The sequence below is a fragment of the Desulfovibrio desulfuricans genome, from assembly GCF_024460775.1.
GTDB classification, from domain to species: Bacteria; Desulfobacterota; Desulfovibrionia; order Desulfovibrionales; family Desulfovibrionaceae; genus Desulfovibrio; species Desulfovibrio desulfuricans_E.
This window is the reverse complement of sequence record NZ_JANFYZ010000003.1, coordinates 57,537-172,879: the sequence shown is the minus strand read 5'-3', so window position 1 is coordinate 172,879 and position 115,343 is coordinate 57,537. Positions and strand designations below refer to the sequence as shown.

The following is a 115,343-nucleotide window of genomic DNA, read 5'->3' as shown; positions in this document are numbered from 1 at the left end:
TGGAAAGCCCCAGACCTGTGCCGCCGAACCTCCGTGTTGTGGACATATCGGCCTGCGAGAATGCGTGGAACAGCTTTTGTTTCTGCTCTTCCGACATGCCGACGCCAGTGTCGCGGATGCTGAAAAGCAGGGTTATTTTGTTGCCCACGGCACCACACCGCTGCACCCGCACGCAAACCTCGCCCTGATCAGTAAACTTGATGGCGTTGCCCACAAGGTTGATAAGCACCTGCCCCAGCCGCAGAGGATCGCCCATGAGGGTGAAGGGAACGTCCGGCTCCACGTCAATCAGCAGTTCGACCTTGCTTTCAGCCAGTTTGACAATATCGAGGCTTGCCAGCCCTTGCAGCACTTCGTCCAGCTCAAAGTCCACATTCTCAATATCCATGCGGCCCGCTTCAATCTTTGAAAAATCCAGAATATCATTGATGATGCGCAGCAGTGATTTGGCGGAATCCTTGATGCTGGAGAGGTAGCTGTGCTGCTTGCCCGTGAGCTTGGTTTGCAGGGCGAGATAGGCCATGCCGATAACGGCGTTCATGGGGGTGCGGATTTCGTGGCTCATGTTCGCCAGAAATTCGCTCTTGGCGCGGTTGGCTTCTTCCGCAGCCAGGGCAGCCTGTTGCATGGCTCGCTGGCTTTTTACAAGCTCTGTAACGTCGCGGCAGTCTTCAATGGCCCCCAGCAGTTCTCCTTCGGGCGAAAGAAAGGGCGTAGCCACAACATCGCAGTAAATCTCATCGCCGTTCTTGCGGCGGCGCATAGTGGTTTCCGCAGCTTTGGGAGCGCCGTTCAGCACTCGTGTAACCGCGCAGGTGGCGCATTTTTCGGAATTTTGCGTGTAGTCGGAACAGCGGACGCCGATCACTTCCTCACGGCAGAATCCGTGCAGCTTCAGAAAAGCGTCATTGGCCTGCAAGACAATGTGATTGGTGTCCAGCACGCGCATGGCGCTGCCCGCAGCGTTGAATATCTGGGCCATCTCTGTCTGCGTGCGCAGGGCCTGCCGCTCGGCCTTGCGTCGCTCAGTAATGTCTGTGGCTGTAATGACAATGCCAAAGATGTTGCCGTTGTCGTCCTTGAGCGGAACTTTGCAGGTGTCAAGATCCCGCAGGTCGCCGCTGGCATTGCGGTAGGATTCTTCACTGGTAAGCGGCTCCCCGGTTTTCAGAACTTCTGCATCAGCAAGTGTTGCGGTAGCGGCAATTTCCGGGGGCAGGTTGTCTTCGTTCTGTTTGCCGATCATGTCCTCTGCCGGGCGGCCTATAAAGCGCTCAAACTGGCGGTTGACCAGTATATATCTGCCAGCCGTGTCAATCAGCATGACCATGCTTGGCTGGTTGTCCATAACCGTTTTAAGCTGCCTCTCCCGTTGGCGCAGAGTGCTTAAGGCAATCTGGGTGGCCTGGCTTTCGCGCGCAAGTCTGTGGTTGGCAATCAGTATTACGCACAAAAAACTGCCAACAAGCAGGGCAACCACGCCGCCCACCTGTTTGATGCGTTCCCAGTCTATGTCCTTTTCAAGCCGCAGGCTGCCCCAGCGTTGGGCCATTTCCAGCAGGTTGGTGTAGGGGATGCTCTCGTAGGCTTTTTCAAAAATTCTGGGGAGTTCTGGCCAGTCAGAGCGAAAGGCAATTTGCGCAGCATAGCGCAGATCGGGCAGCCGGGTATGCCTGAGATCGTTACGCTCGCCATTGGTCAGAAAAAAACTGACGGATACAGAAAGGCCCACCACAGCATCGTAGCGCCCTGATCGCAGCCCATTAAGGGCGTCGTCCATGACCTGCAAGGGAACCACAATGGCGTTGGGCACGAGTTTTTCCAACTGGATTGCAACGCCGGGGTATGCCAGCACGGCTACGGTCTTTTTTGCCAGGTCACGGGGGCTGGTAACGGAAAAACCCGCATTGGCCCTGGTAACCACATCCAGCGGCAGATAGAACAACAGGCTGTGCTGGTGCGTATTTTCGTGCACTGGCGGGAGTTTTTCGCTGAAAGGCACCACGTCTATCTGCTGGGTTGCCAGATCTGTGCTCAGGTTTCGGGTAGAAGCTTCGGGATGGGGGACAATTTCCACGCCCAGAATCCCTGCGACAGCCCGCAAAATATCAGCGCTGATGCCGTCAAACTGCCCCTGTTTATTGGTAAAGGCGAGGGGTGCCCCGTCTTTAAGAAAACCAACGCGCCAGCGGGAGTGCGTTTCAAGCCACTGGCGTTCATGCGTGCTGAGGTTCAGGGGGCGGCGCACCCTGTTTGTTTCGCGCATGGCGGGTACGCGCACCCAGTATTCCTCAAGGGCGATGAGTTCCGCTCGGGGAATCTGGGCCATGCCCTGTTCCACAAGTTCCAGAGTGTCCATATCGCCTTTGCGCACGCCGGGCCGGAGTGTGTCTTCCAGCAGGGGGAAAGGCTCGGTGGAAAATTTTTCGTTGAGTCCCAGGCGGTCGATGGCACTGATAAGCGGCAAGAGTGGCCCGGCAACGCCTTGAGCCAGGCCGCCGCCCACAGCCATGATCATGTCCTTGAAGGATGCCAGCGACAAAAGACGCAGTGTGGGGTAGCGGGTGCGCAGATGCGTTTCAAGGATGGTGCCCTTGAGGGTGGCGATAACCGGCGCCGGAGTGCTGTCCATATCAGCGTTGGCGCCCGAAGCCATAATGATCACGCCGCGCGAGGGAAAGAGCGCTGGGCCGAAATCCAGCAGCAGGGAGCGGGTGGCGGAGCGAAAAAGTCCGCCATGGATTTGCGATTGACCGGAGCGGACATCGGTCAGCAAGTCAGGCCATTCCCCCATGCGAAATTTAATATCTCGCCCGACCTTCTCGCCCCACAGTCGCCAGATATCCACAAGCAGGCCAGATGGCTCACCAAACATGGATACAAAGGAATAAGGCTCGTTTTCACGGGGAAGGGAAACAATGATCGGGTTTTGGCTGTCGGCTGCCAGAGCGCGGGAAGGAACTGCGGCGGTCGTAATGGATGCGATCGCCATAAAAAGCAAAATTCCAGCAATAAAGCCGCGCATAGAATTCCTGGGCCGTTGGAGTTGCATGTCTGTCAGGCTTGCCAGCAGTTTCAAAATATTATTTCAAAAAATGCAGCATCGCTGATTGGAAAATTCTCTCCTAGTTTAATGCAGTGAAAGTGAAGGTGTGTCAATGGCTTGCCCAGCCTCAGCGAGAGGAAGGGCCGGGCAAGCCATTATGTATTACATTGATTATTTCTGTGTTTTCATTTCGTGAATGAGGTTTTGCAGTACTTTTGACTGTTGCGCAAGTTCAGACACAGCGCTTGATGCCTGTTCCATCGCCTGCGCTGTTTCAGCAGAAATTGCAGAAACCTGTTCAACAGACTTGTTGATTTCTTCACTTGCTGCAGATTGCTGCTCGCTTGCAGTAGCAATTGACTGCACCTGGTCGTTAACCTGTTCAACGAGGTTGAATATCTGGCTCAAGGCTTCGCCGGAACGTACGGAAAGGTCTGTAGCGCTTTCGATGGTTACGGCAGCCTTGTCCACGTTGGCAATGTTTTTGCGGGTGCCTTCCTGAATGTCGCGGATGGCCTGTCCCACTTCCTGCGTGGCGGCCATGGTCTTTTCCGCCAGTTTGCGCACTTCATCGGCCACAACCGCAAATCCGCGTCCGGCATCGCCAGCGCGGGCGGCCTCGATGGCGGCGTTAAGGGCCAGCAGGTTGGTCTGGTCGGCAATGTCGGCGATCACGTTCATGATCTGCCCAATGCCTTCGGCCTGCTTGCCAAGGGCGTTCATGTCTTCCTTGATGGCCAGCGACTGATCCCGGACAGTTTCAATGCCCTTGACCGCATCGCTGACAATATTGGAGCCCTCAAGGGCCTTTTGCTTGGTCTGGGTGGAGGCATCCGCTGCCTGCTGCGCGTTGCGGGCCACTTCAAGCACGGTGGCGTTCATTTCTTCCATAGCTGTGGCGGTTTCGCGCACCCGTCCAGACTGCTCGTCCGCGCCGCGGCTCGATTGCTCAATCTGGGATGAAAGCTGCTGCGAGGCCGCAGTGACGATTTCCACCACGCCTTCAAGCTGCCCGGCAGCGTGCAGCATGCCCTCGGCCTTGGCACGTTCGGCCTGGGCCTTGGCGGCGTGGGCCTCCTCCATGGCGGCCTGCGCTTCTTTCATTGCTTTTTGAGCTTCCTCGCCCTTGGCGTGCGCCTCCGCGATCATTGCTTGCAGATTGGCGACCATTGTGCGCAGAGAGCTGGCCAGTACGCCGATTTCATCCTGCTGGTTCACCACCAGTTCTCGGCTGAAATCACCTGCGGCCACGCCTTCGGCGTAGTCCTTGGCCCTGATGAGCGGCCGCGTAAGCGAGCCCGCAAAGAACCACAGACAGATTATGCCCAGCAGGGCCACGCCTGCGCCCACCATGATCTGATTCAAGGCATCGTTCTTGGCGCGCTCGTTGAGTTGCGCCTCAAGGGCATCGGCATCAGCCAGCACAACATCTCTGGGCAACCTGACAAGTACGGACCAGAATTTGCCAGAGCGGCCAAGTTTCACCGGGGCGTATGCCATAATGGATTTGCCGTCCACGCTTAACCCGGCATAGGCCTTGCCTTCACGCACGTTGGGCATGACCTTGTCCGCATTGGGCAAGCCGTTGCTCAATGCTTTGCCGACCATTGAGGCGTCGCCGCTGTTGGCAACTACCAGTCCGTCATAGCTGATAATGAATACATCGCCCTTGCCGCCGTAGATTTTGGCATCAACATCTTCTGCCATCTTCTGCAAGAAGGTGAGGCGCAGGTCTGTGCCGGAAACGCCAAGGAACTTGTTGTTTTCCTTGACGGGCACGGAGATTGTGGTCAGCCACTCTGTTTTGCCCTGCACAATGTAGGGGAAGGGGTCAAGCACGCTTTCCTTGCCGGTTTCCCTGGGCCAAGGTACCAGCCGCCCTTGCGTACGCCGTTGGCGTGCTTGGCATCGCTTTCGTACTCCACCAGGGCCTGTCGGCTGATCTTGCCTGTTTCATCGCGGTTCCAGTACGTAATAAATCGGCCCGAAGCATCGTGGGCTTCTGTGTTGGCGTACAGGGCATCCATGCCGTCAAGGGCGTTTGGCTCCCATGCGGAATATGAACCCAGATATGTGGGGTTGTTATCAAGGTTGGCGCGTAGAATTTTAACAAAAAGATCGCGCAGGTGCTCGCTGCCGAGATTGGCGCGCAACACCTCGAAGATCTTTCCAGTTGTGCGGGCGGTGTCAATGTTGTCCTGAAGGGCAGTTTCCACAACGGAGGCCCTGTCAGAAACCAGAGATTCAAGTGATGAAATGGCGCTTTTTTCCAGAAGTTGCGAAACGCGGTTGGAAACAAACTCCTTGGTGTTGCTGGTGGAGTACAGCCCGAAAGCCATCAGTATTGCAGCCGTGGCAATCAGCCCAAGACCCGCAGCCAGCGCAATTTTTTGCTTGATAGAACGCATAAGTCCTTGCCCCCCTGAGATTGGCGTCGAAAAATCAGCGCGACGATTGAATCCTGCTACTATGAACAAAATCCTTATCTTATTGAGTGAACAATCAGCATTAAATGCTATCCAGTTATATTATCGGCTGATTATGTAATAAGATTAGGGCGAAGAATATTGCTTGTAAAGAATGTATTTGGCTGATGCTAGTTGTAAGGGTGTGTAAAAAATTAACGAAATCGTATTTGTAATTAAATTATTTAATAAAAATGAATAAATTGGATTTTTGTTTGTAGTAAATGTAGATTTAAAATCCTGAAAAAATATTGTGAATGTAGAAGCTGTATAGTAGCGACATAATAGTTGGCAAGAGTGCGGGTTTTAACATTTGGGAATTATTCTGCTGTGGCACTTTGATGCATTTTTGTATCACACGATATCGCGTCATCGGAGGAAGGCGGGCCAGCATAGCAAAAAGCGCCGACAGAGCCAGCGCTTGGTGTGTTGATCTTGTCAACGCAAACGAGAAGATGGAGCAGGCTAGATCCTTGCTCGCGAGGGCATATGGCGAGCAAGTTTTTTTGTACCTCAACCCGCAGCCCTGTCACCAGCGGGGGCAAACCCCGTAAAACGGGATTTGCCCGAAAGGCGACGGCAAAACAGGAGGCAGGTGGTTGCAGCAGGGGATTCTGCACGGGGCGAAGCAGCCCTGCCTAAGCGGCTTCACCCTGAGCCTTCATTTCAGCGATAAGGCCTTGCAGTACCTGTGATTGCTCCAGCAATTCGGAAACAGCGTGCGAGGCCTGTTCCATGGCCTGGGCGGTTTCCGCAGAAATGGTAGCCACCTGCTCCACAGACTGGTTGATTTCCTCACTGGCGGCGGACTGCTCTTCGCTGGCAGTGGCAATGGACTGCACCTGATCGTTCACGTGTTCCACAAGGGTGAGAATCTGTTGCAGGGAGTCGCCTGATTTTACAGAAAGAGTGGTGGCGCTTTCAATAGACATCGCCGACTTGTCCACGTTTTCAATATTCTTGCGGGTGCCTTCCTGAATATCGCGGATAGCCTGCCCGACCTCCTGCGTGGCGGACATGGTTTTTTCCGCCAGTTTGCGCACTTCGTCAGCAACCACGGCAAACCCGCGCCCGGCATCGCCCGCACGTGCCGCCTCAATGGCCGCATTTAGGGCCAGCAGGTTGGTCTGGTCTGCAATGTCGGCGATCACGTTCATGACCTGGCCAATGCCTTCAGCTTGCTTGCCAAGTGCATTCATGTCTTCCTTGATGGCCAGCGACTGATTCCGGACAGTTTCAATGCCCTTGACCGCATCGCTGACTATGTTGGAACCTTCAAGGGCCTTTTGCTTGGTCTGGGTGGAGGCGTCCGCCGCCTGCTGTGCGTTGCGGGCCACTTCAAGCACGGTGGCGTTCATTTCTTCCATGGCTGTGGCGGTTTCACGCACGCGGCTGGACTGCTCGTCCGCACCCCGGCTGGACTGTTCGATCTGGGCGGAAAGCTGCTCGGAAGCTGTGTTGACAATACCCACAACGCTTTCAAGCTGGCGGGCGGCCTGCAACATGCCCTCGGCCTTGGCCCGTTCTGCCTGCTTGCGGGCAGCTTCCGCCTCAAGGGTCGCCTGCTGGGCTTTTTTCGACTCTTCCGCTGCCTCCAGGCCTTTTTGTTCGGCTTCGGCGATCTTGGTCTTCAGCGTAGCTACCATGTTCTTCATGGCGCCAAACACGCCCTGTTCTGTGCGGGCCGGGTCAAAGCGCGCGTCCAGATCACCGCCAGCGATTGCCAGAGCCAGCTTTGAAAGTGAGGCGGGTTCATCTCCCAACTGGCGCAGCATGTTGCGGGCCATGAAAAAGCCCAGCCCAAGGCCCACCAGCACGGAGGCAATAATGCCAATAATGGTGATGAGGCGTGAGGTTTCATACATACGCGTGCTTTCGTGGTTCAGTTCATCTGCTCGTCGAAGTTTAAGATCAACGACCGCCTGAATGGCTTGTGCAACGTCTCTCATGGCTTGCCGCGCCTGGGTGTTGGAGAGCTGTTGCGCCTGCTCGTTCATGGCGGCATCGCTTGTTCTGCCGAGTTCAATAACTTTTTCATGCAGGACAAGCCATGCTTTAATAGGCTGGATCATTTTGTCGCAGAGCGTCTTGCCTTCACCCGATGTAAAATACTTGGGCAAAGTTTGCATCAGGGCCTCCAGCTTTTTCCTTTCCTCGGCGAGCAGCTGAAGGCAGCGCTGTATTTCACCAGCTTCATTGGTAAGAATGAGATTCTTTTCTTCTCTGATTAACCTTAGCACGGTTACATTAATATCCCGAGCGGTATTAAGCCCTTTAACATGGATATTATAAAGATTATCTATGCCATCAGAAAGATTGCTGAGGCTGCCAACTGAATATGTACCGATGGCAACTGTAAGAGTGAAAGGAGCAATGAAAGTCCAAACAATTTTTGCATTGTAGAAAGCTTAATCATTTTCCCCTCCGCACGATGGATGTTGCCAGTTAATGGTGCAAAAGCGTCTGGGGGAACGCTTGTTAATGCAATCTCATTCGGCATCTTTCTGGTTTATCATAGGGTATAATACAAAAAAAATTCCATTTGTAAATGATATTATATATTGTATGTAAATATTTTATATATGATAGTAATCAATATCATAGAGTGGTTGCGTAAGATGAGTTGTTTAAACAGTGCAGACGGCTGATCCGTGAGTATGCGGATATCGTTGAAAAAATCTGGAATTGAGGCGTTCGTCAGAGAATAGAGAAACTTTTGCCCGACGGGGGAAAAATGCTCGGGCGGCTTGACATATCCCTGCAAACCACGGCAAGTTGGTTTTGCCAGAGCTGGGTATCACGCGTGGCGGCAGCAGCCGTATTTGCGCGGGCCAGTTGGCGGAGGCCGACCCTGGGCCTCTCATAGACATGACTACTACGCCGAGCCTGCTTCAGGTTCCGGTGTGTCGATAAAAAGGGCTGTCGGCAGCATTGGCTGCTGGACGCTTTTCCTTTTTATTCGCGAAGGTTTCCCCTTCTTTATTCCCCGTCATTGCGGCGCATTGGCGCCTTTTTTCCGCAAACGCGTGAGTGCCGTTTTTGCGGCTTATGCCGTTTTGCGCGTTAAACCGGGTATTGTTGTAATGCCCAGTAAAAAGAAGGTATTTCCATGGCAGACATCAAGCTTGTTCGCCCCTCCGCCGGTCAGACTGCCGTTATTCCCAGCGCGCCCGATGCCCGCATGGTTCTTGATTTTTCTGCTGACCAGGTCAGCATTGAACGCCCGCAAGGTTCCGACAGCCTCTTTTTCCGTTTCGACGATGGCGCAGCCATTGAATTGCAGAATTTTTACACCCAGTACAACAAGGACGACATTCCCTCATTTGAGGTTGACGGTCAGCTCATTGCGGGTGCGGATTTTTTCAACGCCTTCGGGCCAGACCTTGCCCCTGCCGCCGGCCCTTCGGCTTCGCCCACCCGCAGCGGCAGATACAGCGATTTTGCCAACGCGGGGCTTGAAGACGGCGTAAACCACCTTGACGGGCTTGATTACCGTCTTGGTTTTGGCGGCGACACCCAGCCGAACATCAATCCCTACGCTTCGCCCTTTCTCACCAATGCCGCACCCACGTTGTCCACTGGCGGCGCAGCCATTGCCATTGGCCTTACGGAATCTGCATGGGACGGCAAAACCGCCAGCGCCGCGCCTGTGGTCAGCCAGAGCGGTTCATTTTCTGTGGCCGACCCGGATGGCGACAGTCTGACCACCACCGTGAGCATGGGCGGCAAGGTTGTAGCGGTCAGCACCGCTGGCCCCACGACTGTTGAGAGCGACTATGGTACGCTTGTTATCACGCCCTCAGGCGGCGGCAGCAACATTACCTTTACGTACACCTACACCCTCAAGCAGGATCCCGACAGCCCCACGGACAGCCTTGCCCAAGGCGAGAAGCAGGCCGACAACATTGTTTTCTCCATCAATGACGGGCAGGGCCATACCGTGACCCAGCCCATCAATGTTGTCATCACTGGCAGCAACGACGCGCCGGATATTACGGGGGTTGGCTCTACGCTGACGCTCAAGGAAGGCGGCGTCTACGCCGACCAGCCTGTGGGGGACAAACTGCATGCGGATGAGCTGAACGGCGCACCCGGTGTGCAGGCTACCCTGAGCGGCACCATTACGGCTCATGATCCCGACCACGGCGCGCAGTTGTATTTTGGCCTCAAGGACGTGAACGGCAATCTGCTGGACATGACCAGCGTCAACGCTGACGGCACCCTCAAGGGCACGTTTGTGATCGGTTCTGTTAACAATCCCGACCATACTGCTTCCGATGTGGTGGTGACGGGCATAGCCGAGCAGGGCGGGCAGATTGTCATCAGCACCAATTATGGCGATCTGGTGCTGGGAAAAACCAGCGACACCACGGCCACGTATACGTTTACGCTGAAAAACGCCGATGGCGAGGGGGCCACCAACAAACTGGCCGAGGGCCAGCAGGTCAGCCTGAAGTTTGAGCCCTATGTGCGTGACGAGCACGGCGCTGAAGACGGCAACAGCTCAACCCTGCGTGACGGCACCGCGGCGGGCAACGCCATTGTTATCAACATTCTGGGCACCAACGATGCGCCCACCATTACGCAAAACGCCTGGAACGGCCAAAGCGGCAGCACCGCCCTGAGCGCCACCCTGACTGAAGCCAGCGACAGCACCGCCCAAAGTTCTGTGACCGGCACGATCATTGGGCATGATGTGGATAATGGCGACTCGCTGCACTACGGTCTGATCCAGCCCGGCAGCGACACCATGCACGGCAAGGTGTATGTGCTGCTTGCCAGTGACGGGCACACCTTAACGACCACCACGGATGCATCCACCGCCGCTACGGCCAAAAACTATGTGGGCGAATTCACTCTGACAGAAGATGCAGACCCCACCAAGGGCGCATCCTACAAGTTCACTCTGTACAATGATTCGCCCGCCGTGCAAGGCATGCAAGATGGCGATTCGCAGGATGTTTCCATAGGTCTGGTGGCGCGCGACAGCTTTGGCGCCTATGTGCAGGAAAGCGTCAGCGTTACCGTCAAGGGTGCCAATGACACGCCTGTTATCACTACCGCACCGACTCTCGCCGCATTGTCGGTGGTGGAACTCGGCGTCAAGAATGTGCACGGCGATCCCAACGAGGCTTTTGCAGGCACACCCAAGGATGCGGATTCTGGACACAGCTTTACTGTGGCCGATGTGGACAATAACGACACCCAGGCCGTCAGTATTGCGGTGAAGGAATTGCCGGGCGCGGCTTTTAAGGACAACCATGACGGCACCTATACCGTCACCACTCCTGAAGGCACGTTTACGCTCACGGCTGGCGCTGCCGTTGCCAATGATTCCGGCAGCAGCAAAACCTACACGTATTCCTACGAGCTGAATAACAGCGCCAGCGAAACGCAGGCCCTCCATGAGGGCGAAACGCGCAATTATACCTTTACGGTTACTGTCACGGACAGCAAGGGCGCGCATGTTGATCAGGCCGTCAGCCTGACCATCACGGGCACCAACGACCAGCCCCAGTTGACCATAACCCCCGGCGACACCGGCACGTTAAAGGAAGACGCTGCCACAACCACATCCGCAGGCACCTGGGCCGTGGTCGATCCTGATAACGATGGCAGCAGCCAGACTCTCTCCATTGCAGGCATGGGGCAGACTGCCAGCGGCGCAATGAATGTAAGCAGCCATACGGGCAACCCCGTTTCCGTCGCAACGGACTACGGAACTTTGACCCTGAAGTCTGACGGCACCTATACCTACGAGCTGGATAACAGTAAGCCCGCCGTGCAGAAACTTGGCGAGGGGCAGTCGCACACGGAAAGCTTCACCGTTACCACCACAGATATCCATGGAGCCAACCACTCCCAGGCAATAACAGTGGTTATTAACGGCACCAATGACAATCCCGTCATTGGCAGCTCCGTTATCGCTGTTGACGTGATTGAAAAGGGCGTGCAGGGCAGCCATGACCCCGCCCACTCCAATGATCTTTTCAACGGCACGGTTGCGGCTCAAGGCTACGTTACCGCCACGGATGTGGACGATAACGACAATTCTGGCGGCAAACCCGCGCTGACCTTCAGCGTGGCCGCCGGAACCGGCACCACGGTGGACACCCACGGGGCCAACAGCGCCACAACCGTAACCACCAGCTACGGCACACTTGTTATTGACCCCAAGACTGGCGCTTATACCTACACGCTCGACAACACCAAGGCCGATGCGCTCAACGAAAACCAGAAAGTCACGGAAACCTTTGTAGTCAAAGTGGCGGACGGGCATGGCGGGTCAGTAACCCAGCCCATTACCGTGACCATCACAGGCACAAACGACAGGCCCGACCTTTCCCTGGCAGCACCGAGCGCCAGTTCCTTTAAGGAAGACAGCGGCAGCTATCAGGCCAGCGGCACCTTTACTGTGGCTGATGCCGATGCTGACGGCGCGTTCAAGGGCAGCACCAACGGTGCGGCCAACCATAGCTATGCCATAGCTGGCGGCACCTCCGGCGGTGAAACCACTACCGGTACGGGCAGTGTGGATCCAGGCACTGGCGTGGTTACCTATACGACCAAGTTCGGCGTTCTTACCGTCAATCCGGACGGCACCTACAAGTATGATCTGAACAATGGCTCCAATGCGGTGCAGAATCTGGGCGAGGGGCAAACACATACCGAAACCTTCCAGGTCAAGGTAACGGATCTGCACGGCTCCACAGACACGGAAACCGTTTCCTTCACGATCACGGGCGCCAATGATCAGACCCTGATTGACAAGACCAGCGGCACCCTGACGGTCAAGGAAGCGGGCGTGGTTTCTCTGGCGGACCCGGCGCACACCGGTTCTGGTTCGTCCATCCCGGGCTACAACAATGTGGCAGCCAACGGCAGCAAGCTGAACGATGGTTCCAAGGCAGTGAGCGGCGGTTCGTTTACCGTGACGGACATGGACACCAATGATGTTCTCAAGGCTACTTTGAGCGGCGGCAAAATTGCCACGCCTGTCATCATGATGGGTGACAACAAATGGAGCGTCAATGATGATTACGGCAAGCTGACGGTCGAAGAATTGCGTAGTGTCAACAGCGATGGTTCGGAATCTATCACCTATTCATACAGCTACGCCGTTAATCAAACCAAAACCGCAAGTCTGGCCGAAGGCGAAACTAAAACCCTGAATTACACCATTTCCGTTACGGACGGTCATGGCAATCCTGTGGCGCACAATATCGCCATCAACGTGCAGGGCACCAACGATGCGCCCACAGTGACGGGCAAGACCCTTACGCTGAAGGACGACGGACGGCTGGACGGCGGCAACGCCCAGATGCCTTCCGGCACAGGGGATCCTGCGGCCCACGGCAACAGCTATAAAGATTCGGTTGAGGGCGCGTTGACAGGCAAGGATTCCGATACCGGCGCCACGTTGACGTATGGTCTCATCACCGCTACTTCCGGCGCAAATGCCTACAAGCATTTGGGCACAGATTCCGGCGAGCTTTCGACGGGTTCCGTGGCTGGCACCTTTGTCAAGGATGGCGTGACCCAGACCACTGCCATCGGCGCAGACATGGTTGCGAGCACTGGCGCATATCCCGGTACTGGTGGCGGCAACGCCACGGTTATCAACGTCTACGCCGCCGGGCAGCCGCATTCTGCGGAGTCTCTCTACGGCACGCTGTATCTCAACGAAGCCACCGGCAAATATACCTTTACCCTGGCGACGGGCAGCAATGCCGTTAACGCCCTTGGCTCTGGAGAGAAGCTCACGCTGAACTTCAAGGCTGTGGCTGTGGACGAACACAGCGCATCTTCCACAGCGATTACCATTCCCATTGTCATTTACGGCACCAACGACAAGCCCGTGCTGACCCTGACCGACAGTTCCCTTGAAGTGACCGATGGCGGCCCTGTTTCTGACACCGCCCTGGCAGGCAGCGTCAAGGTGACGGATGCGGATGTTAACGATTCGCATACCTTCGGCATCGTGGACTACAGCGTTACCGAAACTGGCAATACCCCTGCAATGACTTCGTCTGTGGCAGGCAACTACGGTACGCTGAGCATCAACCAGCAGACGGGTGAATACACTTACACCCTCGCCAAGAATAACGCCGCCGTCATCAGCCTGGACAAGGGTGAAACGCTTCCCGAAACCTTCCAGATTGCCGTGGTGGACAAATACGGCGCGTACAGCCTGCAAACCATCACGGTTACAATTAACGGCAAGGACGATCCCACCATTATCAATACTGGCTGGGTCACGCCCAGCAATGCCGTTGTGGAGTCTGGGGTAAACCCGGTCACCAGTGCCGCTGCTGCTGCCAATGCCGCCAAAATGCAGGACGGTAGCGCTGGCGTACGCACTGCCACTGGCTACATTGGCGCGCATGATGCTGACACCACGGACAACAACGCTCTCGCCTCCGCTGCTGAAAGTGCCAAGCTGCACTATGTTATTCAGGTGGACGGCAAGAACTGCGATCTGAATGCCCTCATGGCTGGCACAGGTCTGCAAACGGGCACAGCCAGCATAGATGCCGATGGCAAGCTGACCCTTACGGGTGGTTCTGCCAGCACTCTTGACGTGGGGCAGGCCGCCAAAGATGCCAGCGGCAACATTGTCATCAAGCTGGAAAACGGTTCGCTGACAATCTCCAAGGATACCTCGCATACTGACGCCAACGGCACGTCCGTGTTCAAATACGTCTACACTGTGGACAATACCGATGCGGATGTGCAGGAAAAGAACTTTCATGAACACACAGAGGACAATTTCTCGGTAGTCGTTCATGACACTGCAACCAATACGGATGTGGCCAAGGCCCCAGTTTCCATACGCATTGAGGGCGCCAACGACAGGCCCATCATTACGCAGGCCCCTGCCGTCACCCTTACTGAAAGTGATGCGCATTCCACGACCGGACAGGTAGAACTGCTGGATTATGAACAGACCGGGGGCACAGCCCAGACGGTATCTTCGGGTTTCACCTTCTCGCTGGTAAAGTCCACCACTGACTACTCTGGCGACACACCAGTTCAGCAAGGCACGTACGGTCGCCTGATTATTGATCAGGCCACTGGCGAATACCGTTATGAGCGGACAGAAGATCTGACGTCCCTTGCCAAGGGCAGTTCTGTTACCGATACCTTCTATGTGCGCGTCAAGGATGCCGACGGCGCGTATTCTGAAATCAAGCCCATTGTCATTACCATCACAGGTGAGGATGCCGCAGGCAAGCTGGCAGGCAACGCCCTGACCGTCAAGGAAGACGGCGTCACAGGTTCAATCCAGGGCGTTCTGCACTATACCGAAGCTGACAAGCTGGGCGCCAACAAGGCACAACCTGTTGATGCCAGCGGTGGAACACTCGCTGCCGGGGTTATTCGCGGGCATCTTGGAGTGAATGATCCGGATACCAATCTGGATGCCGATGGACATGCCCTCAAGAACCTCACCGCAGGCGCGGAGAAAGACAGCTACAGCACCTACACATACAAGACCCTGTCCTATACTGACGGCACGGGGACGCATGATGTTGGCGGCAGCGGCAATGCCACTGCCGGGTATGACTACAAGGTTGGCGACTACGGCACATTGCATGTGAATGAAGATGGTTCCTATACCTTCACGCCCAATACCAGCAGCACGGCATTCAACGGTCTGGCCCAGGGTGAAAATGTCAGTGTGAACCTCGGCATAACCGCCCACAGCGACAGTGCTTCGCATGGTCAGTCCATTGACGGCTCTCTCAGCATTACCATCAACGGCACCAACGATGTGCCGGTGGTGAAGGCCGCGGCCCCATCGTTTACGGTGCAGGACTACACGGATGCCTTTACCGGGGGGAATGAGGACGCCAGCTTTACCACTCTGGCGAACCCCGCCACTGCCATTACCTATCTGACTGACCACCCAGATCTCATCAGGGCATATGTCACTCAGGGCATAGATAACATCATGGACGAGGTGAAGAGCCATTCTGGCCCATTCGGTAAGATCATCGACTTCTTCCACGGATGGGACGATGTGCAAAATTGGCTGACCAAGGTTGCCAACGGCGCGGCCAAAACTCTTGATGATTTTGGCAGGCTCGATAACCTGCTCACCAGTCTGAATCTCGGAAAGGACGTGAGTTCTTTTCTCTCCACCGTGGTTGGTGCTGAACGTGTCATTGTGGTGGATTCTGATGAAATTGCGGGCTGGTCCAATGGCTCATTGTTTTCTTCCCCTTCTGGCGACCCTGTGGTGCGCGGTACGCTCAATACTGCGGACCTCGTGACTGACAAGGATCATGGCTCCAGCCTTACGTTCTTTGCTGTTGAAAAAGGCGGTTCGGGCAATCTTGTTCAGGAAATAAAGGGTGAATACGGTACGCTGATCATCAGCCCCAATGGCACGTACCAATACGTGCTGGATCGGGCGGGCAGCAACTACCAGAATTATGTGAAAAATCATGCCAGTGGTGACACCACCACGGAAACGTTCACCATCTATGCGCGTGACGACCATAACGCCGTGGCCGAAAAGCCCATTGAGCTGATCATCAATGTGGGCAAGATGGGCGATGGTGTTGGCGGAGACGGCACCAAGTTCGGCAATCTCCCGATCAAGGATGTGGCTGATTCCGTACAGGAAGACGGCCTGATTGGTGAACAACATACTGGCAAAACTGTTACCGCGGGCAGCGTAACGCCGAGCAACAATGGCAAGTATGATGCCGATATGTTCCTGATTGACGGGGCTGGGCATGAGACATCCGTTATTTCAGATAAATACGGAACGATTACCTTGTTGCCCAATGGCAGATACAGCTACACGCTGAACAATGACCATCCGGACGTGCAGGCGCTGACAAAAACGGATACGATCATTCAAAAGTTTACGGTCACCAACGGCAGCGATTACAGAACTATTACCATCACCATCAATGGCAGCAACGACAAGCCATACGTGGTTTCGCAAAGCGACACCGTGGCCCTGGAACAGCACGCGGACGGCACATGGGCGCAAACAGACCCCTCTGGGTCCTTCACCCTGGCCGATGTTGACAGGGGGGAAACAGACAAGCTCGAACCGACCTCGTACACGGTTGCAGGCAAGCTCGGCGGCATATTTACTGTCACCAAGGGCAGCAACGGTAATTTCTCGTACACCTATGCGGCTCCCGCTGGCGGCACGAACTACAGCGGGCATATGGAAGACAGCGCAATGCTGACTCTTTCCAATGGCAACACTGCTGGCGACAAGGTGGAAGTCAAACTGTCCGCCGATCTTAATTACGCCAACGACAAGCCCAGCGCCCCTGTGCTGGTGGCTGGTTCTGATGTCGCGGTAACGGAAGATTCCCCGGCGGACATGGTGGCCAAGGGCTCCATTACCGCTACAGATCCGGACGTAACCGCGGCTGGCGCGCCCAAGGATGCGCTTAGCTTCGCCATTGTCGGCAGCGACGGCAAATCCACGGGCATGGTCACGGACAAGGATTATGGCACCCTGATCATGGGCAAGGATGGCAAGTACGAATTCCATCTCAATACCAGTAGCGAGGCTGTGCAGCAGCTTGGCGACGGAAAATCGCATGAAGTGACCTTCACTGTCCGCGCGAGCGATGGACATGGCGGCTACACCGATGCGCCCCTCACAATCACAGTGAATGGTGTCAACGATGCCCCTGTCATTACCCTCCATGCCGATGGTTCCAGCGTGGCTGGCTCGGGCGCGGCCCTCTTTGTGGCTGACGGGCAGGCAAACCTGACAGTCGGCGGAACGGCCGTGACGTACGATGTTGATGCAGGCGACAGCCTCACGCTCAAGCTCAACGGGCAGGCCATCGCATCGGGCAGCACTTCCGTCACAGAGGATGTTTACGCTTACAAGGACGCCTCTGGCTGGCATGTGGGCACCAGCGCTTCATCTGGTGCTGTGCTCATGGGCCTGCTGGAACTGAACAAGGACGGCACCTACAACTTCCAGGGCGACAAGGGCGGTATTGCGCATCTGGCCCAGGGTGAAACCCTGACCATCGACGCCAGAATCGGCGTGAGCGATGCAGCCGGAGCAACAGATACAGCAAAGGTTGCCGTCACTATCACAGGCACCAATGACGCCCCCAAAATGGAAGCCTTTAATGCTGACGCAACAACGCTTACAGATAATGGCGCTAGCGTTCAGACGCTTTCGGGCACCATTGCCGCCACCGATGTGGATGGCGACACGCTGACCTACTACATCATGTCTGGCGGCAAGTATGTGACGGAGCTGCATGACGGGCACGGTACACTCAAGCTTGATGGCAAGAATTACACCTATACGCTTGATGCTGCTTACGCCAAGAGCCTCGAGGCCCAGGGCAAGGATGTTGCAACCGCTGGTGGCTCATTTACCGTTGTGACCGTGGACAAATACGGCGTGGAAACCAGCCAGACCCTGGCAATCACCCTCAAGGGCGTGAACAACGACCCCACCTTCACCGCGCCCAGCCTTTCCATTGTGGAGGGGGCAAGCCCACTCACCGGCAATCTGGGGGCTACGGACGTGGACACCACTGATGCCCTGACATACAGCCTTGCCTACGGCTCTAACAGCGCCACGGCTTCTGGTGGAACAAATGCAGTTGTTGATGGGCATTACGGGCAGCTGACTCTGGACGCCTCCGGCAACTACAAATACACCCTGACCAACCACGAACTGGCCCAGGGGGCGAAAGCCACGGAAACCTTTACCGTTACAGTGAATGACGGGCAAGGCGGCACGGTAAGCCATGACGTTGTTGTCAACATCACCGGCACCAATGATGCTCCGGTGGCGCACCTTGATGCCTCAAGTCATGCGCTTTCAGCCACAGACGTTGATCTGGGGGATCACCTGGCGTTTTCCGTGAACGGGCACGAGCTGAATGCTGTTCCGCAGGGCACCACAGAGGTGCATGGCGCGTTCGGTACGCTGACCTTTACCGCTGATGAAACGCATAAGGATATGTTCTCCTATGGCGATTACAAGCTTGATTCCAGCTACGATTCCATAAGCAAGCTGGCTGCCCTGCACGAGGCAGGCTCGGACCTGAAGGACACTTTTGGCTATACAGTGTCTGACGGTCATGCCACCAACGGGCAGGCAAGCGGCACTATCTCTGTGGATATCAATACTGACAACTGGGATGGCCAAGGCGGCCATTTGCTCTTCGCCCAGGAGAACTCCTCGACGCATGTCTATGAGGCCGCAGGCGGAGCTGGCAGCGACATCCTGATTGGCGGCAGCCATGACGATATCCTTTACGGCGGCGCTGGGGACGACATCCTCTACGGTGGTGCAGGGCACAATGAATTGTATGGTGGAGAAGGCAACGATACCCTCTATGCCGGCAATGCAGGCGACCACCTCTATGGCGACGCTGGCAATGACCATCTCTACGGCGGGACAGGCAACGACTTCCTTGACGGCGGAGCCAATACCTTCGCCACCGATGGCGGCGGCAACCATTTGTATGGCGGCGCAGGCAACGATGTGCTGGTGTTCCATCAGGGCGACACCATTGACGGCGGCAGCGGCACAGACATGCTGCTGGTCAAGGGCGGCAGTGTGGATGCCCTGTTTACAGGAGCGGAACATGCCAAGGGCGTAGACGGCATCACAGGCGTGGAGGTAATGGTCAGTACTTCCGGCGATGCCTTGAACAACCTCACCGATATGGCAGAAATTGCGTCCAAAACCGGGGTTTCCATCAGTACTGGCAGTGACGGCAGTACCGCTGTGTCATTTGATGCTTCGCATTCATGGACAACCACAACGCAGACTGCGAGCAATGGCACCGTGTGGGATGTGCACAGCACAACTATAACTACCGACAGCGGGAGTGAAGCCGTACAGGTTGCCGTGCAGCATCTGACGACCAATCAGGGCGGCTAGTGGAGCGCATGCTCTTCTAAGCAGTCAATAACAGGCCCGCCCGCATTCTCCTGGAGGATGCGGGCGGGCTGCATTTCGCGCCCACAGGCGCGCACTATTCAGGCAGTGAAGCTGCTTACAGCCCCAGATCGCGCAACAGGTTGTCCACAGCCATGTTGCCCATGGTTTCCGTGGCTCCAGCGGTGGAGGACGAGCAGTGCGAACCCATCACAAGGTTGTCCAGCTCATACCACGCCGGATCAGCCGGGGGCTCCTGTTCAAATACGTCAAGGCCCGCGCCGTAGATGCTGCCCTCTTTCAGGGCTGCCAGCAGGGCAGCTTCGTCAATGAGTCCTCCGCGCGCGGTGTTGATCAGCACGGCGGTCTTTTTCATGCTTGCAAGGCGCTGGGCATTGATGAGGTTGCGGGTTTCGTCCGTCAGCACCGTGTGCAGGGTGATGAAATCGGCCTCGCGGCAAATGCGGTCAACGTCTGCGCGTTCCACGCCTTCCTTGGCGGCCCAGGCATCGTCCCACACAACGTCGTGGGCCAGAATCTTCATGCCAAAACCCTGTGCGCGTTTGACCACGCAGCGGCCAATGGCCCCAAGGCCGATGATACCGATGGTTTTGCCGTACAGGTCAATGCTGGTGATCTTGCCCCAGTCTTTCTGGCGGCAGCGGCGGTCAATGAGCCCGGCCTTGCGCGCCACCATGAGCATGAGGGTCAGGGCGTAGTCGGCAACGGCATTGCTGTTGGCCCCTACGGTGCGCGAGACCGCGATGCCGCGCTCCTTGCAGGCCGCAAGGTCGATGTTGTCCAGCCCAACGCCGTATTTGGCAATGGCCTTGAGGGCGGGGGCAGCAGCCAGCACAGGGGCGTCCATGGGATCAACGCCAAGAATAACGCCAGCGCAGTCGGCCAGCTTTTCCTTCATCTGCTCGGCGGAGAGAATGCCGCCCGTGTCGTTGCGTATCACTTCCAGCCCGGCCTGGGCCAGACGGTCAAACAGCTCGGGATTGGTTTTGCCGAAAGAACGGGGTGTTACAAGAATTTTCACAAAAACTCCTTGTGCGGATATGGGCAGAATCTGGGCCGGGAACCGGCGCATACAGCCTTACTACTCTGCGGGTATTTGTCAACGAGTGCGGATAAACGAAAAACCGCCGGAACGGCGGCAGCGGAATGCGCAAAATGGCCGCTTGCAGCCGGGCCGCAGGCTGATCCTGATTCCTGGCATGTCCTCGTAACGCGCAACAGCCGCCGGGTAAAACCCGGCGGCTGTTCCTCTTCGTACGGCAAAGCGTATTATGCCTGCACGTCCAGCTTTCCGCCAATGCCCTCGGCGGCAAGCCCTTGGCTGCGCATGTTCTGCTCCATTTCCGCGCCCTTATCAATAGTGCCACTGATAAGCGCTGCAGACATGTTGGCCTGAATGTTCAAGGCGCTTCTGGCCAGGCTTACGCTCATGCCCATCTTCACATCGTCCATGGCTTGCTCCTTGGCCGCTTGTGCGAACCTGTGCATCCATCTGATCGGTCAAAGCGCAGAAAACTGTAGGGCAAAATGCAAAGGCAAAACCAGCCGCGATTGGCTTCGGGTCATACTCGCACCACTTGGGGTCAGTCCTGCCCCTGCTCTTCGCCTTCAAGCTCCTTGAGTTTTTTCCACACGGTCACGCGGCTGATGCCAAGAGCGTCAGCCAGGGCTTTTTTGTTGCCGCCGTGCTCTTCAAGCGAGGCCTCCAGAATGAAGCGCTCCATCTCTGCCATGGTGCCGCGCGGCACCTGCAAAACATCATCCAGCGGATGGCATGGGCCAGCCATGCCCTGCCGCAGGCAGTGTCGCCGCATGATGTCTGTAATCAGCGCGTCAAAGTCCTGTTGTTCGTCATAGAGGGTAAACACGCGCTCCAGAATATGCTCCAGTTCGCGCACATTGCCCGGCCAACCGTGCGCTGACAGTGCGGAAAGCGTTGCATCGTCAAACTTGAGGCGGCTGCGCCCGGCCACGTGTTGATGGTTCTTTTTGATAAAATGGGCAATGAGCGTGGGAATGTCTTCCTTGCGCTTGCGCAGCGGCGGTATTTGCAGCGGCAAGATATTGAGCCTGAAGAACAGATCGCGCCGAAAAGAACCTTCTTGCGCCATGGCGTAGAGGTCGCGGTTTGACGCCGCAATGATGCGGACGTCAATGTTGATTACGCGGTCGCCGCCAATGCGGAAGATTTCTTTTTCCTGCAAGGTACGCAGCAGGCGCACCTGTGTTGCGAGGCTCATTTCGCTGATTTCATCCAGAAACAGCGTTCCCCGGTGAGCCAGTTCAAACATGCCCGGCTTGCCGCCCTTGCGCGCGCCGGTAAAAGCCCCTTCCTCATAGCCAAAAAGTTCGCTTTCCAGCAGGTGCTCGGGCAGGGCCGCGCAGTTCAGGGCCACAAAGGGGCCTTTTTTGCGCTCGCTGAAATTGTGGATGCTCTGGGCAAAAAGCTCCTTGCCGGAGCCTGTTTCTCCTTCAATGAGAATGGATGCGCTGCTGCGGGCATAGCGCTTGGCTTCGGCCACAACCGGGCCAAGGGTGTTTTTTGAACCGATAATGTCCGAAAAATTGTATTTTGCCACCAAGCCCTTGCTGGCAAGCTGTACGCGGGCCTCAGCTTCGATTTTCTGGATTTTGGAAAGTTCCTGAAAAACAATGATGGTGCCCTGGTCATGCTCGCGCACGCGGATAGGCACGCGGTTGACCACCAGGGTCTTGCCCTTGAGGGGCAATACCTTGTCCACTGTGTATTCACCGTTGCCGAGCATCTGCTTGAGTTCCGGCGGCGTTGACGGGGCATCAATGTTCATGCCCACCAGCTTTTTGCCGTGCAGGTCAAGCATCTGCTTTGCCGGGCGGTTGCAGATGGCAATGGTTTTGTCTCGATTGACGGAAACAATGCCGCTGAGGGAATAGTTGATAATATTGTTCAGGCGGCGGGAGCGGGTACGCTCCTTGATGTGCTGGTCAACAATATTGCGGGCGGAAAGCACAGCCTGATGCACGCTGTCCTTGCTGGAGCGTATGAGATAGTAGGGCAGGCCATACTGCGCCGCCTTTTCAATGACGCATCCGCCAAATCCGACAATGGCAACATCTTTCAGCGTGGGAAGGCGGGCAATGATACTGTTGAAGTCCTGCTCGTTGCGGTAGATGACCTGACGAAAATTTTTAAGTCGTGCAAAGGCCGCCAGCGATTCAATATCAACGCTCAGATTGCTGTCGTAAGTGATGCAGAGCAGGTTCTGATGACGCTCTGACGCTTCGCGCAGGGGGGTGACAATATCGTTGGCTGTAATCTGGATGGGCACGACTGGTGTTTTGACCATCTGCTGGATGGCGATGGCCGTTCCCGCCTGGCTGATGATAACATCGTAACGGTTTTCCACCTCAAGCGCGTGGAGGTGCCCGCTATTGTAAATGCCGCCATCAAACACATCAACCTCAACGCCGAACTGGCCTGCGGAGTGGCGCACAAGCTGGGCCATTTCATCATAAATGGAAACGCAAAGAATACGCGGTTTGAAACTGGCTGGCAGCATGGGAGCCTCGTCATCTGATGGATTCGCACATGGCGTATGTGCCGGGCGGTGTAAAAAACATAAACCTCGCTGTATGCAAAGTAAACATGAACCGCATGAAATATTGAATGAATACAGCGGGTATTGAGAACGCGCAGGCAAAAACCTGTGTTGCGTCAGCGCCGCATTACCCTGTCATGCAAGCAACGCAAGCCAGGAATGTCTTGCACCATTTATGCCGCGATTATTCCGTATCTTCTGTTCAACGACGCAGTCACGGCAAGGACTTCACAATAAAATCCATGCCGCGACTGCGTAATAAATCCGACTTGCGTACCGGATACGCCGGAATCGCGCTATTTTATGAGGCCGAGCATCTTCCAGTAAGGTATGCTGATAAGAAAGGCCACTATACATATGGCGGTATAGGCAGCCGAGAGTTTGATCATGGCTCCGTGCCGCGCCATTTTGCCCTGTGTGCCGAAATGGGCGCAAAGGTAAATGGAGTTCATGTAGCTCAGGTACCAGATATCGCTGCCGGCAAAAGTGACCATGCAGGCGATCCAGGGGTTCATGCCGTGGGCAATCATGATAGGCGGAAGAATCAGCACAAAGATTGCCGAGGCGGATGTGAGCGACACAATAACCAGTTTGACGAGCGAGGCCACAACGACCAGTGTCACAATGAACAGGGCGGGTTCGGAAATCACGTTGGCAAGAAGGGGCTGCAGCTCCGTACCAAGCCAGCGGTCAACCTTGAGCGACTGGATAACCGAGGCCATGTTCAGGATGCTGCCCACGAAAACAACGGACGACCAGTCGATGCCTGTCTTGAAATCGCTCTTGTCCATAACCTTGAGCAGCATGAGCACGCACATGGCCATGAGGGAAACTTCACCGGCAGATATCTTGTGCAGCGATTCGGTCATCCACATAAGCAGCGTGACGATAAGCACGCCCATGCACAGTTTTTCATTCCGGGTCATGGGCCCGAGCTTTTCAAGCTGGGCGTTGCTGTAGCCTGCGGGCAGGCTGACCTTTTCCTTGGGCTTGTAGCAGGTCACGATGAAAAGACCCATGCCGAGGAAAACGCACACGCCATAGGGCAACGACCACAAAAGCCACTGCAGCCACGTAACGCCGCGATAAGCCTCGGGCAGCATGCCCACCAGCACATAATGGCTGAACGAGCCGCTCATGAACATGTGGCCCATGAGGATAAAGCCCACATAGCATGCGCCAAACAGGCCGTTTGCCGCGTTGGACTTGCGTTCAATGCCAAGTTCATCGCTGATGCCCATGGCAATGGGCGAAGAAAGCGTGGCCTTGGCGTTCATGCTGGGAATGAGCGGCCCGATCACCGTGCCCGAACCAATCAGCCCCCATACCTGCCCGGCAAAGCTGGCAGGGAACAGCTTGAGCACCCAGAGCGAGATACGCTTTAAAAGGCCCGTTTTGCCAGCCACTGCGCCCAAGGCGAATGCGCCGACCATGATCCACCAGCCGGAGGTGGAAAACGTGGCAAACGCTGTTTTAAAGGGCACGCACTTGAAGGCCGACCACAAGATACACATCATCAAACCGGTGACAAATTCGGGCACGATTTCGGTAATCCACCAGCCCACAGCCCACACGGTGATGCCAAGAGCAATCATGGTCTTTTCGTTCAGGCCTTCCGGCGGCGCTTGCAGGGCGACCCAGATACCAAGAATGATGGAAAGAACAGACCCCGCAAGGCGAATGTTTTTGACCAGATTCCCTTTGTTTTCAGCAGCGATTTCAGCCATGACACTCCCTTTGTGTAAAAAATGGAACGGCCTCGGGGCATAAGAATGGACGAAAAATTGTAAGCCCTGAGCAGGCCGGAAAAGCAAAGGAGGCGCTATTTACCCAACCTGAAAATGTACTTTACTTCATATGTTAAGTGTCACATCAGATACAAACACAATAACGCCCTTGCTATCCTCTATTGTGCGGCAGACCGAACACAGACAACCAGTCGCTCTCAACGCGTTTGAGATATCCACGGCGCTCTTTCATGAGCGCTACTATTGATACCGCTTTGAGCAATTTTTATGCCATAGTTGTCTTGTAAAATTATTGTTTATTTTCAGTTAATTGCCATGCAGCGTGCGCACATGTGCTTTTTTTGCGCTAAGTAAATTAACACGCAAGTTAAATATTGTATTGTTAGAAATGCACCACCTGCCAGAAGCCGCTGATCATCGGGCAGGGACAAGGCGCAGTATGCGCCCTGCCCCTGAGGGTCTGCTTGAATGACAGGGATTGGGGCAAGCAGAGTGACACGGGTAGCACCTGACTATTCGTGGAAGGTATGGAAACCTTCTTCCTTGCGCAGTACGCGCAAAATTCCGTAGGCCAGCGCTTCCAGCTCGTTTTCTCCCGGCAGCACCATGACCTCGCCGAGGAACTGTATCCGGGGCATCACACGTTCAATGATGTATGAGGAGTTGGCCAATGCGCCGGTAAGCACCACAACATCCACCTGACCGTTGATGACCGCAGCCAGCGAGGCAATGTGCTTGGCTACCTGATAGGTCATGCCGTCGTACACAAGGCGGGCTTTTTCATCGCCTTCGGCAATGCGTCGTTCAACCTCAAGGGCGTTGTTGGTGCCAAGGTAGGCCATCAGGCCGCCCTGACCGCGCGTGCGCCGCGTGGCTGAATGGCGGTCAAACTTGCCCGAAAAGCACAGGTCGATAAGCTGCCTGTTGGGCAGGCCGCCTGAGCGTTCGGGCGAGTAGGGGCCTTCCTCATCGGTGATGACGTCAATCATGCGCCCCTGATGAATGACCGTGGCGCTGATGCCCGCACCCATGTGGCTGACGATGATGTTTTTGTCCGCCAGCTTCCAGCCCTTGTTTGCGGCGGCCTTGATGGCCATGGCGCGCATGTTGAGGGCATGGCACGAGGCCTTGCGGCGAATTTCCGGCAGGCCGGAGAGCTTGGCGATGTCTTCCATCTGATCCATCACCACGGCGTCATAGATGTAGGAAGGGATGTTCAGCGGCTTGGCGATTTCGTGCGCCAGCAGCGCCCCGAGGTTGGAGGCGTGGTCGTCAATGGGGCGGTGCCGCAGAAAGTCCAGCATGCCTTCATCAACAAGGTACGCGCCCTGCAACAGCGGGGGCAGTTTGCCGCCACGACCGGCCACGGCGGAGAGCTGGTGCAGGTCAAACTGCTCTTCTTGCAGCGCCTTCAGTATGGCATCCAGCCGGATGGGAAACTGGGCAACGTTGCTCTCAAAACCGCGCAGGGATTCTGCCGGATGATCCACTTTTTTCTGGAACAAAAGCTCATGGTTCTTGTAAACGGCAATCCGCGTCGAGGTGGAACCGGGATTGATGGAAAGAACGGTATAGTTGGTTTCCGCCATGTCATATCCTTATGGGACAATGTGAAATGCTCTTGCTGTCATGGGCTGCCGCGCCTGATGCGCTGAGCTGCATTGCGGCGCGGCAGCCTGAAACCTTGCCGCGCAGTTGCCTCAGGGGAGCAAGCGGCAGGGCAGCCCATCCGCAGTTGGCTACCCCGCGGCAGAGGCCGCAAGAACCATGGTTCTGAACTTGTCTTCAGCGCTTGCCGCGCGGGAATTAAGCACCACCGGCACCCTGCCGCCCACCACGATGCCTGCGGTCAGTGCGTTGGCCGTATGGCGCAGGCACTTGATAAGCACGTTGGCGGTGACAATATTGGGGCACACCAGCAGGTCTGCGTCGCCAGCAACGGGGCTTTCGTAGCCCTTGGTGGCGGCTGATTCCGCGCATACCGCCAGATCGTAGGATATGGGGCCTTCAATCAGGCAGCCGGTGATCTGGCCGTTTTTGTTCATTTCTTTCAGCGCCGCGGCGTCAACGCTTTCAGGCATTTTTTCATTAACGGTTTCCGCGGAGGCCAGCACCGCAACCTTGGGGTTATCAATGCCCATGCGCGCAAGGGCATCCACCGCGTTCTGGATAATGTCGCGCTTCTGTTCGAGCGAAGGCGCAATGTTGATGGCGGCATCGCACAGAGCCAGAAGCTTGGGGTAGGTGGCAACCTGCACAATGTTCATGTGCGAGATCAGCCGCCCGGTGCGGAAGCCGGTTTCTTCCTTGAACAGTCCCTTGAGAAGAACGCCGGTCTGGATCAGGCCTTTGAGGATAAAGTTGGCCCGGCCTTCCTTGACCGCCATGCCCGCCCCTGTGGCTGATTCCTGCGGCGTGGCAGTTTCAACAATGGGATAGGCATCGCCCGGCAGGCCTATGGCCTTGAGTTTTGCTGCGATATCTTCCCGCTTGCCAAACAGCAGCGGCTCCACAAGGCCCACTTCAACAGCGTGCCGCACAGCTTCAAGCACATGTTCGTCTGCGGCTTCCACCACAGCCACCTTGCACTTGTGGGCTTTTTGCATCACAGCTGCTTCAAGCTCGTCAAAGCTTTTGTATACCATGACAGACTCCGGCCTGTTATTTTTCCAGAACTTCAATGGCAAAGTCGGGGCAGACCATCATGCACGTGCGGCAGCCTATGCAGGCCTGCGCATTGACCGGAGTCATAAAGAGGTAGCCAGCCGCATTGTATTCCGTGCCGAAGTCGTAAACGGACTTGGGGCAGAGTTCCTTGCAGTAGCCGCAGCCTTTGCAGAGCACGGCGTCCACGCAAACTTCAAAAGTTTTCTTTTCCTCGCTCATCAGTTTCCCCCCCGTGCGGCTTCGGCAGCAGCAGCGCCCCGCCGGATCACTTCCATGTTAATCTTGGCCACGTCGGGTTTGCCCTTGCGCTCGGCGATGCTCAGCAAGGTGTCCAGCGGCAGCGCCCCGGTAAGCGCCATGGCCGCCCCAAGCCCGGCAAGGTTGGCCGATTTGGGCGCGCCCAGCTCGTGGGCGATCTCGGTCATGGGTATGCCGATCCAGTTGCTCATCTGGCGGGGTTTCATGAGCGAGGTGTCGTACACAACAGGGGCTACGGCTTTGTCGTAGCGGGTACCCACAACCTCGTTCAGCGCAATGATCAGGTTGGGTTTGACGACCTGCTGGAAAAGGATTTCCGCATCGTCCATCAGCACTTCGGCGCTGATAAAGCCGCCGCGCTGCGAGATGCCGTACGACTGGGACTGCACCACGTTGCGGCCACCCAGAATGGCAGCCTCGGCAAGGAAGGACGCGCAAAACACAAGGCCCTGCCCGCCGGTGCCAGCCATGATAAATTCATACTGGGCCATGCTACTTTCCTCCCTTGGCGGCCGTGATCACCGCACGTTCGGCCTCGTAGCGAGTGTTGAAATCGTGAACATCCTTGTCGGCGATGACGCCGGTGACAAAGTAGCCAAGATCCGCGGCATTCTCGATGGAATCAAACTTGGCCTGGGAAACGGCCTTTTCCTTGAGATTGCGCAGCATATCCACAGGCTGCTTCATCTTGTTGCGGGGGCCGAACAGGGTGGAGCAGGGGCTCATGGCTTCGATAAGCGAAAATCCTTTTTTCTGGATACCGGCAACGATGCGGTTTTTGAGACGCATGCCGCTGGTGACGGATTCGCGGGCCACAAAGTTGGCTCCCGCCGCGCGCACCAGGTCGCACACGTCAAAGCCGCGCTCGGGGTTGCCGCCAACAGACGTGCTGGTGATGGCCCCGTTGGGCGTGGTAGCCGAATACTGGCCGCCGGTCATGCCGTAGTTCAGGTTGTTCACAATGATGGCCGTGAGGTCCATATTGCGGCGGGCCGTATGGATAAGATGGTTGCCGCCAATGGTGGTGCCGTCGCCGTCGCCCATAAGAACGATGACGTGGAGATTGGGGTTGGCCGCCTTGGCGCCGGTGGCGAAGGTGAGGGCGCGCCCGTGCGTGGTATGCAGGGCATTGGCGGAAATATAGTCATCGGCCTTGCCCCAGCAGCCAATGCCGGTGACGACAAGAACGTCTTCCTTTTTGAGATTCAGCTCGTCCATGGCGCACAAAAGCGCGTTCAGGACAATGCCGTTGCCGCAGCCCGCACACCACATAAGCGGCAGTGCCTCTTTGTTAAGAAGCGAGCGTGAAATAGCCTGTGCCATTGTATTTCTCCTTTACTTCAAGGCGGCTGCAATCTGGGCCGGGGTCATGATGCTGCCGTTGTAGCTGTTAACCCCAACAACCAGCGAAGGATCCGGCACATACTTTTTCACTTCTCCGGCCAGCTGGCCGGAATAGTTCATTTCAGCAACAACAATGCGCTTGGCCTTGCGTGCGGCTTCCCGCACTTCCACATCGGCAAAGGGCCACAGGGTTTGCAGCTGGAGAACGCCAACCTTGCCGCCGCTGGCATTGGCCTCTTGCGCGGCGCTGCGGGCCGCACGGGTGACCACGCCGGAAGTAATGATCAGGGTTTCGCAGTCTTCTTTACCGAAGTAACGCGTCATGACGATTTCATCACGGCCCTTGGCAATCTTGGTATGCAGCTGGGCGACCCTGCGCCCGGCATTTTCGGGCGTATTGCAGCTAAAGCCGTTTTCGCCGTGCATGGAGCTGGTGACATGGAAAACATAGTCGCTGCCATAGCTGGCCAGGGGGGCAACAGCGCCTTCATCAAAGCAGAAGGGCTTATAGTCGGCGGGTGCGCAGGTGGGCTGGCTGCGGTCAACAACCTCCACTTCACCCTGGGCAGGAATGACAATGTTTTCACGCATGTGTCCGCAGACTTCTTCCGGGGCCATGATGACCGGCACGCGGTATTTTTCGGACAGGTTGAAGGCCTTGACCGTCAGGTCAAAGCATTCCTGCACCGAGGCCGGGGTCAGCGCGATAATTTCCTGGTCGCCATGCCGCCCCCAGCGCAGCTGCATGATGTCGGACTGGGCCGGTTTGGTGGCAAGGCCTGTGGATGGGCCGGAACGTTGCACGTTCACTACCACCACGGGCACTTCGCCCATGGTCGCCATGCCGAGGTTCTCCTGCATAAGCGAAAAACCAGGGCCGCTGGTGGCGGTGAACGACTTCACGCCTGCCAGTGATGCCCCCACAATGGCGCCCATGCTCGCCAGTTCGTCCTCCATCTGCATGAAAATCCCCCCAAGCTTGGGGAGCTCGCGCGAGGCGATCTCAGCAATTTCAGACGAAGGGGTGATGGGATACCCGGCGTAGAACCGCGCTCCTGCGTAGAACGCGCCTTGGGCTATGGCGGCGTTGCCCTGGATGAGCTTGCTTTGTTTTTTCATTGACTTTCTAAACCTCATTTCCGTTGTTGTGCCACCAGTCAGTATTCTGCCATTGCTCATTTTGTGCGTTAATCTGTGTGCAAAGCAACTTCATTTCCCGCAAATAACGGCGTTGATTGCAGTGAGTATGGCTGTGATCTTCCTTTTTATACGGAAAATACAAACATATTAGAGAGTATTTTCCTGCCATTATTCAAAAGTTGCAGTCAGTAGTTTAGCAAGTAACATGCCAAAAAATTGATGACTGCAATATGCTGAAATAGTTGATCTTTTTTCTAAAAGCTGGATTGCTTTGTTAACTATGTTTTCGGCCCTGTTGCGAAAGTTAACGTTGAATCCTGCTGCGAAGTATTGGGGTGATCCGGTATTCCCGCAAAAAAATTACATAACAGGGTGTTATGAATATTCTGCGGTTGATTGGATATTGTTTCCCCTGCGGGCATGCTCGCTGTGCAGATGGCTCAATCGAAACAGCAAGCATGCCCGCAAGGGATACCGCGTAGGGGACGCGGCATGGCCCTTGTTACAGGCCATATGCCTTGGCAAGCAGTTCGGCAGTGTGCAGCACGCGAATGTTTGCGCCGCGGTGGCTCAAACCGTCGATAAGCTGCATCTTGCAGGCAGAACAGCCAGTGGCGACAACATCCGCCCCAGTGGACAGAATGTCGCTGGTTTTATCCGCCAGAATCTGCTGGGACAGGTCGTAGTGGGTGGCGCTGAACGTGCCCGCGCAACCGCAGCAGACATCGGGGCGGCTCATTTCCACAAAGCGCAGGCCGGGTATGGCGCGGATGAGGCTGCGGGGCTGCTTGGATACGCCCATGCCGCGCACAAGGTGGCAGGCATCGTGATAGGTCGCCTTGAGGGGGACGTTCTGCACATAGGGGATAGGGCCAAGCCTGGTGAGAAAGTCGGAAAAGTCGAAGACCTTGTCCTTGAATCCTTCCCACGCAGAAAGCGCGTCGCTGTTTTGCAGCACTTCGCCGTATTCCTTGCTCAGGGCCGAACCGCAGGTGGCGCAGCCGGTGATGACGGCGTCAAAGCTGCCGCGCGAAAGGATGCGCGCGTTGTTTTCAGCCAGCAGGGCTGCGCCGTCAAAATCGCCGGATGAAAACAGCGGCGTGCCGCAACACTGAAGGTTGTCCAGCAGGTGCACTTCGACGCCGTTGGCCACCAGTACGTCTATGAGGGCTTTGCCCGCATTGACGTAGACATAGTTGAGCATGCAGCCGGGGAAAAAGGCCACCCGCGCACGGGCGGAGCCCTTGGGGCTGCTGACGGCAGGCATGACCTTGCGCAGCGGTTTGTCGGCCAGAGCCGGGACAACGCGGCGCAGGTTCAGCCCTGCGGCGGGGATGGGAATGCGTGAAACCTTGCCCGCGCCGTTTTCAGTATTTTTGAAGAGTATGGACTGAAAAGGTTTGGCGTGGCTCAGGGCCATATCAAACAGCCGCCCCTTGGTGACCGCCTTGAAGGCGATACTCTTTGCGGCTGGCAACTGGCCTTCTTCCGCCATCTTGCGGCGCAAGGCCATGATCAGGTCGGTAGTGTTGACGCCGGAAGGGCAGATGGCCTTGCAGCGCATGCACAGGGTGCAGCGGGCAGCCAGTTCCATCAGCTCCTTGGTGGGCTTTACCGTGCCATCCGCCAGAGAACGCAGCAGAAAAAGCTTGCCGCGTGAAGAATTGGATTCTTCGTATGTCTTGCCGTAAACCGGGCAGATGGTGAGGCACTGCCCGCAACGGGTGCATTTGAGGGCGGCTGCTTTCAATTCGTCCAGGGACTTGCTCATGCCTGGCCTCCGAAGATGCAGCCAGGATTCAGGATATTGTTGGGATCAAGGGCCTTTTTGATGGCCCGCATGGCCCCGACCTGAGCTTCGCCCAGCTGCTTGGTGATGTAGGGCGCTTTTTCGCGGCCCACGCCGTGTTCCGCAGAAACTGTCCCGCCCATCTTGATGATTTCGTAATGGAATTCGGAACGGGCCTTGGCGGCTGTTTTCTTTTCTTCATCAGAATTGAAGAAAAAGTGAGGATGAATGTTGCCGTCGCCCGCATGTCCCTGACAGCTCACCTTGATGCCGTGCTTTTTGCCCACTTCAAAGAGCATGTGCACGGCCTGGGCAAGCTTGTTGATGGGCACCGCCGGGTCGCCGCCCAAGCGTCCCTTTGCCACGCGGGCAAGGGCGGGCAGGCCGGAACGGCGCGCAACCCAGAGCTGCTCGGCCTCTTCTGCGGTTTCTGCCACGTGAAAATCGACCATGCCCAGCTGTTCGCATACCCGGCGGATGACCTCCACCTGCGGCTTGAGGGTGGAGACATCGCCGTCCACCTCGATGAGCAGCATTGCGCCCGCATCCACGGGCAGGCCCGCATGGGTGTAGTCTTCAACAGCGCGGATCAGGGTCTGTTCCTGAAATTCCATGATGGAGGGCACAACGCCGCTGGTCATGATTGCAGAAACAGCCTTGGCGGCGTTTTCAATGTTGTTGAAGGCAACGCGCATGGCGCGCTTTGCCTGCGGCAGGGGAATGAGCTTTAGGGTGATTTCTGTAATAACGCCCAGCGTGCCCTCGGAACCCGTGAAGAGCTGGGTGAGGTTGTAGCCGGTCACGTCCTTGATGCACTTGCCGCCAGCGCGGATAATTTCGCCCGAAGCCAGCACGACCTGCATGCCTGTGACGTAGCTCTTGGTGGTGCCATATTTGACGCACTGCAAGCCGCCTGCATCGGTCGCCACGTTGCCGCCGATGGAAGAAAACGTGAAGCTGGCGGGATCCGGCGGGTACATGAGGCTGTGCGCGGCGGCGGCTTTTTTGATGTCAGCGGTGATTGCGCCGGGGCCAACAACAGCCATCAGGGTTTCCGGCTCCACGATGATGGAATTCATGCGTTGCAGCGAAATAATGATGGAATAGTCGCTTTCAGTAATGGCGTTGACGCTGAGGCCGCTTCCCTGCGAGCGTGTAACCACGCTGATTTTGTGCTCATTGCAGAAGCCGACGATCTTGGAAACTTCTTCGGCGGTGACGGGCAAGGCTACCAGAATGGGCAGAAAGGCCGATGGAGCCGCCCCGCCAGCATTGTAGGTGTAGCAAACGAGGTCTTCCTGCTTGGTGAGCATGTTTTTTTCACCGATAAATGAAGCGATATGTGTGCGAACATCCTCTTTTGTCAGCATTTCTTCTCCTCGCTAACCGCATTGGCGCGGTGTGCAAATTTTTGGGACCTTCCAAACGCCTGCCGATGGGCATGTGCGTCCAGCAATGCAGCGACGACATATTCAATAAAATCGCGGACACTCCGCGCGTAACTTGTATGTTTTGACGTAACTTGAGCCGTCATTTATCGGGAACTTGCGGCGCTTGTTACGAATTGCCCACAAATAAGCAGCAATCATGCCACATGGGAAATAATATTATTTTTTAGATAGTTAGCTGTATTTTTTCTGAAGTTGCGCTGCGCAGAAGCCCCATTGCGCGTTTATATTGCGTACGTGCTGGTTGTAAAAATTAACACAGCATAAATGAAGTAATCAAACCTTGAGGCGGTGAGCATGGCTTTGTTTGCCCGTGCGGGGGCTGTGGCTGGAATGTTTCAGTGATTGGGAGTCTGCACCTGGCCTGCGGGTATGGCGGCGGCGCGTCTGTCCACCTGCCTGAATGAGGGCGGGCAAGACAGCCGGGATAACCGCTGAAAACAGTTTTATGGATTTAAGCTGCGGCTGCGGCCTTGCTTATGCCAGGAGCGTGCTTACTGAATAACAACGGGCCAGTGTTTTTTAGGCCGCGCAGCGTGTGGAATATTTCTTCTGCATGCAGCGTTTTTGTGAAGGGATGTTGGGTGGTTTGAAATAAGGCACGCCAGCTTGCGTTAAAAGTTTTAACGAAGGGCTTGATTTATTGTGTATTCTCTGGAGCGGAGCTGGCTGCCCATTGCGGCAGCGGGCAACTCCATGTAGACTAATAAGAATTACCGGGACGCCCGCAGCCGGCCTGTGCCGCCTGTGGTTTCAAGCGCAACCGAATATTTCCGCAGGATTTTGCCATGAACAAAAAGCAGGACATCACCACGACCGGCATGCCCCTCATAGACAGCGTTGTTGAACGCCTCTGCCGAGAAGATTCGCTCAGCACCGTGTGGCACCGCTCGGGGCAGGGCGCGCCCATGCCATCTTTGCCGGTGCTTTCCGAAATACTTGAGCGCCTGCGCGCGGCTATCTTTCCCGGCTATTTTGGCGCGGCCACAGTGCGGCGCGAATCCATGCGCTATCACCTTGCCGCCAACCTGGACAGCATCCACCGTCTGCTGGGCGAGCAGATCGTGCGCGGCTTCTGCTTTAGCTGCGAGGGGCTGGGCATCCCCTGCACCTCGTGCGAAACAGAGGGCCAGCAGGCCGCTTTGGCCTTTATGGACAGCCTGCCGGAAATACGCCGTTTGCTGGCGGGCGACGCCAAGGCCGCCTATGAGGGAGACCCTGCGGCCACCAGCCCCGGCGAGACCATTTTTTGCTACCCTTCGCTGCGGGCCATGTTTCACCACCGCATCGCTCACGAACTTTATAAGCTCAAGGTGCCGGTCATTCCGCGCATCATTTCTGAAATGGCCCACGGCACAACGGGTATCGACATCCATCCCGGTGCGGCCATTGGCGAGGAATTTTTCATCGACCACGGCACAGGCGTGGTTATTGGCGAAACCTGCATCATTGGGCGTAACTGCCGCCTGTATCAGGGTGTGACCCTGGGCGCGCTCTCCTTTCCCAAGAATGCGGACGGAACCCTCACCAAGGGCAATCCCCGGCACCCCATACTGTGCGATAACGTCACTGTTTACGCCGGGGCCACGATTCTTGGCCGCGTGACAGTTGGCAAGGGGGCCGTCATCGGCGGCAATGTGTGGATTACTCAGGATGTACAGGCGGGTGCCCGCATTACTCAGGAGAAACCCCGTGATTAAAGGCCGCAAGCTGTTGCGCCGCCTGGCGCTGCTCTTGTCTTGCGTTGCCCTGTGCGCCGCCTTGCTGAATCTTGGCGGCTGCGGCCTCAGTGTGAAACCCAAAGGGCAGGTGGTGACAGACGTCAGCGTGGGGCATTGACCCGGCTTGTGCCCCTGCCTCAAATTGACAAACCCTGTCGTTCTTGCACGCTCCTGTGGCGCGCAGGAACGGCAGGGTCTGTTGTTTGCTTTTGAAGCATTGATCAATGTTGCAGGCATGCTGGCAGCGGGTGCTTGAAATCGTGCCGGCATCAGGCCGTGCAGGGCGCGCCAGTGTAGGAAATTTCAGGCTCAGGCGGGCTGACGGTATGGACATGACGCCTCTTGCATGACATACTCCCGCCTTCATAAATTTGGGCCTTTCGCGGCGCTGTTCCTTGGTGTTTTTTCATTTTGAAATGTTTGCTTGCCAGCAGTGCCTCCAGACTGTCTTCAGGGGTAACGTCCTGCATGGCAACAATTGGGGCAACGGGCAAGACGCATTGCCTTGCAAGCATTTTATGGCGCGGATTTTTGCAACAATTCGTGCAGGGCGGCAGTTGCTCTAACGCCAGGCTTCCGGCGCAGGAAGTGGAGTTCACATGGAATTTTTTACTGAAGTTGTGGGCACGAGCATCAAAATTTATGCGCTCATGACGCCCCCTGCGGTGCTGAGCGCCTTTATCAGCGGCACCAAGGGCTTTGACAAAAAACAGAAATCCAGGGTGGCCGCCAAAGCCTCTGCGGCCATCTTTCTTATCGGCGTAACGCTGTTCCTGTTTGGCCCGCACCTGTTTTCGCTCTTCGGTTTCACGCTTGACGCCTTCCGTATCGGCGCAGGCGTGCTGCTTTTTCTTACGGCAGTTTCCCTCATGAACGATGACGGCAAGGACGCGCTTTCCGGCAAGGAGGGCGACATCAGCGTTGTGCCGCTGGCCATACCGCTTGGCATGGGGCCTGCCTCCATCGGCGCGGTGATGGTCATGGGCGCGTCCGCCACAGAGATGCACCAGGTGCTGGTGGGCGTTTTTTCGCTGCTGGCCGCGGCCTTTGGCATGTTTGTGCTGTTGCGCATGGCCGATGGCGTGGTGCGCGCCCTGCACCGCACGGGCATTGCCGTGCTGTCCAAGTTGACGGGGCTTCTGCTGGCAGCCATTGCGGCGCAGGTGATCTTTACGGGTATACGAGCCTTTCTGGGGTAGAATATTTGCCCGTTGCCTGCTGTCTCGGGCAAACAATGCGAACAGGCGGCGAAACATACTGATTTCGCCGCGCTTTCTATAAAATAAACAGAATTTGGCGGTAGAGGGGTAGGCCGCCCCGTCTGTGGTTCAGGTACAACCCTGGGCGCAAGCAAGGGGCGAAGCCCGGAGCGATGGCCGCAAGCGGCAGCGCTGCAAAGGGCAGACCGAAGAGGCGATTAACGGCATGGGGGCTGCTGCCCCGGCGCAAAACAACTCGATATTTTGGGCGCGCGGTGCGGCAACAAGAGGAGGATGTCATGGGCATACTGGAAAAAATGTTTAATCCTGCGGCCAGAGGCAGCACGGTCCGGCGTGAAATGCTGGCCGGACTCACCAGCTTTATGGCCATGTGCTATCTGATTTTTGTGGTTCCCGGCATGCTTGCTGACGCCGGTATGCCCAAGGATTCCGCCGTGGCGGCCACCATCTGGATTACCGTCATCGCCACGCTGATCATGGGCCTGTGGGCCAAGTTCCCCGTGGGCGTCGCGCCCGGCCTCGGCATCACGGCCTTTTTTGCGTACTACGTTTGCGGCCCGGCGGGCTATACATGGCAGACCGGCCTCGGCGCTGTGTTTATCTCCGGCGTGGTCTTTCTGCTGCTTACCGTCACCAAGGTGCGCCAGCTTATCATCAATGCCGTCCCAATGGATCTCAAGTACGCCATTGTTGTGGGTATTGGCGCATTCATCGCCTTTATCGGCATGAAGAGCTGTGGCCTTGTGGCCGCCAGCCCCGCCACCTTTGTGACGCTGGGCAACCTTGGCGATCCCAAGACCCTGCTTTCTGTGGCAGGCATTTTCCTCATCGGCGCACTGCTTTCCCTGCGCGTGCCCGGCGCCATGATCATCGGCATTGTGGTTATTGCCGCCGCTGGTATGATGCTTGGCGTGTCGCAGATGCCGCAGGGCAGCATTTTCAACGCCGCCCTGCCCCTGCCTACCGAGACCTTCATGGCGATGGATCTCAAGGGCGCGCTGCACCACGGCCTGATCTCCATCATCTTTACCCTGACCATGGTTGACCTGTTCGACAACATGGGCGTGCTGATCGGCCTTTCGCAGAAGGCCGGATTCATCCGTGAAGACGGCCACATCGAAAATCTGGACAAGGCCCTGATTTCCGACTCCATTGCCACCATGTCCAGCGCCGTCATGGGCGCGACCACCGCCACCAGCTATCTGGAAAGCGCCGCAGGCGTGGCCGAGGGCGGCCGCACCGGCCTGACAGCCGTGACCATTGCCGTGCTCTTTTTCCTCACCCTGTTCTTTGCGCCGCTGGTGAGTATGGTGCCTGCCTATGCCACGGCCCCGGTGCTGATCATCGTGGGCGCCATGATGATGCAGGAAGTGGGGCGCATCAAGTTCAAGGACTTTACCGTTGCCTTGCCCGCCTTTTTGACCATCATCAGCATGCCGCTTACCTTCAACATCGCCACGGGTTTTGGCTTTGGCTTTGTGAGCTGGGTCGGCATCAAGGTGCTTTCTGGGCGTTTCAAGGATCTTAACGTGGTGATGCTGATCATTGCCCTGTGCTTTGTGGTCAACTTTGCCCTGCGCCTTCAGTAGAGTGTTTTGCGGCGCGGATTTGCAAGATTCGCGCGGGCAGCCGAGCCTTGCAAGGGCAGCCTGCTCCAGGCCACATAACGGCAACGCACTGTGATTGCTGAACAGGCTCCTGTTCCGGATGATGCCGGGCGGGGGCCTGTTTTTTGCTGGACCGCGGGGAGAAGAAGCACTGCTCCTTGCCTTTACTTTCGCATCAGGGCATACTTTGCGACCGAAAATGTAACGCTCACCAGCCCCAAGGGCACATGAGGAATATTCGCACATGGCAATGCTTCTGCAATCACAGCGCCCCCCCAAACCCCTGTGGCGGGAATATGGCGAAGCTCTGTTCGTCGCGCTCATTTTGGCTCTGGTCATCCGCACCTTTGTGGTGCAGGCATTCAAGATTCCTTCGGAATCCATGGTTAAAACCCTGCTTGTGGGCGATCACCTGCTGGCAAGCAAGTTTTCCTACGGCGTCAAGATTCCCTTTACCCACTCCTACATTTACAAGGGGAGCGATCCGGTCAAGGGCGACATTATCATTTTTGAATACCCCAATGATCCCAGCGTGGACTACATCAAGCGCATCATTGGTACGCCCGGCGACACCATTGAGGTGCGCAACAAACAGTTGTTCCGCAACGGCGAGCCGGTAAAGGAATCCTACATTCGCTTTACGGAGCCTGACCGCATCCAGCCGGTGCGCGACAATTTCGGCCCGATCACCGTACCCGCAGACAAGTATTTTGTCATGGGCGATAACCGCGACAACTCGATGGATTCGCGCTTTTGGGGCCTTGTGGACCGTAGCGCCATACGCGCCAAAGCCTGGCGCATCTATTGGTCGTGGGGCGGTCTGGGCGATATCCGCTGGGATCGCATCGGCAAGGCCGTGCAATAGCATCTGGCGGTACATTCTGCTTGCAGGCGCGACGGGATTTGCCCGGTGCGCCTGACGGCAAGATTTTTGCGGCGCGGGTAGATGCAATAATCCGCGCCGCTTATCATTTGCAGGGTCAAGGAGAACGCATGGTTGTCCGTTTGAACAGCGGCGGGGTTGAGGGTGTGGATGCCTACCCCGTGGAACTGGAAGTGGACTTCGTGCGGCAGGGGCTGCCCGGCTTCACCATGGTGGGGCTGGCGGAAACAGCGGTGCGCGAGGCCAAGGACAGGGTCTTTGCCGCCTTGCGTGCCTGCGGCTTCAAGCTGCCCCCGGCGCGGATTACGGTAAACCTTGCCCCGGCTTGGCGGCGTAAGAGCGGCGCAAGTTATGACCTGCCGCTGGCCGTTGGGCTGCTGGCAGCTGCGGGCATTATACCTGCTGAACCTTTACAGGGAATGTATCTTGCGGGCGAACTTTCGCTCAACGGGGCGTTGCGCCCGGTGAGCGGCGTGCTGCCTCTGGCCCTGCTGGCGCGCCAGCAGGGAGCCGCAGGTCTGGTGGTTCCTCCCGGCAACGGCGCGGAAGCTGCGGTGGTTCGCGGGCTCAAGGTGTTTGCGCCCGAGGGGCTTGGCCGTTGCGCGGCCTTTCTGGCTGGCGCGGAGCCGCTGGAACCGCTGAGCGAACCCGTGGCCGATATGCTTGAAGCACCTGCCTACAGGCAGGATTATGCCGAAGTCAAAGGCCAGGAGGCCGCCAAACGTGCGCTGGAAGTGGCTGCGGCTGGCGGCCACAACGTGCTGCTCATCGGCCCGCCCGGCAGTGGCAAAACCATGCTGGCCCAGCGCCTGCCCACTATTCTGCCTCCGCTGGACTTTGAAGAATCCCTGGAAGTCACCAAGATTTACAGCGTGTCGGGCAAGCTGCCGCCCGAGGCCGGGCTTATGCGGGTGCGGCCCTTTCGCGCGCCGCACCACACCATATCCGATGTGGCGCTGGTGGGCGGCGGGGGCTATCCGCGCCCAGGCGAGGTGAGTCTTGCCCACCGGGGGGTGTTGTTTCTGGACGAACTGCCGGAATTTCGCAAGACAGCCCTTGAGGCCTTGCGTCAGCCTCTGGAAGGCGGCGTGGCGGCCATTGCACGCGCCGCGCACAGTGTGAGCTTTCCCGCGGCCTGCATGCTGGTGGCGGCCATGAATCCCTGCCCCTGCGGCTATTACGGTGATCCCACGCACCAGTGCACTTGCCGCGAGGAACAGCGGGTGCGCTATCAGTCACGCCTTTCCGGCCCCATGCTGGACCGCATTGACGTACATGTGGAAGTGCCTGCCGTGGCCTATGCGGATTTTCGCGGTACAGGCAGCGGCGCTTCGTCCGCCCAGATGCGCGAACGCGTGCTCAAGGCTCGGGCAACCCAGCGGGTGCGCTACGGCAGCGATGGGCCACGCTGCAATGCGGAACTTTCCGGCGTGCTGCTCGACCAGCATTGCGCGCTGGATGCCGAAGGCCATGCCTTGATGGAGGCTGCGGTCAACCGTCTTTCCCTTTCCGCGCGGGCATGCGCCAGAGTGCTGCGCATGGCCCGGACCATTGCCGATCTGGACGATGCCGCCAGCATTGCCACGCGGCATCTGGCCGAAGCCGTGTCGCTCCGAGTGCTGGACAGGGGCTAGCATACTTATCTCTGGGATATTGCTGCATACAAAAGCGCCCGTGAGCATATGCCCACGGGCGCTTTTGTAAATCTGCGCTGCGTCCTAGCTGGCGTTGTTGGCAACGCGGCGGGCTGCCTGCCCGTCATTGTCATTGCTGCGATGGCGGGCGACTTTTTCCACGTTCTTCTTTTTGTTCTTGGCCGTCCTGGTTGCCTTGGCCTGCTTGCTGTGGTTGGTGGCCTTGGCGCGATGTACAGTCTGGGCACCCTCGCCCCGGTCGTTTCCGGCAAACTGATGGTATGCCTCGCGGGCATTTTTGCGGATGTCGGGGTGATACTTTTCGCGCGGCAAGGTGTCCAGAGCGGCCAGCACAGTGGGGGCCTCGTTGTTGCATACCTCAAAACCGGCATCCAGCAGGCGGAAGGCTTCAATGCTGCGGATCTGCGAATCGGGCGCGCCCATGATAACGGCCAGAAGGCGTTTGTCGCCCTTGAGCGCCGTAAAAACCAGATTGTAGCCCGAGGCGTTGATCCAGCCGGTTTTAAGGCCGTCCGCGCCAGGGTACTGCCCAAGAAGGGGATTTTTGTTCCAGGTGACGCGGCCCCGGTAGTTCAGCACATGGGTGTTATGGAAGCGCAGCGCATCGGGGTAGGCATGCAGATAGGCGCGGGCAAGGGTCAGCATGTCGCGCGCGGTGGTGTACTGCCCCTTGGCCGGGAGACCGTGCGGATTGACAAAGTAACTGTCGCGCATGCCCAGATCGCGGGCCTTGGCGTTCATCATGTTGATGAACGCGGGCACGGAGCCGCCCACATATTCGGCCATGGCCGTGCTGGCGTCGTTGCCGGAAGAAACAGCCATGCCCGTAAGGAGCTGGTCAAGCGTAACCTGTTCGTTCTCGTTGAGGCCCATGCGCGAGCCGCCGGTGCGGGCCGCATTGCGGCTGATCGTAGTGGTATTGTCAATGCGGGCCAGGCCGGAGTTGATCTGATCCATGGCAAGAAACATGGACATGATCTTGGTCAGCGAGGCAGGGGGAATGCGCTGGTCGGCATTTTGCTCAAACAGTATGGCGTCGCGGTCAAGGTCGTACAAAATGGCTGAGCATACGCCAAGGGAGCTTTGCGGCGGAATGGCCGGGGCCGAAACAGCAGCGCCTGGGTGTGACAGAAGAGCTGCACAAAGCAGGGCGGCGATAGCAAAGAGCGTGCGGAGCGGCAGGCAAAAACGACGGGTGCTGGTCATGCACAGTCCTTATGCGTTGGCTGGACGTCAAGCCTCAAGTGCGCTGCGCTACGCGGCTGCAACGGCTGGGCCGTGGGGTCGCGGGCGTATGTGTTGAGGAAAGCCACGAGAAAAAGTTTAGAGATTTGCTAAATGGAACAACGCAATGCTTGTGTACTAAAGATGGGCAGTTATGGCAAGCAGGCAGTGCGCCCCCGCTTTGCGATCTTTTTGCGCGCTTGTGCGTGCCAGCCCAGGGAACGTTGTTCCAACTCCGGTTGCAGCAGAATTTAGCGGCAGGGACTTCATTGGGTGCGGCAGTGATTCATGCGTAATCGGTGTCTGATGCCATATGGGAATGCGCGTGGCGGTTATTCATTTCTGAAGCAATAAGTAGAATGCTTTTGCTGTTGGTGCAGCATAGCATGCGTTTGCATGTGGCGCGTGCGGTATATGCCGACACGGCATCATGACTGCATAACCAGCAGAAGAAAAAATACCTTTATCTTTTTATTGCAAGATGCAGGAGCGACTGGCTGGTGGCACAGGCCACCCCATATTGCGGTGCATGAAACATTGCAAGGAGGCTACAGTGTTGGACATCCCCCGTATTTTCACCATCACGGAAGGCGAACACCGCATCCATAATCCGTATACTTCAGAAAAGCTTGCTACCCTCGGCGCGGCGTTGCGGCTCAAACCGGGAACCCGTGTGCTCGACCTTGGCAGCGGTTCTGGCGAAATGCTCTGCACATGGGCGCGTGACTACGGCATTACAGGCCTTGGCATAGACATGAGCCCGTTGTTTTGCGGGCAGGCACGGCTCCGCGCGCAAGAGCTGGGCGTTGCCGGTCAGGTGGAGTTTGTCCATTCCGACGCCGCAGGCTACGTTGCGGCTGAAAGGGTTGATCTGGCCGCCTGTGTTGGTGCCACCTGGATAGGCGGCGGCGTTGCGGGCACCATTGAGCTTTTGACGCAAAGCCTTTGCCCCGGCGGGATTATCCTCATGGGCGAGCCGTACTGGCGCTGTATGCCGCCCACGGAAGACGTTGCCAGAGGCTGCGGAGCAACTGCCATTGCCGACTTTCTCCCCCTGCCCGGACTCATCGAATCCTTTGGCAACCTTGGCTATGATGTTGTGGAAATGGTTCTGGCAAATCAGGATGGCTGGGACAGGTACGAAGCTGCCAAGTGGCTGACCATGCGGCGGTGGCTTGAGGCGAACCCGGATGACGAGTTTGCCAAAGAAATTCGCAGCCAGTTGACCAGCGAGCCAAAGCGTTACGCCATGTATACGCGCGAGTACCTTGGCTGGGGCGTGTTTGCGCTCATGGCGCGGTAATCAAAGCCAGTATGCGTGAAAAAGCCGGTGCCTTCGGAAAAATCGAAAGCACCGGCTCTGTTTTCAAAGGGCGGTAGTATTTCAGGCGTCTGCATCCATGCGGAAATCCACACGGATTTTATACAGTTTGGTGGCAGGCAGGTTAAGAATGGCAATGCCGGTGGCCTCGGTGAGGGCATCAAGCGTGGCCTGGCTTTCCTCCCGCGAGGGGCTGATAAGCGTGAACCAGATGTTGTAGGCATGCTCGCGCAGGTAGTTGTGCGTCACGCCGGGGCAGGCGTTTACCCGGGCCACAAAGTCGTCCATCTTTTCGGTTGGTACCTTGGCGGCGCACAGGGTGGACACAAAGCCCAGCTTGGCCGACTGGAAGTTGGCCCCCAGACGGCGGATGATCTTGCGGGCTTTGAGGCCGCGCACACGTTCGAACGCTTCTTCCTCACCGATGCCAAGCATCTGGCCCAAATCTGCATAGGGGCGCGGGGTGAGGGGAAAGCCTGTCTGGATGATATCCAGCAGCTGGCGGTCAACGCTGTCCATCAGCGTTTCAGTGGTGGCAGAGGTGGCCGCGTGGGCCGTGGGCTGCGTCATGGCGTTCCTCGTGTGGCTCAGGGGTTTTCCTTGCGGCGCAGTTTGGCCGGAATATAGGTGCACAGGGGTTCCTCACCCATGTGGTCGCCGTCCATGCTGTGGGCGCGGGCGCGGCAGCCGCCGCAGACCTTGTGGTATTCGCACACGCCGCACTTGCCCGTGTAGCAGGACTGGTCGCGGAACTGCAAAAAGTATTTGCTCTCGCGCCATATCTGCGGAAAGGGCATTTCGCGCACGTTGCCGCAGTTCAGTTCGAGGTAGCCGCAGGGCTGTACCTGCCCCACGTGGCTGATAAAGCAAAAACCCGTGCCGCCAAGGCAGCCGCGCGTGAGCGCGTCCATACCGAAGGTTTCGGGTGTTACGCTGATGCCTTCTTCCTTGGCGCGCTGGCGCATGATGCGGTAGTAGTGCGGCGCGCAGGTGGCTTTGAGGTGCATGCTGGTGCTCTTGCGAAAATCATACAGCCAGTGCAGCACGTCTTCGTATTCCTGCGCGGTGATGACCTGATCGGCCAGGCCGGAGGCGCGGCCCATGGGCACCAGCAAAAAGATGTGCCATGCGGCTGCGCCGATGCGCTCGCACAGCTCGAATATTTTTTTGAAGCTGCTCAGATTGTTGCGCGTGACCGTGGTGTTGATCTGAAAGGGCACGCCCACGGATTTGAGGTATTCAATGCCGCGCAGCGAAGCTTCAAACGCGCCGGGCACGCCCCGGAAGCTGTCGTGGCTGGCGGCGTCCGGCCCGTCAATGGAAATGGAGCAGCGGTTGACCCCGGCATCCTTGATTTTTTGCGCGTTTTCGGGGGTTATGAGGGTGCCGTTGGGCGAAAAGGCGCAGGGCAGGCCCTTGCTGTGGGCATAGGCCACCAGCTCGTACACATCGGCCCGCATCATGGGGTCGCCGCCAGTAAAGATGATGATAGGCTTGCCCACCTGCGGGAAGGTATCGATGAGCGCCTTGGCTTCTTCCGTAGAAAGCTCGCCGGGGTATGGCTCCGTGTGGGCCTCGGCACGGCAGTGCTTGCAGGCCAGGTTGCAGGAGCGGGTCACTTCCCAGGCGATGAGGCGACAGGCGGGGCTGCCGTCTTCAAGGGTGCGCAGGGGGGCTGATATGCCGTCGGGATGTCCGGAAGAAGGGTTGCCCGCAGCGCCTGCGGGGTGCCCGCCCGGGTGTCCGCTCGGATGACCAGCGGGATGCCCGCCGGGGTGCCCCATATTGTGAGGGTGATTGCTCATTATCGTGCCAGTCCTTCGCGCAGGATGGTTTCTGTAAAGTAGGTGATGATCATGTCCGCTCCGGCGCGCTTCAGGCCCGTGAGGGATTCCAGCATGACGGCGCGCTCGTCAATCCAGCCGTTGAGGCCAGCCGCGCGGATCATGGCGTATTCGCCGCTCACCTGATAGGCGCACAGGGGCACGCTGGTGTTGTCGCGCACGGTGCGGATGATGTCGCTGTAAGGCCCGGCGGGCTTCACAATCAGGGCGTCCGCGCCTTCTTCAAGGTCGGCAAAGGCCTCAAGCAGGGCTTCGCGGGCGTTGGCCGGGTCCATCTGGTAGGATTTGCGGTCGCCGCAGGCCGGGGCGCTTTCCGCCGCTTCGCGGAAGGGGCCGTAGTAAGCTGAGGCGTATTTGACGGCATAAGACATGATGGGCGTTGCCGTAAGGTCGCCTTCGTCAAGCGCCTCGCGGATGGCGGCTACCCGGCCATCCATCATGTCGGAAGGGGCAACCATGTCCGCGCCTGCCGCGGCATGGCTCACCGCTGTTTTGGCAAGCAGGGGCAGGGTGGCGTCGTTGTTCACTTCGCCAGAGGGCATGAGCACGCCGCAATGGCCGTGGCTCATGTATTCGCACAGGCAGACGTCAGTGATGACGTAAAGCTTGGGCCAGCGGTGCTTGAGCAGACGCACGGCCTCCTGCACGATGCCGTCTTCGGCGTAAGCGTCGGCGGCGTATTCGTCCTTGAGTTCGGGAATGCCGAAAAGAATGACGGATTTCAGGCCCGTATCCACGGCCTTTTCCACCTGCTTTTCCAGCTCTGCAAGGCTGAGCTGGAACTGGCCGGGCATGGAGCCTATTTCTTTACGAAAACCCTTGTCGTCAGTTTCCACAACGAAATAGGGCATGATGCAGTCTTCAACCAGAAGGGGCGGGGTTTCGCGTACTAGGGAGCGCAGTTCCGGGGTGGCGCGAAGGCGGCGGCCTCTATGGAATGTGGTCATGGCTGTTGTCCTTTATTCTGCGAGTTGCAGGTCGGTGCTTGGCCAGCCTGTGCGGCAATGCTGCCGGTGATGCAGTAGTTGTTATGTATGCAAAGACGCGGCTGCTGTGCCTGCTGCTTGGGCAGCGGCAGCAGGGTGCTTTGCGCAGTGTCAGTATGCCCTTGTGTCCGTATAAAAAACAAGCGGCGCGCCTGGGCGGAACGTAGCGGGCTACGACCGGGGCGCGCCGCCATGCTTGCACATTCAGCGGAAAAAGGGCTGCGCCGGAGCGCTACTTAATGCCGATTTCCTCATCAGTCAGATAGCAGGCAGGGTCCTGAGCCCATTCGTCGCCGTAGTAGGCTTCGGCACGGGCGCGGAAGTTGCCGCCGCAGATGTTCAGGAACTGGCACTTGGCGCAACGGCCCTTGACGTGGGTCTTTTTGTCCTTGAGCTTGTGCAGCAGTTCGATCTGCGGGTCGTCCCAAATCTGCGAGAAGGGGCGTTCCAGCACGTTGCCAAAGGTGTGGTCGCGCCAGAACTGGTCGGCGTGAACCTTGCCGTCCCACGAAATACAGCCGATACCGCGACCAGAGCTGTTGCCCTCGTTATACTGCAAGAGTTCAAACACTTCTTCGGCACGCTTGGGATCTTCGCGCTTCATGCGCATCCACACGTAGGGGCCATCGGCGTGGTTGTCGACAGTGAGGATTTCCTTGGGCTTGCCGGCGTCAAAAAGGGCGCGGGTTTCGTCCATGATAAGATCGAGCACGTGGCGGGTTTCGGCATGATCCAGATCTTCCTTGATCAGTTCGGAACCACGGCCAGAGTACACCAGATGGTAGAAGCAGGCGCGGGGTACTTCCAGATCCTTGAGCAGGCGGAAGATACCGGGAATTTCAGACACGTTGCGCTTGTTGATGGTAAAGCGCAGGCCCACCTTGAGGCCTTCGGCCTGACAGTTGGCAATGCCTTCGAGCGCTTTCTTGAAAGCACCGGGCACGCCGCGAAACTTGTCGTGCACTGCTTCCATGCCGTCCAGCGAAATGCCAACGTAGGAAAGCCCCACTTCCTTGAGTTCGCGGGCCTTTTCCTTGGTGATAAGCGTGCCGTTGGTGGAAATAACCGCGCGCATGCCCTTGGAGGTGGCGTGGCTGGCAAGCTCCACCAGATCCTTGCGCACCAGCGGTTCGCCGCCAGAGAACAGCATGACCGGCGCGCCGTAGGCCGCCAGATCATCGATCATGGTCTTGGCCTGCTCGGTATTGATATCGTCCGAGCCGTCAACCTCAATGGCGTGGGCGTAGCAATGCACGCATTTGAGGTTGCAGCGCTGGGTCATGTTCCAGACCACAACGGGCTTTTTATCTTTGGAGAACTGCAACAGGTGCGAGGGCAGCTTGCCAGATTCGCGTCCGTAACGCAGGGCGTCGGAAGGCTCGACCTGTCCGCAATACAGCTTGGAAATGCCTATCATGGCCTTGTCCTTATTGTTCGATGCGTTGTTTCAGCACGGCAAAGGCCTCGTCAATACCATCGGCCTTTGTGCCGCCCGCCTGAGCCAGGTCGGGTCTGCCGCCGCCGGAGCCACCGCAGGGAGCGGCTACGTCCTTGATAAGCGCGGGAGCAGTGAATTTTCCGTGCAGGTCTTTGGAAACGTAAAGCAAAAGCCCCACCTTGCCGTCTTCAGCCGTTGCCAGGCAGACAACGGCATTGTCGGTAAGGCGCGAGCGCACATCGTCCATGACTTCGCGCAGGGCTTTCACAGGAACATTGTCAAGTTTGGCGGCCAGCATGCGCACTCCGTTGACGTCCTGCGCGCGGGCGGCCAGATCGGCCCCGGTGGCAGGAGCGGCGGCGGCCTTTTCCGAGGCCTTGCGCAGCTTTTTCACATCGCCTTGCAGGGCGGTCACGCGTTCGGCCAACTGCCCGGGGCGCGCCTTGAGTATGCCCGAAAGCGCGGCAAGTTCCGCGCGCTGCTCAACAGCCTGGGCATAGGCGTTCCAGCCGGTTACGGCCTCGATGCGCCGCGTGCCGGCGGCCACGCCGCTCTCGGAAACGATCATGAAGGCCCCGGCCTCGCCGGTGCGCTCAAGGTGTGTGCCGCCGCACAGTTCCACGGATTCAGGTTCGCCTTTTTCCGCGCCGGAAACTGTGAGCACGCGCACAATATCGCCATATTTTTCGCCAAACAGGGCCATTGCTCCGGTTGCCATGGCTTCGGCCACGGGCATTTCCCTGGCGGCCACAGGCAGGTCGGCCATGATGGCGCGGTTCACGTCGCGCTCCACCGCCGCCAGTTCTTCGGGCGTGAGGGCCGCAATGTGCGAAAAGTCAAAACGCAGGCGGTGCGGGTCAACCAGCGAACCGGCCTGCTTCACATGGGTGCCCAGCGCGCGGCGCAGGGCGGCGTGCAGCAGGTGGGTGCAGGTGTGGTTGCGGGCCGTGGATTTGCGCTGGTCGGCGTCCACCTTGAGGGTGGCGTCGCCGCCCTTGTGCAGCTCGCCCTTGGTCACTTCAATCTCATGCACCAGCAGGGTGGGGGCAGGCTTGTGGGTGGTCAGCACCCGCGCCTCGCCGGAGGTACTTGCCAGCGTGCCCATGTCGCCAGCCTGACCGCCGCCCTCGCCGTAAAAAGGCGTGGCAGCGGTAATGGCGTAGCCGGTATCGCCCTCGCCGAGGTCGGCCACTTCCTCGCCAGCGGCATTGAGCAGCAGGGTCAGGGGGCTGGTTTCGGTCAGGCGTTCATAACCCACAAAGGTACTGGTTACGCCAGCGTCCAGCAGGGGCTTGAACACGTTTGCGCCGTCAGCCTGGCCCAGCAGGCCGCCCTTTTTCTGATGTTCACGGGCGCGCTTGCGCTGTTCGCCCATGTGCTTTTCAAAGCCCTTGGCGTCAGCGGTGAAGCCGCGCTTTTCAGCAACGTCGGTCACGATATCGAGCGGGAAGCCGTAGGTGTCGTACAGCTTGAAGCAGAACTCACCGGGAATCTGCGTCTGCCCGGCTGCCTTGAGGGTCGCCAGTTCTTCATCCAGAAGCTCCAGACCCTTTTGCAGGGTGAGGGAGAAACGCTGTTCTTCCTCATGCACTGCGCGGGCGATAAAGTCGGCATGTTCGGTCAGTTCGGGATAGGCGTCGCCCATCACTTCCGTAACCTTGCGGGCCACCTTGTACATGAAGGGTTCGTTCACGCCAATGAGCGTGGCAAAGCGCAGGGCGCGGCGAATCAAACGACGCAGCACATAGCCACGGCCCTCGTTGGAGGGCAGCACGCCCCCAGCCACAAGGAAGGCCGCCGAGCGGCTGTGGTCGGCAATGACGCGCAGGGCCGTATCCACATCGTTGGTGTCGGGCGCGCTGAAGCTGTAGCTCACATTGGCAAGCGATGCGGCGTACTGGATGATTTCCTGAAACAGGTCGCAGTCAAAGTTGGAGCGCTTGCCCTGCGCAACGGCGGCCATGCGTTCAAGGCCCATGCCCGTATCAATGTTGGGATTGGCAAGAGCCACGCGGGTGCCGTCGGCAGACTGGTCAAACTGGGTGAACACGAGGTTCCAGATTTCAAGGAACCGGTCGCAGTCGCACTTGCCGATGCCGCAGTCCGGCCCGCAAGACATGTCTTCGCCCTGATCCACATAAATTTCGGAACAGGGGCCGCAGGGGCCGGTATCGCCCATGGTCCAGAAGTTGTCTTTTTCGCCCATACGGACGATGCGGTCGGCGGGCAGACCGGCAACCTCGGCCCAGATGGCCGCAGCTTCGTCGTCCTCGCGGAACACTGTGACCCAGAGCTTTTCCTTGGGCAGTTCAAGCTCCTTGGTTACAAATTCCCAGGCCCAGGTGATGGCTTCGCGCTTGAAATAGTCACCGAAAGAAAAGTTGCCCAGCATTTCAAAAAACGTGTGGTGGCGCGCGGTGCGGCCCACGTTTTCAAGGTCGTTGTGCTTGCCCGAAACGCGCAGACATTTCTGGCAGGTGGTGGCGCGGCTGTATGCGCGCTTTTCCTCGCCAAGAAAGAGCTTTTTGAATTGCACCATGCCAGCATTGGTGAACAGCAGGGTGGGGTCGTTGGGCGGAATGATGGGGCCGGATTCGACAATTTCATGCTGGTGGCGTTTGAAAAATTCGAGGTAGCGGCTGCGGATTTCTTTGGCGGTGAGCATTTACTGGCTCCGTAATGGGGTCTGCGCGAACAACGACCGCGCACCACCGAGGCGCGCGGTCGCAGGTAAAAAATGGCCTTTATTCGTAAGTGGGCGCGGGGGCTTCCCCTTCGTCCAGGTCTTCCACTGTGGGCGTGAATTCCTTGGGGTTCAATCCCAAGAATTCCACAACCTTGGCTTCAATCTGGTTGCGCAGATCAAGATTTTCGTCCAGCAGCGCGCGTACTTTTTCACGCCCCTGGCCGAGCTTTTCGCTGCCAAATGCAAACCACGAGCCGCTCTGATCGATGATCTTGGCTTCAATGCCGAGGTCAAGCAGCTCGCCGGAGCGCGAAATGCCCTGACCATACAGGATATCAAAAATGGCGCTGCGGAAGGGCGGGGCAACCTTGTTTTTGACCACCTTGACCCTGGTGCGCGAGCCGAAGGATTCTTCCTTGTCCTTAAGGGTCTGGATGCGGCGGATGTCCAGCCGCACGGAAGAATAGAACTTGAGCGCGTTGCCGCCAGTGGTGGTTTCGGGGCTGCCGTAGCCGGTCACGCCGATCTTCATGCGGATCTGGTTGATGAAGATGACGGACGTGCGCGATTTATGGATGGTGCCGGTGAGGCGGCGCATGGCATGCGACATGAGGCGGGCGTGACCGCCTACCTGTGATTCGCCCATGTCGCCTTCCAGTTCGGCCTGCGGGATAAGCGCGGCTACGGAGTCAACCACCACAAGGTCAACAGCGCCGGAACGCACGAGCATGTCGGCAATGTCCAGTGCCTGTTCGCCGTAGTCGGGCTGCGAGATGAGCAGCTCGTCTGTGTTGACGCCGAGCCGCTTGGCGTAAGAAACGTCAAGGGCATGTTCTGCGTCCACAAAGGCGCAGGTGCCGCCCATTTTTTGGCATTCTGCGATGATGTGCAGGGTCAGCGTGGTTTTGCCCGAAGATTCCGGGCCAAAAATTTCGCTGATGCGCCCGCGCGGAATGCCCCCCACGCCAAGGGCCAGATCAAGGCCGATGGAACCTGTGGGGATCACGGGAATATTGACGTGGGCTTCGTCGGAAAGCTTCATCACAGCGCCCTTGCCGTACTTGCGTTCGATGGTGGCAAGTGCGGTGCCCAAGGCTTCGGCGCGCGCGTTTTCCTGACTCATGGCCGGTTTCTTCGCCATAGCTCATTGCTCCGGGTAAAAATATCTTCAAGCGCGTCAGTGTAGCAGACCAAGGCGGGCAAGGCAAATGCCAGATTGGCGGAGGGCCTGCGCTTGTGTCGTTAATAATTGAGTATAATTCCTGATAATGATAATTGCAAGCAGGCAAAAGCCGCGCAAGGGCAGCATGCTCCTCTTGCGCACGGGCGATTGCTGTCGTACAAGCGCGGGCATGAGCGATTCTCCCCAAATCATCGTACTATTTTCCGGCGGGCTCGACAGCCTGCTCACAGCAAAACTGCTTGAACGTCAGGGTCTCGCCGTGCGTTGCCTGCATTTTTATTCGCCCTTCTTTGGCGGCGAAGCAGTGGCGGCACGTTGGCGCAAGACTTACGATCTTGATATTGTTACTCAGGATGTCGGCCCCCAGTTTGCCGCCATGCTGCGCCAAAGGCCGGAACACGGTTTTGGCAAGGTGCTGAACCCCTGCGTTGACTGCAAGATACTGCTGCTGCGTGAGGCCCGCAAATATATGGAAAGCGTGGGGGCCAAGGCCCTGGCTTCGGGCGAGGTTCTGGGCCAGCGCCCCATGTCGCAACGGCGCGACACGCTGAACGTCATCATGCGTGATGCCGCCGTGGCCGATATCCTGCTGCGGCCACTGTGCGCCAAGCATTTACCGCCAACCCCTGTGGAAGAAAGCGGGCTTGTGGATCGCTCGCGCCTGCTGGGCATCTGGGGCAGGGGCCGCACCGAGCAACTGAACCTTGCCAAGGAATACGGCATCAAGGAAATTCCCACTCCGGGGGGCGGCTGCCGTCTGACCGAGCGCGAGAACGCCCGCCGCTACTGGCTGGTGCTTACGCGCTTGCCGGAGCCGAGCGCCAGTGATTTTACCCTTGCCAATCTTGGGCGTCAGTTCTGGCACAGCGAGGGGCAGAACCACTACTGGCTGTGCGTTGGGCGCAACAGTGCAGACAATGATCTGCTGGCCGCGGCCGCAGGCCCGGACGACCTTGTCCTGCGCATGCGCGACATGCCTGGGCCGCTGGCTCTGGCCCGCAACGGAGCCTTGTGGCCCGAGGACGTGCTGCGCACCGCCTGCCAGATGACAGCCTCTTACGCGCCCAAGGCCGTTGCCACCGGGGGGGATGTGTTTGTGCGCGCCCGCCGTGGCGAGGAATTCACAGATGTATCCGTTCCCACGCAGCGTTGCGAGGATCTGTGGAACGAACCCGCCTGGGACGAGATCAAGGGCGTTATCCGCGCTGAAGCGCGCGAACGGCAGGCCGCACAGGATGCCGCCAAGGCAGCAGCACGCGAAGCCCGCTACGAGGCCGAGCGACTTGAAGCCGGACGGGAAGACGATCCAACTGGTGTCTGATTGGCACGCAACGTTCACCATAACTTCTTATTGTTGTGCTTTTATGACACCTTAGGCCCCGGTTTCACCGGGGTTTCTGTTTGCGCCAGTCGCCAAAGTGCATGCTTTGCGTAATCTTGAGGGCACAGCTTTACAAAGATTGCGCATGTAGCTATATGAGTCCATTGCATCAAAAGAGCATTTTCATTGAGAGGTGCTCTGAGCGGGCCATGCCGCCGCATGGCTGGCCAACGCAGGATATGCGGTGCGAATTGCTTGCTCCATGCATGTTCCTGCAAGGCCTATTAGTAGACCGTTCATGCGCCCCCCAGCGGCGTCCGCCGGAGGATTTAAATGGATCACAAGGATTTGGAATACTTTCGCAAGCTTCTTTCCGACATGCTTGAAGAAGCGAAGCAGAAGGGTGACAGCACCCTGGAAGAACTGACGGATAGCAACGAAGTGTTTGCCGACCCGGCTGACCGCGCCACTGCAGAATCCGACAGGGCCTTTACCCTGCGCATCCGTGACCGTGAGCGCCGCCTGATCCGCAAGATCCAGGCAGCCCTTACCCGCATTGACGATGGCACCTACGGGATTTGTGAAGACTGCGGCGACGACATCAGCGTTCCCCGTCTCAAGGCCCGGCCTGTGACGCGTTTGTGCATCAACTGCAAAGCCAAACAGGAAGAAGACGAACACCTTCGCGGCGATTAACGTCATTTCTTTGCCTTAAAGGCACTGTTTTTGTTGCTTTCGGCCAGGCGGGCTCTGCGCTCGCGCACTCCCGCTTGCGCCTGACGGCATGCATACTTCGGGCAGACTCCCGGTGGTTCCGCCGCGCGGCGGGGGTCTGGCGAACTGGGTCTGCGAGACTTCTGGCCTGTTCGCAACGGTCGTACCATGCCAATGGAAAGAGCTGGCGAGGCTGTTACCCAAACCGTCTGCGCAATTATGCCAGCCTGCGGTCTGCCATCGGTTGCGCCTGGAACTGCGTTTGCCGCTGCATCTGCGCATGCGCTGGGGACGTTGTGCGGCCTTGTCTTCAACAGGGCAAGGTCTTCCCTCCCGATCCCCTGCCGCGCTTTGCCGCCTTGCCCCCGTATACTCCCCAGCCATTCACCTTGCCCCGAAGCCGGTTTTTTCTATGGATGCCCATCTTTTCCGTCGTTTTTGTGAAGACCTGACCCCCCTGCTCACTGGCGCAAGGGTGGAAAAAATTCAGGAACCTGCCGATGGCCTGCTGGCTCTCATGGTCTACAGCGGTGGGCGCAAGCGGCAGCTCTGCCTGCGCTTTGGGCGCAAGGAACCGTTCTGCTTTATTACCTCACAGCGCATCAGTGTTGGCCGTGCGCCTTCAGCGCCCATCATGCGGCTGCGCAAATATGCCGCGGGTCGGCGTATTGTTGCCTGCGTGGCCCGCTGGAGCGAGCGCTGTTTGTGGCTGCTGCTTGGCGGCGGCGCAGAGGCCCCCCAACTGCCGTTGCTGCCGCAATCGGGGCAGGCTGATGCTGGCGCGGAGCAGTCCCCGCGCCTGACCTGGCTGCTGCTTGATCTGCGCGAAGGGCCTTCGCTCCGCTTTCTGACCGAGGATGAATCGCCGGAAGATGAGCAGGCCGTCTGGCCCGAGCCTGCGCAACTGGCGGATGCCCTGAACAACTGGCGGCAGTGGCCTGTGCTTACCCCCGCCCTGCGCCGAACTCTTGCCTGCCTTGAAGAACCAGAACAGTGGGCCTTGCTGGAAGACCTGAGGGTGGGCGGCGGGGATGTGTTCTGCTACGGCCCCTGCGCGCCTGCCTCCGACAATGCCTCTGCACCGGCCATGCCACGTCCTGTGCTCGCCATAAGCGCCTGGCCTTTGCCTCCGGAGCAGCAAAAGGCCTTGCAGGGCAAGGATGCGGACGCTCCACCCGTCGCGGAATATTGCGGGCCGGATGCCTTGAACCTGACCGAACTGGCAGGGCAGGACATGGTGCTTGCCCGTCTGGCTCTGGATCAGGCGCGGGAGGCGGCCCAGCCTCTGGACAGGCGCGCGCGCAAGCTCGCAAAGCTGCTGGAAAAATTGCGCGAGGAAGAAAATCGCCTTGGCAAGATGATGGCCTGCCAGGCAGACGCTCTGGCGCTTCAGGCCGGGTTATGGCGCTGGCCTGCGGATTTTCGCGCGGCTTCCGTCACCGTGGAGGAAGGCCCGCACGGCCCGGCGCGGGAAATACCGCTGGATCTGCGGTATTCTGTGCGCGAGCAAATGGCCCGCCTTTTTCACTCGGCCCGTCGCGGTCAACGCGGCATGGAGCATCTGGCCGTGCGGCGCGCGGCGCTGGAAGACGAGATGGCCTCCTTGCGTCAGGCCCGGCCCGGCATCTGGCCTGGCAGCCTGCTGGGCGCCACTGCGGGCGCTGCCGATGAGGCGGCTTCCACCGGGCGCGCGGCAGGTTCCGGCATGGCCGCCACCCTGCCCAAGAATGTGCAGATGTTTATAAGTTCAGATGGTTTTGTGCTGCTGCGTGGTCGCGATTCCAAGGGTAACCTGGCCGCGCGCAAGCTTGCAGCCCCGCACGATATCTGGCTGCATGCGGAAAACGGCCCCGGTTCGCACGTGATTATCCGCCGCGCCCACGGCGGGCAGGAAGTGCCGTCGCGCACCCTTGACGAGGCTGGAGCGCTGGCCGCCTGCAAAAGCTGGCAGCGCGACGCCGCTCGGGCGCGCATACAATATGCCGAGGTGCGTCACGTCAAACCCATGCGCAACGCCCCTGCGGGCACGGTGCGCATCGACAAGTCGCTGCCCTCGCGCGAAGTTCCGGTGGATCTTGCCCTTGAGGAAACTCTGCTGCCCCGGTAAAGGGAAGCAAGCCCCACGGGCGTATTAGGGAGAGAGGTTTTCATGGATTTTACAGTTGAAGGCAAAGTTTTTCGGGCACGCGCCATTGAGGCCCATGTGCTGGCAGTTGCCCCCTGGCAGGCATCTGTCCCGGATCAGGGCATAGCTTTGGGTGGAGGTGCAAACTTGCGTATGCCCCGGGGCCGTAAGCAGTGGCAGTGCGCTGTGGTTCGGCTTGAAAATGGCTGCGAGGTGCAGTTGCCCCTTCCGGATTCCTGTCCTGTTGCGGTCGGCGACTGCCTGAAGCTCGGTTGCCTTGGCCCGGCCTGCGTCGCAGAGGGCGGCGATGGCACGGCTCTGGAAGTCTATGCGGTGAGCAACCAAACATCGGGCTGGAAGCATGATTTTGTGGATGCCGCTGCCTTGATGAAGCGCTGCGGCGTGAGCCGCGTTACCGAATATGACCTGGAATCCTACCCTCTGAAAAAGGTTTGCAAGGTCAGCGCCATTGTTTTTCTGGTGGGGCTGGTCTGTTTCAGTTTTCTCATGCACCTGTTTACGGAAAGCATGGATGAGCTTGCACGCCGGCTGCCCGAGGCCCTGTATATGAGCGCCAAGTTCGGCGGTATTGCCGCCCTGGTGGTGGCTGCTGGCGGCGGCCTGTATATGAAAAGCTCCAACGACTACAACCGTAAAAAGAAGCTGGATAGCTACACTCAGCAGTTTGAGAAAGCCATGACCAAGGCTTTGCCGCAGGCTTCTGCGTAACGCGCTGGTTCTGAATTTGTCGGCGGGAGCATCTGCGCCGCCAGCAGGGTCGTCCTCAGGGCGGCCTTTTTTGCATGAAAAACATACAAATCCACAAATACATAAAATCACAATTTTGTTTCATGGGTAGGTCCTCTTTACGGATTTGTATCAAACTCATGCCAGTTTATGATTTTTATGTATATTTTATAAACAAATACAGCACATTGAAGTTTTATTAATGGCACACAAACTGCAACATTTTTGTCACTTACAAGTTTCCTCTAGCTGTGAAGATTCAAATGTTGAACCACGCTTGGGGCTGAGTCTCCTTGGCATGGCAGTGCAAGGAACAAAACTGATTGCAGGAGTGTGTGATATGCAAAAATGCAGATTATGGGTGTGCTGTTTGTTGGTTGCAGCGGCGATGTTCATGGCTTCAGCCGCTGGCGCAGCGGATACTGTCATGTTGCAGCGCGAGGGGTGGGATCCCACCGTCAGGCAGAGCCTCAATGAAATGTTTGTGCTCTATGGCAAGGGCAGCCCCAACTATAATCCTTCCATCCGGCCTTACGCTGTTTTTGATTTTGACAACACTGTTTCCATTCTGGATGTGGAAGAGCAGCTTGCAATCTATCAGCTGGAGCACATGCGCTTTGCCGTCAAGCCTGAGCAAATGTACGCCGTGCTGACCACCGGTGTGCCGGATATCAACATGGATCTGGGCAAGGAATATAACAACCTCACGGTTGCCACGGTTGCTGCCGATGCCGCTGCCGCATACAAACGGCTGTACGCGCAGGGTTACGTTTCCCCCGCCGGAGTTTACGGCGAAAAAATGCAGAAGATGCAGGCAGGCGACGACTGGAAGGAATTTGCCACCAAGGCGCGCTGGCTTTATGACGCCATTGGCGACACCATGGATGTTTCTGTTTCCTACCCCTGGATCACCTACTGGTTTACGGGTATGACGCCCCAGCAGGTTTACGGCATGGCGCACGAGGCCTTTGTGCACTACCGCAAGGCCAGCGCAGACCCTGCCTTCTGGCAAAAGCGCAAGTGGCAGAGCCCTGCGGCCTATAAGGGCAGCAAGGCCGGGCAGATCACGGTATCATACAAGCAGGGCATAACGGTATCGCCTGAAATTCAAGAGCTGTTCCATGCGCTTGAAGCCAACGGCTTTGACGCCTGGGTGTGTTCTGCCTCGTTTATTGATGTCATCTCCGCTGCGGTCAGCCCCGAAGTTTTTGGCATTGAAGGCGTGGACGGCGTACTTGCCATGACCAACAAGGAACAGAACGGCAAGTACATCAATGCCTATGATTATGATTTTCATGCGCAGACCCAGGGCAAGGGCAAAACATTGAGTATTTCAAAGCTCATTGCGCCCCTGTACCGTGGCCGTGGCCCCGTGTTTGTGGCCTTTGACTCGCAAGGTGATTTCAACTTTGTGAGCGAATATGCCGACACCGCCGTGGGCCTTGCGCTCAACCGCGCCCGCAAGGACGATGCCGGTATTCTGGCAGCCGTGGCCCTGTACCAGAACCAGAAAAAGCTCACTGTGGCCAAGGCCGTGCAGCAGGGCAATACCCGCTACCTTCTGCAAGGACGTAATGAAAACGGCGGATATTTGTGGCCCCGGCCCGAAGTGCAGCAACTGGGCAAGGACAAGCCCGAACTGCTCAGCAGCAAGGCCGAGGGCTGGCTGAAAAAGCTCGAAAGCGGCACCACGGTACCCGTGCTGATCAATGACGCTCCCAAGCTTACGGGCAAGCTCAAAACTTACGACGGGTATAAGTCCATACGTTAGAGGCTGGGGAATTGGATTTTTGCGGTGAGGCTTACATCCTGACACATTACGTTAGGGGTTAGCTTGCGGTGAAGTCACGCGCGGTGCGCACTCCAGCGAGCAAACACACGACAAAACAAAAGGCCGCCTCCTTTCGGAGGCGGCCTTTGACATGCAATAATGCAAAAGTAAGGGAGCTTACTTTTTAAGCACTTCCACCGTGGCAAGGGCGATCTGGAGCTCTTCGTTGGTGGGGATGATGATCACGGGGATCTTGCTGTCCGGCGTGGTGATGATGCGCGCGCCGGGCTTGCGGGTGCTGTTTTCTTCCTTGTTCAGCTTGATGCCGAAGGCTTCAAGGCCTTCGCAGACCATGGCGCGGACGATGTCGTCGTTCTCGCCGATGCCGGCGGTGAACACCAGGGCGTCCACGTTGCCTTCAAGCAGGAAGAAGTAGGAACCAAGCGTCTTTTTGATGCTGCGCACGAGCAGCTTGAGGGCCAGCTCTGCGCGTTCGTTGCCTTTGTCCACCTGGGCATGCACATCGCGCATGTCGGTGTAGCCGCACAGGCCAAGCAGGCCGGACTTTTTGTTCATCAGGGTGTCGGCTTCGGAGGGGCTGAGGCCCTTCTTTTCCATGACAAAGGGCACGATGGCCGGGTCAATGGTGCCGCAGCGGGTGCCCATCACAAGGCCTTCCAGCGGGGTGAGGCCCATGCTGGTGTCAAAGCACTTGCCGTTTTTCACGCAGCTCATGGAAGAGCCGTTGCCGAGGTGCATGGTGATGGAGCGCAGCTCGGAAAGGGGCTTGCCAAGGAACTCGGCAGTGGCGTTGGCAATGTACTTGTGCGAGGTGCCGTGGAAGCCGTAGCGGCGGATGCGCAGTTCTTCGTACAGCTCATAGGGCAGAGCGTACATGAAGGCTTCCTTGGGCATGCCCATGCCGAATTCGGTATCGAATACGGCCACGTTGGGAACGCCGGGGAAGAGCTTTTCAGCCACTTCAATGCCCATGAGGTTGGCGGGGTTGTGCAAGGGGCCAAGCACGGCGCATTCTTCCACAATCTGCTTCACGCGTTCATTCACCCGCACGGGATCGCTCACGGCTTCGCCGCCGTGCAGCACGCGGTGGCCGATGGCGTAAATTTCGCTCTTGTCCTTGATAACGCCCTTGTCGGCGTCGGTCAGCAGAGCGATGACCAGTTCCATGGCTTCCACATGGGTGGGGAAGAAGGCCTCGCGAACAAGCTTTTCTTCCTTGTCCGTATCGGGGGCGATTTTGTGGGTGAGGCGTCCGCCTTCCTGGCCGATGCGCTCGGCAAGACCGGAGCAGAGCACGCTGCGCGTGTCCATTTCCAGCAACTGATACTTGCAGGACGAGGAACCCGCGTTAATCACCAGAATTTTCATAACTCTTCCTTTCCTTGAACTTGTTTATTCTGATCGCGGGCCGGCAGTTTGTGGCGCATGCCTTGCGTCAGTAATGTTTTTGCGGCGGCAGGCTTTATGCGGCGGTTTGCCCTGTCAGGCAAACCGCCGAAAGCTCATGTCAGCCGGGGCTGAATCTCTGCAACTATTTCTGCGCGGCCTTTTCGGCAGCGGCCTGCACCGCAGTGATGGCCACGGTATTGACGATGTCGGGCACGGTGCAGCCGCGCGAGAGATCGTTGACAGGCTTGTTCAGGCCCTGGAGCACGGGGCCGATGGCCACCGCGCCAGCAGCGCGCTGTACGGCCTTGTAGGTATTGTTGCCGGTGTTGAGGTCGGGGAAGATGAACACCGTGGCCTTACCGGCAACCTTGCTGTCGGGCATCTTGGTTTTGGCAACCGAGGGGTCGATGGCCGCGTCGTACTGCAAGGGGCCTTCCAGTGCGAGATCGGGGGCCATTTCCTGCGCGATCTTGGTGGCTTCCACCACAACGTCCACGTCCGCACCCTTGCCGGAAGTACCGGTGGAGTAGGAAAGCATGGCAACGCGCGGCTCAATGCCAAACACCTTGGCCGTGTGGGCCGAGGCAATGGCGATTTCAGCCAGTTGCTGCGCGGAGGGGTTGGGGTTCACGGCGCAGTCGCCAAAAGCCAGCACGCGATCCTTGAGGCACATGAGGAAGACCGAGGAAACCACGGTGAATCCGGGCTTGGTCTTCACAAATTCAAAGGCCGGGCGGATGGTGTGCGCCGTGGTGTTGACCGAACCGGAAACCATGCCGTCGGCATCGTCCTTCTTGACCATCATGGTGGCAAAGTAGGTGGCGTCGGTCATGGTGTCGCGCGCCTGTTCAGGGGTAATGCCCTTCTTTTTGCGCAGTTCGTAGTAGGTATTGGCGTAGTCTTCAAACAGCTCGGATTTCACCGGATCAATGAGTCGGGCCTTGGCAATGTCCAGGCCAAAGGCGCTGGCCTTGGAGCGGATTTCTTCCACATCGCCCAGCAGGATGATTTCGGCCACGTCGCGGCGCAGGAGGATATCCGTTGCGCGCAGGATGCGTTCTTCGGTGCCTTCGGCCAGCACGATACGCATTTTGTTGGCCTTGGCGCGCTGGATCAGCTCGAATTCAAACATCATGGGCGTAATGCGGCTGCTGCGCTCGCCGCCGATGCGGTTTTCGATTTCCTTGCCGTTGACGTACTGTTCAAACAGGCCCAGCACGCTGTTGATCTTGCGCAGATCGCCCGGTTCGATGGGGGCGATGATGCTTTGCAGGGCCATAAAGGCCTTGTAGGTGTGGTGCGGCGTCAGCAGGATGGGCAGGGGCGAGCCTGTCCAGCCTTCAATGAATTTGCAGACGTTTTCGGAGGGACGGATGCCCCCGGTCAGCAGCACGCCCGCAATGTCGGGAGTAGAAGACGACAGGCGCGAGGCAATGGCTGCCAGGAGCACGTCGGCGCGGTCGCCAGGGGTGACGATGAGCTGGTCTTTGGCAATGTAGTTGAGAACATTGTCCACATGCATGGCGGCGATAAGGTAGTCGCCCACCAGCGCGTCCAGGCGCTTTTCGCCAAACAGCACTTCCGCGTCCAGGCCCTTTTTCACGTCAGCCATGGTGGGCTGACCGATGGTGGGGTCGTTGGGAACGGAGAAAATCAGGGCTGGGCTTTCCTGCGTGCTGAAATGGGCGCGCAGTTCGTCCAGTTCTGTCTGCGTGAGGTTGCGGCGGTTCACAATGGTGGCAACCACGTCCAGCGCATAGGGTTCAAGGCTGTCCATGGTGATCTGGAGCGAGTCACGAATATCTTCGGCGCTCACATTGTAGCCGCTGGTAACCAAGAGAACCGGGCAGCCAAGGTTGGCCGCGATTTCGGCATTGAGTTCAAACTCGAAAACCGGGTCTTTGGCAAGAAAGTCGGTGCCCACGCACACAACGAAATCATAGGTTTCCAGCAGTTTTTTGTACTTCTGGATGATGTTTTCGATGAGCAGATTGCGCGAACCCTGATTGATGATCTGGCGGGCTTCGCGCTGGGTGTAGGCGAAGGTGTCGGCGTAGTCCATCTTGAGCTTGAAGTACTCAAGCATCAGATGGATGTCGGGGTCGCGGTCGTCCCACAGAGGTTCGTTGATGATGGGACGGAAAAAAGCCACCTTGCGCATGCTGCGGGTGAGCAGCTGCATGGCCCCAAGGGCGATGGCGCTCTTGCCCGTCATGGGCCCGGTGGCGGTGATGTATAGACCGTTGTGCATAGTGCCTCCCCTGCTGTGCCGGCAGGCTGGCGGTATTAACGCGAAAAGGGCGCGAGGGCTTTCCTCGCGCCCAGGCCTTTAACCTTTGATCCCAAGCGTGTGACGTAGCCCGCGCCCGCAGCAGAAGGCTGCCCCCCGGAGAGGAGCCAGATGCTGGCGGGCGCGGGTAGTCATAACGTCAGACCTCTCTACTCGGCGCTGGTGCCGGGGTAGGGCAGATCAGCCAGCTGCTTGAGCATGGCGTAGCGTTCAGTATAGGCTTCGGCCAGTTCGGCGCGCAGCTTCTTGGAGACTTCGGGAGCCATCTTTTCCAGAGAGGCAAAACGGGTTTCGCCGCCCAGGAATTCCTGAATGTCAGCAGAAGGAGCCTTGCTGTCGAGCTGGAAGGGGTTCTTCTTTTCCTTGGCCAGTTCGGGATTGTAGCGGTACAGGGGCCAGTAGCCGGAAAGCACGGCCATCTTGGCTTCTTCCTGGCTCTTGCCCATGCCCTTGCGCAGGCCCTGGTTGATGCAGGGAGCGTAAGCGATGATGAGCGAGGGTCCCTTGTAGGCTTCGGCTTCGCGGAAGGCCTTGAGCACCTGCTGCTTGTCCGCGCCCATGGACACGGAGGCAACGTACACATAGCCGTAGGTCATGGCCATGCGGCCAAGGTCTTTCTTGCCGGTACGCTTGCCTGCGGCGGCAAACTGGGCCACGGCGCCAAGAGGGGTGGCCTTGGAGGACTGACCGCCGGTGTTGGAGTACACTTCGGTATCCATCAGCAGCACGTTGATGTCGTCGCCGCTGGCGAGAACGTGGTCAAGGCCGCCGTAACCGATGTCGTAGCCCCAGCCGTCGCCGCCGAAGATCCACACGCTCTTCTTGGTGAAGAGGTCGTCCATGTGCCACAGTTCATGGGCCAGGGGGCTGTCAAAGCCTTCCAGGTTGGCCATGATCATTTCGCCGTACTTGCGGGAGCCTTCGGCATCGTCCTTGTTGTCCAGCCAGCCCTGGAGGGCGGCCTTCAGTTCGGGAGAAGCGGATTCTTCCTTCAGGGCTTCCTGAACCTTCATGGCCAGCAGACCACGGCGCTGTTCGTAGGCAATACCCATGCCGCAGCCGTATTCGGCGGCGTCTTCAAACAGGGAGTTGCCCCAGGCCGGGCCGAAGCCGTCCTTGTTGGTGCAGTAAGGCGTGGTGGGCGAAGAAGCGCCCCAGATGGACGAGCAGCCCGTGGCGTTGGCCACGATCATGCGTTCGCCGAACATCTGGGTGAGCACCTTGACGTAAGGCGTTTCGCCGCAACCGGCGCAGGCGCCGGAGAACTCGTGCAGGGGCTGCTGGAGCTGCGAACCCTTGACGGTGTCGCGAGCCATGAGCTCGTCCTTGAGCGTGATGTTGGCTTCGGCGTAGGCCAGATTTTCCTTCTGGGTGGGCATCTGGGTGTCAAGGGGCTTCATGACGAGAGCCTTGACCTTGGCGGGGCACACTTCGGCGCAGGAGCCGCAGCCCAGGCAGTCTTCGGTGTACACCTGAATGCGGAACTTCATGCCCTTGAGTTCTTTGCCGATGGCGTCCTTGGTCACAAAGGAAGCGGGCGCGCCAGCCAGTTCTTCCTCGGTGGCGAGCACCGGGCGGATGGCGGCGTGGGGGCACACAAAGGAGCACTGGCAGCACTGGATGCAGTTTTCAACCTGCCATTCGGGCACGTCGATGGCGCAGCCGCGCTTTTCGCAAGCGGCGGTGCCGAGGGGCATGAAGCCAGCCGGATCCATGGCGGACACGGGCAGCTTGTCGCCCTGCTGGGCCAGAATGGGACGCACAACGGCGCTGATGTATTCGTCGTCATCGCAGTGGCAGGCAGCGGCGCCTTCGGTGGCAGTGGCCCAGGAAGCGGGGTATTTCACTTCTTCCAGAGCGTCCATGCCCTTGTCCACGGCGGCGATGTTCATGTTGACGATCTTGTCGCCCTTGCTGCCGTAGGTTTTCTTGATGGATTCCTTGAGCAGGCCCACGGCCTTTTCAAAGTCAAGCACGTTGGCAAGCTTGAAGAAGGCGGTCTGCATGATCATGTTGATGCGGCCGCCGAGGCCCACTTCCTGGGCAACCTTGACGGCGTCCACGTTGTAGAACTTCAGCTTCTTGCGGGCGATGACGCGCTTCATGGAGGCGGGCAGGTGCTTTTCCATGTCGGCAAGCGACCAGTTGGAGTTCAGCACGAAGGTGCCGCCTTCCTTGATGCCTTCAAGAATGTCGTACTGGGTCACGTAGGCGGCCTTGTGACAGGCAACGTAGTCGGCCTTGGTGATCAGGTAGGAAGAGGTGATCTGTTCCTTGCCGAAGCGCAGGTGCGACACGGTGAAGCCGCCGGACTTCTTGGAGTCGTAAGCAAAGTAGGCCTGAGCGTAGAGATCTGTGTTGTCGCCGATGATCTTGATGGCCTGCTTGTTGGCGCCCACGGTGCCGTCAGCGCCGAGGCCGAAGAACTTGCACTGCACGGTGCCAGCGGGCACGGTGTCGATTTCTTCTTCCACGTCAAGCGACGTGTAGGTGACGTCGTCGTTGATGCCCACGGTGAAGTGGTTCTTGGGCTGAAGGGCCAACATGTTGTCGTACACGGCCTTGGCCATGCCGGGGGTGAAGTCCTTGGAGCCCAAGCCGTAGCGGCCGCCCACCAGGGTGGGAGCTTCGCCCTTTTCGAGGAAGGCGGTGCACACGTCCTGATACAGGGGATCGCCAAGAGCGCCGCTTTCCTTGGTGCGGTCAAGCACGGTGATGCAGGTCACGCTGGAAGGCAGGGCGCGCAGCAGATGCTCTGTGGAGAAGGGGCGGAACAGGTGCACCTTCACGAGGCCCACGCGCTGGCCCTGTGCGTTGAGGTACTTCACGGTTTCTTCAATGACTTCACAGGAAGAACCCATGGAAACGATCACGCGGTCGGCTTCGGGGTGGCCCACGTAGTCAAAGAGGCGGTACTTGCGGCCAGTGATGGACTCGACCTTCTTCATGTTCTCAAGCACGATGCCGGGCACGGCGTCGTAGTAGAGATTGGAAGCTTCGCGGTTCTGGAAGTAAATGTCGGGGTTCTGGGCGGTGCCGCGAATGTGCGGATGCTCGGGGTTCATGGAGGTGGCGCGGAATTCGGCCACCTTTTCCCAGTTCACCAGGGGGCGGATGTCTTCGTAGTCAATGGTTTCGATCTTCTGCACTTCGTGGGAGGTGCGGAAGCCGTCAAAGAAGTGGCAGAAGGGCAGGCTGGCGTCGATGGCGGAAAGGTGCGCAACGAGGGCCAGGTCCATGCATTCCTGCACGGAGGAGGAAGCCAGGAAGCAGAAGCCCGTCTGACGGGCGGCCATCACGTCCTGGTGGTCGCCAAAGATGGACAGGGCATGGGAAGCCAGGGCACGAGCCGAAACATGGAAAACGCCGGGAAGCAGTTCACCGGCGATTTTGTACATGTTGGGGATCATGAGCAGCAGACCCTGGGAAGCCGTGTAGGTGGAGGTGAGGGCACCGGCGGAAAGCATGCCGTGCACAGCGCCAGCGGCGCCGGCTTCGGACTGCATTTCGCGCACATTCACGATCTGGCCGAGCAGGTTTTTGGTGCCCTTGGCAGCCAGCTGATCCATGACTTCGCCCATGACGGACGAGGGGGTGATGGGGTAAATGGCTGCCGTTTCCGACAGAGCGTAGGCAATGTGCGCGGTGGCGTTGTTGCCGTCCATAGTTTTCATATGAGCCATCTGTTCCTCCTTGGCGCCAACAGGCGCGCAATGTTTTTACAAAATCAGCTTGGGTCGGATCGGCCCCTGAGATAAGGCCCCGCACTGGGCAGGGACGGGCAACGGCTATTGCCGTAAAGTGAACACAAAATGGAGGCTGGGAGTGGAATCGTGGTAGAAAAACCCTACCCAATCCGCCTTTTCGCGTCCACCAAAAAAGCTTGGTATCACTTGTTTTGGAGCCTTGCTGCACACACTCGTCTGCCCCGACGGAATGTGCGTTTTTGCGCTTACCATAAAATTGTTTGTTTGAACAGTTTAATCGAGGGCGCAACAAAAAAAAATGTGACAGACGCAACATGCGGAAAATAGTGATGAATTGTGAAATCTGGCAAGGAGATTCGGGGCAGGCAGGAAGGGAAAACCTATGATGCCAGCACGTTGGAATGTGCTGGGCAAATGAAAAAAATGTTACAAATGTTTCATGGCAGAAAATCTGCGGCTTGCCCCTGATTCAATGTTACGGATTTTGGGCGCTTGCGGGCTGACCCCTTGATGGCATTCAGTCAAAATCCGCCCTGCGGGCAGTGCGCTGAGCTGAGTGTGGCAGAGTCTGCCGGGTTGGAGAAAGCCTGTGTCGGTCGAAACGGGGAGGAACCCTTTTACAAAAGTTCCTCCCCCTAAAGCGTTTAGATGCGTTCTTTCTTGCGGGTATGTTACAGCGAGAGGCCCATCTTGATGGCTGCCTGCATGCCGCCCGTGGAGTTGACCACGTTGGTCACGCCATTGCGGGCCAGCACCAGCAAACTGTCATAGGCGCGCAGACCTGTGTTGCAGATAATGGCAACAGGGCGGTCCTTGGGCACCTCGCTGATTCTGGCGGCGATTTCTTCCAGCGGCATGGCGTGCCAGTCGGGATACTTTTCCTGCACGGCCTTGCCAGCCGCCGCAGGACGGGCATCAATAAAGAACACGTGGTTTTCGCTGCGTTTCTTCCACAAGTCCATGAACTGGTCGGCGGTCACTGGGGTGAAGCGCCCGGAGAGGGCGTTGTCGGCCACGTTGGCAACCACGTTGACCACGTCCATTGCCGAGGCAAAGGGCGGGGCGTATGCGATTTCAAGGTTGGAGATGTCTTCCACCGTGGGCTTGGAGTATTGCAGGGCCGCAGCCACCGCATCAATGCGGGCCTTGAGCGAGTCGGGGTCGGCGCAGGCGCCCTGAATGCCAAGCACCCGGCTGGTGGCCTTGTCTACCACCAGTTCAAGGCTCATCATGGCTTTTTCGGGGTAGAAGTGGGCGTGGTCGAGCTGCTCCACGCTGACGCTCATGGCGTCGAATCCTTCCTTGCGGGCGCGGTCAACTGTAAGGCCCACGCCGCAGAAGGAAAGGTCAAAGAGTTTGACGGCCCAGGTGCCCACAAAGCCGGGGAATCTGGCATTACCGCCAGCAAGGTTGGTGCCGATGGTGCGGCCCTGGCGGTTGGCCATGCTACCCAGGGGCAGGTAGCCGATCTTGCCGGTGATGATGTTCTTGATCGCCACGCAGTCGCCGCCCGCATAGATGGAGGGGTCGGTGGTGCGCATGTGCTCGTCCACCACCACCGCGCCAAAGGGGGCAACTTCCAGCCCGGCATCCTTGGCAAGCTGCCCGTTGGGGATGAAGCCAGCGGCAAAGATCACCAGTTGGGCGGGGATTTCGCGCTTGTCCGTGACCACCTTGGTGACAGTGCCGTTTTCGCCTTCAAGGCGCAGCACTTTTTCAGAGGTGAAAACGTCAACCTTGTGGGTCAGGCAGTCGTTGGCGGCCATGAGTGAAAGAGGCTGGGAAAGCACGCCGGGCAGAATCTGATCCATCATTTCCACAACGCTGACTTTCACGCCCCACATATCGGCCAGGGCCACGGCAGCCTCAAGGCCGATGAAGCCGCCGCCCACAATGACCGCCTCGCTCACCTTGCCCTCCTGGCAAGCTGCTCGGATGGCTCCGGCGGCTTCCAGACGGGTCAGGGAAAGCACGTTTTTCAGATCCTTGCCTTCAATGGGGGGCACGCGCGGGCTTGCGCCGGTAGCCAGCACCAGCTTGTCGTAAGGCAGCTTTTCTTCCTTGCCGGAAACAACGTCCTTGACGAGCAGGGTTTTGGCAGCCCGGTCAATGGCCAGGGCGCGCGTCTGTGTGCGCACGGTGATGCCCTTCATATCGCGGAAAAATTCGGTGTCGCGCACAGTATGATAGGGTGTGGAGCGCAGGTCGTCGAGATTCTGTATCTCACCGGACACGTAGTAGGGGATGCCGCAACCGCCGTAGGAAATGAAGACGTTTTCGTCCACAAGCATCACTTCCGCATCGGGCATGAGGCGCTTGCAGCGGCAAGCCGCCTTGGGCCCCAGGGCAACACCACCAACTACCAGAATTTTTTCAGACATATCCGGGCTCCTTAGTGAAGAGTTATGAGCAAATGAGCATTACTGAGATATATGAGCATTCAAGGCAAGAATGCAAGGACAATTCCTGTTTACGGAATAACCTAACGCCCGCGAAAACGGCGCTGGTCGCCCACGCGCACGGTTATGCGTTCATTATCCATATATTCCAGCAAGGCGATCAGATATTTGCGAGAAAGCCCCAGGAGTTCTTTCAGGCCGCCCACATCAAGATTGTCGTGGGTGGTGAACCAGCCGCGCACACGTTCAAGAATATCGGCCAGGGCCGGGCCGTGGTAATACAGGCCGTCCTTGATCTTGACCAGTTCGCCAGCCTCGCAAAGCAGGCGCAGCACCGGGGCGGCCTCCTTGGGCGTGACGCCAAGCTCCTCAAGCACGTCCTTGGCGTTGGGCGGGGTCAGCCCCGCGCTGGCATGCGCGTCCAGCAGCTTTTGGCGCAGGCCTGCCTGGTCGGCGGCCAGGCTTACCGTATGCGATTGCAGGCGCAGTCCCTCGCCCTCGATGACCAAATCGCCCTGCTTGAGGGCCTGATCCAGCACTTTTTGCACCAGCTTGGGGGGCAGGTTGCGGCTCCAGCCCGTGCACAGGGCCCCCCGGGTGAATCCGGGTTTGAGAGGTTCGCGGCGGTGCAGGTCAGCCCCGCGTTCAAGGCTGGCGGCCAGCAGTTTTTCAAAGGGAATTTTGCCAACCCAGCAGCGGTTTTCCTTGTCCCAGCAGATAGCGTCGCCACGGGTGGAAAGCAGTTGCAGCGCCGCCTCCACAGCGGATCGGGCAAGGCCCGTCAGGGCGCGCAGCCGCGCTTCGTCAGCGCCTTCAATACCGCGCAGGGTCAGTGCGCCGCGTACCAGCGCAGCCCTGGCTTCATCGCGCGCCTTGGCTTCGGCCTTGCCGCCGCCGATGGCTTCTGCCGCATCGCGAAGTTCTGGCAGCTCCTGCAACAGCCGGAGCTTATCGGCCAGTTCAGGGTCTTTGGCCCGCAGTTCGGGCGGCAGAGGACTAACCAGCAGCCCGCCAGCAACCGTGCGCAGGGGCGAATAGGCCCGCAACACGCAGTGGTCGCCAAATACGCCCACCATGGGTTCCTTGAAACGCAGTTCCGCCAGCGCGGTTTCGCCGGGGGCCAGCTTGTCCCTGTCGCGAAAGACCACCCGCGCCGCGCATTCGCGCGTACCGTGGTGGAAGTGGATTTCCACCCTTTGGCGCATGGCTCTGGGGGCGGAGGAAAGGCAGGTGAGCCTGACCAGCCAGCGGTTGGAGGGGAACAGTTCGCCGGGGCGGGCCAGCACAAAGCCGCGTTCGATTTCCTCCACATCCAGCCCCTGCACGTTGACGGCGCAGCGCTGGCCCGGCTGCACCGAATCGGCGGCCTTGCCATGACGTTGCAGCCCGCGTGCGCGGGTGGGCAGATCGGGCGGCATGAAGCGCAGTTCATCGCCAAGGTTGCACACGCCGGAAATGACAGTGCCCGTCACAACGGTGCCGTGTCCCTTCATGCTGAATACGCGGTCCACCGGCAGGCGAAAAATATCACTGCGCCGCTGGGCGGGCAGCTCGGCAGCCACGCGCGCAAGGTGGTCGCGCAGCGTGTCCACGCCATCGCCTGTGGTTGCGGAAACGGGGAAGATGGGCGCACCTTCAAGAAAGGTGCCTTGCAGGAACCCGCGTACTTCTTCCTGCACCATTTCGAGCCAGTCGGCGTCCACCATGTCTGTCTTGGTAAGGGCCACAAGACCGGTGCGTATGCCCAGCAGGGAGCAGATTTCAAGATGTTCCCGCGTCTGGGGCATGATGCCTTCGTCCGCGGCAATAACAAGCATGACAAAGTCCACGCCAGCCGCGCCAGCCACCATGTTTTTGACAAAGCGCTCATGCCCCGGCACATCCACGATGCCCAGCCGCTCGCCGCCGGGAAGGTCAACCCAGGCGAAGCCAAGTTCAATGGTGATGCCCCGGCGTTTTTCTTCTTGCAGGCGGTCGCAGTCAATGCCTGTAAGCGCCCGTACCAGCGAAGTTTTGCCGTGATCTATATGCCCTGCCGTGCCTAGCACTACTGCCATAAAAGCTCCTTGGTGGTCTTGGGCCGAGTTTACACTCTGGCAAGCGCCTTTGCAAACAGCGCGCGCCCAGAAACGTAAAGGGGACCCCTTGCGTAAAGGAGTCCCCTTGAAAACAGCAAATGCGGATTGAGACGGTTAGGCTTCGCCCTGCTCCCTGGCCTTGATGAGGGCCATGGCCCTGTGAGCCAGCTGGGTAACTTCCGGCTTGGAAATCTGGTCGTCCGCACCCACGCTCACGCCCTTGTGGCGCAGCTTTTCGGTAATGAGTGAAGAAAAGAGCAGTACCGGCAGCTTCTTGAGCATGGAGTCTTCCTTGATGCGCAGGGTAAGATTGAGGCCGTCCATGACCGGCATTTCGATGTCCGAAACCACCACGTGCACAAAGTCGGTAATGGGGCGGTTGCCTTCTTCGGCGCTCTTTTTGAAATCCAGCAGACGATCCCAGGCAGCGCGTCCGTTGGAAACAACCTCAACGGTAAAGCCCGCCTTTTCCAGCAGGTCGCGTTGCATTTCGCGGATAAGGGCGGAATCGTCGGCTACAAGGGCCCGGTACCCCTCATTTGTCCAGTCGTCGCCCAGATCGTCAAGCCGCAGGCCCAGCTTGGGATTGAGGTTGGCGACCACTTTTTCAAGGTCGAGGAGAAAGATGATGCGGTCTTCAAGCTTGACCACGCCGATGACCGTATTGTTGGACACGGCAGCAACGTACTTGTTCGGCGGTTCAACCTTCTCCCAGCTGATGCGGTGGATTCGGTTGACGCCGGAAACCATGAAGGCTGTGGTGACGTTATTGAACTCCGTCACAATGGTTTTGGGCTGTTCTTCTTTTGCTGGGTGGGTTTTGCCCAGCCACATGGCCAGATCCACCAGCGGAATAATGCGCGAGCGCAGGTTGAAAGCACCCAGCACGCTCGGGTGCTGCACTTCGGGCAGTGCCGTCACCTTGGGCATGCGGATAATTTCAAGCACCTTGGCCACGTTGACACCGTAGTAGCCGCGATAGGGCTTGGCGGGAACGGGTTCGCCATTTTCGTCCAACTGCGGCGCATCGGCAGAAGGAGGGGTGAATTCTTCAAGATAGAACTCCACCACTTCCAGCTCGTTGGTGCCGGCTTCCAGCAGAATATTGGTCTGGGCCATGCTGCCTCCAGAAAAGTACCGCTTCAGGAGCAAACGGGATTAAAGCGACTGCAGCCACAAATGAGCCGCGTCAATAAGACTTTTCGGCGTAGATGCGCCAGCCGTTAGACCTGCACGATTTTTTTGCGAAAAATTTTCTGCGGCCAGCTCTTCGACACGCTCCACAAGGTAGGTGTCGATACCGTTCAAAGAGGCCACATCAGCCAGTCTGCGGGTGTTTCCGCTCTGCCTTCCACCTATGATTACCATGACATCCACACAGGAGGCAATGTTACGGGCTTCCTCCTGCCGCTCGCGGGTGGCGTCGCAAATGGTGGAAAGCACCACAAGGTCAGCAATGCGCGTGCGCAGATCTTCCACAATTTCCTGAAATATCTGTCGATCCTGAGTTGTCTGCGAGGCCAGCACATAGGCCTTGTTTTCGGCAAGGTGCAAGGACTCAAGCTCTGCCGCCGTGCCGAACACATGGGCCGGGCCGCAGGCGTAAGAAACCAGCCCGCGCACCTCCGGGTGATCCGCCTCGCCAAAAAGCAGCAGGGTTGCGCCATCAGCGGTGGCCCGCCCGATGGAAAGCTGGGCTTTTTTTACCTTGGGGCAGGTGGCGTCCACAATGTCGGCCCCGCTTTGCTTGACCTGCTCCTCAACCTGCCGCGTGATGCCGTGCGCGCGGATAACCGCCACATCGCCGGGGTGCAGTTGCGCGGCTTCCTTGACGCAGACCACGCCGCGCGACTCATACTCCGCCAGAACCTGCGGATTGTGGATGATGGGGCCAAGGGTACAGATGCGGGTCGTCTCGGGGGCGCCCCCCTTGCGCTCCAGCGCAGTGTTAAGTTTTTGCAGGGCCAGGCTCACGCCCATGCAAAAGCCCGCTGTCTTGGCTCGGTAAACATCCATCACGGCTCTCCTTCAAAGGGCGGCGCTTTCAGGCGTGGAGCCGTGGCTGCACTGCCCCTCGCCCGACCCAAACCCATCAACCTTAAAAATTTTATCTGTATGCAATACTGTATTGCAGAGGCGCGGCAAGCGTAACCGCATGCGCCCTTGTTCCTTGCTAGTCAGGGCTTCCCAGAAAAATATCCAGTAACCGGTCAAGCTCTTCCCAATCATTACAGCGGCACAGCTCCTGACGCAAGGCCCGTGCGCCGGGCAGGGTGCGCACGTAGCGCGGCACCACGGAGCGCATTTTCCACAGGGCGGCCTTGCCGGGGCAGTGGGCGCGGGCAAGCTCCAGATGCCGTGAAATCATAGCCCGCAAACGGGGGGCATCGGCCTGAACCAGCGCGTTCCCGGCCAGAAGGGCCGCGTGGTCCGCAAAGATGGCTGGATTGTGCATGGCCCCACGGGCGTACATGACGCCGCTGGCCCCGGTGCGCTCAAGGCAATTCACGCCGTCTTCCGCGCTAAAGAGGTCACCGCTGGCGAGCAGGGGAATGGTCAGGCGTTGGGCCAGCATGGCAATAGCCTCCCACTGCGCTGCGCCGCCAAAACCCTGACGGGCTGTGCGTGGGTGCAGGGTCAGCCAGCCAGCGCCCGCATCCTCAAGGCGCAAGGCCAGGTCGGGCAGCACCGGGCGGGCGTCGTCCAGGCCCAGACGCAGTTTGAAGCCCACACGGCCACGGCCTGCGGCCTCAATCATGGCGCGGGCCACGGCAAGCACGTTTTCCGTATCGCCCAGCATGGCCGCGCCCGCACTTTGGCGCAAAACCTTGGAAACAGAACAGCCCATGTTCAGGTCAAACCAGCCAAAGCCGGACTGACGCAACAGTTCCACCGCGCGGGCCAGAAAGAATGCCTCCGCGCCGAAAAGCTGCACCACCAGCGGCTGGTCTTCGGGCAGGGTCATGAGCAGTTCGTTGGTGCCGGGGCTTTCATAAACAAGGCCCTTGGCGCTGACCATTTCGGTAACGCACACGGCTGCGCCGTATTCGCGGCAGAGCAGACGAAAGGGCAGATCGCTGTATCCGGCCAGCGGGGCCAGCCAGGGATGCTCGGGGCCAAAGGGCAGGGAATCGGGGTTTGCGGGGCAGGTTGGCAGTTGAAAAACCTTGGTCACGGGCGCTCCTTGGTCACGCGCGGCGGTTCGGCGGAATTTTCCGCAGGGGCGGTTTGTTCGGCGGGCAGTACGTTGCCTTGGGGGTCCAGCGCCACGCGGGCAGACTGCGCCATATAATCCGGACCATGGCTGGCGGGGGCAGGCGCGGCTGCCTGCACGGTTTGCTCTGGCTGCGCCTCGGTTGCATCTGCGCCTGCGGTCGCGCACTGGGCATCGCTGCATGCAAAGCGGTTCAGCATGGCTGCGGCCAGCCGCAGGCCTTCGCCCGTGGTGTCGGCCACAAAACCGTTGCTGAGATAATCCAGAAGGCCTGTGCGCCGCAAGATGGTACGCACCGAGGGGCTGCCCACCACAAGAATAACCGGCAGGCTGCGGGCGTAACAGCGCTCGATAAATTGCGACAGCGCATGCGCCCCTGACGCATCAATCCAGAACACGCGTGAAAGATGCAGCACCACAAGCCGGGTGGGCTCGCTGTCCTCGGCATACAGCAGACGTTCAAGTTCGTGGATGGCCCCGAAAAACAGGGTGCCTTCAATCATGTACACGGTGATGCCCTGCGGCAGTTCGGCGGGGCCTTCGCGCAGCAGCGGATCGCCCTTGTGGAGCCTGTTCACACGTGGGTGGGCAGTCTTGTAAATAAACAGCGTGAGGGAAAGCAGCACACCTATGAAGATGGCTTTTTCAAGATCAAACAGCAGAGTGGACAAAAAGGTGATGAGCAGCACGGCCCTGTCCACGCTGGTTGCCACAACGCACAGGCGGATAGCGTCAATATCTATCATCTTGAAGGAAATGAGCAGCAGTATGCCGCTCAGGGCGGGGAGCGGCAGCCAGCTTATGAGTGGGGCCAGCACAAACAGCAGCGGCAGGGCGAGAATGCCGGAAAACACCGTGCCCATGCGCGTTCTGCCGCCGGATGTGACCACAAGGGCGCTACGGGTAAAGGAGCCGCAGCCGGGAATGCCCGAGGTAAGGCCAGCGGCGATATTGCCGAGGCCCTGACCGATAAGCTCCTGGCTGCCGTCAAACGCATCACCCTTGATGTTTGCCAGTTGTTTGCCAATGGCCAGTGATTCCACCGTGCCCAGCAGGGCAATGGCCAGCGCGGGCATGAACAGGTCGCGCACTGCGTCCAGATCAAATGAAGGGGGTAGGGAAAAAGGCGGCACAACGCTTGGTATGACGCCAACCAGCGGAACGCCCCTTTCGTCCACGCTGAATACGGCGGCAAAGAGCGTAATCACGCCGAGCGCGGCCAGTGATGCGGGAAAGCGCGGCGACAGGCGCTTGAAAAACACGGTCAGAACAATGGTGCCAACGGCAATGCCGAGGCTCCAGTAATTGATAAAGGGCAGGCCGTGCAGCGCGCCGAACATCTGGTTGAAAAAGCCCGAGGGTTTGGGGCCGGTCAGGCCCATAGCCATGTAGAGTTGCCCTGCGGCAATGAGCAGCGCCGCTCCGGTGGAAAAGGCCACCATGACCGAATGCGAGATAAAATTGACCAGATCGCCCAGCCGCGCCAGCCCCATGCCCAGCTGGATAAGCCCGCACAGGAGCGCCATGCCGAAAATATAGGACATGCGCGATTCTTCGGGCATAGTGCTGATCAGTTCGCCGCCCACGCTGATGGTAGCGAGGGTGGAGAAAATAATCATGGAGATGGCGTTGGTGGGGCCGGCGGCCATAAAGCGGGAGGATCCCCACAGAGCGGCCAGCACCACGGGCAGCATGCAGGCATAGATGCCGTACTGCGGGTGAACCCCGGCAATAATGGCATAGGCCATGGCCTGAGGCACAGCCATGGGCGTCACGGTAAGGGCCGCCGTCATGTCCGCCTTGAAATCCTGGGCGGAATAATTCCTGATGGTCTCAAGAAAGGGAAAAAGCCGGGCGGCTCGCATGACTAATCCTCGCGTGTTACATCGTCCTCAAGGCGCAGCACATCGTGCCCAAGGGCGTAGTGCATCAGGCGTGGCCGGTCTGCGGATTTTTTGAGCGAATTGATAATGCGCGTCATGCGCCGCGTACCTTCAAGCACGCCGCCCAGATGCCCGGCCAGTTCGGTGAGGTCGTTGCGGGCGAGCGCGCGTTCCAGCTCCATGCCGAGCATGCGCCCGCGCGAATTTTCAGGAAATTCGGCCAGCAGCTCGCGCGCAAGGCGCAGGCTGCGCGCCTGGTTGGCGTCCAGATCTTCCACCAGTTCGCCGCAATATTCCGCCTGATTGCGCATGACGTTCAGGGCGTTGTTGCCGTAGTGGGCCATGGCTCCGGCGGCTTTTTCCAGCGTATCGCGGGCAACGGCCACGCGGCGGCCCACGGTGAGCGAAACAATGCTGGCACATTTTGAAAGAAAACGTTCGTCAAAGCTTTCAAAGCCATACTCACGTTTGGTATACAACATTACGAGGCCAAAGGGAGGCTTGTTGCTGCGCTCTCGCAGCACAAAGGCCAGACGCGAACGGTAGCCTTCCTTGTAGATGATGCAGTCAAAGGATTCACCGCCCATGGCCAGGGCCTGAAGGTTGTTGGACACCACATAGCGGGTGTGGCCTTCAAGAATGGCGCGCATCACGGGGTGTTCGCGCAGGCCTTCCTCCAGCATTGGGGCCACGATGGGTATGCTGCCGCCGTCCACCTGATTGGCCGAGCGCGCCACCCATTCGCCATTGGCATTGCGCAGGCGGCACACGTACATATCGGCGTACAGGGCGTGGACAAGAATTTCAGCGCTTTGCCGCAGCACTTCCCCAGGAGGGGCCATACGGTCGGCAATGGCGAGCAGATCGTTGGAAACGCGCAGCAGCATTTCGGTATCGTTCTGCATGGCAGATATGGAGGTGAGCAGCATGAGCAGGCAGCGCCAGCTGCGCATGGGCACCCCGCGCAGGCAGGGGTGATAGCCGGTGTTGAGAGAGCGCTTTGCGGCGGGCAGCAGGGCAATGGCTGCGGCGCGCATTTCGGGCGGCGCATATTTGAGGAGGCGTTTGATTTCTTCGCGAATGTATTCTGGCGAATGCTGGGACACGGTTTGCTCCATTTCCCCGGGGTGCCTGTGTTGGCTGACAGCATGGGGAACCGGCGCGGCTATGCGCGTATTAAGACGTTGTTGCCCGGGCTGAACCGCCTGATTCCCAGAGAAATGACCGCCTTGAGGGCTCTTTTGAGGCCCGGGCGGCGGCTCTCGCGCGCATGGCGTGCAAGCCTTTTTTCACAGAAATAAGTATAGGTGGGAAAAAAGGTCTGGTCAACGGTAGCTCATAAATGGGGCCGTCTGTTCTGAATTAAAGTACACATTTTGTAAAGTGGTTTGTCTGGGACGTGTGGAGAATTGGCAAAGGAATTGCAAGAAGTGTTGCGGAAGATTCTCGGCTGTCGGATTTCCGACGCATATTCTGCCTGCGGGCAGGGTGTATGAGATCAGCCCTACAACCGTCAGACGGCGGCAGGCTCAAGGCCGTGCCGACGCCCACGGGGATGCCCATGAAACAACGTAACACAATATTGCTCATATCGCTCGGCCTTGCCGCCGCCTTGCTGGTGCTCGGCCTGCTGGCCGGTTTTGTGCCGCAGAGCGAGGGGCCGGAACTGCGCCGCCGCGCCAGCGGCATGGTGGCCCGCCTGCGTCCCGAAGACATGCCCGTTCCCATTCAGGCGCAGGGCGACGGTGTACGCCAGTGGGCCGTGCGCGGGGCGGTGGAGCCGCATTCTGAACAAACATCCGGGGGCAGTCCGCGGACGCGTCAGGCTGCCGATGCCAGCGCATCTGCCCGCCCGGTACCTGGTACGGACAAAACTCAGGGGACATCCTCAGCGATGGGCTCTGCGACAGGCAAGGCTACAGGTCAGGCCTCAGGTCAGGATATGACCCGGCGCATTGTTTCCTTTGGGCCAGCCGGCGTCATCCTTGATACTGGCGAACCATCACTGGCCTTTTCAGGCGACGCGCAGGGCGATTTTGCACCTCTGCTGGCCCTGGACGGTGTTTCCATCCCGCTTCTGGTCAGCAACCAGCCCCGCGATTACGGCGATGCCCTTGATGCGGCGGGCCGCCCGCTGCGCTGGGTGACTCCCGCGGCCATGCTGGCGGGCTATTCGCCCCGCGTGGTGCGCAGGGCGGCCATTGAAGTGCTGCGCCACGGCACTGTTTTTGATAACTTTGTGGGCGATATTGACGATAACGACATGGAAAAACTACAGGCCAGAGCCCGCCGTTATCAGAATCTGGTGGAGAATTTTTCGCGCCGCTACAATTTGAGCACCGAGCTTGTGTACGCCATCATCCACAGCGAAAGCGACTTTTCGCCAACCCTGGTCAGCAACAAGTCGGCCATGGGCCTCATGCAGGTAGTGCCCGATACCGCCAACGACGAGGTGCACAAATACCTTTACGGGCGCATGGGCGACGTGGGTTTTGACGACCTGCGCGTGCCGGAAACCAACATCCGCTATGGCACCACCTACCTGCACATCCTGTTCACCCGGTATTTTTCCGGGGTGCACAACCCGCTGGCAAGGGAATATTGCGCAATTGCCGCCTACAATATGGGGCCGAACCGTTTTCTGCGGCTCTACGGCAAAACCATGGAAGAAGCCGTGGACACCATAAACGCCATGACGGTTGACGCCTTTTACAGGGATCTTGCCACGCGCCTGCCAGCCCGTGAAACACGTTTCTACGTTGCCCGGGTGCAGAGAATGAAGGCCCAGTACGCCTCGCTGCGCTGATGTGGATTTTCCTCGCGAAGGGGCGCGCGCAAAGCGCCGCCCAAGAGGGAATTTCAGCGAAAAATGGTTGTGGTGCCTATAAAAACAACGTACATGTTCTTCAACGCCGAGCCCCAACTCTATGCCCGGCATTTATTAGAGGAGTGGTCACAACCATGCGAATCCGTTTTTTTATGCCGCTGGCTCTGCTGCTGAGCTTCATGCTTTTTGCCTGCCAACAGGGCGACAATAATGCCCAGCCCAAGGTGGCGGTGGTGGATATGGCGCGCGTGATGCGCGATAGCGAACCTGGCAAGGCCGGCGTGAAGTTCCTTGAAAGCCTTCAGGGCGACATGCAGACCAAGCTTAACGACATCCAGCAGCGCCTGGAAGCCAACCCCAAGGACGCTGAAGCGCAGAAAGAACTGCAGGCCGTCTACATGTCTGCCCAGCAGCGCATGCAGGTGGAACAGCAGAATGTTGTAAACCTGCTGTATGATGCCATTCAGCGCGTGATCAATACCTATCGCACTGAAAAGGGCTATGCCGTCATTATCAGCACTGAAGCTGTCGCCGCTTTTGATTCCAAGAGCGATGTGACCAATGAAGTGCTGGAACTTGTGAACAAGCAGAAGCTTGATTTCAAGTCTGTGACGCCCGAAGCTGAAAAGGCTCCGGAAGCCGCCGCCCCCAAGGCCGAAACGCCCAAGGATGACAAGGCTGCCAAGGCCAAAAAGTAAGACAGATTCTTTCGGCTGTATTTAACGGCTGAATGTTTGGCAAAGCCCTTCGTCATTGACGGAGGGCTTTTTTATGGCCTGTTTGCGGGTTTGGGTGAGGCTGGGCTGAAAAGCGGGCGTGTTCGAACCTCTGGCAAAGGGTTGGCAATTGTTTGAAACAGATGATATAATTTTTGTAATATTCTGTAATTATACATCTTAAAAACTGTTTGAACGAACAAACAGTTTTTGCTGGACAAGGTGGACAAGCCGCGCCATAGTTTCGCCGTCGCCAGCCGGGTATGCCGGTGGGTGAAAAACGCATCCGAATGGAAAAGGTTTGTTATGTTTCAAGCGCTGTTTGCCGTCATGCCCGTATTTCTGATTATTGGCGCGGGCGTTCTTTTGCGCAGTCGCGATGTATTGCCCGAAAACGCTGGCCCTGTTCTTGGCATCTATGTGCTCAAGCTGGCTCTGCCGTTGCTGATTCTGCACCTGCTGGCCGGGGCCAGCCTGAAGGATCTTGCCCATTGGGCTTTCTGGGGGGGCATTCTTGGCTCCCAGCTCGTGGTGTATTGCATCGGCTATGTGGGCGACAGGATTTTTTGTCGGCGCGGCGTTGGGCCGGGCGTCATTGCCGGGCTTTCCTGTTCCGCCTGCAATGCCGCCTTTGTGGGGTTGCCCATCGTGTCCAACCTGTTCCCCGGCAATGCCACAGCCATGCTCATTGCCGGTCTGTGTACCCTCACGCCCAATGTGGTCATGATCATCGGGCAGTCCCGTCTGGATGCGCTGGCCGGATCGCTGGCCTGGGACGGCGGCAATCCCCTGAAATTTGTGGGCAAGCTTCTGAAGGTTTTTATCCTTGGCAACCCCATTCTGCTTTCGACCCTGGCAGGCATAGCGCTTTCCGCCTCCGGGCTTGGGTTGTGGGCTCCGCTTGACCGCGCGGTGAGCCTTGTGGGCTACACTGCGGCCCCCTGCATGCTGCTGGCTTTGGGGCTGGATTTGCGGCAAAAGCTGGTGGTGGCCACGCGGCAGGCGCACGGACACGCTTTTGCGCGGCAAACGTGGTTTATTCTCTGCAAGCTGGTTCTGCACCCGCTGCTGTGCTGGGTCATGCTGGCGGCCTTGGGTGTTTCGGGCCTGTGGCTCGTAATCAGCGTGATTGTCAGCGCTACGGCCACGGCTCTGGTGGTGACGGTCATTGCCGAGGTGTACAGCACCGTGCCGGAAGAAGCGGCCCTTACGGCAGTGGTCGCCAACGGGCTGAGTATTTTTACCCTGACAGGTTTTGTCTGGGGTTTTCAGGCCTTGGGTATGGTTTAAGCCGGGTCCTGAAATTTGAGGAACGAAAAGCGGGCTTTGTTCTCCGGCAGTGATCCGGGGAGCAAAGCCCGCTTTTTATGGTTGCGCGGTTGAGGCAGGTAGAGGCTGGCCAGCGACCGGCCCGCAATCAGGCAAAGTTGGCTGCGTGGTAGCTGCTGCGCACCAGCGGACCGGAAAACACGTGGCGCAAACCCAGCGATTTACCGTAGGCGGCGTACTCTTCAAACTGTTCCGGCGTCACATAGCGGTCAAGCTTGTGGTGCTGGCTTGTGGGCGGCAGGTACTGGCCGATGGTCACAATGGAGCAGCCCACGGTGTGCAGGTCCTTGATCACCTCAAGCACCTGCGCGTCTGTTTCGCCCAGCCCCACCATGAGGCCGCTTTTGGCCGTCATGCCGCAGTCATTCACGCGGCGCAGCAGTTCCAGGCTTTGCTCGTAATCGGCTTGGGGGCGCACCTGCGCATAGAGCGCGGGGTGCGTTTCCACATTGTGGTTGATGATATGGGGTTTGGCGTCCATGACCGTGCGCAGGGCATCGGCGTTGCCCTGAAAATCGGGGATAAGCACCTCGACACTGCTCTGCGGCAGGGCCTGCCGGAGCGCCTGAATAACGGCGGCAAACTGGGCGGAACCACCGTCCGCAAGATCGTCACGCGTCACAGAAGTGACAACCACATGCCTGAGTCCCAGCGTAACGGCGGCCTGAGCCACGCGCTGAGGTTCCGTGGGGTCGGGGGCGCTGGTCTGGCCGGGGTGGATATTGCAGAAGCGGCAATTGCGCGTACAGGTTTCACCCAAAATCAGAAATGTGGCCGTGCCGGAAGAAAAGCATTCCTGCCGGTTGGGGCAGTTGGCCTCCTTGCACACGGTGGAAAGCCCCTGCTCGTTCAGCAGGGCGGAGGTGGTGAAAAAGCGCCTGTCGGAGGCCAGCGGGCGGCGCAGCCATGCGGGCTTGCGCAGAGGGGCGTTGGCAGAACCGGAATTATCGGAAGAATCGGGTTGGGTCATCTGTTTCGTCCTTGCTGCGGCACCTGCGGCGTCATGCCGCAAATTGCCTGAACTGGTGTTGGGCTGGTGATTTGATCCGTCCTGCATGCCCGTTACGGTTGGCCCGCGAGCAGGGCTTCGCAGGCTTGCGTCGATTGCAGGGGCGGCAGCGGCTGGCTGAAAACCTCGCAAAAGGCTTCAAGAAAGCATGCTTTCACAGCATCCATAGTCGCCGGGTCGCCGTTCTGTTCCCGCTGCACCGAGGTGGCGGTCACGCCATCAAGGCCGCATGGGGTGATGATGTTGAAGAGGGAAAGATCCCTGTCCACATTCATTGCCAGACCGTGCAGGGTCACGTGGCGCTGTACGGCAATGCCCAGAGAGGCAATCTTGCTGCCGCCCACCCATACGCCGGGAAAACCCGGCTTGCGGGCCGCTTCAATGCCAAAGCGCCGTACCGTGCGGATGGCGGTTTCTTCCACATCATTTACATAGGCCCGGACGCCGCCGGAACGTTTTTTCAGGTTGATGATAGGGTAGGCCACCAGCTGACCGGGAAAATGGCAGGTAATATTGCCGCCGCGCGTGCTGTGCACAACATCCACAGCCGAACCCCAAATGCTGGCGAGGTTGGGAGGCAGATTCTCCTGGCCGGAGTTTTTGCCAAGGGTGACGGTGGGCGGATGCTCCAGAAGCAGCAGAATGTCGTCGCCGCCCTGAAGCACGTAAGCCTGCGCCTGTTTTTGTATTTCAAAGGCGCGCTGGTAGGCGGCGCAGCCGAGATCAAATGCGTACATGTGAGCCTTGGGCTTTGAAGGTTGATGCAAAAAGCCCTCATAGCGGCTTGCGGCCCCGGCGTCCAGCGTTTGCGGCGCGCAGAGGCGGGCGGGGCATGACGCCGCGCCAGGTTGGTTGCAGCGGAGTCAGGCCAGATCGCAGGGGATGGAAGTCTGGGAAAGGTAGACGAGCTCTTCGGTCATTTCCAGCAGCTCTGCCAGAATGCCCCCGCCGTTCATGGGGTGACCGAACAGCGATTCGCGCTGGTGGTCAAGCCCGCGCTTGTCAATGGCGTCGGGCATTGTGGGGGAGAGTGTTTCCGCAAGGCGGCAGGCCAGAAAATAATCTTCCGCCCCGGCGGCAAACAGGCCTTCGAGCTTGGCAAAGCGCGGGGACACCTGCTGCCAGTAGGCCAGCGCCGACGCAGACGGTTCAAGGCTTGCCGCCGTGCACAGGGCCGCGTGCAGGTTGTTGCAGGCCGCGCCGGGCAGGCCCGTGCGCCAGCCCCACAGCCAGTGGGTGCGCCCAAAGAAAAGATGGTGGGCCACTGCCAGATCAAGCAGCTCGCGCATGTGGCGCAGGGCGCTCAGCAGGGGGCCGCCCGAACCTTCTGGCCATGCAGCGCAGGGGTGGCGCAGCTGCCACAGGGGCACATCTTCGCGCGTTGGCTCAAGGCCTGTCATGCTGCGCAGCAACTGGGCCAGCCACGCGTTGGCGTCGGGGCTGTGCGGCGTTTCAAGGTGCGAATAGCTCAGCACATACTGCCCCTGCCCGTAAGCTCCGGTCACGGCCATGGGCTGGCCTTCAAGAAAATCTGCCGAGAGGTTCAGACCGTAAAGGTCGCGCCAGTGAGAAAAAACCTTGGAGGGCAAGCTTTGCAGGGGCAGGTCCGCCAGCCAGAAATCCGCATCCGGCGAACCGTAGGAGGCCAGCACGGTGACGTGGTTGTTTTTTTCCGGCGCAAAGCGCCCCGGCCACCAGACAGGAAGAGAGGGAGAAAATATTTCAGAAGCTGCTCCGCTCTGGGCCTGTCGCGCGGCAGCGCGGCGAACACCGGGGCACAGGGGGGCAGTCGCGCCTGTATCATTGTGCCCGTTCACGGGCTGTCTGTCTGGCTCGGCAGGCCTGCGGGGCGAGAATTCATGCCCGCTGGCAACGTGGGCGCGCACATGCCCGGAAATAAGATGGTACAGACGTTCAGGGTAAGCGGCCCGCGCCCAGGGGCAGATATTCAGGCCGTGGTCTGGGTTTGGGTGGGTCAGGGCAAGGCCGGAACCACCGCAAAAGCCCAGATAGTTGCCGCCGCGTTCCACCCACTGACGCACGGCCTCGCGCCCGTTCTTGCCGAGGGCCGCAGCCTTGAGCCTTGCGTTGCCGCCGGGAACCAGCAGCAGGCGTACGCCCGCGCCGCTCTGTTGCGGGCCGCCATTGGGGCTGACGCCCCCCGGCTTGCCTAAATACGCGCCTTCGGCTATTTCTTGTCCCTTAACCAGGCGGCAGGGCAGTCCCAGCGCGCGAACAGCGCGCCAGGCCATGAGGCCCCAGATGTGGGACGCGTCCCATAAAATGCAGATTGGCTGTGCGGCAAACATATACCGCATTATCGCCGCCTTTCATGGAGAAAGCAAGATGGCGGATACGCTACCCAAGGGCTATGAGCCCCATGACGTTGAAGCCCGGTGGCGCAAGCACTGGGAAGATGACAAAACCTTTACGCCCGATCCGGACGCTCCCGGCGAGCCGTATTCCATTGTCATTCCGCCGCCCAACGTCACGGGCGCGCTGCACATAGGGCATGCGCTCAACCATACACTTATTGACGTGCTCTGCCGTCACGCCCGCCAGAAGGGCAAGAACGTGCTCTGGGTGCCCGGCACCGACCACGCGGGCATTGCCACCCAGAACGTGGTGGAACGCGCCCTTGCCAAGGAAGGCAAGAGCCGCAAGGATCTGGGCCGTGAAGCCTTTATCGACCGGGTGTGGGAATGGCGCGATGAATACGGCCACCGCATTCTTGATCAGGCGCGCGCCCTTGGCGATTCCGTGGACTGGACGCGTCTGCGCTTCACCATGGATGAAGGCCTCTCCGCCGCCGTGCGCAAGGTTTTTGTGCAGCTCTATAATGAAGGGCTGATCTACAAGGGCGACTACATCATCAACTGGTGCTCGCGCTGCCACACGGCTCTTGCCGATGACGAAGTGGAACACGAGCAGAGCCGGGGCAAGTTGTGGAAGGTGCGCTACCAACTGGCCGACGGCAGCGGGCATATCACCATTGCTACCACCCGGCCCGAGACCATCCCTGGCGATACCGCCATCTGCGTGCATCCCGAAGATGAGCGCTACACCGCCCTCATAGGCAAAAAGGCTGTGGTTCCCGTGCTTGGGCGCGAGATCCCCATTATCGCCGATGCCTATGTTGACCGCGAATTCGGCACAGGCGCGCTCAAGGTGACGCCCTGCCATGACCATAACGACTGGATGCTGGGGAAGAAGCACGACCTCGTTTTTCTCAAGGCCATTGACGAAAACGGCGTCATGACTGCCGAGGCCGGGGCCTATGCGGGCCTTGCCAAGGAAGAATGCCGCACCCGCATCGTGGCCGATATCGAAGCCGCCGGGCAGCTTGAGGGCATTGAGGAAATCGATCACGCCGTGGGCCATTGCTACCGTTGCCATACGGTGGTTGAACCGCACGTTTCCACGCAATGGTTTGTGGCCGCCACCAAGATGGCCCCTGCTGCGCGCGACGCCGTGCCCGGCATGACCAAGATTTTTCCCGAAACGTGGCTCAAGACCTACTATCACTGGCTTGATAACATCCGCGACTGGTGCATCAGCCGTCAGATATGGTGGGGACACCGCATTCCGGCATGGAACTGCGAATCGTGCGGCGAGCTGGTGGTGGCCGAAGAAGCCCCCGCAGTCTGCCCCAAGTGCGGCGGCGCGCTGAAGCAGGAAGAAGACGTGCTGGACACGTGGTTCTCCTCCGCCCTGTGGCCCTTCTCCACCATGGGCTGGCCTGAAGACACCAAGGATCTGCGCCGCTGGTACCCCACCTCGGTGCTGGTGACGGGCTTTGACATCCTGTTCTTCTGGGTGGCCCGCATGATGATGATGGGCATTCACTTTATGGGCGAAGTGCCGTTCAAGGACGTGTACCTGCATGCCCTGGTGCGCGATGCCTCTGGCCGCAAGATGTCCAAATCCACGGGCAATGTTATTGACCCGCTGGAAATGATCGACAAATACGGCTGCGATGCCCTGCGCTTTACCCTGACGGCCTTTGCCGCCATGGGGCGCGACATCCGCCTTTCCGAGGAGCGCATCGAGGGCTACCGCCACTTTGTGAACAAGCTCTGGAACGCGGCCCGCTTCGCCCTCATGAACCTGCCGGAAGAAGCCCCGGCCCCTGTGGCTCCCGAGGCTGTTCCCGGTCTGCACCACCAGTGGCTGCTGCACCGGCTTGAAGTGGTCAAGCAGGACATGGACAAGGCCCTGGCCGATTACCGCTTCAACGATGCGGCGCAGTTGGGTTACAAATTCCTGTGGAATGAATTCTGCGACTGGTATCTTGAGCTTATCAAGCCCGACATGCAGTCTGAAGACCCCAAACGCAAAGCCGAGGCCCAGTATGTGCTGTGGCTGGCCCTGCGCGAGCTGCTGGTGCTGCTGCATCCCATCGTCCCCTTTGTGACCGCAGAAATATGGGCCGCGCTGCCCGTGGCGGCTGGCAAAAAGGCCACAGATATCGCCCGCGAGCTGTATCCCGCAGCGCGCCCTGCCTGCCAGCGCCCGGTGGAAGCTGGTCGCATGGAGCTGATTCAGGGTATCATTGTGGCAGTGCGTACCATCAAGGCCGAGCTTGGCATCAGCCCCAGCCACAAGGTCAGCCTCATGCTGCACCCTGTGGACGCGGCTCAGGCCGAACTGCTCGAGGCCAGCAGTCAGTGCATGACCACCCTGGCGCGGCTTGAAACCCTCACCATCGGCGCGGATGTACACGCGCCCAAGGCTTCGGCCTCTGCGGTGGTGGAAGGCTGCCAGGTTATCGTGCCCCTCAAGGGCGCGGTTGATCTGAACGGCGAGCTTGCCCGTCTGGACAAGGAAATCGCCAAGCTTGAAAAAGACGTGGTGGGCGTGAACATGAAGCTGAGCAACGAGAGCTTTGTGAGCCGCGCCCCTGCGGACGTGGTGGCCCGCGAGCGCGAACGCGCCGAAAAACTGCTGGACGCCAAGGAAAAAATGCAGGCTCTGCGCGCCCGCTTTGCCGAGGCCCTGAACGAAGAATAACCGGCTGTCGCCCCAAGGGGTTTCCGGTCTGAATATGCGGCGCGGACGGCGGGCGGTTGCCTGTTGTCCGCGCCGCAGTTCCTGCGGGTGGCGCTACTGCCCCGATATACAAAAGAGGTTGGTATGAGTTCTGCCGCAATGGCATATGTTCAGCTTGGAGCGGCCATTCTGGTCGAGGTGGGGGCTACAGCCTGCCTCAAGCATTCGGAGGGTATGAGCCGTCTTTTGCCCACCCTTGCTTCGCTGCTCGGCTACGGTATTTCATTCTACCTGCTTTCCAAGGTGCTCAATGTGGTGCCCATGGGCATATCATACGGCATCTGGAGCGGCATCGGCATTGTGCTGGTTTCGCTTCTGGGCTTGCTGGTTTTTGGGCAGAAGCTTGACCTTGCCGCCTGCCTTGGCCTCGGGCTGATTGTGCTTGGCGTGCTTGTCATACATTTTTTTTCAGGCTCCATGCCCCATTAAAACGGACTTACTGATGCCGCCCGTTGGCTAACAGCTTGTTTTTTTGTCAGCCTTTGGTATAAAAATAATTTTTTTGTGCGCGTGTCCGCCGAGGCCTGCCTATTGACAGGCCTCGGCGGACACGCTATGTCCTGTCGTTCAAAAAGCTCTTTTTTGAGCGCAATATCCCATATGGAGGGAAATAATGCCCACGATTAACCAGCTTATCCGCATCGAGCGGAAGGCCGTGGTGAAGCGCAAGAAGACCCCCGCCCTGCAGGCTTGCCCGCAGCGCCGTGGCGTTTGCACCCGCGTTTACACCACCACCCCGAAAAAGCCTAACTCGGCTCTGCGTAAGGTCGCCCGTGTGCGCCTGACCAACGGTATCGAAGTTACGGCCTACATCCCCGGCGAAGGCCACAACCTTCAGGAACACTCCGTGGTCATCATCCGCGGCGGTCGTGTAAAAGACTTGCCCGGTGTCCGTTACCACATCGTGCGCGGTACCCTTGATACGTCCGGCGTGGCCGATCGTCGCAAGAGCCGTTCCAAGTACGGCGCCAAGCGTCCCAAGTAGTTTTATTCTTTCGGCGCGTGCCATGCGGCCCGCCTGGCTGCTTCCCATGGGGAGCGCCGGTCGCCGCGGGGTTTGGTGCCGCCGCAAAACAAGCATGAAGGAGAAACCCCATGCCCCGTAAAGGTCCTATCCCGAAGAGGGAAGTGCTGCCCGATCCGTTGTACTCCAGCCGCCTTGTCACCAAGTTTGTGAACAGGCTTATGTTCGACGGCAAGAAGGGTGCAGCCGAAAAGATTTTCTACAGCTCCCTTGAGACCCTGGCTGAAAAGACGGGCGAAGAACCCATGCGCGCCTTTGAAAAGGCCCTGGACAACGTGAAGCCCCACATGGAAGTCAAGGCCCGCCGCGTTGGCGGCGCCACCTACCAGGTGCCCATGGAAGTGCGCCCGGAACGTCAGGTCTCCCTGTCGATCCGCTGGCTTATCAACTATGCCCGTTCGCGCGGTGAAAAAGGCATGACTGCCAAACTTTCCGCCGAACTGCTGGATGCTTTCAACGGTCGCGGCGGCGCGGTGAAAAAGCGTGAAGACACGCACCGCATGGCCGACGCGAACAAGGCTTTCGCTCACTACCGCTGGTAAGAGGGCCTTCCGTTTTTTATCTGAATTCAGCCCGACGCCGCGTCCGCAAGGAAGCGGCGTCGGCTTTGCACCACACCGCATCCGCAGTATGGAGGAAACACCGTGTCCCGCACCGTTGCTGTAAACAAACAGCGCAATATTGGCATTATGGCCCATATTGACGCAGGCAAGACTACCACCACCGAACGCATTCTTTTCTATACCGGCGTTAACCACAAGATCGGCGAAACGCACGACGGCGCCTCCACCATGGACTGGATGGAGCAGGAACAGGAACGCGGCATTACCATTACCTCTGCCGCCACCACCTGCTTCTGGAAGGACTGCCGCGTTAACATCATCGACACCCCCGGCCACGTGGACTTCACCATTGAAGTGGAACGTTCGCTGCGCGTGCTCGACGGTGCCGTGTGCGTGTTCGACGCTGTTGCCGGCGTGGAACCCCAGTCTGAAACCGTGTGGCGTCAGGCTGACCGCTACAATGTCCCCCGCATCTGCTTTGTGAACAAGATGGACCGTATCGGCGCCAACTTCTTCCGCTGCGTGGAGATGATTCACGACCGCCTTGGCGCCAAGGCCGTGCCGTTGCAGTTGCCCATCGGCAGCGAAGACAAATTTGAAGGCGTGGTGGATCTGGTGCGCGGGCATGCCATCCGTTTTGACAAAAGCTCCAAGGGCGCGGAATTCAGCGTTGAAGACGTGCCTGCCGACATGAAGGATCTTTACGACGAAAAGCATCACGAGATGCTGGAAGCCGTGGCCGAGGAAGACGAAGCCCTGCTCGAAAAGTACCTTGGCGGCGAGACCCTTTCCGAAGAAGAAATCATTTCCTGCATCCGCAAGGCCACCATTGCCCGCAACATCGTGCCGGTGCTGCTGGGTTCCGCCTTCCGCAACATGGGTGTGCAGCCCCTGCTGGACGCCGTGGTGGACTACCTGCCTTCTCCGGTGGACATCCCGCCCATGCCCGGCCACATTGCCGGCAAGCCCGAAGAAATTGTGGAATGCCATTGCGACGACAAGGAACCCCTTGCCGGTCTGGTGTTCAAGCTTTTCTCCGACCCCTTCATCGGTCACTTGTCCTTCTTCCGCATTTACTCCGGTTTCCTTGAATCCGGCATGACCGTGTACAACGCCAACACCGGCAAGCGCGAACGCATTGGCCGCATCCTGAAGATGCACGCCAACAAGCGTGAAGACGTGAAATGGGCTGGCGCTGGCGACATCGTGGCTCTGGTGGGTCTGAAAAACGCCTCCACCGGCGACACCCTGTGCGACGAAAAGCGCGAAGTCATTCTGGAATCGCTGAACATTCCTGATCCGGTTATCGAAGTTGCCATCGAGCCCAAGACCAAGGCCGACCGCGACGCTCTTTCCGCCGCTCTGAACAAGCTGGCCAAGGAAGACCCCTCGTTCCGCGTGAAGGGCGATGATGAAACCAACCAGACCCTGATCGCCGGCATGGGCGAACTGCATCTGGAAATCATCGTTGACCGCCTCACCCGCGAATTCGGCGTGAACGCCAACGTGGGCAAGCCCCAGGTTGCCTACCGCGAAACCATCTCCAAGCCTGCCAAGTCGGACCTCAAGTACGCCAAGCAGTCTGGTGGTCGCGGTCAGTACGGTCACGTTGTCATCGACGTTGAGCCCAACCCCGGCAACGGTTACCAGTTCGTAAACGCCATCACCGGCGGCGTCATTCCCAAGGAATACATCCCCGCTGTGGACAAGGGTATTAACGATGCCCTGAAGTCCGGTGTGCTCGCTGGCTTCCCCGTGGTGGACGTGAAGGTGACCCTGGTGTTCGGTTCGTACCACGAAGTCGACTCCTCGGAACAGGCCTTCTACGTGGCTGGCTCCATGGCCATCAAGGACGGCATGCGCAAGGCTACCCCTGTGCTGCTCGAACCCATCATGGACGTGGAAGTGGTTACCCCTGAAGAATACCTCGGCGACGTCATGGGCGACCTCAATGGCCGCCGTGGCCGCGTGCAGAGCATGGAAGCCCGCGCTGGCGGCGCGCAGAGCGTGCGCGCTCAGGTGCCGCTTTCCGCCATGTTCGGCTATGCCACTGACCTGCGTTCGCGCACTCAGGGCCGCGCCACCTTCACCATGCAGTTCGATCACTACGAACGCGTGCCCCAGGCCATTGCCGAAGAAATCCAGAAGAGCCGTACATAATCTGAGCCTGGCGGCCTAGCCGCTCAAGGCTTTATACAGCGGGGGAGGAAGCGGTGAGCTTTCTCCCCCGTCTTGCTTGTGGCGGGCACTGAAATTAGCTGTTGTTGGCAGGGCAAGAAAAGGGCATTCTGCTGTAACGGAAACTTGGATTTGCTATATTGCGTGAGGCTTCGCACCCTGTTGGGGCATCACGGCACAGTCAACGATGTGATGGAGTAGGTGATGCAGGACGATCTGCCAAAGGGTTTCAGGGCTGGGGCTGCGGCTGCCAATTTCAAAAAGGCTGGCCGGGACGACCTTGGCATTATAGTTTCAGACACAACCGCCGTGCTGGCGGGCATGTTCACCCAAAACCTGTTCAAAGCCGCCCCTGTGCTGGTGTGTCAGGAGATACTGGCAAGCCGGGGCACCGCCCGCGCTGTTCTGGCTAATTCCGGTCAGGCCAACGCCTGCACCGGCGCTGAGGGCCTTGCCAACTGCCGCGCCACGCAGGCTATGGTGGCTGGCCTTACCGGGCTTGAGGCCGATGAAATATTGCCCCTTTCTACAGGCGTTGTGGGCGCGCATCTCAAGATGGATTTGTGGCTTGATGCAGTGCCCAAACTGGTCAGCAATATAGGCACCCGAGATGCGGAGGGCTTTACACGAGCCTTTATGACCACGGATGCCTTTCCCAAATTTTCCATGCGCGAGGTTACGCTCGCAGGCGGCACTGCGCGCCTTACCGTGATGGCCAAGGGCGCGGGCATGATCTGCCCTAACATGGCAACCATGCTCTGCGTGGCGCTTACTGACGCCAAGGTGGCGCGCGATCCCTGGCAGGCCATGTTTGGCCGTGCCGTGGAGAAAACCTTCAACCGCGTGAGCGTTGACGGCGATACCTCCACCAACGACACCATCCTGGGCCTTGCCAACGGCGCGTCTGGCGTTGCTGCTGAAAGTGCGGCAGATCTGGCGCTGCTGGAAGAAGCACTTACCGATATCCTTGGCACTGTGTCGCATATGCTGGTTATGGATGGCGAAGGAGCCAGCAAGGTTATCCACATCACCGTGACGGGCGCCGCCAGCGATGACGATGCCCGCACTGTGGCGCGCAGCGTGGGGCATTCACAGCTGGTAAAGACCGCCATTTACGGCGGCGATGCCAACTGGGGCCGCATAGTGACGGCTGTTGGCTACAGCGGCGCAAAGTTTGACCCCTCCAGGGTCAGCATGAAACTGTGCGGCATTGAGCGCTTCCGTCTGGGCTGCCCTGTCAATGAAGACAAGGAAGACGCCCTGGCCGAACTGCTCAAGGCCAAGGACGTACAGGTGGAGATCGATCTGGGCGGCGGTTCCGGTTTCTACAATTTCCAGGCTTCCGACCTTGGTCATGAATACGTGACCCTGAACTCTGACTACCGTTCATAAGTTTTCTCCATCACTTCACACTTGTCATTGACCGTATCAAGCCCCGCACCGCATCAGGCCCTGCCTGCGCGTTGCGGGGCTTTTGCTGTATCTCCCTACATTTTCACCGATACTTGCCTGACATGGAAGGATGCGCCCATGCGTTTACACCTTCCATGCTGCATGCAGATGCGATTTTTCTGCACGTCATGATTTCTGCCTCCAGTTCTCGCAGACATGCTGGACAGGCAGGCCAGAGGAGCTTTAGTGTTTTTGAGGAGGGAATTATGGAAGAAGAGTTTTTTGAACGGCGCTATCTGGAAAGTGTTGACGCCTGTCCTGTCTGTGGCAGCAGACAGAGTCAGGTAGTCTATGAGGCTGGCGAGGGAGTAATGGCGCAAAAGTGCGCTTGCGGCGGGTACTACTGCGACCATCGACTTAACTCAGAGGGTTTGTCAGCCTACTGGCAGGACTATCAAAACCGTGAACATAGTGCAGTGGAAGAGGAGTGCGCCCTGCGGCAGCGCATGTATGCGGTGGACTATGCGTATATTGCGCAATTTCTGAAACCCGGGGCCAGGGTGCTGGATGTGGGCTGTGCGGATGGCCTGTTTCTGGACTGGTTTGCCGCTGCCGGGCACGAGTGCAGCGGGGTGGAATTTGGCCATGAAGCGGCTTTGAAGGCTGCGCAGCGGTATCCTGTCCGGGAGGGATATTTTCCAGATCTGGACTTAGCCCCCGGTTACGATCTGATTATTTTTCGCGGCGTATTGCAGTATGTGCATGCGCCGCGCAGCTTTTTCAGCAAGGCGGCTTCCCTGCTTGCACCTGGCGGCCATGTGTACGTGACCGCGCAGCCCAACATGGAAGCGTTTTGCCATCAGGTCTACCGCAACAAATTCCGCTTCAGTTTGACCCCGTGTGATTGCGTGGGCTACACGCCGCAGTCGCTGGCGGCAGAATTTGCTGCGCAGGGTTGCGTCACGGCCGGGCAGACCTTCTTTTATGAAGAAACCCCATACGCAGACCCGCCCAGAGACGTTCAGACGTTGTACAAGGCCATTGAAGCCAGAAATAGGGGGGATGAACCGGAAGGGATGTCGCCGCCGTTCTGGGGCAATATGATGACCATGGTGTTTCGCAAAAACTGAGCCCATATTGCCAGTGCAGACAAAAAAGCTCCGGACATGGAAAATGCCCGGAGCTTTCGCATTTCATTCATATGCAGCGTTTAGAAACCTTCAGCCACCCAGTCCACAATCTGAGTCATGCGGGTGAGGGTATGCTGGTTGTTGCGCTGCCGTTGGCCGATCTCTTCCATAGAGCCTTCAAGCCGGTAGATGCGCCAGTCGCCCTCGGTCAGAACACCGAGCCGCACTGCTTCATTAACAGCCGCCCGTGCTTCGCCAGGTGAGCAGAAAAGATCAAACTCCTGTACGCCGGGGTCAAGAATCACTTCCGAGCCGCTGGCAATATCTACAATGTAGTTGCCAGGGGCGTAGACGTACACAAATGGGCAAGGCTCAACCGGGGGAATGGGCGCAGTATCCTGCGTTGGCTGCGCCTTGGTACAGGCCATCAGCGCAAGGCTCAACAGGGCGGCGCAAACAAGGCGTACGTGCATCATCTACCTCATTGTGCTGTGGTTTCAGCGCCCCGAAGCGGCCATTTCGCGCAGACGGCGAATGCGCTCTTCCAGGGGCGGATGGGTGCTGAAGAGGCTTGCCATGCCGCCATGAGCGTACATGGGGGTCACAATGAACATCTGTTCCGTGCTGGGGTTGCCTTCCTGCATGGGGATCTGGCCGCTTGCCATGCCCAGCTTGTTCAGCGCCCCGGCAAGGGCCAGGGGCTGACCGCAAAGCGCGGCGCCCGTGTCGTCCGCCAGATACTCGCGCGAGCGTGAAATCGCCATCTGGATAAGCCCGGCAGCCATGGGCGCCAGCAGGGCCAGAGCTATGGCGGCAATGGGGTTGGTTCCGCCGCCTTCTTCATCGCGGTTGCCGCCAAAAATAGCCGTAAACTGAAAGATATTGGCAAGGGTCACAATGGCGGAACCCATAACGCCCGCAATGGTCTGAATAAGAATGTCGCGGTTGACGATGTGCCCGATTTCGTGCGCCAGCACACCGCGCAGTTCTTCGGGCGAGAGCAGGCGCATGATGCCGTCCGTGACGGCAACAACAGCATTCTCCGGGTTGCGGCCCGTGGCAAAAGCATTGGGTGCTTCTTCAGGCACCACGCAGATGCGCGGCTTGGGAATACCCGCGTTGCGGGAAAGTTCTTCCACAATTTTGTGCAGATAGGGGGCTTCTTCCGGCGCAAGCTCGCGCGCGCGGTACATGGAAAGCACTATCTTGTCAGAATACCAGTAGCTGCCCACGTTCATGATCAGGGCTAGGCCAAAGGCAAAGATAACGCCTGTGCGCCCGCCCATCAGGCCGCCAAGCATGATTATAATGGCGGAAAGCAGGGCGAGCAGAAGAACAGTCTTGATCTGGCTGGTCATGCATTTTCCTCTCAAGCAGATTTAAGCTGCGGGTTTTCCGCATGCTTCTTTCACTATAAGCACTCTGTTGATGGTGGCAAGCGGAGTAGGCTCAGGGATGGCGAGCCCTCCACCACAGCTGGAAGACCAGCAGCGTCCAGAGGGGCTTGCGCAGGTCGGCCCTGCCGGAGACATGCTCGTCCATGAGGGCGCGAACCGCCTGATGGTTGAATATGCCCTGCGCCTTCAGGGTGGATTCGCTCAGCAGGTCTTCCATGAGGGGCCGCATGCGGCCACGCAACCACTGTGCCACAGGAATCTGGAAGCCGCGTTTGTTGCGGTACAGGATTTCATCCGGCAGCAGCTCGGCAAAAGCCTTTTTGAGCAGCCACTTGCGCTTGAAGCCGTGCAGCTTCCTGCCCACAGGCAGGCGGGCTGCAAATTCCGCCGCGTCCTTGTCTAGGAACGGCGCGCGAACCTCCAGGCTGTGCAGCATGGAGCAGCGGTCAACCTTGACCAGAATATCATCAAGCATGAACTGGCGGGCGTATACGTGGAAAGCGCGGGCAAGCGGCGTGGCGGCGTTTTGCGGCTGCCAGTGGTCATAGTGTTCGCGCGTGGGGGCAAAGAGAACTTCGGGAGCCAGAAAGCCGGGCTGTTGCGCCTTGAAAGCGCTGTCCAGAATGGATTCCTGCATGTCGGGCGTAAAGGCCGTGAGCATGGTCTGCACCCGCTGCCATGCCGGGGCGTGCGCCGCCCGCAGGAATGTGGCAACGGCCAGGCGGGGGTTGATGTACCCCGCAGAGGAGGGCAGCAATTGCGCGAGCGGTTCTATGATGCCTTTGCGCAGCGCAGAGGGGGCTGCATTGTACCACTGGGCAACCTTGAAGCCGATATAGTGTTCGTACCCCGCCCACAGTTCGTCCGCGCCGTCGCCGCCAAGAGCCACGGTGACCTTTTCGCGCGTGACGCCGGAAAGCAGCCATGTGGGGGCAACGGACGCATCCGCCATGGGCACGTCCATGCGGCTGATGATGCCGGGCAGTGTATCCGCGCATTCTTCGGCGGAAAGCACGCGTTCATGGTGGTCGGTGGCGAAGGCCTTGGCCACGATGCGGGCATAGCGCGACTCATCGTAGCTGGCCTCGCTGAAACCGATGGAAAATGTCTTGATGGCCGTGGAAGACTGGCGGGCCATGAGCCCCGCCACAATGGAAGAATCAATGCCGCCGGAAAGAAAGACGCCCAGCGGCACATCACTGACCATGCGGCGGCGCACCGCCCGCGAGAGCAGAAAGCGCAGTTCTTCGCAAAGCTCATTGTCGCTGCGCCTGTCGGATTCATCGGGCATGGGCATATCCCAGTAGCGGGAAATGCTCAGGTTGCCGTCCTGCAGCAGCAACATGTGCGAAGGCGGCAGGCTCTGCACCTCTGTGTAAACGCTGTGCGGCGTGGGCACATATTCGTAGGCCAGATAGCGCATAACGGCCTGCGGGTTCATAGTCAGGCTCAGATGGCGCAACTGTTCAATCCCGGTCAGCTCGGAGGCAAAATACAGCCTACCGTGCTGCACGGTATAGAAAAAGGGCTTTTTGCCAAAGCGGTCGCGGGCGCAGAACAGACGGCGCTGCTGGTTGTCCCACAGGGCAAAGGCAAACATGCCGTCAAAGCGGGCCAGACAGTCCGGCCCCCAAATGCGGTAGCCTTCAAGAATGACTTCCGTGTCGGAGCTGGTCTGAAATTGCCCGCCAAGGGCGGTCAACTGTTCCTTAAGCTCGGCATAATTGTATATTTCACCGTTGAAGGTGACGGTCATCTGGCCATCGGCGCTGTGCATGGGCTGGCCGCCGCCGGAAAGGTCGATGATGGAGAGCCGCCTGTGTCCAAGGCAGACCGGGCCGCTGCTCCACTGTCCTTCACCGTCGGGTCCGCGATGGGACATGCGATCGGTCATGGCCTTGACCCACTGCCCGGCTTCGGGAGTGAGAGGCGAGGCGTCAACTTGGCAAGTGCCCGCTATACCGCACATTTTTGCTTCCAGATCGTGTAGTGTTTGATGAAAATATCTGCCAGACGCCGATTGTTGCGGGTGGGGTCAAACATATCCGCCGCAAGCTGTTTGCCGTTGCGCGCCAGTTCCTGAGCCAGAGCGTCGTCATCGGCAAGGCGTTGCAGGGCATCGGCCAGAGCCTCGGGATCGTTGGGCGGCACGGCAAGGCCGGTTTTGCCGTTGATCACCACTTCGGGCAGGGCGTTGACCGTGGTGCTCACCACGGGCAGGCCGTAGGCCAAGGCTTCAATAACCGTGTTGGGAATGCCGTCGCGGCGGCCAGATTCGTGCACCACGCAGGGCGCTGCAAAAATGTCGTGCTCGGCCAGGATGTGCGGCAGTTCGTTGTGCGAAATAATGCCCGGCAGCAGCACACGGTCTTCAAGCCGCAGCTCCTCGCGCAGGCGCAATATCTCGGCTTCCATACGTCCAAGACCCATAACCGCGCCGCCGCCGCCTGCAAGGGTAAGCCTGAAATCCACGCCCCTGTCGCGCAGGATGGCGCAGGCCTTGATCAGCACGTCAAAACCCTTGGTAACGTCAAACCGCCCCAGAGCCAGAAGACGCACGGGGCGCTCCATGGGCTGTTGTGTCTGGGCATTTTCCTGTGCCTTGGGTGCGGCGACGCTTGCGGGAATATCAGTTTCTGGCAAGGGCGGCAGGGTAAGACTGTTGTAGATCAGCTCCACCTTGCCCTTGGCCTGCCCCTTGGCAAAAACCTCGATGCGGGTTTTGTCCGCCTCGTTGTTGGCACGCACAAAGAAAGCTGCGGTCAGTTTGTCGCCAAGGTCAGGGTCTGCGGGCTCCAGATTGTCGCCGCGCGCGGCAGTGGCAAAGGGCAAACCGGCGATCTGCGAGGCAACCCAGGCAGCTGTGGCAGTGCCGCGCGGCCATGGAGCGTAGATCATGTCTATGCCAGCCTCGCTGAACAGGCGGCCCAGGTACATGCCGGCGCAGAATGCCCAAAGGTTTTCACCCAGGGTTTCCCAGCTGCGCCAGCGGCGGAATATGGCCTTGCGGAAGAGGCGTCCGGAACGCAAAGGGTGCAGCGCAATTTGCCGGAAGCATTCACCCAGCACACGCCCCAGGGCGCGCATGCCGTAGGTGCGCGTTTCTCCGGCCACGGCCCGCATTTCGTTGGAGCAGTGGCGCAGGTTGGGGCCGTACAGGCTGTAGACGGAAAGCGGCAGCAGCCCCTTGAGGCCTTCCACTTCCCTGAAGATAAAGGGCTGTGTAAACAGCGGATACCACAGCAGAACATAGGCCACGTGCGGCAGGCCCGTCTTGAATACGGGGCGGGAGGCCTTGGTGCTGGTTTCCGTCATGGTTGTCTCCAAATGCGGCGGGCTTTTCTCAGCGGGTTGCTGGGTATTAATGCTGTCGCCGTCTCTTTGTGCATGTATGATCACGGGTTGCTTGTAAAATTTCTCTTGAAAAACAGAGCTATGGGGTTGCAGGCCCGCCAGTCCAGTCACCCTTGCCCAGCAAGGTGGGGGCCGTTGGCCCAAGCTCGCAGCGCAGTTCGTCCATGGTCACGCACCGCACACTGTAATGCCTGTGCAGCCAGTTGAGCCAGTCGGCAACTTTGCGCGTGAAGCGCGCCACAGCTGCGGCGTCAGGCAGGTGAGGCGTGCCGCCGGGCATCATTTCTGATGAATGCCAGGTCAGGGAAAGCACCCGTCCGCCACGGGCCGCAAAAATTTTTGTAATGGCGCACATGGCCCACAGGGGATGGTAAACTGGCAGCAGAGCCAGCGCTCCCCAGTTTTTCAGGCTGGCGCGAATTTTTTTGCCAGCCGGGCCGGACACGCTGCGCAACAGGGCCGGAAGCTGCGGAACGAGAGGGGTCACTGTGAGGGGAACTTCAAAAATTCTGTCGTCTCCCACCGAAACCCAGTATGGGGTGCCTGGCGCGTCAAAATGGTTGGGGCCTTGCATTGGCGTTGGGGCGCAGTGCAGGGGCCGCACAGAGGCATCGCAAAGAATGCCCGCGGCGGCCAGAAGAGGCCAGTGCTGGCGGTGCAGATCCCATCTGCCCATGCGGAAGGAAGTGAGCGGCGCGCTCTGCACAGCCCGGCCAGCCTCCTTAAGCGCAACGAGTTTGGCGGCGAACAGATCGTTGGAAAGTGCTGCAGCGGGTACGCTGTCGGCCATGTTTGGCAGGGTTTGCTCCGATCCGTCCAGTGCCAGAGGCGGCGTGTTCCAGTGGTGCAGATGTGCGCCAATTTCCGCATGGTGCTCGTCACGCAGCCATGCCAGGGTCTCGTGGGATGTTTTATCCGCCAGCACGCTGTGGGCGCAGAACAAGGTGGGGCGTACGCCCATGGTGCAGAAAGGGGCCAAGGCCCTCAAGCTGGCGGTGTTGCGCGTGGAAAAGCCACGACGGGCGTAGCGTCCGCCAAAGAGGCCTTCTTCTTCAACGTCCAGACTGACGGCCAGATAGAGCGGCTGTTTGACGCTCATGCGTGACCTGCCGCTCCGGCTTTCATGGCGGCTGGGATGTCGTCCTCTGCGGAGCTTCCGGTCTGTCCGCCGGAATGGCTCCAGTAATGACGGCTTTCATCCACATAAAGGCGCAGCAGGGCCGTGATGTTGTTTTCCCGGTCAAACATTTTTTCAACGCGGGCGCGGCCTGCCTCGGCCATGCGGCTTGCGTGCTCCCGGTCTTCAACCATATGCCGCACGGCATCAGCAAGGGCGCGCGGGTTGCGTTGCGGGGTAAGCAGGCCGGTTTCTCCGTTGATGATAACTTCGGAGATGCCGCACACGTCTGTGGCAATGACGGGCATGCGATGCGAGAGGGCTTCCATGATCACGTTGGGGATGCCGTCGCGATCGCCGTTGGAATGAACAACGCTCGGCATGATGAGCATGTCGTGGTCGAGCATGTAGCCGCAGATCTGGTCGTGCGGGATAAAGCCGGGCATGTGAACGATATTTTTAAGGCCCAGCCGGTCGCGCATACCCATGAGCTTGAGCCGCCAGCGCCCGTTGCCCACGAGGGTCAGGCTCACAGGCACGTTTTCTCTTTGCAGGCGCGCCATGGCGGAGAGCAGGTCGGGAAAACCCTTGGTGCGCGCAAAGCGCCCCACCGCCAGCAGACGGTAAGGGGGGCGCATGCTGACAGCGCACTGCCCCTTGGGGGTAAATGTAAGGCTGTTGTAAATGGCGTGCACCTTATATTCCTGCCCGGCAGGGCAGAACTTGCGCAGCCAGCTCACATTGGCGTGGTTGTTGGTGCGGATGAAGAGCGCATCGGCGGATTTTTCCCGCAGCAGGCCGTCCTCTGGGTAGATGTCGCCAGCGCGGCCCGTAAAGGCAAAGGGAATGCCCGTGAGGCGCGAAGCCACCCATGACGCCGTTGCCGGGCCGTTGGCCCACGGGGAGTGGATAAGCTTGACGCCGTCCCTCACGCACAACTCGGCGAGCAAAAAGCCGGCCATGAAGCACCACAGATTTTCACCCAGGGACTCCATGTTGCGCATGCGATGGAAAAACCCCTTGCGCATGAGGCCCCAGACCTTGAGCGGATTGCGTGAAAGCGCACGTATGAAAGCCCGGAGAATGCGCACTGTGCCGCCAACGCCCATGCGTTCCACTGGCCCGGTAAACTTGCGCATTTCTTCGCTACAGCCGCTCAGGCTTTTACCATACATGGTATAGGCGCGCACAGGCAATCCCCGCGCCATAAGCTGCACAACCTCGCGAAAGATGAACGTTTCGGAGGAGAGGGGAAACCAAAGCAGAACATAGGCAACAACCGGCAAGGCGTCCATTTTCGGTTGTGATGCGCTCTGCTCTGCTTCTGCGCCATCAATATGCGTCATGGTTTTCTCCGCTGCAAACAAGAGCCGGGCCACTTGGCCCGGCACGGCAGACGGAGGTTCCATCTGCCCGAAAATGCGAACATGCCGCATAATCGCACAGTTGCGATCCTCAAGCGGGCGATGTAACGCCCGCTCAAGCGACAGTTCGACCACGCAACACGGGTCGCTATGAAGTTACGCCTGCCCGCTCTCGCTGGCGTTCTGGCGCTTGTAGTCGTCCACAATGGCCCAGGCCTTGGGGATTTCTTCCTTCACGGCATCCAGCGCCGTGCGGATATGTTCTTCCGTATGGGCTGCGGAAAGGAAGAAACGCAGACGGTCAGTGCCTTCTTTGACAGCAGGGAAGGTGATGGGCATCACATAGATGCCGCGCTTGAACAGTGCGTTGGACAAAAAGCCTGCCACCATGGGGTCGCCCACCATGACCGGCACAACGGCGTAGCCCTGGGCCGCGCCCGTATCAAGGCCAATGCTGGCGGCGTAGTCCACAAAGAAGTGCGAAATCTTCTGCAGCTTGTGCACCCGCTCGGGTTCGCGCAGCATGATGTCCAGAGCCTTGTGGCAGGCCACGGCGATAATGGGGGGCATGCCCACGCTGAAAACAAAGCCCGGCGAACCGTACTTGAGGAATTCGATCAGTTCGTGGCTGCCGGCAATGAAGCCGCCGCAACCGCACATGGATTTGGAGAGCGTGCTCATCCACATATCCACATCGGTGGGGTCAATATTGAAATGCTCATGCGCGCCACGGCCCGTTGCGCCAAGCACGCCAAGGGAGTGGGCTTCGTCCACAAGCAGCATGCAGTCGTAACGTTTTTTCAGTTCAATGATGCGCGGCAGATCGGGGATGTTGCCGTCCATGCTGAACAGGCCTTCGGTAACGATAACGGCGCGCTTGTGCTCGGCGCGTTTGGCCTTGAGCATTTCTTCAAGGGCATCGCAATCGTTGTGGGCGTATGAGTAGCGCGATGCGCCGGAGAGACGCGCGCCCTGAACCAGCGAGTTGTGAGCCAGACCGTCATGGAAAATGGCGTCGCGGTGGCCGAAAAGAAAGCCAAGGGTCGAGACGTTGGTGGCGTGGCCGCTCACATAGATGATGCAGTCTTCCACACCGTACAGGTCGGCAAAGGCGCGTTCAAGCTCACGGTGGGGCGGACGTTCGCCGCCGACCAGGCGGCTGGCGCCGGCAGAGGTGCCGTAAATGGCAGCCGCTTCGCTGACGGCCGCGGTGATCTCGGGGTGAGCGTTGATATCCAGATAGTCGTACGTGGAAAAATTGAGATATTCTTTGCCGGAAATGAACGTGGTGGCTTTGGCCGCGCGCTCATGACAAAGAAACAGAGGATTTTCCATCCCCATCTTGGCTCCCATTTCCACAAGCCGATCAAAGGCGAGCTTGGAACGCGTGCGGTTAAATCCGGAAGCGCTGCTTTCGGCGGCGGCGGGAGTTTGCACCGCCTCTTGGCCAGCCTGATAGGAATGGTTGTTCTTCATGCCTCGTCCTCGTAAATTTGTCCAAAAAAGCCGTGCCTGGCAGGCCAGATGAGGGCCGAAATCCGGCAGGCGCAACATTGTAAGTAGCCAGTATAGCCAAAGCAAGATGTTATGGCAAGTCGCGTGTGGGGCGGCTCTGTTGAAAGCTTTGCAGGTAGCGCTGCTTTGTTTGGCTGCGCGATAAAAGAGTTTGCGGGCGCTGGCTGGACAAGCATGATGATATCTACTAACATAATCCTTTACCCAAATGGCTGCTATGCCCCTTTTGCCCTGCCTCGGCCCTGTCGGGTTGCCGGGCCTTGGCCCTTTACAGGCACAAAGATATGCGTCAGGACTACGAAAATCCAGTATCAGGCAACCTCCAAGACGAAATAGTTCTTGATGGCGTGCGTTATGCCAACCTGCAACAGGCTGGCCAGCAGTGGCGCATTGGTGCCGTCAACCCCGTATGGCGGCAGGAATTGCTGGCTCTGCCAGCAATTCCCGATGCCGAAGCCCTTGCCCGTCTGGAAGCTCGCGGCCTGTGGATTGCGCCGGAGCGGGCTGACGGCCCGCCGCCTTTGGCGGTGATGTGCTGCGGTCTTGGGGCGGTCTGGCCCGGAATGGGCCGCGAACTGTACGACAATTTTCCCGCAGCCCGCGCGGCCATGGATCGCATTGCCGCCGTGGCGGACTGGGACATCCTTGGCCTCATGGATGAAACGGGCGTGGAGAAGATCAGCCTCACCCGCTGGCAATCCCCTTATGTATTCATGCTGGAGTACGCCCAGTGGAGCGTGTTGTCTTCGCTGGGGTTGAGTCCTTCGCTTTTTTGCGGACATAGCCTTGGCGAATTGATTGCTCTCTGTTTTTCAGGCATACTGGCCCCTGAAGTGGCGTGGTATATTCTGGATACGCGCGCTGTACACATGTCGGAGCTGGAGGCAGGGGCTTCCCGCGAAACAGGCATGATGGCCGTGCACGCTGATGCCGAGATCATCAATGAAGCCTGCGCCACATGGCCCGCCCTCTACGTTTCCAATTACAACACGCCGCACCAATTCATTCTGAGCGGCCCGCGCGGGGTCTTGCAGGAAGCGCGCAAGAGCCTGCGCAAGCGCCGCATCCCTGCCATTGTGCTCAATGTCAGCCTGGCTTTTCACCATCCGAGCATGCGCGTGTTGCGCGACATTTCTTTGCGCCGCCTGAGCGCCCTCGACATGTCTGCGCCCGAAAGACCCATGCTGAGCGGTATTACCGCAGATTTCTATCCGGAAGATCAGCCCTCCATCTGCCAGTACATCGCCGATCTGGATGAAAATTCCGTGCGCTGGACTGAATGTGTGCAGACCATGTGGAACCGTGAGGGTATCCGGTATTTCCTTGAGCTAGGTCCGCAGGATACGCTGTGCAGCCTTGCGGCTGACAATGAACCTCAGGCAAAATGCCTGACCGCAGGGCGCAAGGGGAAAGAGGTCGAGGGCATGCGTCAGGCTTGCGCCCACCTGTATTCGCTGGGGTATCTGCGGCGTGATGCTGTGGCCCGGCGGGCAAGGCAGGCGGCAAGCGGCGGCGAAGCCCGCATGCTGGCCTGCAAACCGGCGCCCCACTGCGGTTTACGCCCCGCTGTGGCTGGCAATGGCGCAAATGTCTGCGCTTCGGCGGCGTCAGAAGCGCCGCAATCCAGTGTCATGGATACAGCAAATGCTGAATTTGCTGATTCTGCTGCCGCTGCGGCGGATTCCGCACCTGTAACTGCATCCCATGCCGAAAGCATGGCGGTGGTTCTGCAAATTCTGGCTCAGGCCTGCGGCAGACCGGTTGAGGATCTGCGTCCAGAAATGGATCTGCGTTATGATCTCGCCCTGCGCTCCAGCCGTTTTCCCCATATTGTGCAGGATGTGGAAAAGGCCCTTGGCATTACCGTCAATTTTGAAGATCTGCTGCAGGTATCAACCATCGGAGATCTAGGCCGGGTGCTTTCCGGCGGTTCCGCGTTTGCCGGGCAGGCTGAACACACCGCAGAAAGGGCCAGTGCAACTGCAAAGCTCTGTGCGGAGCCTTTGCGCAGGTTTGCCCCTCTTAAGGCCTTGCCCCCTGATGGGTGCAATCGTGATTTGCGCCTTGAGCCTCTTCCGCTTGATCCCAGTGCTTCCGGGATAAATCTGCAGCCTGGCGATGCGGTGCTCCTCTGCGTGCTGGATGCTTACATATTGCCCCGCCTGCTGAGCGGCATTGCACCTCTGGGATGCGTGCTGGGCGTGCCCCAGCCGCTGCTTGAGCGGTGCGCTCCCCTTGCCAAGGCCGGCGCAAGACTGATGCCGCTCGATATCGACTTGGGAAAAGGCGGCGAAACCGCTCTTGTAGCCAGTCAGTTGCAGGCGGCCGTAGCCGATTTCGCACAGGCACAGGGCAGAGTGGATGGTCTGTTTTTTGTGCCGCCTGTCCCGGCTGGGATCATGGTTGCGCCTTCTGCCGATGACGTGCCGCCACAGGCTGCGCCGGAGCGCCTTGGCGCGTTGATGGAATCGGCAATTGCGGCCGCCGTGCCGCACGGCTTGCGCTTTGTCGGCAGTTGTTCCGTGCTGCCGCCCGAAGCGGAGAACTGTATTTTTGACGCCCCGCTGGAAAAAGCCCTGGATGCGGCGGCTCACGCTCATGGTGTGGCTGTGCGGGCAATCCGCATGTTGCACGGCCCCGAAAGGGCGAGCCTTGACGAATGGGGCGACATGCTGGCGCGTGAAATTCTTTGCGGCACAGCCGAACAGGTGATCTGGGTACGGCCAGAGGCCATTGACGGCCCGGTTGTTTGCGAAGAGCCGCCCGTCCGGGACATCATCAAGGAGAATCCATTGAGGTTCCCGCTGGTGTTTCCTGAGCCGCAGCCTGCATACCGCTCAACCGCCACCCTGTTTCAGGGGGGCTGCCATTTTTCGCACTTTGCCGACAAAACGCTGGCGCTGCACGGCGCGCAGCAGGGCAACTGCCTTGGGTCTGATGTGCCGCGTCTGCCGGTTTGCCGCAGTCTGGAGGCCATGCTCGAAAGCTCGAGGCAAGCTTTGCCCTGGCTGACAGTTACGGGCTTTTGCGATTTGCGGTTTTTTGATGCGCCGGAATTACCGTCCGGCATTACTCGCGAATGCCGGGTGACAGCTGAGGCTGAACCCTGGCTGATGCAGGAAAAAGTCATGACGCGCATGTGCCGCAGTGAGCTTGCTGTGCGCGGATTGACGCCCAATGGTCGGCATACTGCCCAGTATGCGCCGGTAAGCGAGGGCATGGTGTGGCTTGCGGCCCATCGCAGCAGTGTGCGCCCCCTGTGGGAAGAGGTGCCCGCGGCAGCCTCCGTGGCAAGCCCTGTGCTGGACACCGGGCCATTTTATAAAGCAGCCGGGCTTGGCCGTGAGTGGCGCTTTGTGGAAAACTTCTGCACGCTGCCCGATGACCTGTTTTCTGGCGCGCTGAGTTTGCCCCAGACATGCATTGCCCCCGGAGCTGATTCTGGCTATACTGGCGACATGCTTGTGGTGGAGGGCGTATTGCAGGCTGCATGGCTTGCCATAACATCCGAATACTCCAAGGATTTTTCTGACACTGCCGCTCTTGCTGCCGCTATGCAGGAGTGGGCTTTGCATGCTGTGGGCTTTATCCGCATCGGGCCGATCCGTGCTGATGGCCCCTTGCGCATATTGATGCAGCGTTCCTGGGCCAATGCGCGGTTGCGTCGTTTTGACGCGCAGGTAATTGATCAGGAAGGGCATGTTTTTTTGACAATTCACCATCTTGAATTTGACCGATGTGATCAGGCCGGGCTTTCCCCTGCCGTGAATCCCTCGGCATAAACACTCAATCTGCTCAGCGTCGCGCAAAGCGCAACGGCGCAAAGGGTGCCAGATGCTCACTGCACAAGCAAACCTTACTACACGTCTTTTTCTGCCGCTGCTGCTTGTGGCGGCCCTGCTTGCCGGAGCCTGTTCCAACAAGGCCGGGCTCAAGTCGCCGGAGCTTCCCGCCAAGCACTGGCTTGAAGAAGCCCCAGGGGTGCCTGTTGAAAACAAGGCCAAGCTTGAAGCCGCAGTGCCGAACCTCTATGATCCCAAGAAGGTTTTTTCCTTCGAAGATTGCGTGTTCCTGACCATCCAGCAGTCGCCTGCCCTGGTCAACAGCGCCGTGAATATTGAAATCAAGCGTCTCGCCCAGACGGACGCTGTGTGGAAGTACCTTCCCGAGCCTCGCATGAATTTTACCGTGTCCAATAACCTGACGCGGTATAATATGGACAATAAAGATACGCCCAGCGATTACGGTCAGACCCGGTTCCGCGTGGGTTTTTATGCCGCCTTCCCCAATCCCATGGCCACCTACTTTGAACACAAGGTGCAGTCAGCCATGGTCAATCTGGCAATCTCCACCCACCGCAAAGCCGTGGGCAAGGCTATTGGCAAGATTGGCGAGGCCTATCTCCAGCTTCAGGCCCAGCAGAAGATTGTGGAAGCGCAGAAAGAGCTGCTGCCGCTTGGCAAGGAGCTTGTGGATTACTGGAAGAAGGTTGAGGCCGTTGACGGCCGCCAGGGTGTTTCGCTCAACATGGCCATCCAGCACCAGCGCGAGCTTGAACTCAAGCTGGAGCAGACCCGCATGAAGGAAGTGATGCAGCGTACACAGCTCAAGATTCTTGCTGGCGTTGAGCCGCAGCAGAGGCTTGAGGTGGATACCAAGAGCGCTGATTCCGTACTGGCCGGTTTTGACGGCCGCAAGCTCTCCTGGGAAGAACGCTGGCCTGCCACTGAAGATGATCTGCTGCTTCGTGGACAGGTGACCCTGGGCGATTACAATATTATGGTCGCCTGGGCCCAGTATATGCCGACCATGTCCATTGCACTGAACAATAATCCTCCGGCGGGTCAGTATCAGCCCCCGAGCGGAGCAGAAGACACCTTTTTGCACCTGACCTTTGACTTCCCGCTTATCGACTGGGGACGCAGATACCGTGGCGTGCAGACCGCGCGCATGGTAAAGGCCCAGGCCTTCCACGAGCTCGCCCGCAAACGTTCGGACTACTCCAACAAATGGCTCCAGAGCGAGCAGCGGGTAGCCTTGGCCGAAACGGAGCTCAAGCTTGCCAAGACCCGCTTGGACACGGCCAGCATGCAGTACAAGGAAGCCCAGATTTCTTTCCACGAAGGCATTGCGCAGTTGCCCGACATGGCCTCCAAACAGGAAGACATGGTTCAGGCGCGCATAGCCTACATCAGTGCAGAGCTTGACTATAAGCTGGCCCAGCTTGAGTGGATGGATCTGTCAAATTCCCTGGCCCAGCGCTTCCTCGGCCTGCCTGCTAAGGAGTTGCTGTAATGTTGGGTATGTACAAGAAAACGCTGTCGCAGGCGCGGCACCGTTGTTTTGCAGCAGCACTGTCTGTTGTAGTGATGCTTGCTGCCTTGATGTTTCAGGACGCAGCCTCTGCTGCTGATAATGGTTCCATAGGCGCTGGCGCGACTATTCTGACCGGCAAGGTCGTTACAACTGTCACGCGCGCCGTGCCTGTGCCTTTTAACTCTGTTGTGGACGAGGTGCTGGTCAAGCCTGGCCAAGCCGTTGCCAAGGGTGCCCCGTTGATGCGGTACCACCTTCAGGAAGAGGCCGAGCGGGTGCTGCAACGAGAAGTAACCACCGGGGCTGCTACCGAGAATCTGAGAGGGCAGGTGCTTGATCTTGACCGCAAGCTTGCAGAAACTGCCGCCCAGCGTAACAAGGCCCGGCAGCTTGCGGCCTCGGGGCTTGGTTCAGCACAGGCTTCCAGCCGACTGGAAGACGATGTTCACTCCCTGAAGCGCCGCATTGAACTTTTGACTGTGACCATCCAGAAATCTGAACAGAACTTTGCCGCCCGTCTCGAAGAACTGAGCGGCTATTTCGGCACGACCATCAAGGAAGGGGAGCGCCTGCCAGCCTCGCTTACGCTGACTTCTCCCATTGACGGTTATGTGCTGTCACTTGACGCCACGCTCAACCCCGGTTCCCTGTTGGCCGCTGGCACCACGCCCGTGCGTGTGGGGCGGCTTGATCCCGTGCTGATCCAGGTGCCTGTCTACGAGGCCGAAATCAGCGGCATCAAGGCTGGCGACTCGGTGGAAGTTGAGATTCCTTCGCTGAACAATAAGAAGTTCAACGGTACAGTGAATGAAATTTCCTGGGTTTCTAGTGATATGAGCGTTTCAAACCCGTCCTACTATACGGTGGAGCTTACTGTCCCCAATCCTGGTCTGGAACTCAAACCTGGGTTCAAGGCTGTGGTGCGATTCAAAGGGAGCAGGTAAAGCCGTTTCATGAAGCTGAAAAGCATCCCCCGACGACTGGGGTACATTCTGGGTGCGCAGTGGACGCGCGACCTGGCGTGGACCGCTTTTACCATTCTTCTTGCACGCCGCAGCCCCGATATACTGGGGCAGGTCGTGCTGGCGCTCACGTTCGGCTATCTGGTGAAAACCATAGCTGACGTGGGCCTTAACGATTTTCTGCTCTCAACATTTGCCCGCCGCGAAGGGCGCCCGGTGGCTCTGCTGGGTGAAGTCACCTGGCTCAAGCTGATTGTGCTTATTCTGGCCCTCTGCGTTACATGGCTTGTGACCGGCTGGCAGAACTATACGCCAGAGTTGCGGCTTGTGGTTATGTGCATAGCCGCGGGTCTAGGACTGGACGGCGTGAGCGATTCGTTTTTTGCGCTCTGCCAGGCGCGGGGGCGGCAGGATGTGGAAATGCGCATCCGTGTGCCTTCAGCACTGCTGGGCATTGGCTTTGGCATCGTCTGCGTGGTCATTGGGGCCCCGCCCATTGTGATTGCCCTGTACAAGCCCATGGAATCGGTGCTGTGCATCATTTTTGCTTTGCTGGCCTTGCAACGCAATCCTCTGGCAGGAGTTGGCCTTGATGGCATGAAAGATCTGGCCCGCCATATGAAGCACGGCCTCATCTTTACCTGCATGGCTGGCTGCGCCATGTTCTATAACAAGATCAACGTCATATTTCTTAAGCAGTATGGCGGCAATGCTGATGTGGGCGGCTACGGGGTGGCGTGGGAAACTGTTGAGGGCCTGTCGGTGCTTGTTTCCAGCGCATTGCTGGGCAAGGTGATTTTTCCGCTGCTGGCAAAGCTGTGGCAGCAGGACAAAGGCGCATTCCGCCAGCTGGCCGGTCAGACTGCCCGCTCCCTTTGGGCTGCGTCGTTGCCCATTATCTTTCTTATCTGTGTGGAGAGCGACCGCTTTCTTCCCCTGATTTACGGTCCCAATTATCAAAGTGCGGTCACCGCACAGCGCTTGCTTACACCTTGCCTGGCAACGGCCTTTTTGCACAACCTTGCGGCATACGCCATGATCGGCATGCGCCAGCACCGCCTGCTCCTGCTATTTTATCTTACGGGCCTGGTGTGCAATCTGGTGTGCTGCTTTACTCTTATTCCTGCCATGCCCCTTGAAGGCGCGGCCTTGTCCCTCACCATTACCAAGGTTTGGGTAGCCCTGCTTACAGTGGGCTATTTTCAGTGGGCCGCGCGCCCCATGTCGCTTGGGCAGTGGGGGCTCATGCTTGGCAGCTGCGCCGCCTGCGTAGGACTGTGGTGGGGGATAGGGCTGGTTGCACCGCGTGAACTGGCAGAGCTGGCAGGTCTTGTGCCTTTGCTGGCCTTGTTTTGGCGTTGGAGACCCCCACCGCCATTTGAAAAGGCCGCGCTTGCCTGATACGTATCTGGACAGTCAGTTGCCGTGCTGTGGATGGAGGGACAACCATTCCCCGGATGACCAGACCTTGCCGGACAAATTGCCTGAGACGTTGACGCCACGGTAAAGGCAGGCCTATAGGATTACTGCAAGACAGTAACAGGCAAGGCATTCCCATGGGCAACAAACTGTTTTTACAGCGCAGGTCAGTCATCAAGGCCATGGCAGGCACTGCTGGCTTATCGCTGGCGGGTGCGGCATCTTCCCTGGCCTCGGGGGTACAGAGCCAGGGTAACGGTGCTGACCGTGCCACCATCATTGATGTGGATCTCTGCAATGGTTGCGGAGCCTGTGTCTCAGCCTGCCGCGACAGAAATCTGTCAGAAATCCCCGTCCCAACTCAGCCGATCCCCCGGCCTTACCCCTCATGGGTGCGCGGCAATGACTGGTCGACCCGCCGCGATGAAGTCTCCCGGCTTACTCCCTATAACTGGCTTTTCATCCAGTCGTGCTCCATCACGGTTAACGGTGTGGAGCGGCGGATATATTTGCCGCGGCGCTGTTTGCATTGTCTGAACCCCCAATGTGTCACGTTGTGCAGCACTGGCTCTTTGCGCCAAAGCAACGAAGGCGCAGTTTACTCCCACCGCAGCACCTGTCTGGGGGATGGCCCCTGCGACCGGGCCTGCCCGTGGGGTATCCCGCAACGCCAGGCGGGGGTTGGGCCTTACCTGAATCTTGCGCCCAGATATGTTGGCAACGGGCAGATGTTCAAATGTGATTATTGCAGTTCTCTGCTCAAGGCTGGCGAAAGCCCTGCCTGCGTGACGGCCTGTCCGCAGGGGGCCATGCGCATAGGACCTCGTGAGGAAATGGCAACGCTGGCCAAGGAAATGGCGGAACAGCGGGGTGGGGATATTTTTGGGCTCAAAGAAAATGGCGGAACAAACACCATCTATGTTTCTTCGGTGCTTTTTCGCGATATCGAGGCCAACATGCTGCGTCAGGGAAAGGTAGGCTTTGGTATGCCGAGCCTGCGCCCGGCTGGCGCCAGTATGGATAAGGAAAACAGCCTGCTGAAGGCTGTTCTGCTGGCCCCAGTGGCAGGAGCGGCCCTGGCTGGCCTAAGACTGTGGCGTGAAAGAAAGATGAGGCGCAAGCCATGAAAAACCAGCCCTCGCTTTTTTCCTCATTCTTCAGTGTATTGTGGCTGGCCAGCATGCTCACAGCCGTGTGGAGCGGCCTTGCGCATCTGCCGCAAGCTGGAAGATATGGGCTGATTCAAAGTTCCAACTGGTCGCCATCTGTTGCGCATTATTATTCTTCTGCGGCACTGCTGTTCTTGGGAACGTACGCCTTTACCGTCTGGCGCCTTCAGGGGCGCAGTGCCTACTGCCTGACGCGGTGCGGCTTGCTGCGCATTATTTTGCTGATAGGGCTGGCCATCAGCGGTTTGGCGCTCATCGTCCACAATATGCCCAATTTTTCTCTGTATGATGGCGTGTATGCCTACGTCAAAATGCTGCATCTTGTGTGCGCCCTAGCCCTGCTTCCCCTGCTGATTTACAGGCTCTGTCGCCGCTGGACCGGCGGTTACGGCTGGCTGAAACCACGCGATGGGGCAGACACGTGCTGCGGCGGTTCAAGGCGGCGTCCGGCCCAACGCTAGAGCTATTCCAGCATAAGGCTTGCCCGTTCAGTCCAATTGTGCCTGCCGGTCAGCTTTAAGCTGCCCGCAAGCTGCCTTGATGTCCTGCCCCTTGCTCTTGCGCAGAATGGCCGTGATCTTGCGCTTCCAGAGGTACTGCTCAAAGGCCAGTACGCTTTCTTCCGTAGGGGCGGCGTAAGGTGCGCCCTCCGCGGGATTGTAAACAATAAGGTTCAGCTTGCCCCGCACATCGCCCACCAGCCGGGCCAGATCCCTGGTCTGTTCCAGCCCGTCGTTGACCCCGCCCAGCAGCAGGTACTCAAAAGTAATGTGCTCCCGCGTTTTAAGCGGGTAGGACTTGAGCGCTTCAAACATCTCGTCAAGAGGCCAGCGTGCGGCCTTGGGCATGATTTTCGCCCGCAGTTCCTGCGTTGGCGCATGCAGCGAAACCGCCAGATAAGCAAGGCCGCTATCTCCCAGCTCGCGCAGCCCTTTTTCAATGCCGCATGTGGAAACTGTGATGCGGCGGGGTGAGAAATTCAGCCCCTTGGCATTATTCAGGCCTTCAAGGGAGCGCATGAGCTCGCGCATGTTGAGCAGTGGCTCGCCCATGCCCATGAACACAATATTGCGCAGCATGGGCCATTCCGGCCTGTCATCACCCAGGTGCGCACGCGCCACAAGTATCTGCCCCAGAATTTCGGCCATGGTCATGTTGCGTTCAAAGCCCATTTGTCCCGTGGAACAAAAGGTACAGGCCATGGCGCAGCCCACTTGCGAGGACACGCACTGCGTCCAGCGGCGTACGCCCTCACGCGAGTCCGAAGGAATAAGCACTGTTTCAACCAGGGCTCCGTCTTCAAGCCGCAGCAGAAATTTTGTGGTATCGTCCTGGCTTTTCTCAACCGTGACTACCTCCGGCCAGACAATGACAGCCTTGGCAGTCAGCTTTTCGCGGCAGTCTTTTGAAATATTGGTCATGGATTCAAAGTCGCGAACCATGCGTTGCCATAGCCATTGCCAAATTTGCATGGCGCGGAACTTGCGCTCGCCCAGTTCGGTTTGAAGCCAGTTTTCCAGTTCGGGAAGGGTCAGGTTGAGAAGATTGGTCATATGTTCTGCCGGAATTAGATAGGGTTTTGTGGTGCAAATATGTTGCGCACTGGCAGTTGAACTACGATGTTTGGCGCAGATGGGCAAGAAATTTTCATGCCAGCAACATCGCGTTTATAGGCTGTGAACAAGCAAAAAAGGGCGTTCCCAAAGGAACGCCCATAGTGTCAGCATAGGCGGTTGGCCGGTTATCCCACTGATTTGCGCGCGTAATTACGCACAAAGGTCACAGCGGATTCAACATCCGTAACTTCGCCTGCAATCTGGGCCTGCAACAGCGCGTCACGAATAATGCCCACCAGCGGGCCTGGCGACAGCTTGGTTTCGCTCATGATCTCATTGCCGTTCAGCAGCGGTTCCAGCATCTGTTCCGGCGTTTCCGCGCGATCCAGATACTTCATATTGTGGTTGAACGAAGTGAGAATGCCGTCGCGGGCCTTGAGGTCGGCCCTGGCCATGGCGATAAGCCGGGGGTAGTCGTCCAGCGCCTTGAAACGGCGAATGCCCCTGTCGGTCATCATGAAGTGGAAGCGCATGTGGTGGCGCACCAGATGGCACAGCAGGTCGATATCTTCCTGTGCAAAGTGCAGGCGGCGCAGTATCTTGCGCGTCACCTTGGCGCCAACGCGGTGGTGCTGGTAGTACGTCCAGATGCCGTCGAAATATTCGCCGGTGTAGAGCTTGCCCACATCGTGGAACAGCATGGCCATGGTGCCAAGCCAGTCGTAGTGGAAATCTTCTTCAGGGTAGTGCTTCATGCACTCAAGCGTGTGTTCAAACACGTTTTCCGTGTCGCCTTCCTTGTTGCGCATCTGGGTGAGGCAGGAGAGGGAGGCCACTTCGGGGATAAGCCCCTGAAGGATATGCGAATCAAAGAGCAGGCGCACAAATCGGTACATGGATTCGGCGGCAACTTTGCGCCATTCGTCCATGATGTCCGTAGCCGGGACGTAATCAAGCACGCGGCTTGAGGCGCGCACAATGGCAAGCCATGTGTTGGGCTCGATGGGCAGGTCAAAATTGGCTGCAAAACGCAGGGCGCGTACCGCCAGCAGGTAATTGTGGCGCAGGGTTTCATCCGGAAGGCCCGCAAGCTGGATAGCGCCGCCCTTGACGTCTTCAAAACCGTCGTAGGCATCCTGCGTGGTTTCAGGGCTGCCAAAGCCTGTGATACGCAGCTTGAGCTGCTCCTCATGAGGCATCCTGTCCATCATGGTAGGCGTGATGCGCAGCAGGGAAAGTTCCGGGTGTCCGGCAGCAGCTACTTCCAGGGGATAAAAACAGAAAATAAAGCCGTTTTCTTCCAGCGTTGCCAGAGCGCGCTTGTCGTGCTGTGGCACTGCCTTGGGAAAAAGCTTGATAAGCGTATCGAGATCCGGCTCGCAGGCAATATCCACAGTGGGCTGCGTGGCGTTTTCCAGCAGGTGCTCCTGCAAGGGGGCGTTGATAACATGAGCGTCATAGCCGTTGCGCAACAGGGTTTTGCTTATGGTTATGGCGTCTTTGAGCGCTTGATGCATCCATGGCTCCTTGCGAATAAAATAACGGGGAATGGCTGATACTATGCCCGCGAGCATGGGTGCGAGTCAAGCTTGCGGTTGAAGAAATGCCGTCACGGTTACGCTGGATCATTGCTTGTGCTACTTGCGGCTATGCGGCGACAGGCCCCAGCCAGCAAGACAAAACGCCCCCGCGTCGGCGACGCGGGGGCGTTTGAGTACACGTACCTGACGGTTAGTCAGAGAAGTGGTTCACTTCTTTTTTCACGCCAAGCGCAATCCGCCAGAGCAGGGAGACTACCAGCGCGCCCACGGCGTACACGCCAAGGGCCACGGCAATTTCCTTACCAGTGGGCATGTAGGGAGTGATGGCTTCAAACATGTTGGGGGTGAAACCGCCAATCAGAAGGCCAAGACCCTTGTCGATCCACGAAGCAGCCACGAGCATGGCCAGAGCGATGGGCATGAGCGTGGGGTGCGTGCGGAGTTTGGGCGGAATAAGAATGGCAAGGCAACCGAAGGCCATGATAACCGCAGCCCACATCCAGTAGCTCACCCACAGCAGATGCCCGCCGTGACCGAAGAACAGCACGTGGATGGGCTCCATGTGGCCGGGAATATTGCTGTAGAAGGCCGTGAACAGTTCCAGCACAAAGAAGAACACGTTCACGCACATGGCGTACACGATGATGGTGGTCAGGGTCTTCACGGCTTCCTTGCCCACGTCAAAGCCGGTGAGGCGGCGCAGCAAGAGCATGAGCAGCATCAGGATGGCAGGACCGGAGCAGAAGGCGGAAGCCAGGAAGCGGCCAGCCATGATGGCGGTAAGCCAGTAGTGGCGGCCAGGAACGCCGGCGTACAGGAAGGCGGTCACCGTGTGGATGGAGAAGGCCCACAGAATCGAAAGATAGATGAGGGGCTTGATCCATTTCGGGGGATCGATTTCGTGACGCTCGGCTTCAAGGGTCACCCAACCGATGATGATGTTCAGGCCAAGGTAGCCAATGAGCACCAGCATGTCGTAAAACATGACGGAATTGGGCGTGGGGTGCAGCATAACGTTGAGCATGCGCTGGGGCTGCCCAAGGTCAACCACGATGAACAGGGCGCACATGACCACGGCCGCAACGGCCATGAATTCGCCAAAAATGATCATGCGCTTGAATTTTTTATAGTGGTGGAAGTACGTGGGCAACACCAGCATAACGGCTGAGGCGGCAACGCCGACGAAGTAGGTGAACTGCGAAATATACAGCCCCCACGAAACGTCGCGGCTCATGCCGGTCACAGACAGACCGTTCTGGAGCTGATCCAGATACACAATGCCGCAGCCTGCGATCACGCAGAGCAGGAAGAGCAGCCACAAGTAGTAGGTCTTGGGACCTTCGAGCAATTTTTCAACCATGGCCTGTCCTCCCTATATGAGGTAGTAAACGCCGGGCTGCGTGCCCAGGTTGGGCTTGCGGCGTATACTGTAGTTGGCGGACAAAGCCTGCCGCACCGTTGAATTGGGGTCTTCCAGGTCGCCGAAGAGAATCTTGCCGCCAGAAGCTTCAACGCAGGCGGGCAACTGGCCAACGGCCAGACGCTCGGCGCAGAAGGTGCATTTTTCCACCACGCCGATCATGCGCGTGGGGAAGGCCGGATTGGGCACGGGATCTGCCAGGAACTTGCGCGGATCCTTGAAGTTGAAGGAACGCGCGCCGTAGGGGCAGCCAGCCATGCAGAAGCGGCAGCCGATGCAGCGGTGGTAGTCCATGGCCACAATGCCGTCTTCCATCCTGTAGGTGGCCTGCGTGGGGCAAACGCGCACACAGGGCGGATTGGTGCAGTGGTTGCACAGCAGCGGATAGCTTGCTTCGGCCCGGCGTTTGTCCAAAAAGGCGTTCATTTCATCAGGGAAGGTGTGCTCGAATGAATCAAGCCAGAACCATTTGATGTTCTGATCGCCCGGAACGTGCGGGACGTTGTGGAATTTATGGCAGGCTTCGATAAGCGGTTCGTAGTCCTTGGGGCCGTTGAACTGGCGCGTATCGATAACCATGGCCCAGCGCTTGGCGTGCAGGGCGTTGGCACCTTTTTCATAGTGACCGGGGGCAATCTTGGCCTGAGCAACGCCGGACAAGGCGCCAAGGCCAGCCAACCCGCTGCTCAGGGCACAGGCAGAAAGCCCCGCCACTTTCAGAAAGCTTCTTCTGCTCTTGTTCATTACTTGCTCCCCTGGGGAATGATGTGGCAGGTCCAGCAATAGGGATCAACGCTGTTGGCCACGTGGCACTTTTCGCAGAATCCCTTGTAGTCAGTGTGGCACTTCATGCAGGTGTTCTGCAGGCTGATGGTCCACTTTTTACCGTTGGATGCCACATAGGTGCGGTTTTCGTTGCGCAGGGCTTCATCACGCCACTCGTTGAGCAGCTGCATGTGCTTGTCGCGCATGAAATCCACATTTTCCACACACTCTTTTTCATTCTTGGGCAGCGCAATGCCGGTGCTGGTATAGGACTTGCCCAGCATGCTTGCCCAGAACGGGGAGGTGAACAGGACCACAAAGATAATGATCCCAAGAATTACTGCTTTGGAGTTATACATCTATTGACCCTCCCCCTGCGCCTCGGGCGCGTCATCATCCT

Annotated in this window: 78 protein-coding genes (2 of these 78 cut by a window edge); 29 read left to right on the top strand and 49 right to left on the bottom strand. The window is 58.5% G+C overall.

The window, feature by feature from the left end; all coding sequences use genetic code 11:
- From NE637_RS05045 to NE637_RS15865, 4 genes are all read right to left on the bottom strand, one after another.
- Positions 1 to 2,992 carry the 5' portion of a response regulator gene (locus NE637_RS05045; RefSeq protein WP_256267592.1) on the bottom strand. 983 nt of this gene lie to the left of the window's left edge, so the window shows 2,992 of its 3,975 coding nt (coding positions 1–2,992); the start codon lies at positions 2,990 to 2,992; the stop codon falls past the left edge of the window.
- A gap of 225 nt (positions 2,993 to 3,217) precedes the next feature.
- Positions 3,218 to 4,885, bottom strand: a complete 1,668-nt coding sequence (locus tag NE637_RS15800; RefSeq protein ID WP_371740812.1) for a methyl-accepting chemotaxis protein — start codon at positions 4,883 to 4,885, stop codon at positions 3,218 to 3,220.
- The gene (locus NE637_RS15795) at positions 4,837 to 5,454 is read right to left on the bottom strand and encodes a cache domain-containing protein (RefSeq protein WP_306804687.1); all 618 of its coding nucleotides are present in this window, start codon (positions 5,452 to 5,454) and stop codon (positions 4,837 to 4,839) included. The genes NE637_RS15800 and NE637_RS15795 overlap by 49 nt, the downstream gene beginning before the upstream one ends.
- Before the next feature lie 695 nt (positions 5,455 to 6,149).
- Positions 6,150 to 7,901: a methyl-accepting chemotaxis protein gene (locus tag NE637_RS15865; RefSeq protein ID WP_227118092.1), complete on the bottom strand. Its 1,752-nt coding sequence runs from the start codon at positions 7,899 to 7,901 to the stop codon at positions 6,150 to 6,152.
- 719 nt (positions 7,902 to 8,620) lie between these two features.
- Here NE637_RS15865 and NE637_RS05030 point away from each other — a divergent pair.
- Positions 8,621 to 19,414 carry a VCBS domain-containing protein gene (locus NE637_RS05030; RefSeq protein ID WP_227118039.1) on the top strand — a complete coding sequence of 3,598 codons (10,794 nt, stop codon included), beginning with the start codon at positions 8,621 to 8,623 and terminating at the stop codon, positions 19,412 to 19,414.
- A gap of 115 nt (positions 19,415 to 19,529) precedes the next feature.
- On the opposite strand, the gene NE637_RS05025 is transcribed toward NE637_RS05030, so the two are convergent.
- From NE637_RS05025 to NE637_RS04970, 12 genes are all read right to left on the bottom strand, one after another.
- Entirely contained in the window at positions 19,530 to 20,453 is a 924-nt protein-coding gene (locus NE637_RS05025) for a phosphoglycerate dehydrogenase (protein WP_192112671.1), read from the bottom strand.
- 248 nt (positions 20,454 to 20,701) lie between these two features.
- The gene (locus tag NE637_RS05020) at positions 20,702 to 20,884 is read right to left on the bottom strand and encodes a hypothetical protein (protein WP_022659683.1); all 183 of its coding nucleotides are present in this window, start codon (positions 20,882 to 20,884) and stop codon (positions 20,702 to 20,704) included.
- Between the two features lie 131 nt (positions 20,885 to 21,015).
- Complete coding sequence (locus NE637_RS05015) at positions 21,016 to 22,971, bottom strand: sigma 54-interacting transcriptional regulator (protein ID WP_256267591.1); 1,956 nt, start codon at positions 22,969 to 22,971, stop codon at positions 21,016 to 21,018.
- Positions 22,972 to 23,306: 335 nt separating this feature from the next.
- A complete protein-coding gene (locus NE637_RS05010; protein ID WP_192112673.1) occupies positions 23,307 to 24,737 on the bottom strand; it encodes an SLC13 family permease in 1,431 nt (476 codons plus the stop codon).
- A gap of 533 nt (positions 24,738 to 25,270) precedes the next feature.
- Positions 25,271 to 26,347, bottom strand: a complete 1,077-nt coding sequence (gene buk, locus NE637_RS05005; protein ID WP_227118041.1) for a butyrate kinase — start codon at positions 26,345 to 26,347, stop codon at positions 25,271 to 25,273.
- A 150-nt stretch (positions 26,348 to 26,497) separates the two neighbouring features.
- The gene (locus tag NE637_RS05000) at positions 26,498 to 27,403 is read right to left on the bottom strand and encodes a bifunctional enoyl-CoA hydratase/phosphate acetyltransferase (protein WP_225529940.1); all 906 of its coding nucleotides are present in this window, start codon (positions 27,401 to 27,403) and stop codon (positions 26,498 to 26,500) included.
- Positions 27,404 to 27,419: 16 nt separating this feature from the next.
- Positions 27,420 to 27,644, bottom strand: a complete 225-nt coding sequence (locus NE637_RS04995; protein ID WP_022659689.1) for a 4Fe-4S dicluster domain-containing protein — start codon at positions 27,642 to 27,644, stop codon at positions 27,420 to 27,422.
- On the bottom strand, positions 27,644 to 28,174 hold the full coding sequence (locus NE637_RS04990; protein WP_192112676.1) for a 2-oxoacid:ferredoxin oxidoreductase subunit gamma family protein: 531 nt from the start codon (positions 28,172 to 28,174) through the stop codon (positions 27,644 to 27,646). The genes NE637_RS04995 and NE637_RS04990 overlap by 1 nt, the downstream gene beginning before the upstream one ends.
- Position 28,175: 1 nt before the next feature.
- Positions 28,176 to 29,006, bottom strand: coding sequence for a thiamine pyrophosphate-dependent enzyme (locus tag NE637_RS04985; protein WP_022659691.1), 831 nt, complete (start codon positions 29,004 to 29,006; stop codon positions 28,176 to 28,178).
- Between the two features lie 12 nt (positions 29,007 to 29,018).
- Positions 29,019 to 30,146 carry a 2-oxoacid:acceptor oxidoreductase subunit alpha gene (locus NE637_RS04980; RefSeq protein ID WP_192112677.1) on the bottom strand — a complete coding sequence of 376 codons (1,128 nt, stop codon included), beginning with the start codon at positions 30,144 to 30,146 and terminating at the stop codon, positions 29,019 to 29,021.
- A 523-nt stretch (positions 30,147 to 30,669) separates the two neighbouring features.
- A complete protein-coding gene (locus tag NE637_RS04975; protein ID WP_227118042.1) occupies positions 30,670 to 31,938 on the bottom strand; it encodes a (Fe-S)-binding protein in 1,269 nt (422 codons plus the stop codon).
- Positions 31,935 to 33,326 carry an FAD-binding oxidoreductase gene (locus NE637_RS04970; RefSeq protein ID WP_192112679.1) on the bottom strand — a complete coding sequence of 464 codons (1,392 nt, stop codon included), beginning with the start codon at positions 33,324 to 33,326 and terminating at the stop codon, positions 31,935 to 31,937. Before NE637_RS04970 ends, NE637_RS04975 begins: the two co-directional genes overlap by 4 nt.
- A gap of 866 nt (positions 33,327 to 34,192) precedes the next feature.
- Between NE637_RS04970 and epsC the strand changes: the two genes are divergently transcribed.
- The 6 genes from epsC to NE637_RS04940 all read left to right on the top strand — a co-directional run bounded on the left by epsC (position 34,193) and on the right by NE637_RS04940 (position 40,469).
- Entirely contained in the window at positions 34,193 to 35,104 is a 912-nt protein-coding gene (epsC, locus tag NE637_RS04965) for a serine O-acetyltransferase EpsC (RefSeq protein ID WP_192112680.1), read from the top strand.
- Positions 35,097 to 35,243, top strand: a complete 147-nt coding sequence (locus tag NE637_RS04960; protein WP_192112681.1) for a hypothetical protein — start codon at positions 35,097 to 35,099, stop codon at positions 35,241 to 35,243. Before epsC ends, NE637_RS04960 begins: the two co-directional genes overlap by 8 nt.
- Positions 35,244 to 35,724: 481 nt before the next feature.
- Positions 35,725 to 36,324 carry a MarC family protein gene (locus tag NE637_RS04955; RefSeq protein WP_192112682.1) on the top strand — a complete coding sequence of 200 codons (600 nt, stop codon included), beginning with the start codon at positions 35,725 to 35,727 and terminating at the stop codon, positions 36,322 to 36,324.
- Positions 36,325 to 36,623: 299 nt separating this feature from the next.
- Entirely contained in the window at positions 36,624 to 37,934 is a 1,311-nt protein-coding gene (locus NE637_RS04950) for an NCS2 family permease (protein ID WP_192112683.1), read from the top strand.
- A 262-nt stretch (positions 37,935 to 38,196) separates the two neighbouring features.
- Positions 38,197 to 38,817: a signal peptidase I gene (gene lepB / locus NE637_RS04945; protein WP_192112684.1), complete on the top strand. Its 621-nt coding sequence runs from the start codon at positions 38,197 to 38,199 to the stop codon at positions 38,815 to 38,817.
- A 128-nt stretch (positions 38,818 to 38,945) separates the two neighbouring features.
- Positions 38,946 to 40,469, top strand: a complete 1,524-nt coding sequence (locus tag NE637_RS04940) for a YifB family Mg chelatase-like AAA ATPase (protein WP_227118043.1) — start codon at positions 38,946 to 38,948, stop codon at positions 40,467 to 40,469.
- An 84-nt stretch (positions 40,470 to 40,553) separates the two neighbouring features.
- Here the strand turns inward: NE637_RS04940 and NE637_RS04935 are convergent, their stop codons facing one another.
- A complete protein-coding gene (locus tag NE637_RS04935; RefSeq protein ID WP_192112686.1) occupies positions 40,554 to 41,696 on the bottom strand; it encodes a D-alanyl-D-alanine carboxypeptidase family protein in 1,143 nt (380 codons plus the stop codon).
- Between the two features lie 574 nt (positions 41,697 to 42,270).
- Between NE637_RS04935 and NE637_RS04930 the strand changes: the two genes are divergently transcribed.
- Positions 42,271 to 43,017 carry an SAM-dependent methyltransferase gene (locus NE637_RS04930; protein WP_227118093.1) on the top strand — a complete coding sequence of 249 codons (747 nt, stop codon included), beginning with the start codon at positions 42,271 to 42,273 and terminating at the stop codon, positions 43,015 to 43,017.
- Between the two features lie 81 nt (positions 43,018 to 43,098).
- Here NE637_RS04930 and ahbA read toward each other — a convergent pair whose 3' ends face one another.
- The 6 genes from ahbA to recA form a co-directional block, all read right to left on the bottom strand.
- Positions 43,099 to 43,605: a siroheme decarboxylase subunit alpha gene (gene ahbA, locus NE637_RS04925; RefSeq protein ID WP_306666358.1), complete on the bottom strand. Its 507-nt coding sequence runs from the start codon at positions 43,603 to 43,605 to the stop codon at positions 43,099 to 43,101.
- A gap of 17 nt (positions 43,606 to 43,622) precedes the next feature.
- On the bottom strand, positions 43,623 to 44,840 hold the full coding sequence (gene ahbD, locus NE637_RS04920; RefSeq protein ID WP_215648302.1) for a heme b synthase: 1,218 nt from the start codon (positions 44,838 to 44,840) through the stop codon (positions 43,623 to 43,625).
- Positions 44,840 to 45,826 (bottom strand): porphobilinogen synthase, encoded by a 987-nt coding sequence (hemB, locus tag NE637_RS04915; protein ID WP_227118044.1) that lies wholly within the window; start codon positions 45,824 to 45,826, stop codon positions 44,840 to 44,842. Before hemB ends, ahbD begins: the two co-directional genes overlap by 1 nt.
- 271 nt (positions 45,827 to 46,097) lie before the next feature.
- Positions 46,098 to 47,282 carry a 12,18-didecarboxysiroheme deacetylase gene (ahbC, locus tag NE637_RS04910; RefSeq protein WP_215648306.1) on the bottom strand — a complete coding sequence of 395 codons (1,185 nt, stop codon included), beginning with the start codon at positions 47,280 to 47,282 and terminating at the stop codon, positions 46,098 to 46,100.
- 10 nt (positions 47,283 to 47,292) lie between these two features.
- On the bottom strand, positions 47,293 to 49,968 hold the full coding sequence (gene alaS, locus NE637_RS04905) for an alanine--tRNA ligase (protein WP_227118045.1): 2,676 nt from the start codon (positions 49,966 to 49,968) through the stop codon (positions 47,293 to 47,295).
- Between the two features lie 79 nt (positions 49,969 to 50,047).
- Positions 50,048 to 51,130, bottom strand: coding sequence for a recombinase RecA (recA, locus tag NE637_RS04900; protein ID WP_192112692.1), 1,083 nt, complete (start codon positions 51,128 to 51,130; stop codon positions 50,048 to 50,050).
- 211 nt (positions 51,131 to 51,341) lie between these two features.
- Between recA and NE637_RS04895 the strand changes: the two genes are divergently transcribed.
- The 5 genes from NE637_RS04895 to NE637_RS04875 all read left to right on the top strand — a co-directional run bounded on the left by NE637_RS04895 (position 51,342) and on the right by NE637_RS04875 (position 57,850).
- Positions 51,342 to 52,493 carry an adenine nucleotide alpha hydrolase family protein gene (locus NE637_RS04895; protein ID WP_227118046.1) on the top strand — a complete coding sequence of 384 codons (1,152 nt, stop codon included), beginning with the start codon at positions 51,342 to 51,344 and terminating at the stop codon, positions 52,491 to 52,493.
- Positions 52,494 to 52,826: 333 nt separating this feature from the next.
- Positions 52,827 to 53,189: an RNA polymerase-binding protein DksA gene (dksA, locus tag NE637_RS04890; protein ID WP_022659715.1), complete on the top strand. Its 363-nt coding sequence runs from the start codon at positions 52,827 to 52,829 to the stop codon at positions 53,187 to 53,189.
- 430 nt (positions 53,190 to 53,619) lie between these two features.
- Positions 53,620 to 55,314, top strand: a complete 1,695-nt coding sequence (locus tag NE637_RS04885) for an NFACT RNA binding domain-containing protein (protein WP_227118047.1) — start codon at positions 53,620 to 53,622, stop codon at positions 55,312 to 55,314.
- Positions 55,315 to 55,356: 42 nt separating this feature from the next.
- Positions 55,357 to 56,061 (top strand): hypothetical protein, encoded by a 705-nt coding sequence (locus tag NE637_RS04880; RefSeq protein WP_227118048.1) that lies wholly within the window; start codon positions 55,357 to 55,359, stop codon positions 56,059 to 56,061.
- 412 nt (positions 56,062 to 56,473) lie between these two features.
- Entirely contained in the window at positions 56,474 to 57,850 is a 1,377-nt protein-coding gene (locus NE637_RS04875; protein ID WP_192112696.1) for an HAD family hydrolase, read from the top strand.
- Positions 57,851 to 58,027: 177 nt separating this feature from the next.
- On the opposite strand, the gene NE637_RS04870 is transcribed toward NE637_RS04875, so the two are convergent.
- The 10 genes from NE637_RS04870 to NE637_RS04825 form a co-directional block, all read right to left on the bottom strand.
- Positions 58,028 to 59,239: an acetate kinase gene (locus NE637_RS04870; protein WP_227118049.1), complete on the bottom strand. Its 1,212-nt coding sequence runs from the start codon at positions 59,237 to 59,239 to the stop codon at positions 58,028 to 58,030.
- Positions 59,240 to 59,402: 163 nt separating this feature from the next.
- On the bottom strand, positions 59,403 to 61,511 hold the full coding sequence (gene pta / locus NE637_RS04865; RefSeq protein WP_192112698.1) for a phosphate acetyltransferase: 2,109 nt from the start codon (positions 61,509 to 61,511) through the stop codon (positions 59,403 to 59,405).
- A 188-nt stretch (positions 61,512 to 61,699) separates the two neighbouring features.
- Positions 61,700 to 65,233 (bottom strand): pyruvate:ferredoxin (flavodoxin) oxidoreductase, encoded by a 3,534-nt coding sequence (gene nifJ, locus NE637_RS04860; protein WP_227118050.1) that lies wholly within the window; start codon positions 65,231 to 65,233, stop codon positions 61,700 to 61,702.
- Between the two features lie 695 nt (positions 65,234 to 65,928).
- Positions 65,929 to 67,638 carry an FAD-dependent oxidoreductase gene (locus tag NE637_RS04855; protein WP_192112700.1) on the bottom strand — a complete coding sequence of 570 codons (1,710 nt, stop codon included), beginning with the start codon at positions 67,636 to 67,638 and terminating at the stop codon, positions 65,929 to 65,931.
- Positions 67,639 to 67,739: 101 nt separating this feature from the next.
- Positions 67,740 to 69,713, bottom strand: a complete 1,974-nt coding sequence (gene selB, locus NE637_RS04850; RefSeq protein WP_192112701.1) for a selenocysteine-specific translation elongation factor — start codon at positions 69,711 to 69,713, stop codon at positions 67,740 to 67,742.
- A gap of 135 nt (positions 69,714 to 69,848) precedes the next feature.
- Positions 69,849 to 70,853: a chemotaxis protein gene (locus tag NE637_RS04845; RefSeq protein ID WP_192112702.1), complete on the bottom strand. Its 1,005-nt coding sequence runs from the start codon at positions 70,851 to 70,853 to the stop codon at positions 69,849 to 69,851.
- Between the two features lie 39 nt (positions 70,854 to 70,892).
- On the bottom strand, positions 70,893 to 71,750 hold the full coding sequence (gene ispH, locus NE637_RS04840) for a 4-hydroxy-3-methylbut-2-enyl diphosphate reductase (RefSeq protein ID WP_192112703.1): 858 nt from the start codon (positions 71,748 to 71,750) through the stop codon (positions 70,893 to 70,895).
- A gap of 157 nt (positions 71,751 to 71,907) precedes the next feature.
- Positions 71,908 to 72,909 carry a tRNA dihydrouridine synthase gene (locus NE637_RS04835; RefSeq protein WP_227118051.1) on the bottom strand — a complete coding sequence of 334 codons (1,002 nt, stop codon included), beginning with the start codon at positions 72,907 to 72,909 and terminating at the stop codon, positions 71,908 to 71,910.
- On the bottom strand, positions 72,906 to 74,813 hold the full coding sequence (locus tag NE637_RS04830) for a SulP family inorganic anion transporter (protein ID WP_227118052.1): 1,908 nt from the start codon (positions 74,811 to 74,813) through the stop codon (positions 72,906 to 72,908). The genes NE637_RS04835 and NE637_RS04830 overlap by 4 nt, the downstream gene beginning before the upstream one ends.
- Before the next feature lie 2 nt (positions 74,814 to 74,815).
- A complete protein-coding gene (locus NE637_RS04825) occupies positions 74,816 to 75,937 on the bottom strand; it encodes a hypothetical protein (protein WP_192112706.1) in 1,122 nt (373 codons plus the stop codon).
- A 386-nt stretch (positions 75,938 to 76,323) separates the two neighbouring features.
- On the opposite strand from NE637_RS04825, the gene NE637_RS04820 reads away from it, so the two are divergent.
- From NE637_RS04820 to NE637_RS04810, 3 genes are all read left to right on the top strand, one after another.
- Complete coding sequence (locus NE637_RS04820; protein WP_227118053.1) at positions 76,324 to 77,637, top strand: transglycosylase SLT domain-containing protein; 1,314 nt, start codon at positions 76,324 to 76,326, stop codon at positions 77,635 to 77,637.
- A 155-nt stretch (positions 77,638 to 77,792) separates the two neighbouring features.
- On the top strand, positions 77,793 to 78,356 hold the full coding sequence (locus tag NE637_RS04815; RefSeq protein WP_192112707.1) for an OmpH/Skp family outer membrane protein: 564 nt from the start codon (positions 77,793 to 77,795) through the stop codon (positions 78,354 to 78,356).
- A gap of 324 nt (positions 78,357 to 78,680) precedes the next feature.
- Positions 78,681 to 79,664: an AEC family transporter gene (locus tag NE637_RS04810; protein WP_227118054.1), complete on the top strand. Its 984-nt coding sequence runs from the start codon at positions 78,681 to 78,683 to the stop codon at positions 79,662 to 79,664.
- A 127-nt stretch (positions 79,665 to 79,791) separates the two neighbouring features.
- Here NE637_RS04810 and lipA read toward each other — a convergent pair whose 3' ends face one another.
- From lipA to NE637_RS04795, 3 genes are all read right to left on the bottom strand, one after another.
- Positions 79,792 to 80,673 carry a lipoyl synthase gene (lipA, locus tag NE637_RS04805; RefSeq protein WP_227118055.1) on the bottom strand — a complete coding sequence of 294 codons (882 nt, stop codon included), beginning with the start codon at positions 80,671 to 80,673 and terminating at the stop codon, positions 79,792 to 79,794.
- Between the two features lie 92 nt (positions 80,674 to 80,765).
- Complete coding sequence (gene lipB / locus NE637_RS04800) at positions 80,766 to 81,449, bottom strand: lipoyl(octanoyl) transferase LipB (protein WP_227118056.1); 684 nt, start codon at positions 81,447 to 81,449, stop codon at positions 80,766 to 80,768.
- A 126-nt stretch (positions 81,450 to 81,575) separates the two neighbouring features.
- Positions 81,576 to 83,030, bottom strand: a complete 1,455-nt coding sequence (locus NE637_RS04795; protein WP_227118057.1) for a BPL-N domain-containing protein — start codon at positions 83,028 to 83,030, stop codon at positions 81,576 to 81,578.
- Between the two features lie 28 nt (positions 83,031 to 83,058).
- On the opposite strand from NE637_RS04795, the gene NE637_RS04790 reads away from it, so the two are divergent.
- The 7 genes from NE637_RS04790 (at position 83,059) to NE637_RS04760 (ending at position 92,048) form a co-directional block, all read left to right on the top strand.
- Positions 83,059 to 85,722 carry a valine--tRNA ligase gene (locus NE637_RS04790; protein WP_227118058.1) on the top strand — a complete coding sequence of 888 codons (2,664 nt, stop codon included), beginning with the start codon at positions 83,059 to 83,061 and terminating at the stop codon, positions 85,720 to 85,722.
- 138 nt (positions 85,723 to 85,860) lie between these two features.
- Positions 85,861 to 86,190: a DMT family transporter gene (locus NE637_RS04785; RefSeq protein WP_366005759.1), complete on the top strand. Its 330-nt coding sequence runs from the start codon at positions 85,861 to 85,863 to the stop codon at positions 86,188 to 86,190.
- Positions 86,191 to 86,374: 184 nt separating this feature from the next.
- Positions 86,375 to 86,746, top strand: a complete 372-nt coding sequence (rpsL, locus tag NE637_RS04780) for a 30S ribosomal protein S12 (RefSeq protein ID WP_008683436.1) — start codon at positions 86,375 to 86,377, stop codon at positions 86,744 to 86,746.
- Between the two features lie 110 nt (positions 86,747 to 86,856).
- Complete coding sequence (gene rpsG / locus NE637_RS04775; RefSeq protein ID WP_192112713.1) at positions 86,857 to 87,327, top strand: 30S ribosomal protein S7; 471 nt, start codon at positions 86,857 to 86,859, stop codon at positions 87,325 to 87,327.
- 102 nt (positions 87,328 to 87,429) lie between these two features.
- Positions 87,430 to 89,508: an elongation factor G gene (gene fusA / locus NE637_RS04770; protein WP_227118059.1), complete on the top strand. Its 2,079-nt coding sequence runs from the start codon at positions 87,430 to 87,432 to the stop codon at positions 89,506 to 89,508.
- Positions 89,509 to 89,730: 222 nt separating this feature from the next.
- A complete protein-coding gene (gene argJ / locus NE637_RS04765; protein WP_215648345.1) occupies positions 89,731 to 90,918 on the top strand; it encodes a bifunctional glutamate N-acetyltransferase/amino-acid acetyltransferase ArgJ in 1,188 nt (395 codons plus the stop codon).
- Positions 90,919 to 91,184: 266 nt separating this feature from the next.
- The gene (locus NE637_RS04760; RefSeq protein ID WP_227118060.1) at positions 91,185 to 92,048 is read left to right on the top strand and encodes a class I SAM-dependent methyltransferase; all 864 of its coding nucleotides are present in this window, start codon (positions 91,185 to 91,187) and stop codon (positions 92,046 to 92,048) included.
- 80 nt (positions 92,049 to 92,128) lie between these two features.
- On the opposite strand, the gene NE637_RS04755 is transcribed toward NE637_RS04760, so the two are convergent.
- The 7 genes from NE637_RS04755 to NE637_RS04725 all read right to left on the bottom strand — a co-directional run bounded on the left by NE637_RS04755 (position 92,129) and on the right by NE637_RS04725 (position 100,756).
- Positions 92,129 to 92,524 carry a DVU_2496 family lipoprotein gene (locus NE637_RS04755; RefSeq protein WP_227118061.1) on the bottom strand — a complete coding sequence of 132 codons (396 nt, stop codon included), beginning with the start codon at positions 92,522 to 92,524 and terminating at the stop codon, positions 92,129 to 92,131.
- A 21-nt stretch (positions 92,525 to 92,545) separates the two neighbouring features.
- Positions 92,546 to 93,406, bottom strand: a complete 861-nt coding sequence (locus tag NE637_RS04750; protein WP_192112717.1) for a zinc metalloprotease HtpX — start codon at positions 93,404 to 93,406, stop codon at positions 92,546 to 92,548.
- A 91-nt stretch (positions 93,407 to 93,497) separates the two neighbouring features.
- Positions 93,498 to 95,414: an asparagine synthase (glutamine-hydrolyzing) gene (asnB, locus tag NE637_RS04745; protein ID WP_227118062.1), complete on the bottom strand. Its 1,917-nt coding sequence runs from the start codon at positions 95,412 to 95,414 to the stop codon at positions 93,498 to 93,500.
- Positions 95,402 to 96,760 carry a glycosyltransferase family 4 protein gene (locus NE637_RS04740; RefSeq protein ID WP_192112719.1) on the bottom strand — a complete coding sequence of 453 codons (1,359 nt, stop codon included), beginning with the start codon at positions 96,758 to 96,760 and terminating at the stop codon, positions 95,402 to 95,404. The genes asnB and NE637_RS04740 overlap by 13 nt, the downstream gene beginning before the upstream one ends.
- Positions 96,761 to 96,878: 118 nt before the next feature.
- A complete protein-coding gene (locus NE637_RS04735; RefSeq protein ID WP_227118064.1) occupies positions 96,879 to 97,898 on the bottom strand; it encodes a polysaccharide deacetylase family protein in 1,020 nt (339 codons plus the stop codon).
- Complete coding sequence (locus NE637_RS04730; protein WP_227118096.1) at positions 97,895 to 99,211, bottom strand: glycosyltransferase family 4 protein; 1,317 nt, start codon at positions 99,209 to 99,211, stop codon at positions 97,895 to 97,897. The genes NE637_RS04735 and NE637_RS04730 overlap by 4 nt, the downstream gene beginning before the upstream one ends.
- A gap of 225 nt (positions 99,212 to 99,436) precedes the next feature.
- The gene (locus NE637_RS04725) at positions 99,437 to 100,756 is read right to left on the bottom strand and encodes an aminotransferase class I/II-fold pyridoxal phosphate-dependent enzyme (RefSeq protein WP_215648357.1); all 1,320 of its coding nucleotides are present in this window, start codon (positions 100,754 to 100,756) and stop codon (positions 99,437 to 99,439) included.
- Between the two features lie 323 nt (positions 100,757 to 101,079).
- Between NE637_RS04725 and NE637_RS04720 the strand changes: the two genes are divergently transcribed.
- From NE637_RS04720 to NE637_RS04695, 6 genes are all read left to right on the top strand, one after another.
- Positions 101,080 to 104,577, top strand: a complete 3,498-nt coding sequence (locus NE637_RS04720; protein WP_227118065.1) for an acyltransferase domain-containing protein — start codon at positions 101,080 to 101,082, stop codon at positions 104,575 to 104,577.
- A 52-nt stretch (positions 104,578 to 104,629) separates the two neighbouring features.
- Positions 104,630 to 106,090 (top strand): TolC family protein, encoded by a 1,461-nt coding sequence (locus tag NE637_RS04715; RefSeq protein ID WP_192112724.1) that lies wholly within the window; start codon positions 104,630 to 104,632, stop codon positions 106,088 to 106,090.
- A complete protein-coding gene (locus NE637_RS04710) occupies positions 106,090 to 107,055 on the top strand; it encodes an HlyD family secretion protein (RefSeq protein WP_227118066.1) in 966 nt (321 codons plus the stop codon). Before NE637_RS04715 ends, NE637_RS04710 begins: the two co-directional genes overlap by 1 nt.
- A 9-nt stretch (positions 107,056 to 107,064) precedes the next feature.
- Positions 107,065 to 108,474: an oligosaccharide flippase family protein gene (locus NE637_RS04705; protein ID WP_215648361.1), complete on the top strand. Its 1,410-nt coding sequence runs from the start codon at positions 107,065 to 107,067 to the stop codon at positions 108,472 to 108,474.
- A gap of 155 nt (positions 108,475 to 108,629) precedes the next feature.
- Positions 108,630 to 109,619 (top strand): 4Fe-4S dicluster domain-containing protein, encoded by a 990-nt coding sequence (locus tag NE637_RS04700; RefSeq protein WP_227118067.1) that lies wholly within the window; start codon positions 108,630 to 108,632, stop codon positions 109,617 to 109,619.
- On the top strand, positions 109,616 to 110,122 hold the full coding sequence (locus NE637_RS04695; protein ID WP_215648365.1) for a FeS-binding protein: 507 nt from the start codon (positions 109,616 to 109,618) through the stop codon (positions 110,120 to 110,122). The genes NE637_RS04700 and NE637_RS04695 overlap by 4 nt, the downstream gene beginning before the upstream one ends.
- A gap of 27 nt (positions 110,123 to 110,149) precedes the next feature.
- Here the strand turns inward: NE637_RS04695 and rlmN are convergent, their stop codons facing one another.
- The 6 genes from rlmN to dsrK all read right to left on the bottom strand — a co-directional run.
- Positions 110,150 to 111,214 (bottom strand): dual-specificity RNA methyltransferase RlmN, encoded by a 1,065-nt coding sequence (gene rlmN, locus NE637_RS04690; protein WP_256267589.1) that lies wholly within the window; start codon positions 111,212 to 111,214, stop codon positions 110,150 to 110,152.
- A 188-nt stretch (positions 111,215 to 111,402) separates the two neighbouring features.
- On the bottom strand, positions 111,403 to 112,734 hold the full coding sequence (locus NE637_RS04685) for an HD domain-containing protein (protein ID WP_192112729.1): 1,332 nt from the start codon (positions 112,732 to 112,734) through the stop codon (positions 111,403 to 111,405).
- 214 nt (positions 112,735 to 112,948) lie between these two features.
- Complete coding sequence (gene dsrP / locus NE637_RS04680; RefSeq protein WP_192112730.1) at positions 112,949 to 114,118, bottom strand: sulfate reduction electron transfer complex DsrMKJOP subunit DsrP; 1,170 nt, start codon at positions 114,116 to 114,118, stop codon at positions 112,949 to 112,951.
- A 12-nt stretch (positions 114,119 to 114,130) separates the two neighbouring features.
- Positions 114,131 to 114,922, bottom strand: coding sequence for a sulfate reduction electron transfer complex DsrMKJOP subunit DsrO (gene dsrO, locus NE637_RS04675; RefSeq protein WP_022659759.1), 792 nt, complete (start codon positions 114,920 to 114,922; stop codon positions 114,131 to 114,133).
- A complete protein-coding gene (gene dsrJ, locus NE637_RS04670) occupies positions 114,922 to 115,302 on the bottom strand; it encodes a sulfate reduction electron transfer complex DsrMKJOP subunit DsrJ (RefSeq protein WP_192112731.1) in 381 nt (126 codons plus the stop codon). The genes dsrO and dsrJ overlap by 1 nt, the downstream gene beginning before the upstream one ends.
- Positions 115,303 to 115,343, bottom strand: the final stretch of a protein-coding gene (gene dsrK, locus NE637_RS04665) for a sulfate reduction electron transfer complex DsrMKJOP subunit DsrK (RefSeq protein WP_192112732.1). 1,603 nt of this gene lie beyond the right edge of the window; 41 of the gene's 1,644 nt are visible here — the last part of the coding sequence; its start codon lies beyond the right edge, outside the window — the gene reads right to left on this strand; the stop codon is at positions 115,303 to 115,305.

Excerpts from the sequence above, each read along its gene's own strand:
- NE637_RS04810 (WP_227118054.1), top strand. The coding sequence starts at position 78,681 with ATGTTTCAAGCGCTGTTTGCCGTCATGCCCGTATTTCTGATTATTGGC.
- dsrJ (WP_192112731.1), bottom strand. The coding sequence starts at position 115,302 with ATGTATAACTCCAAAGCAGTAATTCTTGGGATCATTATCTTTGTGGTC.
- recA (WP_192112692.1), bottom strand. The coding sequence starts at position 51,130 with ATGGCGAAGAAACCGGCCATGAGTCAGGAAAACGCGCGCGCCGAAGCC.
- selB (WP_192112701.1), bottom strand. The coding sequence starts at position 69,713 with ATGGCAGTAGTGCTAGGCACGGCAGGGCATATAGATCACGGCAAAACT.
- NE637_RS04715 (WP_192112724.1), top strand. The coding sequence starts at position 104,630 with ATGCTCACTGCACAAGCAAACCTTACTACACGTCTTTTTCTGCCGCTG.
- lipA (WP_227118055.1), bottom strand. The coding sequence starts at position 80,673 with ATGACCCAACCCGATTCTTCCGATAATTCCGGTTCTGCCAACGCCCCT.
- NE637_RS04990 (WP_192112676.1), bottom strand. The coding sequence starts at position 28,174 with ATGGCCCAGTATGAATTTATCATGGCTGGCACCGGCGGGCAGGGCCTT.
- NE637_RS04870 (WP_227118049.1), bottom strand. The coding sequence starts at position 59,239 with ATGAAAATTCTGGTGATTAACGCGGGTTCCTCGTCCTGCAAGTATCAG.
- asnB (WP_227118062.1), bottom strand. The coding sequence starts at position 95,414 with ATGTGCGGTATAGCGGGCACTTGCCAAGTTGACGCCTCGCCTCTCACT.
- dsrP (WP_192112730.1), bottom strand. The coding sequence starts at position 114,118 with ATGGTTGAAAAATTGCTCGAAGGTCCCAAGACCTACTACTTGTGGCTG.
- NE637_RS04720 (WP_227118065.1), top strand. The coding sequence starts at position 101,080 with ATGCGTCAGGACTACGAAAATCCAGTATCAGGCAACCTCCAAGACGAA.
- alaS (WP_227118045.1), bottom strand. The coding sequence starts at position 49,968 with ATGCTCACCGCCAAAGAAATCCGCAGCCGCTACCTCGAATTTTTCAAA.
- NE637_RS04875 (WP_192112696.1), top strand. The coding sequence starts at position 56,474 with ATGGCTTCAGCCGCTGGCGCAGCGGATACTGTCATGTTGCAGCGCGAG.
- NE637_RS04790 (WP_227118058.1), top strand. The coding sequence starts at position 83,059 with ATGGCGGATACGCTACCCAAGGGCTATGAGCCCCATGACGTTGAAGCC.
- ahbC (WP_215648306.1), bottom strand. The coding sequence starts at position 47,282 with ATGATAGGCATTTCCAAGCTGTATTGCGGACAGGTCGAGCCTTCCGAC.
- rpsL (WP_008683436.1), top strand. The coding sequence starts at position 86,375 with ATGCCCACGATTAACCAGCTTATCCGCATCGAGCGGAAGGCCGTGGTG.
- NE637_RS05030 (WP_227118039.1), top strand. The coding sequence starts at position 8,621 with ATGGCAGACATCAAGCTTGTTCGCCCCTCCGCCGGTCAGACTGCCGTT.
- dsrO (WP_022659759.1), bottom strand. The coding sequence starts at position 114,922 with ATGAACAAGAGCAGAAGAAGCTTTCTGAAAGTGGCGGGGCTTTCTGCC.
- NE637_RS04815 (WP_192112707.1), top strand. The coding sequence starts at position 77,793 with ATGCGAATCCGTTTTTTTATGCCGCTGGCTCTGCTGCTGAGCTTCATG.
- NE637_RS04885 (WP_227118047.1), top strand. The coding sequence starts at position 53,620 with ATGGATGCCCATCTTTTCCGTCGTTTTTGTGAAGACCTGACCCCCCTG.
- NE637_RS04955 (WP_192112682.1), top strand. The coding sequence starts at position 35,725 with ATGGAATTTTTTACTGAAGTTGTGGGCACGAGCATCAAAATTTATGCG.
- NE637_RS04705 (WP_215648361.1), top strand. The coding sequence starts at position 107,065 with ATGAAGCTGAAAAGCATCCCCCGACGACTGGGGTACATTCTGGGTGCG.
- lipB (WP_227118056.1), bottom strand. The coding sequence starts at position 81,449 with ATGTACGCATTTGATCTCGGCTGCGCCGCCTACCAGCGCGCCTTTGAA.
- NE637_RS05020 (WP_022659683.1), bottom strand. The coding sequence starts at position 20,884 with ATGGACGATGTGAAGATGGGCATGAGCGTAAGCCTGGCCAGAAGCGCC.
- rpsG (WP_192112713.1), top strand. The coding sequence starts at position 86,857 with ATGCCCCGTAAAGGTCCTATCCCGAAGAGGGAAGTGCTGCCCGATCCG.
- NE637_RS04750 (WP_192112717.1), bottom strand. The coding sequence starts at position 93,406 with ATGACCAGCCAGATCAAGACTGTTCTTCTGCTCGCCCTGCTTTCCGCC.
- dksA (WP_022659715.1), top strand. The coding sequence starts at position 52,827 with ATGGATCACAAGGATTTGGAATACTTTCGCAAGCTTCTTTCCGACATG.
- NE637_RS15795 (WP_306804687.1), bottom strand. The coding sequence starts at position 5,454 with ATGCGTTCTATCAAGCAAAAAATTGCGCTGGCTGCGGGTCTTGGGCTG.
- NE637_RS04725 (WP_215648357.1), bottom strand. The coding sequence starts at position 100,756 with ATGAAGAACAACCATTCCTATCAGGCTGGCCAAGAGGCGGTGCAAACT.
- NE637_RS04695 (WP_215648365.1), top strand. The coding sequence starts at position 109,616 with ATGAAAAACCAGCCCTCGCTTTTTTCCTCATTCTTCAGTGTATTGTGG.
- NE637_RS04735 (WP_227118064.1), bottom strand. The coding sequence starts at position 97,898 with ATGAGCGTCAAACAGCCGCTCTATCTGGCCGTCAGTCTGGACGTTGAA.
- hemB (WP_227118044.1), bottom strand. The coding sequence starts at position 45,826 with ATGACCACATTCCATAGAGGCCGCCGCCTTCGCGCCACCCCGGAACTG.
- ahbD (WP_215648302.1), bottom strand. The coding sequence starts at position 44,840 with ATGAGCAATCACCCTCACAATATGGGGCACCCCGGCGGGCATCCCGCT.
- NE637_RS04995 (WP_022659689.1), bottom strand. The coding sequence starts at position 27,644 with ATGAGCGAGGAAAAGAAAACTTTTGAAGTTTGCGTGGACGCCGTGCTC.
- NE637_RS04855 (WP_192112700.1), bottom strand. The coding sequence starts at position 67,638 with ATGTCTGAAAAAATTCTGGTAGTTGGTGGTGTTGCCCTGGGGCCCAAG.
- NE637_RS04845 (WP_192112702.1), bottom strand. The coding sequence starts at position 70,853 with ATGGCCCAGACCAATATTCTGCTGGAAGCCGGCACCAACGAGCTGGAA.
- NE637_RS04950 (WP_192112683.1), top strand. The coding sequence starts at position 36,624 with ATGGGCATACTGGAAAAAATGTTTAATCCTGCGGCCAGAGGCAGCACG.
- NE637_RS04940 (WP_227118043.1), top strand. The coding sequence starts at position 38,946 with ATGGTTGTCCGTTTGAACAGCGGCGGGGTTGAGGGTGTGGATGCCTAC.
- ahbA (WP_306666358.1), bottom strand. The coding sequence starts at position 43,605 with ATGACGCAGCCCACGGCCCACGCGGCCACCTCTGCCACCACTGAAACG.
- NE637_RS05010 (WP_192112673.1), bottom strand. The coding sequence starts at position 24,737 with ATGGCTGAAATCGCTGCTGAAAACAAAGGGAATCTGGTCAAAAACATT.
- NE637_RS04685 (WP_192112729.1), bottom strand. The coding sequence starts at position 112,734 with ATGCATCAAGCGCTCAAAGACGCCATAACCATAAGCAAAACCCTGTTG.
- ispH (WP_192112703.1), bottom strand. The coding sequence starts at position 71,750 with ATGGATGTTTACCGAGCCAAGACAGCGGGCTTTTGCATGGGCGTGAGC.
- NE637_RS05000 (WP_225529940.1), bottom strand. The coding sequence starts at position 27,403 with ATGGTATACAAAAGCTTTGACGAGCTTGAAGCAGCTGTGATGCAAAAA.
- NE637_RS04830 (WP_227118052.1), bottom strand. The coding sequence starts at position 74,813 with ATGCGAGCCGCCCGGCTTTTTCCCTTTCTTGAGACCATCAGGAATTAT.
- NE637_RS04740 (WP_192112719.1), bottom strand. The coding sequence starts at position 96,760 with ATGACGGAAACCAGCACCAAGGCCTCCCGCCCCGTATTCAAGACGGGC.
- NE637_RS04785 (WP_366005759.1), top strand. The coding sequence starts at position 85,861 with ATGGCATATGTTCAGCTTGGAGCGGCCATTCTGGTCGAGGTGGGGGCT.
- NE637_RS04760 (WP_227118060.1), top strand. The coding sequence starts at position 91,185 with ATGGAAGAAGAGTTTTTTGAACGGCGCTATCTGGAAAGTGTTGACGCC.
- NE637_RS04985 (WP_022659691.1), bottom strand. The coding sequence starts at position 29,006 with ATGGCACAGGCTATTTCACGCTCGCTTCTTAACAAAGAGGCACTGCCG.
- NE637_RS04970 (WP_192112679.1), bottom strand. The coding sequence starts at position 33,326 with ATGCTGACAAAAGAGGATGTTCGCACACATATCGCTTCATTTATCGGT.
- NE637_RS04880 (WP_227118048.1), top strand. The coding sequence starts at position 55,357 with ATGGATTTTACAGTTGAAGGCAAAGTTTTTCGGGCACGCGCCATTGAG.
- NE637_RS04935 (WP_192112686.1), bottom strand. The coding sequence starts at position 41,696 with ATGACCAGCACCCGTCGTTTTTGCCTGCCGCTCCGCACGCTCTTTGCT.
- NE637_RS05015 (WP_256267591.1), bottom strand. The coding sequence starts at position 22,971 with ATGCTGCCAGCCAGTTTCAAACCGCGTATTCTTTGCGTTTCCATTTAT.
- NE637_RS04820 (WP_227118053.1), top strand. The coding sequence starts at position 76,324 with ATGAGATCAGCCCTACAACCGTCAGACGGCGGCAGGCTCAAGGCCGTG.
- epsC (WP_192112680.1), top strand. The coding sequence starts at position 34,193 with ATGAACAAAAAGCAGGACATCACCACGACCGGCATGCCCCTCATAGAC.
- NE637_RS04700 (WP_227118067.1), top strand. The coding sequence starts at position 108,630 with ATGGGCAACAAACTGTTTTTACAGCGCAGGTCAGTCATCAAGGCCATG.
- NE637_RS04730 (WP_227118096.1), bottom strand. The coding sequence starts at position 99,211 with ATGGACGCCTTGCCGGTTGTTGCCTATGTTCTGCTTTGGTTTCCCCTC.
- nifJ (WP_227118050.1), bottom strand. The coding sequence starts at position 65,233 with ATGGCTCATATGAAAACTATGGACGGCAACAACGCCACCGCGCACATT.
- NE637_RS04895 (WP_227118046.1), top strand. The coding sequence starts at position 51,342 with ATGAGCGATTCTCCCCAAATCATCGTACTATTTTCCGGCGGGCTCGAC.
- argJ (WP_215648345.1), top strand. The coding sequence starts at position 89,731 with ATGCAGGACGATCTGCCAAAGGGTTTCAGGGCTGGGGCTGCGGCTGCC.
- NE637_RS04755 (WP_227118061.1), bottom strand. The coding sequence starts at position 92,524 with ATGATGCACGTACGCCTTGTTTGCGCCGCCCTGTTGAGCCTTGCGCTG.
- NE637_RS04975 (WP_227118042.1), bottom strand. The coding sequence starts at position 31,938 with ATGAGCAAGTCCCTGGACGAATTGAAAGCAGCCGCCCTCAAATGCACC.
- NE637_RS04710 (WP_227118066.1), top strand. The coding sequence starts at position 106,090 with ATGTTGGGTATGTACAAGAAAACGCTGTCGCAGGCGCGGCACCGTTGT.
- pta (WP_192112698.1), bottom strand. The coding sequence starts at position 61,511 with ATGCACAACGGTCTATACATCACCGCCACCGGGCCCATGACGGGCAAG.
- buk (WP_227118041.1), bottom strand. The coding sequence starts at position 26,347 with ATGGCGGAAACCAACTATACCGTTCTTTCCATCAATCCCGGTTCCACC.
- NE637_RS04795 (WP_227118057.1), bottom strand. The coding sequence starts at position 83,030 with ATGCGGTATATGTTTGCCGCACAGCCAATCTGCATTTTATGGGACGCG.
- NE637_RS04980 (WP_192112677.1), bottom strand. The coding sequence starts at position 30,146 with ATGAAAAAACAAAGCAAGCTCATCCAGGGCAACGCCGCCATAGCCCAA.
- lepB (WP_192112684.1), top strand. The coding sequence starts at position 38,197 with ATGGCAATGCTTCTGCAATCACAGCGCCCCCCCAAACCCCTGTGGCGG.
- rlmN (WP_256267589.1), bottom strand. The coding sequence starts at position 111,214 with ATGACCAATCTTCTCAACCTGACCCTTCCCGAACTGGAAAACTGGCTT.